We start from the raw sequence: 115083 nt of genomic DNA, 5'->3' as shown, positions 1-115083 counted from the left end.
ATCGCCAAAACCCGGAAATCAAGGCCATCAATATGATGTCGCGTCTTGAGCATGTTGAAGAAGAAAAAGTTAACTATGACTTCTTCCTCAATCTGCCGGAGATCGACCGCAGCAAGCTTGAACGCATTGATATCCGTACCTCGCAGTTAATCACTCCGCTGTTTGAATATTCCGGCGCCTGTTCTGGTTGTGGTGAAACGCCGTATATCAAACTGCTTACGCAACTGTATGGCGACCGCATGCTGATCGCTAACGCGACCGGCTGTTCATCGATTTATGGCGGTAACCTCCCTTCAACGCCATATACGACCGATGCCAATGGTCGTGGACCTGCGTGGGCAAACTCTCTGTTCGAAGATAACGCCGAGTTTGGTCTGGGCTTCCGCCTGACGGTGGATCAACACCGTGTGCGCGTCATGCGTTTGCTGGAGCAGTTTGCGGATAATATTCCGTCTGAACTGAATGACGCCCTGCATGCTGAAGCGACGCCAGAAGTACGCCGTGAGCAAGTCGCAGCGCTGCGCCAGCATCTGAAAGATGTCGAAGGTGCACAGCAACTGTTAACCGATGCCGACGCGCTGGTCGAGAAGTCCATCTGGCTGATTGGCGGCGACGGCTGGGCTTACGATATTGGTTTTGGCGGGTTGGATCACGTCCTGAGTCTCACCGAGAACGTCAATATTCTGGTACTGGATACCCAGTGTTACTCCAACACGGGTGGACAAGCGTCGAAAGCCACGCCGCTTGGGGCGGTTACCAAGTTTGGTGAGCATGGTAAGCGCAAGGCTCGCAAAGATCTTGGCGTCAGCATGATGATGTACGGGCATGTTTATGTCGCACAGATTTCTCTGGGCGCCCAGTTGAATCAGACGGTCAAAGCTATCCAGGAAGCTGAATCCTACCCCGGCCCGTCGCTGATTATCGCGTATAGCCCATGTGAGGAGCATGGCTATGACCTCGCGCTAAGCCACGATCAGATGCGTCAACTCACGGCTACCGGATTCTGGCCGCTGTACCGCTTTGACCCACGCCGAGCAGACGAAGGTAAGCTGCCGCTGGCGCTCGACTCGCGCCCACCGTCAGATGCGCTGGCCGAAACATTGCTTAACGAGCAGCGTTTCCGCCGCCTGAACGCCCAACAGCCAGAAGTTGCAGAACAGCTGTGGAAGGATGCGACGGCTGATTTGCAAAAACGCTACGACTTCCTGGCCCAACTGGCAGGCAAAGCGGAAAAGAGCGGTACCGAATAATACGTTTTTCTCAGTATTAGCCCGGAACCAAAAAAAAAAGCCCGAACAGTTGTTCGGGCTTGTCAATTTATTCGCTGGCTAATTAATAAGTGTCATCAATATACCAACGAAAAATAAAACGTGACAATAAAGGCATATAACACGCGCAGAATAGCCCAACAAAATTCAATTGTATAATTTTTATTTTATATATATTTTCATTAACTCATTCATGTAAACTATCACTATTTCCGTAGAATTATTTGTTTAAGGTTTTACTTAAGACGTAACAATTCATATTTATCTCTTTGCGGAACTTCTCCTTTAGCATGCTTTTACTCCCTACATGGGTGGTCACAGGTTAATAAAAAAACTAAAGGATTATTTCAATGAACAGAAAAGTATTGGCTCTTGTTATTCCTGCCCTGTTAGCTGCTGGTGCTGCTCACGCTGCAGAAGTTTATAATAAAGACGGTAACAAATTAGATCTCTACGGAAAAATTGATGGTCTGCGTTACTTCTCTGACGATGCCAGCAATGATGGCGATCAGACTTATTTCCGTGGCGGCTTCAAAGGTGAAACTCAGATTAACGATATGCTCACCGGCTATGGCCAGTGGGAATATCAGGTAAATGCCAACACTACTGAAAGCAACCGCAGCAACAACTTTACTCGTCTGGCCTTTGCAGGTCTGAAATTCGGCGACTACGGTTCATTCGACTACGGTCGTAACTACGGCGTTATGTACGACGTAGAAGGTTGGACCGATATGCTGCCAGAATTCGGTGGCGACTCTTACACCAAAGCCGACAACTTCATGACTGGTCGTGCGAACGGCGTGGCAACTTACCGCAACACCGACTTCTTCGGTATGGTGAACGGTCTGAACTTTGCGCTGCAGTACCAGGGTGCGAACGAGCAGAAAAGCGACGAGTACAACCAGGAAGGTACCGGTAATGGTACTGGCCGTAACGTTCAGAACTCTAACGGTGACGGCTTCGGTCTTTCCTCTACCTACGATCTGGGTATGGGCGTAAGCTTCGGTGCGGCTTACACCACGTCTGACCGTACTAACGAGCAGACCACTGCGGGTGGCGACGTTGCTGGCGGTGACAAAGCTGATTCCTGGACTGTCGGTATGAAATACGACGCGAACAACATCTACCTGGCAACCATGTATGCAGAAACTCGCAACATGACTCCATACGGTGATAGCGGCGTAGCCAACAAAACTCAGAACTTCGAAGTAACTGCACAGTACCAGTTCGACTTTGGTCTGCGTCCGTCCGTTTCCTTCCTGATGTCTAAAGGTCAGGACCTGGGCGCTAACGGATCTGACGGCGACAAAGATCTGGTTAAATACGCAGACATCGGTGCGACTTACTACTTCAACAAAAACATGTCTACCTACGTTGATTACAAAATCAACCTGCTGGATGAAGACGATAGCTTCTACACCAACAAAAACATCTCTACTGATGACGTAGTTGCTGTAGGTCTGGTTTACCAGTTCTAAGTTTGTCAGCCCGCTGGCAACGGCGGGCTATCCTTATTCTCTATGTAACTGTGTTTTATCTCATTCGAAACATTATATCTGTTGCGTTAAAACACATCTCTGATAGATGATATCTTGCATTAAGGTCTGTAGTAGAGGATACCTGCAATGAATCATCATCCTGTAAAATCATCCCGTATTGCATCCGTCGGCTATGACGAATCCTCTTGCACGCTAGAAATTCGCTTTCACCAGTTGACTACTCTGCAATATCAGCAGGTCCCTGCCCGTATTTTTCGTGATTTCCTGATCGTGGTCTCTAAAGGCCGATTTTACGATGGGGTAATAAAAGGCAAATTTCCTGAAATCAAAATAAAGTGATGCCAAAATGTGATCGTTGTCATTGTACATAAAGTGCCATTACGCGGTAAGCTTTAGGTGGATACTTAAACAGGAGGTTTTATGAACAGAACGATTCTTGTACCCATCGATATTTCAGACTCAGAATTAACTCAACGCGTTATTGCCCATGTTGAAGCAGAAGCAAAGATTGACGATGCGCAGGTTCATTTTTTGACCGTCATTCCGTCATTGCCCTATTACGCTTCCCTGGGACTGGCCTACTCGGCAGAGTTACCGGCCATGGACGATCTGAAAGCCGAAGCGAAATCTCAACTGGAAGAGATTATCAAGAAGTTCAATATCCCAACGGACAGAGTGCACGTTCATGTCGCAGAAGGTGCGCCGAAAGACAAGATTCTGGAGATCGCTAAAAAATTACCGGCTGATATGGTCATTATTGCCTCACACCGACCTGACATCACCACCTACCTGCTGGGCTCTAACGCCGCGGCTGTAGTGCGTCACGCGGAGTGTTCGGTACTGGTAGTCCGCTAAGCTGTCTGGCCCGCACATCGTTGCGGGCTTTTTGTTTCTACGCCTTATCCCCCACGATTCCTGTCCTAAATGTGCTGACATTTTTCCCGCCAGAACATTCAGCACGTTGCCGCAAAAGGCAAACTTACTTGTTCCTTTATTAAGCGCCTGTAGTTTCAGTTTTATGAAATTTGATAATGATCCACTTGTGCCAGCAACCTACGCCCCTAATGCGACAAAATCTACAGTTTATGCCGCAGGTGGAAAACCAGATAGTGAGATAAATATTCCGGAAATCAATGGGACTTGCATCAACTACACCTTAAGAAAAGATGCAGAGACAATGCCTTTTTATGTGGCATTCGATAAGAATGGGAATAAAAAACATTTTGGCTATATCTCCTGCCAACAGGCGAGAGATAGGGGAATATTTAGCCAATAAGGAAGAATCCTGGCAAGGAGCCCTTTAAACAACCCGTTAAGCAATGAGAGTATCATTACTATTTTTTAAATGAGGATATTCAAAAAGAATAAATCGGCCCGCAAAAAGATATATTACATAATGGACCCTATGTTTCTACGCATCTTTCCTACATGAGTATCCTAAATGACAGATCGATGCACAGATAATATCGATGGTAAGGTTCCCGCTTTCCTGCGTTGATGTATCGCTACATCGCGACAACATTACGTCCTCTCTTGAAACCCAGGTAAAAACAGAGTATATATACTGTATACATATACAGCAAAAGAGCGATGAGCAATGTTCGTGGAACTCGTTTATGACAAAAGGAATTTTGATGGTCTGCCCGGCGCAAAAGATATTATTCTCGGCGAATTGACCAAGAGGGTTCATCGGATCTTCCCCGATTCTGAAGTTCGGGTTAAACCGATGATGACACTTCCGGCGATCAACACTGACGCCAGCAAGCATGAAAAAGAACAGATAAGCCGAACGGTTCAAGAAATGTTTGAAGAGGCTGATATGTGGCTGGTTTCAGATTAAGCACCTTGAATCGTCATATTGCTTAAGTACCATCCGCTGTGACTGGCAATCATTCAATACTCGCACTATCGGACGTTTGCCGGTCGGCCGCAGCCATGCTCTTGCATACGGCATGGTTGCGGCAGTTTGCCACACCCTGCGTTTTTCGCTCCCTGACATTGCTCGTTGATAGTTCAGAACTGAATTATCTGTCGGTAAGTTGCTCCACAATTTTCTTCAGCGCTTCAATATCTGCTTTCAACTGATTAATTGCTTCCTGTCCGGGGCTATGTACCTTTATCCAATCATGCTGTTCGCTGTTTATTCTGGTCTGGTCACGAAGAGCAAAAATCTTACTACTCTATGAGTAGCATAGGTGCCAGATAGAACTCAGCTGTAAAACGTGCTGGTATTCGTCGCCGTAATCCGTACCATACGCGGCATACTTTTGCCTGCTGGCTGTAATCGGCTGGAGCGAACCCATCATTTATAGCTAATCAGATGGGGCATGAAAACGCGCAAATAGTGTACGACGTCTACAGTACATGGATTGAAGAAATGAATGACGATCGGGTTGCAATGTTGAATAGCCAACTAGCCCTGTGATTGAAGTTTGCCCATTATATGCCCCTTTTGGTTTTTGAGAACGGTAAGAATGCAAGATAATCAACAAGTTACAAAGAAAGAACAATACAACCTGAACAAACTGCAAAAACGTCTGCGTCGTAACGTGGGCGAAGCCATTGCCGATTTCAATATGATCGAAGACGGCGATCGCATTATGGTGTGCCTTTCCGGCGGGAAAGACAGCTATACCATGCTGGAGATCCTGCGTAATTTGCAGCAAAGCGCCCCGATCAGTTTTTCCTTAGTTGCGGTTAACCTCGATCAAAAACAACCCGGTTTCCCGGAGCACATTCTGCCAGAGTATCTGGAACAGCTGGGCGTTGAGTACAAGATTGTCGAAGAAAACACCTACGGGATCGTCAAAGACAAAATCCCAGAAGGCAAAACGACCTGCTCGCTCTGCTCTCGCCTGCGTCGCGGCATTCTGTACCGTACAGCAACCGAATTAGGAGCCACCAAGATTGCGCTCGGCCACCATCGCGACGACATCCTGCAAACGCTGTTTTTAAACATGTTCTACGGCGGGAAAATGAAAGGCATGCCGCCTAAGCTGATGAGTGATGACGGTAAGCACATCGTGATCCGCCCGCTGGCTTACTGCCGTGAGAAAGATATCGAGCGTTTCTCCGAGGCGAAAGGTTTCCCGATTATTCCGTGCAATCTGTGCGGCTCACAGCCTAACCTGCAGCGTCAGGTCATTGCCGACATGCTGCGTGACTGGGACAAACGCTATCCAGGCCGCATTGAAACCATGTTCAGTGCGATGCAAAACGTTGTACCTTCACATCTGAGCGATATCAATCTGTTCGATTTTAAAGGCATTAAGCACGGTTCAGAGGTTGTGGACGGCGGGGATTTAGCGTTCGATCGTGAAGAGATCCCGCTGCAACCTGCGGGCTGGCAGCCAGAAGAAGATGATGCTCAACTGGATGAGTTACGCCTGAACGTGGTGGAAGTGAAGTAAGCGTCTGTCAGGCCTACAACGTGCATAAGCGCCTGTAGGCCTGATAAGCGGAGCGCCATCAGGCGCCCCAACGGGTAGTTATTTCAATAACCGGACCCGGCAAGTCTTGCCTTTGATCTTACCGTTTTGCAATTGTTTCCACGCCTTGTGCGCTATGTTCTGGCGAACGGCGACATAGACGTGTGCCGGATGAACGGCAATTTTGCCGATATCAGCGCCATCCAGACCAATATCACCGGTCAGAGCCCCCAGAACATCACCAGGACGCATTTTCGCTTTTTTACCACCATCAATGCATAACGTCGCCATCTCTGCTTCCAGCGGCAGGATTGAGGCGTTAGCTGGCGCAGTTAGCCAGTTCAGCTTCAGTTGCAGCATTTCAGAAAGAATGTTGGCACGCTGCGCTTCTTCCGGCGCACAGAAGCTAATCGCCAGACCGCTGTTGCCGGCACGCGCGGTACGTCCGATACGATGGACGTGGACTTCCGGATCCCACGCCAGTTCGAAGTTAACTACCAGCTCAAGTGATTTGATATCCAGGCCACGTGCGGCCACATCGGTTGCGACCAGGACGCGCGCGCTACCGTTGGCAAAACGAACCAGCGTCTGATCGCGATCGCGCTGTTCCAGGTCGCCATGTAATGACAGTGCGCTTTGCCCTGCCGCATTCAGTGCATCGCAAACGGCCTGACAATCTTTTTTGGTGTTACAAAAAACCACGCACGATGCGGGTTGATGCTGGCTGAGTAGCTTTTGCAGCAGCGGAATTTTTCCGTGGCTGGAGGTTTCGAAAAACTGCTGTTCAATCGCCGGTAACGCATCGACCGTATCAATTTCAATCGTTAATGGATTTTGCTGTACCCGGCCACTGATAGCAGCAATGGCTTCCGGCCAGGTTGCGGAAAACAGCAAAGTCTGACGTGACGCAGGCGCAAAGCGAATGACATCATCAATCGCATCGCTAAAGCCCATATCCAGCATGCGGTCGGCTTCATCCATAACCAGCGTATTCAGGGCATCCAGAGAAACGGTGCCTTTTTGCAGGTGGTCAAGTAAACGACCCGGTGTGGCAACAATAATATGTGGTGCATGTTGCAGGGAGTCACGCTGTGCGCCAAAAGGTTGCCCACCGCACAGCGTTAAGATCTTGGTGTTTGGCAGGAAGCGCGCTAAACGACGCAGTTCACCCGCCACCTGGTCGGCAAGCTCGCGCGTTGGGCACAGTACCAGAGACTGCGTCTGAAACAGCGCGGCATCAATATGCTGTAATAGCCCAAGACCAAAAGCAGCCGTTTTGCCACTGCCGGTTTTAGCCTGCACGCGAACATCTTTACCCGCCAGGATTGCCGGTAACGCAGCAGCCTGAACAGGCGTCATTTCAAGATAGCCCAGCTCGTTAAGATTCTCGAGTTGAGCAGCAGGTAAAACATTCAGGGTTGAAAAAGCGGTCACAATTTAATCTCACGGTAAAAACTCACATTCAGCAGGCGCGTATCCTCGCAGATATGTGCCCGTGATGCGACAATTTAATCGGTTCTTCATCTGGCGGCGGATCCGGCATGGGCTGCGGACGAGGTATGGGATCGGGAATGGGAACCGGATCGGTCGGTAGCGAATCAGTGTTCGACGTTGCAATCAGACAGGTCATATACCCCTCCAGTCATTCAGGTTGACTCTTTTAGGGTAGACGCTGATTTCCTGCAGGCAAAAAAAAGCCGACTAATCTAAGTCGGCGTCGTACGAATCAATTGTGCTATGCAGTAATTCAAAAAAGGAAGTAAGACAATATGGAGCGCAACGCCCATCGCTTGACGTTGCATTCACCTGCGAGAGAGATATTGCCCCGAATAGGTAGATGGTTTATTGACTTCGCTCAAAAATCAGGACGTTTTCATGCGCAAAAGCCACTAAAAAACGTTGTTGTTACAACCATTTACTACGGTGCAACCATAAAGTAACACCACCAATCAGGACCACTAACAGAATACAAAAAAGTGAGAAACCAAACTGCCAACCACCGCCGGGGATACCGCCGAGGTTAACGCCGAAAAGCCCGGTTAAAAATGTGCTGGGAAGAAAAACCATTGCCATCAATGACATTGTATACGTTCGGCGAGCCAGAGACTCCTGCATCACCTGCGCAATTTCATCCGCCATAATACCGGTCCGGGCAATACAGGCGTCTATTTCATCCAGCCCTCTCCCCAGCCTGTCAGCGATATCCTGCATCCGTCTCCGATGGTCGTCGGTCATCCAGGGTAAACGTTCACTCGCCAGACGGGCATAGACATCACGCTGTGGAGCCATATAACGGCGCATCACAATTAGCTGCTTACGCAGTAAAGCCAAAAAACCACGCGGTGGGATCTGCTGATCGAGCAGGTTATCTTCCAGATCGATAATCTTGTCGTGCAGCTGTTCGATAAATTCGCTGGCATGGTCGGTTAGCGCATCACAAACATCCACCAGCCAACTGCCACAATCAGCCGGTCCCGTCCCTTCCTGGAGATCGCTGACCACATCATCCAGCGCCAGCACTTTGCGCTGACGGGTTGAGACAATCAGACGTTCATCCATATATAAACGCATCGCCACAAGTTGGTCAGGACGCTCGTCGGTGCTGCCGTTAATGCAGCGCAACGTGATCAAGGTACCTTCCCCAACTCTACTGACGCGTGGGCGTGTACTTTCGCCTGCCAGCGCATCACGCACATTGTTGGGAAGAAGAGGTGTTGTCGCCAACCATTGGGCACTTTCAGGATGTGTGTAATTAAGGTGTAGCCAGCAGGGATGCTGACTATCAATTACATCATTATCGCTCAGCGGTTTTACTCCACCTCGACCATCCAGCAGCCAGGCAAACACGGCATCCGGCACATTAACATCCGTTCCCTTAATGGCTTCCACAGCGCCTCCACAAACATTCAGCCTTTTTCGTTAGTCTAGCTGTCAGAATATGTTAAGCAATATCTCATTGTCCCATTGTGCTGAAATGATTCATAAAAGTCTCTGATAACAGGAAAAGCTCTGACGAATACGACGCTTGCTTCGAGATACCCGGTTAAGCCCGCTGCCATCTCGCTGACTCAAGAGTGTTACTTAAGCGAAATTTATGTGTCCGCGACTGGAGATCAATCACCTGGTTTTTCAGGATACCCGAGGAATCAGAAAGCTCATCAACCATAATGGCATTACTTTGGGTTACATTCTCCAGTTCGGCCAGTGCATGAGTAATTCTGATAATTCCTTTCTCCTGTTCCTGTGTAGTGGTTAATATCTCGCCCATCAGTTGGTTTAATTGACCGGCCCCACCGACAATATCATGCATATTTTTTTCTGCTTCACGCACAATAGCTGCACCTTGCTGAACATTTTGATGGGTTTGCGCAATCAGCTGCTTAATATTCTTAGCAGCATCCGCACTACGGTGTGCAAGCATTCTGACCTCACCGGCCACCACGGAAAAACCTTTGCCATGTTCACCGGCCCTCGCCGCTTCCACGGCAGCATTCAATGCCAGAATATTTGTCTGGAATGCGATACCATCAATTAGCGTAATAATTTCCGTCATCTGCTGTGCACATTCGGTGATTGAACGCATATTTGTCGCAACCTGCACCATTAATTCGCCACCCTGAATGGCACATTGCGTGGCAACTGTTGCCTGGACGCTGGCGATCTGCGTGTTGTCAGCATTATTTCGCGTATTAACGGCTATTTCATCCATATTAGCAGCCGTCTGCATCAATGCTCCAGATTGTTGTTCCGTTTTCACTGAAAGCTCGGCGCTGCGTTCCGCAAGCTGTTCAGAGAGCGCCATCGCCGTTTGTGAAGATGTTCTGATCTCATTAACGAGTGTTGAAATATTACTCGATAAACTATTGATGCCCGGTATTAGTCTACCCGCACAATTATTACCAAACTCAGGGGTACTGATCGCCAGATTCCCAGACGTCACTTCCTCAATGCTCCTTTTTACCGTATTGATCGGCATGACCAGGTATTTCGTCATATACCACCATAAGCATAATATAGAAATAACGCTTATCACATTCGTACCAATTATAATTTCCGACGTGGCCGAGAAAATCATCTCAACAATATTGAGAGCAACCGCCGAAATGAGCAGAAATAAAATAATAAAGGTTCTGACGCTAATATCATTTAACATTTTAGTCCTGTGCACTAAGAAATTATGTAGATATTATTTTTTATAGCACCTGCAATGCAGAATGCCATTGCTCTGCGACGAAAGCTGAACTTTCAATGAGAGCCTGCAATCCTTTTACTTAAGGCAAGAAATTACACCTTTTATTCCCGTTAGTTCAGTGTTTTATTCCATCAAATGGCTGTGATGGTGCCAGTCATCAGGTTATTGTGATGACAAGCACATGGAGAGCATAAAACACACAGAACTATAAATTTGGTGAATGTTTATATAAGTAATGGCTCGTTATTTTCACTATCTTCCTGTTTCCTCTAATACCAGTGTAAAAACATAAGAACATTCCCGGTTTTATCATGTTAACTGGACAAAACCTGCTAGATTTATTACCACGGCTTTTTTTCGATAGGTAGTATGATGTTGAACGTGTCGTGGGACCCTGTATTGATTGGGATTTCCTTTGTTGTCGCGTTTATTGCCTCTTTTATTGCTCTCGATAGTGCGGGCAAGGTGGCAATCTCCAATCGACGTGAATCAACCTTCTGGCGCCTGTCTGGCGGGGCTACGCTAGGGATGGGTATTTGGTCAATGCATTTTATCGGTATGCTGGCCATGAAAATGAGTATGCCGATCAATTACCATTTTTCGCTCACGGCATTTTCTTTCTTTATTGCGCTCATTTCTGCAACTCTCGCCATTAATATCGCCATTTCCGGTAATACGCTTTCAACAAAACGATTAGTCGTAGCCACAGGAATATTAAGCGCCGGTGTCGTCACCATGCACTACGTTGGCATGTATGCCATCATTGAGCACGTTGCCATCCTATGGAGTCATTCGCTGATACTGCTCTCAGTGATGATTGCCATCGTTGCATCTGGTGTGGGTTTGTGGTTGGCGTTTCATTTACGCCAAAATACCCGTCGAGCCCTGATCAATCGGCTTGCCGCCGCCCTTATTATGGCGCTGGCGATTGCCTCTATGCATTACACCGGGATGGGAGCGGCAACATTCACCCATTTTGGACACACGGTACACAATGGACTCAGCACACTGGAACTCTCTGTCTGGGTCTGCGCCGTCACGCTGGTTATTTTGGGTATCATGCTGGTGGTGTCGATGGTGGATTCGCAACTGCGTACCTCCCGACTGGCAGACAACTTACATCAACTTAACTGCCAGCTTGAGCATCAGGTCCACTTCGACGCACTTACTGGACTTGCCAATCGCACACAGATAGATGCCTGCTTACAGGCCTGTCTGCAGCATTCCAAACTGCATCAGCATCAATTTGCTCTGGTATTCATCGATCTCGATCGCTTCAAAGTCGTTAACGATACCTGGGGACATCACATCGGCGATCAGTTGCTGATCGCCAGTACGCAGCGAATCTACAGCTGCCTTGATGACACCATGACGCTGGCGAGGCTGGGGGGAGATGAGTTTATTCTTCTGGTTCCTGACTGTAATAAAGAGGATATCACCGCTCTGCTGACCCGGATTGCGGCTGCGATTGGCGATCCTTTCACGCTTTTTGGGTACACCATTCGGGTTTCGTTAAGTGCGGGAAGCAGTATTTATCCTGAACATGGTTCCACGTTGCATGAGTTAAAAGTAAAGGCTGATATGGCGATGTATCATGTCAAACAGGCCGGCAGAAACGGTTGGGCTATTTATAGCCCGGAAATGGAAGCTATCGCCGATACACCGCCGACATTTTTACAGGAACTGTCACAAGCACTGGAACACGATCAATTTGAGCTTTGGTACCAACCCAAATACACCGCCGGAGATCATTCCCTGACCGGTTTTGAAGCATTATTACGCTGGCATCACCCGGAACGCGGCATGCTGTTACCTGCTGAGTTTCTGCCTGCGCTGGAAGAGACAGGCCTTATCATTCCGGTCGGGAAATGGGTTATTCAGCAGGCATGCCAGCAGTTACATCAATGGAAGTTACAGGGCCATGCGGAATGGACCCTCGCCGTTAATCTTTCCCCTTCCCAGTTTGAACAACATGACATCGTTGATGTGGTTTGCAGCGCCCTTGCACAATATCAACTATCACCTGCATATCTCACGCTGGAATTGACTGAAAGTACAGCACTTAAAAATTTAAAACGTAGCGCTGAAGTCTTAAATGCATTTTCAGCTTTAGGGATCACCGCTTCTATTGATGATTTCGGTACCGGTTATTCAAATATATTGATGTTGAAGTCTCTTCCGGCACGGGAATTAAAAATTGACAGAGTATTTGTTAAAGATATCAGCGAGAACAGCAAAAATACAAAGATTGTGTCTACTATTATTGACATAGCCCACTCCATGAATATGCAAGTAGTGGCTGAAGGAATAGAGACCCAGGAGCAGGAAATACTCCTGACCCAGATGGGATGTGGCGTGCTGCAAGGTTTCTTGTTTGCAAAACCGTTGCCTGCGCATCAGATCCATGAATTGATTCCAACGGAAAGTAACATTAAGCAGCAGCGAATCGTACAGTCTTTGTCTCCTCAACAATCAATAACATTATGAGACTGTAATATAAAAAACAGATGCCATTAAACGGGCAACACAGCAGATAAAGATAACGGGATTATCGATGAGCACAACCGAGCTGCATTCACTGGATTTATTAACCCTGCCGGTGTGGATTGTTTCGCCGCATACCGAAGAACTGGTGTTCGCTAATACCGTTGCACGGGAACTGATGCAGGCCCCCTGCTTTTCTCTACTCCGCAAGGGCATATTTTCAACTCATGCCCAGAATGATTTAACCATGTATCTCAGCGATTTGAGAAATCATCACGACATTGTAGAAATCCTTACGGTTTGCCGCGAAGGTGAAGACGTCGCAATGGCCAGCCGCCTGTCCATCCGCTCTCTGCCGGAATCAGGTGACGTTATTCTTTTCGAAGGCATTGAAACACCGACTTCACAAGGTCTGAAAGCGAGCCGTTCAGCGAATTATCAGCGAAAAAAACAGGGATTTTACGCGCGTTTTTTCCAGACTAACTCGGCCCCAATGTTGCTTATCGATCCGTCCCGTGATGGGCTTATCGTTGATGCAAATCTCAGTGCGCTAAATTTTTATGGCTATAGCCATGATACGATGTGCCAGAAACATACATGGGAAATCAATACGCTGGGCCGTCATATACTCCCGGTGATGCATGAAATCGCCCATCTTCCCGGTGGCCATAAACCTTTGCATTTTGTGCATAAACTGGCAGACGGCACATCCCGTCACGTACAAACCTACGCCGGGCCAATCGAAATCTACGGTAATAAGCTCATGCTGTGCATTATTCATGATATTACCGAGCAAAAACGGCTGGAACAGGAGCTTGAGCGTGCGGCCCTGCGTGACGCCTTAACGGGATTGCTTAACCGCCGACATTTTTATCAGGTAACCGAGCCGGAACAGACCCACGCGATGTCATTGACACAGGATTACAGCCTGCTGTTGATCGACACCGATCGCTTTAAAAGCATTAACGATCTTTTTGGTCATTTAAAAGGTGATGAGGTACTTTGCGCTCTGGCACGCACACTTGAATCCTGTGCAAGAAAGGATGATCTGATTTTTCGCTGGGGAGGTGAAGAATTTGTGCTGCTGCTGCCGCGAACCTCGTTAGATATTGCCCTCAATCTCGCAGAAGTGATACGGGCGACGGTGGCCAAAGTGACTCTCCCGGGCCTTCCCCGCTTTACCGTCAGCATTGGCGTAGCTCGGCACGAAACAAATGAAAGCATCGATGAGTTATTCAAACGCGTTGACGACGCGTTGTACAAAGCCAAGAACGAAGGCAGGAACAGAGTGCTGGCCGCCTGATGTTTACGTCGTTCAGCGACTACGTTTAGCGTGACGCTCCCAGTTGTCCTGTTTTGCCTGTGCGGTTTTACGCAATGCCACATAACATGCCCCGCTGCCGCCGTGATGCGGCAGTGCGGCGCAGTATGCTTGCACGTCGTCAAATTCCGTCAACCAGCGCGCCACGTAGCTGCGAACAATATTGGCATGGGAGTTATCGTCACGTCCCTTGCCGTGTATCACCAGCACGTTACGCAACCCTTCCTGCTGCGCCTGCAGAATAAAGCTAAAGAGCATCTGGCGACATGTTTCAACAGGTTGGCGAATAAGATTAAGGCTCGCCTGCTGCGGGTATTTTCCGTTTCGCAGCTTGTCGGTCACGCCGTTCTGTAAACCTTCGCGACGAAACTCGAGCGGCACATTCAACGGGACAATATCGAGAAATCCCGTCGAGAGAAAATTATCCAGTTGTAGCGTATCGATACGCGCCGGAGTGCGAAGATTGCGCATGGGCTGCCAGTGCACATCGGCATGGTTTTTCAGCGGTTGAACATCCCCCATAGCGTCAAGAAACAGCGATGCATCATCAAGGTTCATGTTTCATCCTCCAGCGTATTGCGACGGGCATTATCATAACCGCGCACTATTATACCGACAACTATACCGGTAACGGTTTACGGTTATTTCCAATAATTAACCGGATCCTCCGCGCTGAACCGATCTACTCACGACAAGTTGATATCCGTTTTTAGGGGTATAGCTGCGACGGTCACTGGCGTGATAATGTGTAGTCTCGCTTGAATGCTGTAATGAGAGAAACGGATGCTTAACTTACTGGAAGACACCATCGACACGCCGCTGGGCCCGCTGTGGGTTATTTGTGATGAGCAATTTCGCCTGCGCGCAGTGGAATGGGATCAGCACAGCGATCGCATGGAACAATTGCTTGATATTCATTACCGTACAGAAGGTTATCAGCGCATTACCGCCAAAAATCCTGGTGGATTAAGCGATAAACTCTCTGAGTATTTTGCCGGAAACCTCAGCATAATTGACACGCTGGAAACGGCAACCGCTGGGACGCCTTTCCAGCGTGAAGTCTGGCAAGCATTACGCACTATCCCCTGCGGGCAGGTCATGCATTATGGTCAGTTGGCCGAACAGTTGGGGCGCCCCGGCGCTGCAAGAGCCGTCGGCGCTGCTAATGGCTCCAATCCAGTAAGCATTGTGGTTCCCTGTCATCGCGTCATTGGACGTAACGGCACCATGACCGGATATGCCGGCGGTGTACAACGAAAAGAGTGGTTATTGCGCCACGAAGGTTATTTGCTACTCTAGATTCCAGGCAATTAATGCCTTATTCATCACACTTCCGCATAATGCGACCCCAAATTAAGTGTGGTTAATCAAGCAGATACAAACATTCGCTCCAGTTATGCCTGAATTATTCTCTATTGGGAGTAGCTCAGGCTTACGTGCTCACCAAAAAGATGTTAAAATTGACAAATATCAATTACGGCTTGAGCAGACCTATGATCCCGGAAAAGCGAATTATACGGCGCATTCAGTCTGGCGGTTGTGCTATCCATTGCCAGGATTGCAGCATCAGCCAGCTTTGCATCCCGTTCACACTTAACGAGCATGAGCTTGACCAGCTCGATAACATCATCGAGCGCAAAAAGCCTATCCAAAAAGGGCAGACGCTCTTTAAAGCAGGTGATGAGCTTAAATCACTCTACGCTATCCGCTCCGGAACGATAAAAAGCTATACCATTACCGAACAAGGCGATGAGCAAATTACCGGTTTCCATCTGGCAGGTGACCTGGTAGGTTTTGACGCCATTGGCAGCGGCCATCACCCGAGCTTTGCTCAGGCGTTGGAAACCTCAATGGTATGCGAAATTCCTTTCGAAACCCTTGATGACCTATCCGGTAAGATGCCGAACCTGCGTCAGCAGATGATGCGTCTGATGAGTGGCGAAATCAAAGGTGATCAGGATATGATCCTGTTGCTGTCGAAGAAAAACGCTGAAGAGCGCCTAGCGGCATTTATCTACAATCTGTCTCGTCGCTTCGCCCAGCGTGGATTCTCGCCTCGTGAATTCCGCCTGACCATGACTCGTGGCGACATCGGTAACTACCTCGGTCTGACGGTTGAAACCATCAGCCGCCTGCTGGGTCGTTTCCAGAAAAGCGGCATGCTAGCGGTGAAAGGCAAATATATCACTATTGAGAACAGCGACGCGCTGGCAGTTCTTGCCGGCCACACGCGTAACGTTGCGTAATCTTTCCGCAAGCCTCTCTGTTATCCTTCTGTCAAATCGCTAAATTTTCCCGATTTATTGATCTGGCAGGAGGTTATTCCCTGTTTTAATAATCAACTTGTAATGTGTGCACCCGCCGTTTATCCATACTCAGACAAAGGAATGTTATGAATCATATTCACAGGGAAAGCACCTGCGCGCGTTTGCAATTAAACTCAAGCCTGGACCATGAGCTTGATGGCTATAAATGGGCACGCGACCATGTCGGTCAATCTGGTGCTGCCATCTACCGACTTTACGAAAAAGTGGATGCCCCTGAATTATATCTGAAGCAAGGTAACGGTAGCGTTGCCAATGATATTACGGATGAAATGGTCAGGCTCATCTGGTTGAAAGATTACATCCCGCTGCCAAACGTTAAGCATTTTTCCCGAACGCCTGACGTAGCATTGCTACTCACCACGGCAATACCAGGGAAAACTGCCTTCCAGATGTTAGAAGATCACCCTGATATGAGTGATGATATTGTTGATGCTTTGGCGACATTTTTGCGTCGGTTACATGCCATTCCAGTAAATAGCTGCCCCTTTAACAGCAATCACCAATTTCGTCTCACACTGGCACAAAACCGGATGAAAAATAATCTTGTTGATGCCGAAGATTTTGATGATGAACGCAATGGCTGGTCTATTGAACAGGTCTGGGAAAAGATGCACACCCTTTTGCCCTTCTCATCTGTTCCTGTTGTTACTCACGGTGACTTTTCACTGGATAACATTATTTTTTGTAATGATGAAATAGTGGGGTGTCTTGATGTGGGACGAGTTGGCATCGCCGATCAATACCAGGATCTCGCTATTCTCTGGAACTGCCTCGGTGAATTTTCACATTCACTGCAAAACAGGCTTTTTCAACAATATGGCATTCCTCAACCCGACGAGAAAAAATTGCAGTTTCACTTGATGCTTGATGAGTTTTTTTAAATTTACAGCGCATTACTGCCAAAGCGAGCGGAAGAGTCGGTGCACTACAGGCTGAGAAAAATTGTTTAAATTGAGCGGGATGTAGATAAAAGCTGGAGATTTCCCCAATTTATTGATCTGGCTAGAGGTTCTCCCCTGTTTCAAACCACATTATTGGGTTACTCTTTTAGTTACAAACTGCGATGACAGTTGTAAGGAGACCCTGTATGGCTATGTATAAAAATATGCTGGTCGTCATCGACCCTAACCAGGACGATCAACCAGCATTACGGCGAGCTGTTTATTTGCATCAACGGATTGGTGGCAAAATTAAAGCCTTTTTGCCGATCTATGACTTTTCCTATGAAATGACTACCCTGCTGTCGCCCGATGAGCGTACGGCAATGCGTCAGGGGGTCATCAGCCAGCGAACTGCATGGATACGTGAACAAGCGAAATACTATATCGAAGCAGGGATCCCTCTGGAGATTAAAGTGGTCTGGCATAACCGACCCTTTGAAGCCATCATCCAGGAAGTCATCAGCGCCAGGCATGACCTGGTCCTCAAGATGGCGCACCAACACGACCGCCTCGAAGCCGTAATATTTACGCCAACCGACTGGCATTTATTGCGTAAATGTCCAAGTCCGGTATGGATGGTGAAAGACCAGCCATGGCCTGAAGGGGGTAAAGCACTGGTTGCCGTAAACCTCGCCAGTGAAGAGGCTTATCACAACGCGCTCAATGAAAAACTGGTTAAAGAGACGCTACAGCTTGCAGAACAGGTTAACCATACCGAAGTGCATCTGGTTGGCGCCTACCCTGTCACACCAATCAACATCGCGATTGAACTGCCTGAATTTGATCCCAGCGTTTATAACGACGCAATCCGTGGACAGCATTTGCTGGCCATGAAGGCGCTACGCCAAAAATTCAGTATTGATGAGAAAGTGACGCACGTTGAAAAAGGCTTACCTGAAGAGGTCATTCCTGATTTAGCCGAGCACTTGCAGGCGGGTATTGTGGTATTGGGGACCGTCGGACGTACCGGTATTTCTGCTGCATTTCTTGGTAACACCGCGGAACAGGTTATCGATCATCTACGCTGTGACCTGCTGGTCATCAAGCCGGATGAATATCAGACGCCAGTTGAACTGGACGACGAAGAAGACGATTAACCACACAATGAAATGCCGGATGGCGATATCATCCGGCATTTTAAACGCCTAGTGTTGCTCCTCACCGCCGAGGAAATAGATACCAAGCGGGATAGCCAACAGAATCGTAAACACCATGCTGTAGACACAAATCATTGCAGATTGAATGGCGTACATTGAAGCGGTCCAGTCGGATAGCGGAATGTCATACTGTTCAATAACGCCACCGATCGTCGCTCGCGTCACGACCGACGCTGCGATAATAAACACTCCAAGCAGGCACAACAGAAACTTCCGTCCCTTCGCTGTTTTCAGCTTAGCCATGATCATAGTATTGTCCTTTTGCAGATGAAAACCTTGTTACTTTGCGCTAACAATACCATGACATCAACTGACTGTCTGCTACATAAACCGCATACAGGGTTGACGTCAGCGTTATTTCGCTGAAAATAGCGCTGATTGCATTATTTATCTCTCCTTTTGATTAATGATCTGACCGCCTTAACTGAGTAAAATATCTGGGGATTAGGATGTCAGATGATATTTAGCTAACACGGAGTTGCCAGGAAGAATCATGATCGCTGAACTGTTTATGAATAATGCGTTTAATTTGACGGTAATTCTTAGCTGCTGTGCCGCGCTGGTCCTGATGAGCGTCTGGTATCATCGTGGAGAGCGTCGCTGCAAAGGATTCATATTTCATGCCGCACAATTTTTTGTCTATGCCATTATCATTGGGACGTTTGGCAGCATTGCTAATAACGTTATCGAAAGTTACAGCCTGAAATTTATCTCCCCCAGCGTGGTCGACTTTATCTGCACCTCGTTGATTGCGTTGATCCTGACCATCAAACTTTTTCTGGTGATTAATCAGTTTGAAAAGGCGCAGATTAATAAAGGCAGAGATATCACCAGCGCGAGGATCCTGTCGCGTATCATCAAGATTACCATCGTGGTTGCCATCATTTTACTGTATGGCGAACACTTCGGTATGAGCTTATCCGGCCTGTTAACCTTTGGCGGTATTGGCGGTATCGCAGTGGGTATGGCGGGGAAAGATATTCTGAGCAACTTTTTCTCAGGCATTATGCTCTATTTCGACAGACCGTTTAGCATAGGCGATTGGATCCGCTCCCCGGACCGCAATATTGAAGGCACGGTAGCAGAAATTGGCTGGCGAATGACTAAAATAAACACCTTCGACCATCGTCCGTTGTATGTGCCAAACTCGATTTTCTCCTCCATCAGCGTAGAAAACCCAGGGCGCATGACCAACCGGCGAATTAAAACGGTGATCGGGTTACGATATGAGGATGCCGATAAAGTCGGTGCCGTTGTCGAGTCGGTCAGAGAAATGCTGCAAAACCATCCTGGAATAGACCAGAAACAAACTCTGTTGGTCTATTTTAATGAATTTGCCGATTCATCGTTGAATATCATGGTGTATTGCTTCACGAAAACCACCGTCTGGAAGGAATGGCTCGCGGTACAGCAAGACGTTTATTTAAAGATTATCACGATAGTCCAGGCAAACGGCGCCGACTTTGCATTCCCCAGCCAGACGCTGTATATGGATAATCCTGAAGCATCGCCATTGACACACTAACAAAAGAAAAGACGCGGAAATCCGCGTCTTTTTTGTACTTATTTCAATGAGGAAATATCAATTACAAAGCGGTATTTCACATCGCTTTTCAACATCCGCTGCCAGGCACGATTAATATCCTGAATATCGATCACTTCGACATCGGCGGTAATACCATGCTGACCGCAAAAATCCATCATCTCCTGCGTTTCCGCAATGCCGCCGATAACTGAACCCGCCACAGACCTACGCCCAAGGATCAGGGGAACCGTATTCAGAAACGGATCCAACGCACCAAGATAACCGACCAGCACCAGCGTACCGCTTAGCGCCAGGGTTGGGATATAAGGGTTCAGGTCATGAACGTAGGGCACAGTATCGATAATCAGATCAAACTGATTCGCTGTCGCTTTCATCTGTTCACTGTCAGTGGAAAGCACAACGTGACTGGCACCCAAACGTCTGGCATCAGCTTCTTTGCCCGGTGAACGCGTAAACAGCGTAACTTCCGCGCCCAGCGCATTTGCAAGTTTGATTGCCATATGCCCGAGTCCACCCAGACCGACAACCGCGACTTTACTGCCCTCGCCTACCTGCCAGTGGCGCAGAGGCGACCATGTTGTGATCCCGGCGCAAAGCAGCGGCGCCGCACCGCGTAAATCGATCCCTTCAGGGACCTTCACCACAAACTTTTCGGTAACGACAATTTTGTCAGAATAGCCGCCGAAAGTAGGCAGACCGTCATGACGGTCGATATCGTTATACGTTAGCGTGTTACCTTCTTCGCAATACTGCTCTAGCCCCTGTTCGCAGGCGCTACAGTGTTGACACGAATCAACCATGCAGCCGACCCCTGCGAGATCGCCCACTTTGAATTTTGTTACCGACTTACCAACATGCACCACGCGGCCAATGATCTCATGCCCTGGTACCATCGGATATTTAGCACCGCCCCAATCGTTGTAGGCGTTGTGAATATCCGAGTGGCATACACCGCTGTATAAAATATCGATAACCACATCATCTTCACGCGGATCGCGACGAACAAAATTATGGGGGACTAAATCTTCTTTCACCGCCAGAGCAGCATAACCCTTCACATTCATGACCATTGAGATCTCCTCAGGGATTAGGTGTTACCAGAACCAGCATAGTTCAGGGCAGCAGGTTGTACTCAGCGTCGCTAACCGGTTCCAGCCATTCGTTCGACGCGCCAGGGGCCGGGATTTCCACGGCGATATGGGCAAACCAACTATCACGCGCGGCGCCGTGCCAGTGTTTCATTCCTGCCGGAATGTGCACGACATCGCCGGTTTTCAGCTCACGTGCCGGTTTATTCCACTCCTGATACCAGCCTCTGCCACCGGTCACCAGCAATATTTGTCCACCCTCATGATGAACATGCCAGAAGTTACGACAACCCGGTTCAAATGCGACATTGCCAATTACCACGCCTTCCATGGAGAGCATGGTCAGATAGCTGTCGCCAGTGAAATACTTCGCATACGCTTCATTTTTCTCTCCACGTGGAAAGACGCTGTTACCATCAAATTGTTCGTTCATAGTGACTCCAGTATGGATAATGTCCGCGGTGTTCATACCAGACATTCATCAAGAACCGTACGGGCATTTTCCCCAATCCCGGCTCCACAGTGCTGTTCGAGTATCGTAATAAACTCACTGAGTTGCTCAGGGAGGATCCCGATGTTAAGGCATATCGCAAAATGGCTTTTCAGCTGGCTGTTAACGCCGCCCAGAACGGCCAGCGCCGAAACGGTCACCCATTCACGGTCCTGCCAGTCAAGTACATCTCGCTGAAAAATATCGCCAAACAGATGTGCTTTAAGCCAGACATCAATAGCGGGTGCAAAGTCAAACAGCGGACCGCTTACAGGCTGTCCAACCAGTTGCATCTGAGTTAGGCTCCCAGCCTGAACACTGTTCCAGTCTGCAGGTGGCGGCGTGGCCGTTCTACCTTCGTCGTCTGAAAGCCCTTTCTCGCTTCGACTTTTCACCACCGACATAAAGCAGGACAGACCGTTCAGGCTGCGAGGGAAACCGCAGTATGCGTAGAGCTGTAGCAGGATCTCTTTTACTTCATTGAGCGTGAGTCTCGCATCCAGTCCGGCGTTGAGCGCGACGTCCAGCTTTTCCATCTGTCCTGTGGCAGTGAATGCCGCAATGGGAATGATTGCCTGTTGTCTGGCATCCAGTTGGTATTGCATATTCGACTCTCCAAATGGTGGCAACATTGCACCACCGGGGGCTGAAAACAGTAAAATTATAGAGACTCGACGTGTCGGTGATTAGAGAGGAAAAGAAGGACAAACTTATGAGCTGTACTCATTAATAATCAGCAGCAGGTACTCTTTATTTGCAGGTAACTGATTGAAGACTTACGCCACAATCTCGATTAAATTGCCGTCAGGATCTTTTATCACCGCTTCGTAATAACCATCGCCAGTAGTGCGCGGACCTGAGACTAATATCCCCTGTCCCTGCGCTTGCATTGCAATGGCATCAACATTTTCATTGCCGCCAACAGAAATGGCGAGGTGTACCCATCCGCAACGATTATTGTCAGGTTGCTGCCCGATAAGACCCGGTTTGGTCATTAACTCAATCGCAATTTCCTCGCCAATTTTGACAAAATAAGATTCAAACCCAGGATTGGTTTTACTGCGGTATTTCTCGTTGATCTTGCCGTCAAAAAACGAGACCCAGAAGCGAGCTTGCTGCTCGAGATCCTGTGTCCATAACGCCATATGCGCAATCTTCATAGCGAACCTCTTCCCGTTGTATCCAGAATAGTACGGCCCCTGTAAGGGATGTTGACATCGTTAATCATAATGCACGATCATGCACTCTATTGCTCGATGTTTATTTCACCTGGAGTATCCATGCTCGATTACGCCGCATTCCCGGAACAGCGCCAGGCGCTTATCTTTCAGATCCTGCAAGAAAACGGCAGGGTCATTTGTTCTGAACTTGCTAACCGATTAGGTGTTTCTGAACACACAATTCGTCGTGATTTGCATGAATTGAGCAAAGATGGCGTGTGTAAAAAAGTCTATGGTGGCGCGGTCATTACACTCCCTGAATCCGAAGACATCGACGTACGCAAGAGTATTAATGTAGCCAAAAAGAGCAACATCGCGCAGAGATGTGCCCGACTGGTCAAATCTGGAAGCTGTATTTTTATCGACACGGGTAGCACCAATCTGGCAATGGCAGAAGCTCTGCCCGCCGAACTGGCGTTAACCGTGGTGACAAATTCACCGGAGATTGCCGCCGTTTTGCTAAAAAAACCGCTGTTTGAAGTCATTATGCTGGGTGGCGTGGTGCAGAGATCTTCAGGTGGGTGCGTGGGAGCTTCCGCCATCGCACAAGTGCAGGACATTTTATTCGATCAGGGATTTATTGGCGGCTGCGCGATGTCGCCTGAATCCGGCTTAACGGGATTTGATTATGCGGATTGTGAATTCAAAAAAGCGGTGATTAAACAATGTAATGAAACTATCGTCGCGCTAACGGCTGAAAAAATCCCAGCCGTCGCCCGATATGTCGTTACCGAAAGCAGCAATATCGATGTGATTGTTGTAGAGGACAACATCAGCAAAGAGTACGCCACAGCGTTCCAGGCGCACGACATTCGAATTTATACCGTCTAACCGCGGTAGGCCCGCTGAAAATTTACTGTGCTAAACGTCGCTCCTGGCGTCAGCGCGATGATCGCTGACAGATAATCCAGACGGATTTTTTGCTGGTTTTCAGATTGTTCCACTACCAGAAATTCTTCTTTTTCCACGGTGGTACACGTTGTCAGCGCTTTAGCATCAAAACATGTGCCATCCGTTAGTTCAATGCGCAACCAATAGTGGTACATGCAGGCGATTTCCAGATAATCATGAAGATCGCAATCTATCGGGTGATACTCTTCGGTCGTTTTCATCATGCTACCTTCCCCAACGTCTTGTATATTCGGGAAATCGCCAACGCAACTTCCCGAACTATCCAGCTATTTCAACGCTTCAATGGGAGCGCCGAAATTAATATGCAGCACATTGCCGTCAATCACCAGCGCCGGAACAGATTTCACGCCAGCCACTTCAGCCTCAGCAACCCGATCAGGTTGCTCTCCCAGATGAACCACATCGATTTCAACATCTGCAGACAAATGCTGCAGAAGTGTCTGTTCTGCGGAAACACAAACCGGGCAACCTGCATGATAGAAACGAGCTTTAGTCATGATACATCTCCTTTAAATTATAGTATCGATTCGATACTATAATTTATGCTACGCTGCTTTTATCCTTTGTCAATATAGTTTTTAATCGATACTATATGCCGAGGAGGATTTGTTATGCCCGACATGTCACTTTTCGACGTACTTGACCGGCTTTCCAGCCTGACAAGGATGTGGTTTCGCCAGCATCCTTTACTGGCGGATCTCCAGCCAGTACAACTTAGCGCGTTAATGTATCTGGCCCGTTGCAACCGTTATTCCAATACGCCGCTTGGCGTAACGGACTACCTTGGGCTCACCAAAGGTACCGTGTCACAATCGCTGAAGCTTTTGGAAAACAAAGGGTTGATTGTTCGCAAGCCGGATGACCGTGATAAACGTAGCGTCCATCTACACTTAAGTGAGTCGGCCAATACCTTACTGGACGCCCTGCTCCCGCCAACGTTTTTAGTGGAGGGTGAATCGGCAATGGGTGAACGGGCGATCGTGCTCAGAGAGCTGCTGTTAGAACTGTTACGCGGGATCCAGAGGACCAACAATGTGCCTGGCTTTGGACTTTGCCATAGCTGTCGCTTCCACCAAAAAATTGATGGTCAGGGATTTTGTAATCTGACGAAAGAGAGATTGAGTGAAGAAGATTCATTGCTGATTTGCCGGGAGCATCAGCCGCCGGAAACATAAAATGGCTGGTGCAAAATCACACCAGCCATTATCTCTGTTAGTGCTTAACGATATACATTGTGCGGCTATAGGCCACATCTTCAGGGTTAGTAATCGGATACCCTTTCAGCCACGGTTTAATTAAACGCCCGTTGGTATACTGATAAATCGGTGCAATAGGTGCCTGTTCCATCAGAATTTTCTCCGCGGCGTTATAATCGGCATTGCGCGCTTTCTCTGTATTCTCCAGAGTTGCCTGGGTCAACACTTTGTCGTACGCCGGATCATTAAAGCGGGAGATATTGCCCGTATGGGTCGATGTTAATAGCGACAAGAACGTAGAAGGCTCATTGTAGTCACCCACCCATGAGGCGCGGATCACATCAAAATTACCGGTATTACGGCTGTCGATATACGTTTTCCATTCCTGATTCTGCAGTTTTACGTCAACACCGAGGTTCTTCTTCCACATAGAAGCCACTGCGATAGCAATCTTCTGATGATTTTCTGAGGTGTTGTACAGCAGCGTCAGTTTAAGCGGTTTCTGTGGGCCATAGCCCGCCGCACGCAGCAGCGTTTTTGCCTGCGCGTTCAGTTCTTCCTGACTCATTTGCTCAAACGGTGAAGGTTCCGGCACAAATCCTGCCGTTACATCCGGCGTAAAATGCCATGCCGGCTTCTCACCTGTACCCAATACCTTCTCCGCCATCAGACGACGATCGATAGTCATGCTGAGTGCCAGCCGCACGCGTGAATCGGCGGTCGGTCCCTTCTGGGTATTGAAAGCATAATAATAAGTACCAAGCTGCGGCGGGGTGTAAACCTGACCCGGGATATCCTTCAACAGTTTCTGATACATATTTTTCGGGAAGGATTCCGTGATATCAATATCACCCGCAAGATAGCGCTTGGTCGCAGCTGACTCCTGGTTGATCGGCAGGAAGGTGACTTTTTGCAACACTGTTTTGGCGTTGTCCCAATAATGCGTGTTCGGCACCACTTCCAGTTTTTCGTTCACGACGCGATCTTTGAGCACATAGGCGCCGTTACCAATAAGATTGCCTGGTTTGGTCCACTCTTTGCCGCTCTCAACGTTAGCTTTTTGTACCGGATAGAATGCAAAACTCGCTGTCAGATTGGCAAACCAGGGCAGCGGTTTATCCAGTTGAACTTTCAATGTCCGTGCATCGACAGCACTAACGCCAAGTTTATCAGGCGTGGCTTTGCCATCGATAATAGCCTGAGCATTATTAATTCCCGCCAGCGCCGCAAACCAGGCAAACGGCGACAGCGTTTTTGGATCAACCAGACGCTGCCAGCTATAGACAAAATCCTGCGCCGTTACCGGCGTACCATCGGCCCATTGCGCATTGTCACGCAGCGTAAACGTCCAGATGCGGTTATCGTTACTCTTCCACTGGGTAGCGACGCCAGGCACGATCTCACCCTTCTCATTCTGGTTGACCAGCCCTTCAAATAGATCACGAATAACCTGTATTTCAGGCAGCCCGACGGCTTTTGCCGGATCAAGCGACGCCGGTTCGTCTTTTATATGACGCACCAGTTCTTGTTTCTCTGCCAGTACCGTTCCGCTGGGAACATCAGCAGCCCAGGATAAAGAAATGCTGCTAACCAACAACGCACAACAGGTTACTGAAACAGAATGCTGCATAAGATACCCTCAATTCCGGCTACTAAGTGAATGTGTAATTATTTGTATCGCCAGCAGGAAATGCAATTAACTTCCGACAAGAAAGTGATATTACACCTGAAAAGATAAGTGTGTGAAAACGATTTGATTATCCATACATTTTGCACAACACTGCGAGTAACAATCCAAGCATTCAGAGATGACTATGACCGTTACCCGTCCCCGTGCCGAGCGCGGCGCATTCCCACCTGGAACCGAACATTACGGACGTTCCTTGTTAGGCGCACCGCTAATCTGGTTTCCTGCACTGGCAGCCGATCGTGAAAGCGGCCTGATACTGGCGGGAACGCACGGCGACGAAAACTCCTCTATCGTTACCCTTTCCTGCGCATTGCGTACGCTTAACCCTTCCCTGCGTCGCCACCATGTGGTGCTGGCCGTAAACCCTGACGGTTGCCAGCTTGGACTGCGCGCAAATGCGAACGGCGTCGATCTGAACCGTAATTTTCCCGCCGCAAACTGGAAAGCGGGAGAAACGGTGTACCGCTGGAACAGTAGCGCAGAAGAGCGTGATGTGGTGTTGTTGACCGGCGAAAGTCCGGGTTCAGAACCAGAAACCCAGGCGTTGTGTCAGCTTATTCACCGAATTCATCCCGCCTGGGTAGTCTCTTTTCACGATCCACTGGCCTGTATTGAAGATCCCAGAAGCAGCGAGCTGGGTTCGTGGCTGGCACAGTCGTTTGAATTGCCTCTGGTCACCAGCGTAGGTTATGAAACGCCCGGCTCTTTTGGGAGCTGGTGCGCAGACCTGAATTTACACTGCATAACCGCCGAATTTCCGCCCATTTCATCGGATGAAGCGAGCGAAAAATACCTGCTGGCCATGTCCAATCTGCTGCGCTGGCACCCTAGAGATGGAGCTGCCCGGTCGTAAAATGCAGGGCTGGCTCCGCATCGCTGGCAAGCCAGGTAGGGCCATCAAGATCGGCAAAGTTAACCTGCGGCGTAAGCGGTAACGCCGCACCGATAGCCCGGGAGGTACACAGCATGCAGCCCAGCATCAGCGCAAATCCCTGCTCGCGGGCTTCCGTTGCCAGCGCCAGTGCCTCCGTCAGACCGCCTGTTTTGTCCAGTTTGATATTGACCATTTCATAGCGTCCGTGCAGCGCTTTCAGGCTACTGCGAGTGTGGCAACTTTCATCTGCGCAGATGGGCAGCGGATGCACAAAATTCTCCAGCGCGGCATCATCCTGAGCCGGCAGCGGCTGCTCCAGCATTGCCACCCCTAAATCAGCCAACAGCTGACAGCGTGCCGCAAGGCCTTCTGCCCGCCAGGATTCATTGGCGTCGACAATAATCGTAGCGTCAGGAACAGCCGCACGAATGGCAACCATCCGCTCACTAATCAAGCGAGCATCCAGTTTAACTTTCAGCAGTTTTGCGCCATTTCCCCACAGCGCAGCCGCGCTCGCAGCCATTTGTTCCGGCGAGCCAATCACCACTGTTTGCGCCGTCGTCACCACTTCCGCCAGTTCACTTCCCACCAATTCCGCCAGCGACTTCTGCTGTTGACGCGCACTCAGATCCCACAACGCGCAGTCTACGGCATTTCGCGCAGCCCCTGCTGGCAGCAGCTTTTGCAGCTCTTCACGCGTAAGTCCGTTTTCCAGCTGTGGCGCAATGCTCATAATTTGCGCCAGAACAGAGGCATCGCTTTCACCGTAGCGCGGGTACGGTGTGCACTCGCCAATACCTGTGACGCCATTTTCTGTCAATTCGACGACAACCACATGCGCTTCGGTCCTGCTCCCACGGGCGATGACAAAGGGAGTGTGCAGCGGCCAGGCTTCCTCATATACCTTAACTGTTCTCATTTGTTTTCCTTAATGCAGTCCCTGAAGCGGATATCCGCAAATAGCGTTTGCCGTGTTAACTGTTGATGGCATAAACTAGCCTCGACGTTAACTATATGTAAACAGGAAGATAACCATGTCACAAACCGTTCATTTCCAGGGCAACCCGGTTGCAGTTGCCGGCTCCATTCCTCAGGCTGGAAGCAAAGCTCAGGCTTTTACCCTTGTGGCTAAAGACCTGTCTGACGTTACGCTGGGCCAGTTTGCAGGCAAGCGCAAAGTGCTGAATATTTTCCCAAGCATCGATACTGGCGTTTGCGCGGCATCGGTACGTAAGTTTAACCAACTGGCGACAGAAATCGACAATACCGTCGTACTGTGTATTTCGGCCGACCTGCCATTCGCCCACTCTCGTTTTTGCGGCGCGGAAGGTCTGAGCAACGTTATCACGCTGTCCACCCTGCGCAACGCAGAATTCCTGAAAAACTACGGTGTTGAAATCGCTGAAGGCCCGTTGAAAGGTCTGGCCGCACGTGCCGTAGTTGTTATCGATGAAAATGACAACGTCGTCTTCAGCCAACTGGTCAATGAAATCACCAACGAACCAGACTACACAGCGGCGCTGGACGTACTGAAAGCGTAAGCTGCGTTTGCATACAAAAATGCCTCCGGATGGAGGCATTTTCATTTACGGCATTACTCTTCGCTTTTTTTCTGTTGGCTCAGGCCGTACTCGCGCAATTTATTGGCAATCGCGGTATGCGAAACGCCGAGGCGCTTGGCCAGCTTGCGCGTGCTGGGATAATTCATATACAGCTGCGTCAGCACGGAGCGTTCAAAGCGGCTGGTAATTTCATCCAGCGACCCTTCCATCACCTCTTCTCCGACCGCAACCGTTGCCGCATCATAATCCGGCAGTAAAATATCCTGCGGCCGTAGCTCATAGCCTTCAAGCTGGGTCAACGCCCGGTAGATAGCGTTTTTAAGCTGACGCACGTTGCCCGGCCAACCGTAACGGGTTAACACCGTGCTGAGATCGGCGGACAGCTTCGGACGCGGCACGCCCTGCTCATCGGCAAAACGCGCCACGAACAGTTCGGTGAGCGGCATAATATCTTGTGGGCAATCGCGCAGCGGCGGCAGGTTTAACGTCAGTACATTCAGACGATAATAGAGGTCTTCACGGAAAAGTCCTTTCTGCACCAGCTCCACAAGGTTCTTTTGCGTCGCGCAAATCACACGGACATCAACATGAACTTCGTGATCTTCTCCCACGCGACGGAACGTACCGTCATTGAGAAAACGCAGCAATTTGGTCTGCATACGCGGCGACATTTCGCCAATTTCATCTAACAGAACCGAACCGCCATTCGCCTGTTCAAAGAACCCTTTTTTACCTTCCGGCGCATGGCCAAACAGCTCGCTTTCAACCGCATCTTCAGGGATTGACGCGCAGTTCAGCGCCAGATACGGTTTCGATGCACGTGGGCTTGCCAGATGGCAGGCGTGAGCAAAGAGATCTTTGCCGGTGCCGGTATTACCAGTAATCAGCAGCGGTGCGCTCAGCGTCGCCAGCTTGCGCGCTTGTTCTACGACGTGTTTCATTTTGGCGCTGACGGCAATAATCTGGCTAAACGCGCTGAGATCCTGCGTTGTCATATTTTGCAGCTGACGTCCCATTCGGATGGTGGAGCGCAACATCACCACCGCGCCGGTCAGCATCTGCTCCTGATTTTCGCCCTGCAAATGGACAGGCGTAATTTCCATCAGGAAATTCTGCCCGTTAATCACGACATGTTCGCTATGGGAATCCTGCGGATTGCTTTCCAGCCAGCGCTGGAAGTTAAACCCATTGATTAACTGGGCTGCGGTATGGTTGCGCATCCGCTCCTGGGTGTGCGCAAAAAGTTGACAGCTCGCAGGGTTCGCCATCTCAACTTTGCTTTTCATATCAAGAGAAAGGACCGGCTCAGGCAACGCTTCAAGCAGCGCACTTAGCGCCAGATGTTCACGTTCAGAAGGCATCCAGGGCACGGTGCGCACATCCGTAACCCCTGAAATACGGCGAATTTCAGCCATCAGGCTGCTGAAGTTGGTGAACTCCAGCTCCGCAAAATTAAGGTAAATCCGTCCGATGGGGTCAATCTCGATACCGCGTAAATCAATGCTTCTCAGCACCAGTAAATCGAGCAGTTCGCGGGTCAGACCAAGACGGTCTTCACAAAAGACTTCCAAACGCATAGGAACCTTCATCAGGACAAGGGATTATGTAGTAAATGATAAGACAGTATTTGGTTCGCAGGAAGAACTCTGTCAACAAATATTGACAGCGCGCTGGAAAATTGGGCGCCGGGGCGTAAAGTTATACGATCGGCGCCTGTTTTTTAGCTAACTTTCGCGCTGAGATTTGTTCTTTTGTAAGGTCTCTTTCACCTGACCAATCAGTTGACGGCGAAAATCGCCCAGTCGTGGCTTATCATCATCGATCCACGGCAGCGGTCGGCAAAGTTCCATAGCTTTAATGCCCAGACGCGCCGTTAATAACCCCGCGCCAATGCCCTGTGCGGCACGCGTTGATAAGCGGGCGGCTAAATCCTGCGACATCCAGTCCATCCCTACTTCCCGCACCAGCTCACTGGCCCCGGCAAAAGCGATATTCAGCAGCACCAGGCGGAACAGGCGCAGACGGCTGTAATAACCAAGTTCAATGCCATACAGCGATGCAATGCGATTAATCAGCCGCAGATTTCGCCAGGCGATAAACGCCATATCCACCAGCGCCAACGGACTGACTGCAATCATCAGCGTGGACTCTGCCGCTGAACGACTGATCTCACGCCGGGCTTGCGCATCCAGTACCGGCTGCACAAGATGGGCATACAGGCTGACCACTTCGCGATCGTTCTGCGTTTCATGAATTGAGGCATACCAACGCTGTAGAGCCGGATGCGACTGATCGATACCAGCCTGCTGCGCCAGTTTTTCACAAAATGCACGACCTTTTCCGGTTCCATGGCTGTGGAGCAAGTCTCGCGCTTCATCACGTTCGTGCGCGCGCTGACGCAATCGCCACAATCTGCGCCACTCGGTCGCCACCGATCCGACACCTGCGCCGATAATCAATGCGCCTGCGGCACATCCTCCCAGCGCGACCCAGTCCTGAGTCTGCCAGGCGTTCATGGTCCACTGCACACCCTGAGCAACAACGCTTACGCCAAACAGCGCCAGCCCGCCCATCACCATCTTGCGCCACAGACTGCGTTTGGGGCGTAAGGCCGCATCAATGACGGCCTCCGCCTGACCTTCGTCTTCCAGGGGTTCATCCACTTTCGCTGGAGAAAAAGTCTGCGCCTCCGTCTCATTGAACATTTGCTGCGCTTTAAACGCCGTGTTTTGTTCCACGTCCAGCGGACCTGAGAAATCGATACGCGGTTTTAACGGCTCGCTCATCGCAATTTATCTCCTATTAAAAACTCCAGCGCGGCATCAAGGCGGATATGCGGTAAGGGTTTATCGACATCCATAACCTGCGGGCGAAACGCCTCAAACTGAAAGCCCTGGCTGTCCCAGAACGCCTGTCCTGGCAGTCGCGCGGGCACTTCCCCCGGATAAACGGTTAGCGGTTCGCCATCGCTCAGACGATTACCACGCAGCGCCGGGATCTTTTCACCTTTCACGTCGATCAAGCCGCTGGTGGTTGCCTGCACCGATGCCAGCCCCAGACAATCCATGCTGATACCTTCGAACGCCGCGTTTTGCCATGCGTCCTGGATCAGTTGCTGCAATAACGACACCATATTGGCGTGCTGATCGACCGTGACGTGGTCGGCTTTGGTGGCGGCAAACAGCAGCTTGTCGATCACTGGAGAAAATAGCCGACGAAACAGCGTACGCTGCCCGTAATGGAAGCTTTGCATCAACTGGGTAAGCGCCAGACGCATGTCGTTGAACGCCTGTGGCCCGCTGTTGAGCGGCTGCAGGCAATCGACCAGCACAATCTGGCGGTCAAAGCGCAGGAAGTGATTCTTATAAAACCCTTTGACGACCTTTTCGCAGTAATAATTGAATCTTTCGCGCAACATGCCCGCGTTGGTGTGTTTGTCAGCCTGCGCCAGCTTTGATTCCCCCCAGGCATCGACATCCGGCCACGGGAAGAATTGCAGCGCAGGCGCGCCCGCCATATCCCCGGGCAGGACAAAACGGCCCGGTTGAATAAAATGCAGGCCCTGCTGTTTACACTGATGCAGATACTCCGTCCAGGCGGCAGCAATTTCCGCCAGACGGTTTTCATCAGCAGGCGCCAACGGATCCAGCCCCTGGCATAACTGCCGCCATTTTGCCGACCATTCGCCCCGCTGCCCCTGCAATAATCCGGTCATTTGCCGCGACCAGCTCAGATAATCCTGGGCAAGCATCGGTAAATCGAGCAGCCACTCCCCCGGATAATCGACGATCTCCAGGTACAGCGTGGAGGTGTCTTTAAAGTGGCGCAGTAAAGAGTCATTGGATTTATAGCGCAGCGCCAGACGTATTTCACTCACGCCGCGCGTAGGGGTCGGCCAGGTTGGCGGAGAGCCGTACAGTTGCGCCAGTCCCTCATCATAGGTAAAGCGCGGAATGCCAAAATCGCGTTGAGGAACCCGTTTTACGCCGAGCAAACGCTCTTCGCGCACGCAGCTGAGCAACGGCAGACGCGCACCGGCATGAATATTGAGTAACTGGTTTACCATCGCAGTGATAAACGCCGTCTTACCGCTGCGGCTAAGTCCGGTGACAGCCAGGCGTAAATGCCGGTCTACGCCGCGATTAACCAGCGAATTGAGTTCATTTTTAAGTCGCTTCATCGCCATCCCGTTTTGCTGAAGGAACCGAAGAAATTATAACAAACAGGAAGTAAAGATAGGGGTCAATTCTTACTTATCAACTACCTGGGCGGTACCTGGCGGCATTATTCTTACCGCCAGGAGCAGAAGAACTGCGTACGGCTTATTTATTCTCTACTTTAGGAAGCGAGATCTGGTTGATGCCACCTTCATTCGTCACCTGCGTATAGCCCATTTCAGTCAACATATCCTTCGCTTGTCCCGATTGACGCCCGGAGTTGCAGTACAGCTTCACAGTGTCGTTCTTATCAGGAACTTCAGCTGCAATACGTGCCTTCATTTCTTTTAACGGAATATTGACGGCCCCCTGAATATGCTGCTGTTGGTACTGTTCAGGAACGCGAACATCGATCCAGTGTTCGGCTGCGTAAACCGGCATGCCGATGACCAGAGCCAACGCTAATACACCTTTTTTCAACATAATATCTTCCTGACTGATAGTTGGATTTACCTCTACACTATACGCCAGTTCTTAAGAAAATATTGCGACCGCATTATCACCGTCTGCAGGCGCGGACGATTGTTCCTCAGGTTACCCATGCTGCAGTTAGCCTGTTGATTTTTCTACCCGCATTTGATGTTCCTACCCAACAATTAGGTGAGCAAAGCTGTAATTTATTATTTAATCTGATTGCAGGTGAGAAAGGATTACAGAATATCACGATAGGAACACAAATATTGCTGACCGACTTCCTGATATAAAACCTGGGTATTAATGCCCTGCGAAATAGATTTTTTAGTTCACCCTCAATACCCGTGGTAACAACCCAAAAGAATTCTGACAGCCCCCAAATTATATTTGTGAGCTGCCGCAAATTAACTGAGGGAATGTTGATTAATTGTTGCTTGCTTTTGCTGATTCAAATATCAGGGTTGATTACCTGAATAGCGTTTCGACAATTTTGCCGCAGCCCGACTCAACACCGGTTCCAGAACCAACGCCAGCAGCATTTTTAGCGGGCGTCGGGCGACGGACTTCACCGCCCACCCTGCTACACCCGCCGGGCCGTAGCGCAGCGCGGTCAGAAGCACCAGCTTACCTGCTATTTTAAAGCCCGGCTTAACCCTTTGCCCGGCACGTTGCCAGCGATTGTTCATTTCTGTCCTCACAATTGACGGAAGCGACTACGTAAGGAAAAAGTATCGGACGTCACATAACGCTCCATTTCACGTAAACGCTTTTCACTAGCCGCCAGCTCGCGATCGACGGCATCCAACAGCTCACCGCTTGATGGCTGCTGCTCGCCGGAAACCACATTGTCCGGCATCGGATCCAACACAAAGGTCAGCACGATGTAGGCGACGAAGGTGAAAAAGGCCAGGCCAAAAAAGACTGACAACACCACCAGGATCCGTACCAGCTTCACAGGCACATCGAGATAATGCGCAATACCTGCGCAAACCCCCTTCACCATGCCCTGCTGCGGAATACGCCACAGTTTTTTGTTCAGGTTAACGCCTCCCATTAGCGGTCCCTCCAGTTTGGATGTTCAGCATCGAGGATGTCTTCCAGCGCCTGAATGCGCTCGCGCATCCGCTGTGCGTCATCGTTGAGTTCAACCAGGCGTTGCTGTTCACTTTGCGACAGTTCGCCACGACTGGAACGGTTGCTGTAGTGCAGCCAGAGCCAAATCGGTAAAACGAACAACACAAAGATGGTTAACGGGATAGCCAGAAATAGCGCGCTCATGAGTACTCCTTACAGGTGATGAGCGGCGGCGCGTTCGGGCGCCGCCAGATGTTATTATTGCTTGTCTTGCTGCATTTTGGCTTTAAGTTGCGCCAGCTGCTCGCTGATTTCATCATCTGCTTTCAGGTCAGCAAATTGCTGATCCAGAGACTTCTGTTTACCGAAGTTATGGCTTTCAGCCTCGGCTTCCATCTGATCGATACGACGCTCGAAAGATTCAAAGCGCGCCATCGCTTCATCGAGTTTACCGCTGTCCAGTTGACGACGGACATCACGCGAAGAACTCGCTGCCTGATGACGCAACATCAACGCCTGCTGACGAGCACGGGTTTCACTGAGTTTATTTTCCAGCTCACCGATCTCTTTTTTCATACGCGCCAGCGTATCGTCAACCAGCGTCACCTCATGCTCCAGAGAGGCAATTAAATCGGTCAGTTTCTGCTTTTCAATTAACGCAGAACGCGCCAGATCTTCTTTCTCTTTACGCAGCGCTAGTTCTGCTTTTTCCTGCCACTCTGCCTGTTGGGCACTGGCCTGTTCGATACGGCGAGATAATTGTTTCTTTTCTGCCAGCGCACGCGCTGAGTTAGAACGTACCTCAACCAGCGTGTCTTCCATTTCCTGGATCATCAACCGCACCAGTTTCTGCGGATCTTCAGCCTTTTCCAGCAACGCATTAATGTTGGCGTTCACGATGTCGGCAAAACGAGAAAAAATACCCATAATGTAATCCTCACTTACTGTTCTGATATCGGGCTATGCCCTGCTGTTTTCGTAATGCACTTGGCGTGCCAACTTTTTATCTAATTGATTCTAATAATTATATCTAATTTTACCTGTTGCGAAAATTAGGGTAAATTGGTGAATAACACTAACAAATGGTGAATTTCATCATGGCTGGATACAAAGATAATCTTCTGGGTGAAGCGAACAGCTTTATTGAAGTGCTGGAGCAGGTTTCTCATCTGGCACCGCTGGATAAACCTGTACTGGTTATAGGTGAGCGCGGGACCGGGAAAGAACTTATTGCCAACCGCCTGCACTACCTCTCCACCCGCTGGCAAGGCCCGTTTATTTCGCTTAACTGCGCGGCTCTAAACGAAAATTTGCTTGATTCCGAACTGTTTGGTCACGAAGCGGGTGCCTTTACCGGCGCGCAAAAACGCCATCCAGGACGTTTCGAACGCGCCGACGGCGGTACGCTGTTTCTCGATGAACTGGCAACCGCCCCGATGTTGGTACAGGAAAAATTACTGCGGGTTATTGAATATGGCGAGCTGGAGCGCGTTGGTGGCAGCCAGCCGTTGCAAGTTAACGTACGACTTGTTTGTGCGACCAATGCCGACTTACCTCGCATGGTCAGCGAAGGCACTTTCCGCGCGGACCTGCTGGATCGCCTGGCCTTTGACGTGGTGCAACTCCCACCGTTACGCGAGCGTCAAAGTGACATTATGTTAATGGCCGAGCATTTTGCCATTCAGATGTGCCGCGAGATCGGATTACCTCTGTTTCCGGGTTTTAGTGCCGAGGCCAGAGAAACTCTCCTCCACTATCGTTGGCCGGGCAATATTCGTGAACTGAAAAACGTCGTGGAGCGATCCGTTTACCGGCATGGAACCAGTGATTACCCGCTGGATGAGATAATCATTGACCCCTTCCGCCGCCACACTACTCAGCCGCAGGCGTCGGAAACTAAACCGATGTCTGTAGGTTTACCGCTGGATCTGCGTGAATTCCAGCAGCAGCAAGAGAAAGACTTTCTACAAACCAGCTTACAGCAGGCAAAATTTAACCAGAAAAAAGCCGCTGAATTACTGGGTCTGACTTACCATCAGCTTCGCGCTTTGCTGAAAAAACACCAGATTTAACGCACATTTGCAGATGTCATATTGGCGGATTTGACGCATAACCTCATCAGGGTTTACCATGACGCCATTACTGTATAAAAAAACAGGTACAAATATGGCACTGGCACTCGTTGGCGAAAAAATTGACAGAAACCGCTTCACCGGTGAGAAAATTGAAAATAGTACATTTTTTAACTGTGATTTTTCAGGTGCCGACCTGAGCGGCACTGAATTTATCGGCTGTCAGTTCTATGATCGTGAAAGCCAGAAAGGGTGCAATTTTAGTCGTGCGATGCTGAAAGATGCCATTTTTAAAAGCTGTGATTTATCCATGGCGGATTTTCGCAATGCCAGTGCGCTTGGCATTGAAATTCGCCACTGTCGTGCGCAAGGCGCAGATTTTCGCGGCGCAAGTTTTATGAATATGATCACTACTCGCACCTGGTTTTGCAGTGCATATATCACTAACACAAATCTAAGCTACGCCAATTTTTCGAAAGTCGTGTTGGAAAAGTGTGAGCTGTGGGAAAACCGTTGGATGGGGGCCCAGGTACTGGGCGCGACGTTCAGTGGTTCAGATCTCTCCGGCGGCGAGTTTTCGACTTTCGACTGGCGAGCAGCAAACTTCACACATTGCGATCTGACCAATTCGGAGTTGGGTGACTTAGATATTCGGCGCGTTGATTTACAAGGCGTTAAGTTGGACAACTACCAGGCATCGTTGCTCATGGAACGTCTTGGAATCGCGATTATTGGCTAGTCTTCAGGGAGCGGTGAATATTCCGCCCCCTGCACAGCTTTTTACCCTTCAGGCATCGCTGAAGAGTGGTGTGTGGAAATTTTCCACTCTTTACCGTCCCATGCATAAGTGAATGTGTAGCGGGCTGAAACCGTTGATTTGTCCGCGAAGGTAAATGTGTAAGTACCGGTGTCTATCGCCTTATTACACCCCAGGCGAATGGTACGCATGTCAATTTTCCCGGTCGGCTTTTTCGCAAGAAAATGCTCGAAATAATCAACACGTTCAGCGTCCGTTAAACGCGCTTTATTGGATACAGTAGGCAACAATACCGCATCGCTAAGATAATTTTCAGATACCGTCTGCGCGTTACCTGTTTTCAATGACTCGTTCCACTTATCAAATAGCGCTTCGATTTGCGCTTTATTCACCTTCACACAGTCTGGAGTCGACGCTGCAAAAACGGCTCCAGGCAATAGGGCAAGTGAAACAACAAGGCTCAGTAATTTATTCATACAATTCATTCCATTAGAAGTTAAATGGCAACAGAAAACCGTTCATAACCAGGATCAAAGCCAAAATGCATTTAATAACCAATGGAAATCATCACCATAAATGGGTGAGAAGATTAAGATGCCATGAAGAAAAAATGGAATTAACATATTGAAATAATTATAGATACTTTAGCTATTACAACTCATATAACGTGTACTGCTTCCTGAATGATTATAGTTCAGCATTGATAGTGACACTCTAAATGCTCGCTCCACACTTCGTCATCGATGCCATACTCCATCTTCCGAGCACACACTGATATCAATCAGTAAACAACGACAGGTACGCCCCCACGTTTATAGCAAGTCAGATGGGCCATGAAAATGCTAAGATAGTTAACAGAGTAGATTCAAAGTGGATAGCAGGTATGAATTTTGACCATGTCGCGGTGTTGAACTCGCGCTTATTGAGCCTGTTACTCCCAAAAACAAACGGTAATGGCAAATGTCATTAAGTATTAGTAAGATAGCCTCTTTATATAATCCATTAAAATTATGCGCCTGGTTTTATCATCTCTGATCGTGATGGCTGGATTTCTGAGTGGTCAGGCTGCTGCTGCGCCTGAGCAAGCTCCGCACGCTGATATCCGTGACAGTGGGTTTGTCTATTGCGTCAGCGGGCAAGTCAATACGTTCAACCCACAAAAAACGAGCAGCGGTCTCATCGTCGATACGTTAGCGGCCCAATTGTATGACCGACTGCTTGATGTAGATCCCTACACCTATCGGCTGGTGCCTGAGCTTGCTGAAAGCTGGGAGGTTCTGGATAACGGCGCAACCTACCGCTTCCATCTTCGTCGTGACGTACAGTTTCAGAAGACTGCCTGGTTCACCCCCACCCGCAAACTGAATGCAGACGATGTGGTGTTTACCTTCGAGCGCATCTTTGATCGCCACCATCCGTGGCACAATGTGAACGGCAGCAGTTTCCCCTACTTCGACAGCCTGCAGTTTGCCGATAACGTCCAAAGCGTGCGCAAACTGGACAACAACACCGTTGAATTCCGCTTAACGCAACCGGATGCCTCCTTTATGTGGCACCTTGCCACACACTATGCCTCCGTAATGTCGGCCGAATATGCCGCTAATCTGGCAAAACAGGATCGCCAGGAGTTGCTCGACAGACAACCCGTCGGCACAGGCCCGTACCAGCTTTCAGAGAATCGTGCTGGCCAATATATTCGGTTGCAGCGACATGAAAAATTCTGGCGTGGTACCCCCCTGATGCCGCAGGTCGTAGTGGATCTCGGCTCTGGTGGAACCGGACGCTTATCGAAATTACTCACTGGCGAATGTGACGTCCTGGCCTGGCCTGCCGCCAGCCAGCTCAGCATATTGCGTGATGACCCTCGCCTGCGTCTGACGCTGCGCCCGGGGATGAACATTGCCTATCTGGCGTTCAACACCAATAAACCGCCGTTGAATAACCCTGCCGTGCGGCATGCGCTGGCGCTAGCAATCAACAACCAGCGCTTAATGCAGTCTATCTACTACGGGACGGCAGAAACCGCGGCATCTATTTTGCCTCGCGCCTCGTGGGCTTATGATAACGAAGCTAAAATTACAGAATACAACCCGGCAAAATCGCGCGAGCAGCTAAAAGCGCTGGGGCTGGAGAATCTGACGTTACAACTTTGGGTCCCTACCAGCTCTCAGGCCTGGAACCCCAGTCCGCTGAAAACCGCCGAGCTGATTCAGGCAGATATGGCTCAGGTGGGTGTGAAAGTGAAGATCATCCCGGTAGAAGGTCGTTTTCAGGAGGCGAGATTAATGGATATGAACCATGATCTGACGTTATCCGGCTGGGCAACGGACAGTAACGATCCTGACAGTTTTTTCCGGCCGTTGCTCAGCTGTGCCGCCATCAATTCACAGACCAACTTTGCCCACTGGTGTAATCCGCAGTTTGACAGCATTCTGCGCAAGGCTCTCTCTTCGCAGCAGCTTTCATCGCGAATTGATGCCTATGACGAAGCGCAAAATATTCTTGCCCAAGAGTTACCGATCCTGCCACTGGCCTCTTCACTGCGTCTACAGGCTTACCGCTACGACATCAAAGGGTTGGTGCTCAGTCCATTCGGTAATGCCTCTTTTGCCGGCGTGTCCAGGGAAAAGAAAGATGAGGTGAAAAAACCATGATTATCTTCACCTTGCGTCGATTTTTATTGCTACTGGTAACCCTGTTCTTCCTGACCTTTATTGGCTTCAGCCTGAGCTACTTCACACCTCATGCGCCGTTACAGGGTGCATCGCTGTGGAACGCTTGGGTATTCTGGTTCAATGGTCTCATTCACTGGGATTTCGGCGTATCCAGTATCAACGGTCAGTTGATCTCAGAGCAGCTGAAAGAGGTGTTCCCGGCCACAATGGAACTGTGCATTCTTGCCTTTGGTTTTGCACTAATGGTTGGGATCCCCGTTGGTATGCTGGCCGGTATCACGCGGAACAAATGGCAGGACCGCTGCATCAGCGCATTGGCTCTGATGGGGTTTTCTATCCCCGTTTTTTGGCTGGCGCTGCTGCTGACATTGCTCTTCTCGCTGACCCTCGGCTGGTTACCCGTTTCCGGGCGTTTTGATCTTCTCTACGAGGTGAAACCCGTTACCGGTTTTGCCATTATTGATGCGTGGATCTCCGACTCGCCCTGGCGCGATGAAATGCTGGTCAGCGCTATCCGTCATATGGTGCTCCCGGTGCTGACGCTCTCCGTTGCGCCCACCACCGAAGTCATCCGCCTGATGCGTATCAGCACCATTGAGGTCTTTGACCAGAACTACGTCAAAGCGGCGGCCACGCGCGGTTTGTCACGATTAACGATTCTGCGTCGTCACGTCCTGCACAACGCCCTTCCGCCGGTGATCCCGCGTCTGGGATTACAGTTTTCCACCATGCTGACGCTGGCGATGATCACCGAGATGGTCTTTAGCTGGCCAGGTCTTGGCCGTTGGCTGATTAACGCGATTCGCCAGCAGGATTACGCGGCGATTTCAGCGGGCGTGATGGTGATTGGCTCACTGGTTATTATCGTTAACGTCATCTCTGATATTTTGGGTGCTATGGCTAACCCTCTGAAACATAAGGAATGGTATGCCTTACGATAGCGTCTACAGCGAAAAACGCCCGCCAGGTACGTTGCGCACCGCATGGCGCAATTTCTATGGCGATGCGACTGCGATGATCGGCCTGTACGGCTGTGCGGGACTGGCTATTCTGTGTATTTTTGGTGGTTGGTTTGCCCCTTACGGCATCGATCAGCAATTTCTCGGCTATCAGCTTTTACCGCCGTCATGGTCGCGCTATGGCGAAGTCTCATTCTTCCTTGGGACTGACGATCTGGGACGTGACGTTTTAAGCCGTCTGCTCAGCGGCGCGGCCCCGACCGTTGGCGGCGCGTTTGTCGTCACTCTTGCCGCCACGCTGTGTGGCCTGGTATTGGGCGTAGTTGCCGGTGCGACGCACGGCTTGCGCTCTGCGGTGCTGAACCACATTCTGGACACCCTGCTGTCGATCCCTTCTCTGCTGCTGGCGATTATTGTGGTGGCCTTTGCCGGGCCGCATCTGACACACGCCATGTTTGCCGTCTGGCTGGCGCTGCTGCCGCGCATGGTGCGCTCCGTTTACAGCATGGTGCATGACGAGCTGGAGAAAGAGTACGTCATTGCCGCTCGCCTGGACGGTGCAACCACACTGAATATTCTGTGGTTCGCCGTTCTGCCCAATATTACCGCTGGCCTTATTACTGAAATCACCCGCGCACTGTCGATGGCGATTCTGGATATCGCCGCGCTGGGTTTTCTCGACCTTGGCGCACAGCTGCCGTCCCCGGAATGGGGAGCCATGCTCGGCGACGCGCTGGAGCTGATTTATGTCGCACCGTGGACGGTGATGCTGCCAGGCGCGGCAATTATGATAAGCGTGTTGTTGGTTAACCTACTGGGTGACGGCGTGCGCCGCGCAATTATTGCGGGGGTGGAGTAATGCCATTACTGGATATCCGCAACCTGACCATTGAATTCAGAACCGGTGACGACTGGGTTAAGGCTGTTGATCGTGTCAGCATGACCTTGAATGAGGGTGAAATCCGCGGGCTGGTCGGTGAATCTGGATCAGGCAAAAGTCTGATCGCTAAGGCCATTTGCGGGGTTGCTAAAGATAACTGGCGCGTAACCGCAGACCGTATGCGTTTTGATGATATCGATCTGCTACGCCTTTCGGCGCGTGAACGACGCAAATTGGTCGGTCATAACGTCTCCATGATCTTTCAGGAGCCGCAGTCATGTCTCGATCCGTCCGAGCGTATCGGACGTCAACTGATGCAAAATATTCCGGCATGGACCTACAAAGGTCGCTGGTGGCAGCGCATCGGTTGGCGCAAACGCCGTGCGATTGAACTCTTGCACCGCGTCGGGATAAAAGACCATAAAGACGCCATGCGCAGCTTTCCATATGAGCTGACCGATGGCGAATGCCAGAAGGTCATGATCGCTATCGCATTAGCGAATCAGCCGCGTTTGCTGATTGCCGATGAACCAACGAACGCGATGGAGCCAACCACCCAGGCGCAAATTTTCCGTCTGCTAACCCGTCTGAATCAAAACAGCAATACTACCATTTTGTTGATAAGCCATGACCTGCAAATGCTCAGCCAGTGGGCTGACAAAATCAACGTGATGTACTGCGGACAAACGGTCGAAACCGCGCCAAGTAAAGATTTGGTGACCATTCCTCATCATCCTTATACTCAAGCGTTGATTCGCGCTATTCCGGATTTTGGTAGCGCAATGCCGCACAAAAGCCGCCTGAATACCATGCCAGGAGCTATTCCATTGCTGGAACAATTACCCATCGGCTGCCGTCTGGGGCCACGCTGTCCTTATGCACAACGCGAATGTATTGAAACCCCAAGACTGACCGGAGCAAAAAATCATCTCTACGCCTGTCATTTCCCGCTGAACATGGAGAGAGAGTGAGATGGTAGAAACCCTGCTCGAAGTTCGTAATCTGAGCAAAACCTTTCGCTACCGGACAGGTTTATTTCGCCGCCAGACCGTTGAGGCCGTTAAGCCCCTGAGTTTCACCCTGCGTGAACGTCAGACGCTCGCCGTCATTGGTGAAAACGGTTCGGGGAAATCTACGCTGGCTAAAATGTTGGCGGGTATGATTGAACCCACCAGCGGTGAGCTGCTGATTGACGATCATCCGTTAAAATATGGCGATTATTCATTTCGTAGTCAGCGGATCCGTATGATTTTCCAGGATCCGTCAACATCGCTTAATCCGCGGCAACGTATCTCGCAAATCCTCGATTTTCCGCTACGTCTGAATACCGACCTCGAGCCTGAGCAGCGTCGTAAACAGATCGTGGAGACCATGCGCATGGTCGGGCTGCTGCCCGATCACGTAAGCTATTACCCACATATGTTGGCCCCAGGGCAAAAACAGCGTCTGGGCCTTGCCCGTGCGCTCATTTTACGCCCCAAAGTCATTATCGCCGACGAAGCCCTGGCCTCTCTGGACATGTCGATGCGTTCGCAGCTCATCAATCTGATGCTGGAATTGCAGGAAAAACAGGGGATTTCGTATATCTATGTGACCCAACATATTGGCATGATGAAGCACATCAGCGATCAGGTATTAGTCATGCATCAGGGCGAAGTGGTAGAACGCGGCAGTACAGCGGATGTTCTGGCGTCCCCGCTTCATGAGCTTACCCGCCGCCTGATTGCAGGTCATTTCGGCGAAGCGCTTACCGCTGATGCCTGGCGAAAAGATCGTTAGCAAACGGCTGCCCTCCTCAACCGGGGGGCAATCTGCCATCAGTGACACAACGTGGGTAAGAGCAGCGTATCAACTTCGGTAAACGCGACTGACGGGTAAAGGGCACCACCTTGCATTGCCCAGACACCTGCGGTACTGGCCTCGTCGATAAGTCGTACTGTTTCTACTCCCTTCACCACAACACGGTCGCAATATTCCCTGATATTTTTGATAAGCACCGGGAACATCGGTTTTTCTACCTGTTCCAGGAAGAAACCGCGATCCAGTTTCACAACGTCAAAATGACCGCAAACCAGCGGACTGGCCCCTACGCTGCCGGAGCCAAGATCGCCCAACCACAATGCGTTTGGGCCGTCGCGAAGTGAATTAATCAGCAGATTTTTCAGGCACACGGTATTCGACAGAAAACGTTCTGAAAGTTCCAGTGCAATAAATGGTAGAGCATGTAAGGCCGACTTGATGGCTGGATCACCAATCGCCAGCAGTGCCATTTCGTCAATGAGGTTCAGGGTGCAAATAAGGCTGTTGCGCTCAAACCAGTCACGCTTTTCGGCAATTAGTCGAATTTGCTCGAGCATGAAATTACGCTTTTGTTCGCTATCCCACGCTGAAATGATGAAATCTGGATGCAACGGGTGAACCGTATCTGAAGTAAACCGGGCGTTAATCTCTACACCCAGTAATTTATCTGTTGTGTCTCTCATCGGTTCCGCGATGAAATGATAGTGCATAAGACCACTCCAATTGATCATAACATCCTGATAATGCACTTCTAATCACAATCAATCAATAATATCGATCAATGAATCGATATTGATCGATAAAAACAATATATCATAACAAGCTGAATATTGTCATATTTTTTGTTTTAAGAAAGTTCCTACCTTGCTATGTTTATTAACATCAGCTAGCAATGAAATAATACCATTTCAATGCCTTTGAAACCTCGTATTTTCTCTGATTCACCGACGTTAGATGCCTGAACGAAGCATAAGCGGAGGGGGATGATATACTCCTCACATGTAATGAAGTGACAGGTCACGTGAGGCGGATAACCATTCTCCAGGGAAAAAGCGTGGGATATAATTTCAGGCCAATTTCGAGTGCATTTAATGTGTCAATCATAACTCATTGATTGATAAAAGATAAGTGTTAACCAAAAGGATTAAAGCCATGGGTTTTTTATCAGGTAAGCGCATTCTGGTGACAGGCCTTGCCAGTAAATTGTCTATCGCATGGGGAATCGCTCAGGCGATGCATCGCGAAGGTGCCGAACTGGCGTTCACCTACCAGAACGACAAGCTGAAAGGTCGTGTGGAAGAATTTGCAGCGCAGTTAGGCTCCAACATTGTTTTGCAGTGTGATGTAGCTGAAGATGCCAGCATTGACGCCATATTTGCTGAACTGAGCAAAGCCTGGCCGAAATTCGACGGTTTCGTACACTCCATCGGCTTCGCACCTGCTGACCAACTGGATGGCGATTATGTGAACGCAGTTACCCGCGAAGGATTTAAAATTGCGCATGACATTAGCGCTTATAGCTTTGTTGCGATGGCAAAAGCATGTCGTTCCATGCTAAACCCTGGCTCTGCGCTATTGACGTTGTCCTATCTGGGCGCAGAGCGTGCAATCCCTAACTATAACGTTATGGGCCTGGCGAAAGCCTCATTGGAAGCAAACGTCCGTTATATGGCTAACGCAATGGGGCCTGAAGGCGTACGCGTAAACGCAATTTCCGCAGGTCCAATCCGCACCCTCGCCGCTTCCGGTATCAAAGATTTCCGTAAAATGCTGGCCCATTGCGAAGCTGTTACGCCGATTCGCCGCACTGTTACCATTGAAGATGTGGGCAACTCTGCGGCATTCCTGTGTTCCGATCTTTCTGCCGGTATCTCTGGTGAAGTCGTACACGTTGACGGTGGTTTCAGCATCGCTGCAATGAATGAACTAGAACTGAAATAATCTTCCAATCTTTCTGGGCGGCCCACTGTCGCCCATGATGCTCGTTTTTAATTCCCCTCTACCCTGTCCCATATATGCTTTTCTGATATTTATTATCACGTAACAATCTTTCATCCCCTCTTCTGCTTACGTCAGGATATTGCAGCGCAAACGATCCGGCGTAGTGGTATGACGACGTGTCCGGGTCGCCACTTTTTAGACCAAGGACCGCCCATGGAACAACGCCGAATTGAAGGCAAAAGCCACTGGTATCATGAGACGCAATCCAGCATGTATCCACAAGATGTTCTGCCGCTGGTGCCGGAAGCCGCTCATGTCGACGACTGCTTTTTACTGGATCTGGCGATATCTGATGACGCCCTTTTACCTTTTCAATCTTGGTTAATCCCTGCCCGTAAACTTGCACAGATCCTCTTCCCGACCCACGTAAATCTGAGTCAGATGCACACATTCAGTGCCTATGAACGGATGAGTACGGCGTTAACCGTCGCTCAGGTATATGGCGTCCAGCGATTATGTAATCACTATGCCGCGCGTCTAACACCGCTTCCTGGGCCGGACTCCTCGCGGGAAAGTAACCATCGACTGGCGCAAATCACCCAATATGCTCGTCAACTTGCCAGCTCTCCAGCCGTGATAGGCGCGCGCGATCGCCAGCATCTGGATGCAGTCGGGCTAACCACCAGCGATAGCATTCTGATGAATCAAATTATCGGATTCGTCGGTTTTCAGGCCCGTATCGTGGCCCTGTTTCAGGCCTGGTGTGGGCATCCGGTGCGCCGAATTCCGGGTCTCGATATACAACAATTCGCTCACGCTGCGCCATTTAATGCAACAAACACAACCTGGCACGCTGCGCCATTCCCGATAGAAAAACATCTTAATCATGATGAGTCGATAGACAGACGTTATCCCGAGGAACTGCAAGCGTTACTGCCATTACTGATACATTCCCCCGTCATTTTGGATTTACTCGGGTCACTCATTTCCAGCACGCAACATAGCGGAATACCAGTGCAGGCATTTTCATTGGCGACGCTGATGACTTCACGGATTAATGGCAGCGTGGCCTGTTTTAATGAACATGCGTATTCAGCTCATGAATTAACCGAGGCCATTACCTTTCTTCGTCAGGATGAACGTGAATTACAACGTTGGGAACAACGACATCCGGTTGAGCGCGTCACCCTACAGGCGGTACAATGGCTGACCCGGGCGCCCGACCGCTTTAGCACCGCACTGTTAACGCCTTTGTTCGATCAGGGAATCTCTTCAGAGCAGGCCATTAACCTGCTAGCCTGGAGTGGATTGTGCGGATGGTTGAATCGCTTGAAAATCGCGCTGGGCGACACTGATTAACCGATCCACTTACTGAAAGAGCGCTTGCTGCCACTGGCAGAATCGCGTAAAACTGTCAGCCGCTCTTTTAGCCACGAAAATAGACAATTATGCTTCAGGACAACCCGCTGCTAGCGCAGCTTAAACAGCAACTACATTCCCAGACGCCACGTGCTGAAGGGGTGGTAAAAGCCACGGAAAAAGGCTTTGGCTTCCTGGAAGTCGATGCACAAAAAAGCTATTTCATTCCACCGCCGCAGATGAAAAAAGTGATGCATGGCGACCGTATTGTTGCGGTTATCCATACAGAAAAAGATCGTGAGTCTGCTGAGCCGGAAGAACTGATCGAACCCTTCCTGACGCGCTTCGTGGGTAAAGTTCAGGGCAAAAATGACCGTCTGTCCATTGTGCCGGATCATCCGTTACTGAAAGATGCTATTCCTTGTCGTGCAGCCCGCGGCGTTGAACATGAATTTAAAGAAGGCGACTGGGCTGTTGCAGAAATGCGCCGCCATCCGCTGAAAGGCGATCGCACCTTCTACGCCGAGTTAACCCAATTTATCACTTTTGCTGATGACCACTTTGTCCCGTGGTGGGTCACACTGGCACGCCATAATCTGGAAAAAGAAGCACCAGACGGTGTAGCAACCGAAATGCTGGACGAAGGCCTGGTTCGTGAAGATTTAACCGCCCTCAATTTCGTCACCATCGACAGCGCCAGCACCGAAGATATGGACGATGCGCTGTATGCTGAAGAACAAGCTGACGGCACGCTACAATTAACCGTCGCCATTGCCGACCCAACAGCCTGGATTGCAGAAGGCAGCAAGCTGGATAAAACGGCTAAAATTCGCGCGTTCACCAATTATTTACCGGGGTTCAATATCCCGATGTTACCACGTGAATTGTCTGACGATCTCTGCTCTCTGCGCGCGAACGAAGTGCGCCCGGTTTTAGCTTGTCGTATGAGCATTACCGCCGATGGCACGATTGAAAACAACATCACCTTCTTCGCCGCAACCATCGAGTCTAAAGCGAAGCTGGCCTATGACAATGTTTCCGACTGGCTGGAAGGTACTGGCGAGTGGCAACCAGAAAACGACGCGATTGCGGAACAAATCCGTCTGCTGCATCGTATTTGCCTGAGCCGAGGAGAGTGGCGTCATAACCACGCGCTGGTCTTTAAAGATCGCCCGGATTACCGTTTCGTTCTCGGTGAAAAAGGTGAAGTACTGGACATCGTCGCTGAGCCACGCCGCATCGCAAACCGTATCGTGGAAGAATCCATGATTGCGGCAAATATTTGCGCCGCCCGTGTGCTTCGCGACAAGCTGGGCTTCGGTATTTATAACGTCCATATGGGATTCGACCCGGCCAACGCCGACGCTCTGGCCGCGCTGCTGAAAACCCACGGTATGCACGTCGATGCCGAAGAAGTACTGACACTGGAAGGTTTCTGCAAACTGCGCCGCGAACTGGATGCACAGCCATCCGGCTTCCTCGACAGCCGAATTCGCCGCTTCCAGTCTTACGCTGAAATTAGTATTGAGCCAGGTCCACACTTTGGGCTGGGTCTGGAGGCATATGCCACCTGGACTTCCCCAATCCGTAAGTACGGCGATATGATCAACCACCGTCTGCTTAAGGCTGTCATCAAAGGCGAAACCGTCGCTCGACCTCAGGATGATACCACCGCGCAGATGGCAGAACGTCGTCGCCTGAACCGGATGGCTGAGCGTGATGTGGGTGACTGGCTATACGCCCGTTTCCTGAGTGATAAAGCCGGAACTGACACCCGCTTTGCGGCCGAGATCATCGACGTCAGCCGCGGCGGCATGCGCGTACGTTTGGTTGATAATGGCGCTGTTGCCTTTATTCCTGCACCCTTCCTGCACGCCGTGCGTGATGAACTGGTCTGCAGCCAGGAAAGTGGTACCGTACAAATCAAAGGTGAAGTGGTTTACAAAGTCACTGATGTGATTGACGTAACTATCGCCGAAGTTCGCATGGAAACCCGTAGCGTTATCGCGCGTCCAGCAGCGTAAACTGACAAATCCAACGACCTTTCTCTTTTTTGAAAGGTCGTTTTCTTTTTTTAGCGGCCAAATTTCAACCACACACTACACTTCTCTTATCCAGTCAAAATTTTTTTTTACTATTTTTCAGTTCCGCTGGCTTTGCTTTTTATGGATTCTGGATTACATATAAATATATAAATAAAACAATACGTTCAGCCATAATCACCCTGAATGAATCATGGCTACCCTTACTTTTGAGGCTTTATGCGCTTTAAACGGGATAGTACACATCATGAAAGACGTCCGGGAGCTGGTTACGTTGTATAGCTATGTGGGCACTCATAACCCCTACTGGCGTTTGTCAGAGGATTGCAACATCCTGCATTTCTCTATTGACGAAACAGCAGACGCTGAGCAGACCATCGAATTATCACCCGAGCAGGCCGACCGCATTCGCGAGATGACGGTAATTACGTCAAGCCTGTTGATGACGTTACCTATTGAAGATGACGATATTCCGGTACATTTGGTCGGGCGGAAAATCAATAAGCGCGAATGGGCCGGCAGCGCATCAGCCTGGGATGACACCCCTTCCGTCGCACGCGATCTCGCTCAAGGTCTCTCTTTTGCCGAGCAGGTGGTTTCAGAAGCCAATTCCGTTATTGTCATTCTTGACCGCATGGGCAACATTCAGCGTTTTAACCGTCTGTGCGAAGAGTACACCGGACTCAGAGAACGTGAAGTCATTGGCCAAAGCGTATTCACACTGTTTATGAGTCGACGTGAAGCCGCAGCCTCCAGACGCAACATCGAGGTCTTTTTTCGCGAAGGCAACTCATATGAAGTCGAACGTTGGGTGAAGACCTGCAAAGGTCAGCGCCTGTTTCTTTTTCGCAATAAGTTTGTACATAACGGTAGCGGCAAGAACGAAATATTTCTGATCTGTTCCGGCACCGATATCACTGAAGAACGCCGCGCGCAGGAACGCCTGCGTATGTTGGCTAATACCGACTCCATCACCGGATTACCGAACCGTAACGCCATTCATGAGCTAATAAGCGACGCGATTGAGAACGCAGGTGATACTCAGGTTGGGATTGTATATCTCGATCTGGATAACTTCAAAAAGGTGAACGATGCCTACGGGCATATGTTTGGCGATCAGCTATTACAGAGTGTGTCGCTTGCAATCCTCAGTTGTCTTGACGACAACCAGCTATTGGCTCGGTTTGGCGGTGATGAATTTATCGTCCTTGCCACCGAAACGTCCCAGAGCACTCTGGAAGCTACCGCATCGCGCATTCTGACACGCCTGCGTCAGCCCTTTCGCATTGGCCTGATTGAAGTCTATACCGGCTGCTCTATTGGTATTTCCCTTGCTCCACAGCATGGTCAGGACTGCGAGAGCGTCATTCGTAACGCCGATACGGCCATGTACACCGCGAAAGAAGGCGGCCGCGGACAGTTTTGTGTTTTCTCTCCGGAAATGAATCAGCGGGTATTTGAATACCTGTGGCTGGATACTAACCTGCGCAAGGCGCTGGAAAACGATCAACTGGTTATCCATTATCAGCCAAAGATAACCTGGCGAGGCGAAGTGCGCAGCCTGGAGGCGCTGGTACGCTGGCAGTCTCCGGAACGCGGCCTCATTCCACCACTGGAATTTATCTCCTACGCCGAAGAATCAGGGCTTATCGTTCCGCTGGGTCGCTGGGTTATTCTGGACGTTGTGCGTCAGGTCGCAAAATGGCGCGCCAAGGGAATCAATCTGCGCGTGGCGGTAAACGTTTCTGCCCGCCAGCTCGCCGATCAGACGCTATTTACCGATCTCAAACAGGTGCTTCATGAACTCGACTTTGAATATTGCCCCATCGATGTCGAGTTAACGGAAAGCAGTTTGATTGAAAATGAGCAGTTGGCACTGTCCGTCATTCAGCAGTTTAGCCAGTTGGGGGCGCAAATCCATTTGGATGATTTTGGTACTGGATATTCGTCACTGTCTCAACTGGCCCGCTTCCCGCTTGATGCAATTAAACTGGATCAGACCTTTGTCAGGGATGTACACAAACAACCTATTTCGCAGTCGCTGGTACGTGCCATTGTTGCGGTCGCACAGGCACTCAATCTGCAGGTCATCGCCGAAGGTGTTGAAAGCGCGAAAGAGGATGCGTTTTTAACCAAAAATGGTGTCAACGAGCGTCAGGGTTTTTTGTTTGCCAAACCAATGCCAGCGGCTGCATTTGAACGTTGGTATCGACGACATCTGAATAAAAAAACGCGCTAATGCTGTGGGATCAAACGTCATTAATAGCCATAAATGGACATTACGTAACGATCCTATCTGCATGTAATCACAGAATATATAATATTCTTCTATCATTGATAGTTAATACTATTTTTCCCTTCTCTTTTGCCATGAAATTCTGCATCATGAAATTCAAACTCTATTGCTATTAGGATGATAACCATGTCTGATATCGACGCTCAGCGTCTGGCCGAACGCATTGATACCGTGCTGGATATCCTCGTTGCAGGTGATTACCACTCAGCCATCCACAATCTCGAAATTCTGAAGGCTGAGCTGCTAGACACGGCCAAAGAAGATGCCGAGTCTTTGCCCAAAAAGCACAAGGCTCCCTGGGAGATCTGATGACATTAACCCTTTAATGTCGCTGCTATAAGCATACTGCGTATGAAGCAGTTTCCGTTTAATTTCCGATACGATATCGCAATAAAATTAATATTATGAATTCCCGACAACAATCTATTTTGCAGATGGTGACTGATAAAGGTCAGATGAGCGTTGCCGAACTGGCAAAAATCACCGGTGTCTCAGAAGTGACGATTCGACAGGATCTGAACACACTGGAAAAACAGAGTTATTTACGCCGTGCGCACGGTTTTGCCGTTTCATTGAACAGTGATGATGTGGAAACGCGCATGATGACTAATTTTACGCTGAAGCGTGAACTGGCCAAATTTGCCGCATCTTTGGTAAGCCCTGGCGAGTCCGTATTCATTGAAAACGGCAGCAGCAATGCGCTCTTGGCCAGAACGCTGGCGGAGCAAAAAGATGTCACCATCATTACCGTCAGCAGTTATATAGCCCATCTGCTGAAAGAAACCCCCTGCGAAGTGATTCTCCTTGGCGGCATCTATCAGAAAAAAAGCGAAAGCATGGTGGGGCCCTTAACTCGCCAGTTTATCCAGCAGGTACATTTCAGCAAGGCCTTTATCGGCATTGATGGCTGGCAGGCTGACACCGGCTTCACCGGACGCGACATGATGCGTTCTGATGTGGTTAACGCGGTGCTGGAAAAAGGTGCAGAAGTTATTGTACTTACTGACAGCTCAAAATTCGAAGCCATTCACCCTTACACGCTGGGTCCATTAGAGCGATTCAGCCGCGTAGTCACGGATTCCAGACTCAGCGCCAGCGTACAAATGCAGCTCGAGCATTCAGGATTAACCGTCAATATCATTGATGCGCACGCATAAAATCTTCAGCAGATGATTTGTCAGTCGGCAAATCATCCCCTCTCTGAGAGTTATCTGACAGTCCAATTAAGACTTTTTACCTGTCGTTAACAGGATTAAGTCGTAAAATTAATGTTAGCGATATAACAGGAACGAACCTCCAATCTCAGGATAGTGTTTGTCATGCCTTCGCTAAACGGTTTCACGGAAATATCTTCGTTAGCCTAAATTTAGCGCTACTCTTAAAGAACACTGGATTCCGTGAATCAATAATTCAGGAGAAAGTATTATGTTAGTAACGAGCAAAAAAATGACCGCTGCCATTTTGGCAATTACTCTGGCAATGTCGCTGAGTGCCTGCTCTAACTGGTCCAAACGTGACCGTAACACCGCAATTGGTGCTGGTGCTGGTGCAATCGGTGGTGCAGTCCTGACTGACGGCAGCACGCTGGGCACGCTGGGTGGTGCTGCAGTAGGTGGTATTATTGGCCACCAGGTGGGTAAATAATTTACGGTTAAACGGCTCGATATAATAATACGTTTACTTTTTCAGGTCTGTATTATTAAAAAGCCACGGAAAAATTCCGTGGCTTTTTTTATTAACCGCCAGCCAATTTAACTTTCATTCCTTTGGCTTCCAGCAGCGATTTAATCAGGTCGCGTTTATCACCCTGTATCTCAATCACGCCATCCTTCACTGCCCCGCCGCAACCACATTTTTTCTTCAGTTCCGCAGCTAATTTGGTCAGTTCAGCATCGTCCTGATCTATTCCAGTAATCAGGCACACGCCCTTACCTTTGCGGCCACTGGTCTGTCGCTGGATACGGACAATGCCATCGCCTTTGGGACGCTCTGGGACGGCTTTCGGTTCATCAATACGCCCGGTGTCAGTTGAGTAGACCAGACGAGAATTTGAGTCGTTCATTTACGCACCTCGTTTCAGGGAGGCATTGATCATCTTCAGCGTCTGAGCCGGATCTGCCGACTGTGTGACCGGACGACCAATAACCATATAATCCACACCAACTGACTGTGCCTGTTCCGGCGTCATAATGCGACGCTGGTCGCCTGCCTCGCTACCTTCAGGGCGAATACCCGGCGTAACCAGTTTAAATGCCTGGCCAAACGCCTGCTTGAATCGCACTGCTTCCTGCGCTGAGCATACGACGCCATCCAAACCACAATGTTGGGTTAAACGCGCCAGCCTTTCCGCATGCTCCGCAGGTGACAACGTCACGCCAAGGTCGGCAAGATCGCTGGCTTCCATACTGGTCAGAACTGTTACTGCAATCAGCAGCGGCGCATCCTTGCCAAAAGGCACCAGGGCTTCACGTGCGGCGGTCATCATACGCGCCCCACCTGAAGCATGAACGTTAACCATCCACACGCCAAGCTCAGCCGCCGCCGCAACGGCATGCGCGGTAGTATTGGGAATATCATGAAATTTCAAATCAAGAAAAACGTCAAAGCCACGCTGTTGTAAATCGCGAACCAACTGAGGTCCAAAAAGCGTGAACATCTCTTTGCCCACTTTCAAACGGCAATCACGAGGATCAATTCTGTCGACAAAAGCTAATGCTTTATCACGATTGGAATAATCGAGAGCGACAACGACAGGAGAATCAGTAACAGCACGAGAAGAAGATGAAGCAGTAAACGTCATGACCAGACCTTCCTGAGGATGGGCGCCATCAGCGGCGCAAAATGGGTAAACGGCGTGCATTCTACCTGCGGCAATAGAAAATTAACAGGCGCGATTACATTTCTGCCAGGCGAATTTGGCAACGGAGGTTGAGGATGGATTGGTTACACATCATTAGTATGTTGTAACTAAAGTGAAGTTTTTTTAAAAATTACAGCCCATCAAGTCCGCGAATAGGCTTAATGGTTGACCATGAGCGACAGGATGGGCAGTGCCAGTACAGTGTATATGCGGTAAATCCGCACTTCTGGCAACGATAGCGCGGCTTGCTGCGCACCTGCTCCCCAACCATATCGCGCAGAACCATCAGGCTCTCTTTCGCGCGCCCTTCTTCTGCTTCGTTAAGATGGTAATCCATCAACTTGTGGAACACGCGCATCGTAGGATGGCGTTGTAGCTGGCGGGTAATATAAACCTGAGCGGTATCAGTCCCCTCACGCGCTTCAAGAATATCGGCCAGCATCAGCTCTGCGGCGGCGCCAGTATTCTCCTCAACGGCCCGACGTAAAAACTCGGCCCACTCATCGTTTTTCCCCAGATGCTGGTAGCAGCTTTGCAGCATTTCCAGCGTTTCGCTGACCAGTTCTTTATCCTGAGAAATCACGCGTTGCAGACTTTCAACGGCCTTCGCGTAATCGCCTTTCACCATGTACACACGGCCCATCATGATGGAAACACGTGCACTGTTTTTGTCTGCCGCAGCCCCTTTTTTCAACAGCGTCATGGCGCGATCCATATCGTCGCTGCCCATCTGCTGTAAGGCCAGTTCGCAGTAGAAGTGAGCTATCTCGATACGTTGTTTATCTTTACCGAGCTTCACCAGGCGTTCTGCAACATCAATCGCTTTCTGCCATTCGCTGGTTGCCTGATAAATTTGCAGCAGTTGCTGTAATGCACCGACGCGAAAATCTGTTTCATCGGTAAGCTGATTAAACATGTCTTCCGCGCGGTCGTACAGACCTGCGGCCATGTAGTCGCGCCCCAGCTGTTGTACGGCCAACAAACGCTGCTCGTAGGTTAGCGAAGCACTTTCCATTAACGTTTGATGGATGCGGATTGCACGGTCGACTTCACCGCGCGAGCGAAACAGGTTTCCGAGGGTGAGATGAGCCTCAACGGTGCCCGTATCCTCTTTTAGCATATCGAGGAACAGATCCACCGCTTTGTCTTGTTGGTTACTCAGGAGGAAGTTAACCCCGGCGACATAGTCACGGGAAAGACGGTTAGCTTCATCCTGCTTGGTTTGTTGCGCACTTCTGCGACCCATATACCACCCATAGGCAGCGGCTACAGGCAAAAGCAGAAACAACAACTCCAACATAAATAATTATTCCTTCACAACCGACGAATCGGCAGAAACCGCAACGTCGGTCGCAGGCGTAAGCTGGTTTTCCAGTCGTTTGATTTTACGTTCGGCACGCGCAAGAGACACACGAACCTTCAGCCAGAAAAGGCCGCAAATTAACCAACCAATCGCAAAACCTGCGGCAAACAATACAGCAAGCAGCGTAGAGATACGATACTCGCCCTGAGCCAGCAGGTAATTAAACGTAACCTGTTGATCGTTTTGCGCACCTAATGTCACCGAAATAACAAAAATCGCCAACACCAGTAAGAAAATGAGTAAATATTTCACATTACTTCCCGTTATGTGGTTTGAGCGAATAAATCGTGTACAACTTACCGCGTTGAGCCCTTTAAATTACCATTTTCACAACGAGTGCGAAACGGAAAAGCGCTTTCCCCTTTCTGATTTAAGGGCAAAATTCGAAAAATCAATCATGGCTAACTTTCTTGTTCACGCTGAGCGATTTCTTTTTCCTCCTGCACAGGCGGCGTTAATGGTCCGCATACCCGCTGCGCAAGCCATGTCGCCAGTGTTACCAGCAACCATGAAATCAGCGTTGCAACGACCAAATCACGGGGCCAGTGCATGCCTAATAGCAAGCGACTCCCCATAACACCCGTAGCCCAGATAAGTAAAAACACAATCGTCAGCGTACGTCGGCGTGGCCATAACAGCCCTACTGCCAGTAAAGCCCAGCTGGCGGCAAACATCGTATGCCCTGACGGAAAGGCAAAACCCGTTTCTTTTTGCCAGTGCTTACGTAGAAACGTCGGAATATCCTGTTGTTCTGCCAATTGCTCTTTAACTAAGTGACCACGATCTTTACGTTTTAAAGTGTAGAACTCATCAACCGGAATATGGTGCGTTTTTTCCAGCCACACGACAAAGGGCCGAGGTTCCTGCACCCTGTCTTTAACCCAGGACTTCACGCCCTGACCGACTAAAATTGCCGCAGCCAGGATCGCAAACAGCATTACCGCAGCTTTCAGACGAAAACGCAGACACCACAGAAACCATGCACAGAGAACAACGTGAGTGATAATGCCCCACGGCTGCGTCACCGTTTCCGTTATCCAGTACAGAGATTTTAGCCACCAAACGTTATGTCCCGGCTGCCAGCTCCAGCCCGATACCCATACGGCAACCGGCATAATAAGTAGCAGCCCGGCCCCGACCGCAGTGCGCTTTGCAATTGACAGCATTGCCTCTCCTTTCGTCGATAAGTCTCACAATCATAACTGAAAAAAGCGCATGCCGGGGAAATTGACAATTTTGTGCCATTCCAAAAGCGAATCCGTTGTCGCGATTAGGTGAACATCGTTGCCTTATGGCAAAATAGTGCAATATAGAACAGAAGCCAACAGGCGACGGCACGACAGTGCCAGCATAATCTGGAGAATTACATGCAGCTTAAACGTGTGGCAGAAGCCAAACTGCCAACCCCCTGGGGTGATTTCCTGATGGTGGGATTTGAAGAACTGGCAACCGGACACGATCACGTCGCACTGGTTTTTGGCGATATCACAGGCCAAACGCCTGTCCTGGCGCGTGTCCACTCCGAATGTCTGACTGGCGATGCATTGTTTAGCCTGCGTTGCGATTGCGGTTTCCAGCTCGAAGCGGCTCTCACCCATATTGCTGAAGAAGGGCGCGGTATCCTGCTTTATCATCGTCAGGAAGGACGCAATATCGGCCTGCTCAATAAAATCCGCGCCTACGCGTTGCAGGACCAGGGTTATGATACCGTTGAAGCTAACCATCAGTTGGGCTTTGCGGCAGATGAGCGTGATTTCACGCTGTGTGCGGATATGTTCAAGCTGCTTGGTGTGGACGAAGTTCGTTTGCTGACCAATAACCCGAAAAAAGTGGAAATTCTGACCGAAGCGGGAATCAACATTGTTGAACGCGTGCCGCTGATTGTGGGTCGTAACCCGAACAATGAACATTACCTGGACACCAAAGCCGCCAAGATGGGACATTTGCTGGGCAAGTAATAGTTGTTACCGTCGATAAAAAAGCCTGCTCTCGCAGGCTTTTTACATTCTAGCTCAACATATTACGAATCACGTAGTGCAGAATGCCATCGTTTTGGTAGTACGTTAGCTCCGTCGCGGTATCGATACGGCAGCGGCATAAAACAACTTCTTTACGTCCATCTGAGCGAACCATACTCACCGGCACTGTTGCACCCGGTTTGATGTTTTGCAGATCCGTAATATCGATCGCTTCCTCACCGGTTAGTCCCAGCGTTTTACGCGTGACGCCCTGCGGGAATTCCAGCGGCAAAATCCCCATACCAATCAGGTTAGAACGGTGAATTCGCTCAAAGGATTCAGCGATAACCACGCGAACCCCCAGCAAGCGCGGGCCTTTTGCCGCCCAGTCGCGACTGGAGCCAGAGCCATACTCTTTCCCGGCAATAACCGCCAGGGGAATATTCTCCTGTTGATATTGCATAGCCGCATCATAGATAGCCACTACCTCAGTTCCCGGCAAATGACGCGTCATCCCACCTTCCACGCCGGGCACCATCTCATTGCGAATACGAATATTGGCAAAGGTACCACGCATCATGACTTCATGATTCCCGCGTCGTGAACCGTAGGAGTTAAAATCTTTACGCTCCACGCCGTGGCTTTGCAGATAACGCCCCGCCGGGCTGTCCGGCTTAATACTACCTGCAGGAGAAATATGGTCAGTGGTGACGGAATCTCCAAGCATTGCAAGGATACGCGCACCATGAATGTCCTGGACCGGATCCGGCGTCGCCTGCATACCATCGAAGAACGGCGACAAGCGGATATAGGTTGAGTCAGACTGCCAGCCATAGGTATCAGCCCGATCAACCTGGATTGCTTTCCATTCCGGCGTGCCTTCAAACACTTCAGCATATTCTTTATGGAACATGGCGGTAGAGACCTGCTCCACGGCACGGGCAATTTCCTGAGCCGTCGGCCAGATATCTTTCAGATATACGGGATCGCCCTTTCTGTCATGCCCTAACGGATCTTTAGTCAGATTGATATTCATATTCCCCGCCAGCGCATAGGCCACCACAAGCGGCGGAGACGCCAACCAGTTGGTCTTCACGAGCGGATGGATACGCCCCTCAAAGTTTCGGTTGCCGGAAAGCACAGCACCAACGGTGAGGTCGCCTTTTTTGATAGCTGTCTCGATAGGATCGGGTAACGGACCCGAGTTACCGATACAGGTGGTACAGCCATAACCTACAAGGTTAAATCCCAGCTCATCAAGGTATGGCGTGAACCCTGCCTGCGCCAGATAATCAGACACCACCTTCGATCCTGGCGCCAGCGAGGCTTTCACCCACGGCTGACGTTTCAGACCAAGCGTCACAGCTTTTTTCGCCAGCAGCCCCGCCGCCATCAATACGCTTGGGTTAGAGGTGTTGGTACAGGAAGTGATCGCCGCAATAACCACAGCACCATCCGGCAACTGGTACTGGTGACCGTTCATTGTATAGTCCACTGGCTGGCTATCTTTCAGTGAGCTATTCACTTCGAGTTCATTACTCGCCGAAAACGCTTTCGGGACATCAGCCAGTGCCACCCGATCCTGCGGACGCTTCGGTCCGGCAAGGCTAGCTTCTACACTGCCCATATCCAGCTCCAGTGAACTGGTAAATACGGGTTCATCCCCAGGATTACGCCACATGCCCTGCGCTTTGGCATAGGCGCTGACCAGCTCAACCTGCTCCTCACTGCGCCCACTCAGACGCATATATTCAAGAGTGATGCTATCGATCGGGAAGAAACCGCAGGTTGCGCCGTATTCCGGTGACATATTCGCAATGGTTGCCCGGTCGGCCAGCGGTAAGGTGTCCAGGCCATCACCGTAGAATTCAACGAATTTACCGACCACGCCGTGCTTACGCAGCATCTGGGTGACGGTTAAAACCAGGTCAGTAGCGGTGATGCCTTCCCGCAGTTTGCCCACCAGTTTGAAGCCCACAACATCCGGGATAAGCATAGAGACGGGTTGACCCAGCATTGCTGCTTCGGCCTCAATGCCCCCAACGCCCCATCCCAGCACACCGAGACCATTAATCATTGTCGTATGGGAATCGGTTCCGACCAACGTGTCAGGATAAGCCACCCACTCACCGTCCTGTAACTCGCTCCAGACGGCTTTGCCGAGGTATTCAAGGTTAACCTGGTGGCAAATCCCCGTTCCCGGTGGCACAACGCTGAAGCGACTAAATGCCTGCTGTCCCCATTTCAGGAACACATAACGCTCATGGTTACGTTCCATTTCCAGGCGTACGTTTTCTTCGAAAGCATCATCATCACCAAAACGGTCCACCGTTACCGAGTGGTCAATGACAAGGTCCACTGGCGAAAGCGGATTCACTTTTGCTGTATCTCCGCCCAAACGTTTCACCGCTTCGCGCATGGCGGCCAGATCGACCACCGCCGGCACGCCGGTAAAATCCTGCATCAGAACACGAGCGGGTCGATAGGCAATTTCACGATCGGCATGGGCAGTCTTCAGCCAATGCGCGAGCGCATGAATATCATCTTCGGTTACGGAATTACCATCCTGCCAACGAAGCAGGTTTTCCAGTAACACTTTCAGCGATTTTGGTAGTCGGGTGATATCACCCAGTGATTTAGCGGCCAGAGGTAAACTGTAGTAGCGGTAGGTTTTATCTTTAACCTGCAATGTGTCCTTACTGGCTTCTCGTAGGGTCGACGACATAGCTCCTCCTTAAATGACAGGGTTGGATCCCCTGATTTCCTCAGGGTTAGTATTAAAGATAACACAAACAAAATGTAACGCTTTGATAACAACTCAAATTGATAAAAGTAGCGCGCGATACAAAAGCGCGAAGTGAGGTCAATGGTAGGGAAGAAGGTCTAGCCGTGTAGATTAATAGGATGAATATTCAGCAGGCAATAGCGCAATCGATAATACGTTGATTAGGTGGCTGATGGTGAATACATGGGATAAACAATTCGATATTTAAGGCCACGAGGTAATCGTTATTATTATAAAATACGTACGAATTATTGTTTCTGTTTATCATCATCGGTTAACAGGTCAATAAACGCCCGTTGTTCAGGAGAAAGATTCCAGGATTCGGGTATCTTTGGATCTTTCTCGGCTACGGTTTTGCTCTCTTGCTCATGGTCATGAGACGCTGGCGTCACGGTAGAGTGCTGCTCCGGTGCGGACATACTTACCCCCACACGTTCCAGGCCACGAGTGCGACAATAATCCAGAATATCGCAGAGCCAAGAAACACGGCGAACCAGGCTTTACGTTTCATCGCGGGATCCCGGCGTGCAGGCTGGTTTCCTGAAGGCATCGCTAACCTCATACTATCGAAATCACTTATCATTTAGGCACCAAACAATTGGTACAATTAATCATCAGATAGGAGGAATCCTAATAAAAAAGGCGAAAAAAAGCCAGTTAATTTTCGGACTCGATCTGATAAATAAATCAATTGTTTGATCAATTATGAATATTTGAGCGTGATTTTTGGCAAGCTGACTAATTTGAAACTACTTTAGAGAACTTTTTCCATAAATAATATATGGTTAATATATAGGAGGAGAAATAATGAATTCAGACTCCCCCGTCGGTATCACTTTATGCTTACAGATACCGACGAGGTAACAACCGTTATTATTTCTCAGGCAATTTAATATCTTTAAACATGGCTTCAATATCATCGTTGGAACGCAGCGCCACCGCCGTGTCCACCACATCACGCGTCAGATGCGGCGCGAAACGTTGAATGAAATCATACATGTAACTACGTAAGAAGGTGCTGCGACGAAAACCAATTTTGGTGGTGCTATGGCTGAAGATATCGTGCGCATCCACACGTACCAGGTCAGGATCGGAAACAGGATCAACCGCCATACTGGCAATTACACCCACGCCGAGACCCAGACGGACATAGGTTTTAATAACATCGGCATCGGTCGCGGTAAAAACAATACGCGGCTCCAGACCCGCACGGTTAAACGCGGTGTCCAGCTCCGAACGCCCGGTAAATCCAAAGGTGTAGGTCACCAGTGGATACTGTGCCAGTTCCTCAATAGAAACCGAGGATTTTCCCGCCAACGGATGATCCGGCGTGACGACAATCGAACGGTTCCAGTGGTAGCAAGGTAACATCACCAGATCGTCATACAGATGCAGGGCTTCCGTCGCGATGGCAAAATCCGCATTCCCTTTCGAGACGGCTTCGGCAATTTGCGTCGGCGATCCCTGATGCATATGCAATGAAACACGAGGATATCGCTCAATAAAACCCTTAATCACGTTCGGCAAAGCGTAACGTGCCTGGGTGTGCGTGGTGGCGATATATAGCGAGCCTTTATCCGGCCAGGTATGTTCGCCAGCAACGGACTTAATAGCATCTACCTTAGACAGTACTTCGCGCGCAATACGGATAACTTCCTGCCCCGCTGGCGTAACCTGGGTCAGATGCTTACCGCTACGGGCGAAAATCTGGATGCCAAGTTCATCTTCCAGCATACGAACTTGCTTACTGATACCGGGCTGAGAGGTATAAAGCCCTTCCGCCGTTGAGGAGACATTAAGGTTGTGGTTCACCACCTCAACAATGTAGCGAAGCTGCTGTAATTTCATGTTATGCCATCCCGATTCGCGCCATCAAATCATCGTTTCAGTGCAGGCTCGTGGGCGCTGCTAATACGATTTAATAATAAAAAGACTGTTAACTATAACCACTATATCATTTATATGTACGCTGTATAGGTATGACAAAAAATAATATGCCAGAAACAAAAAGGGCCGCTTACGCGACCCTTTGAGGAGAAATTCAGCCGAAACGCTGTTATTTCTTCCCTTCTACCCATTTACCGTCAACGAAGAACGCGGACCAGCCAGTCGCCTTACCGTCTTTCTCAGCGGCAACGTATTGCTGCTTGGTTTTACGGCTGAAACGAACCATAGACTTGTTACCATCCGGGTCTGTTTGCGGCGCATCTGCCAGATAACGCAGTTTTTCCGGCAGGCGATCGCGGAAGCGGTACAACTCTTCCACCAACGGCGCACGAGTCTCACGTGATTTCGGGAACGTATTGGCCGCCAGGAAGATACCTGCAGCACCATCACGTAACACGAAATACGCGTCAGATTTTTCACACGGCAGTTCCGGCAGCGGAACCGGATCTTCTTTCGGCGGAGCAACTTCACCGTTACGCAGGATCTTACGGGTGTTTTTACACTCGTCGTTAGTACACGCCATGTACTTGCCGAAACGTCCCATTTTCAGGTGCATTTCAGAACCACATTTTTCGCACTCTACGATAGGACCGTCATAACCCTTGATACGGAATTCACCCTCTTCGATCTCGTAGCCGTCGCAGGTTGGGTTATTACCACACACATGCAATTTACGCTTAGGATCGATGAGATAACTGTCCATTGCTGTACCGCACTTCTGGCAGCGGCGTTTGGCGCGCAATGCGTTCGTTTCAGCGTCATCGCCTTCCAGCACGTTCAATACTTCGTTTTCCGGCACCAGGTTAATGGTGGTTTTGCAACGCTCTTTCGGGGAAAGTGCGTAGCCGGAGCAACCAAGGAAAACGCCGGTACTGGCGGTACGAATACCCATCTTGCGTCCGCAGGTCGGGCAATCAATGCTGGTCAGCACCATCTGGTTCGGACGCATACCGCCTTCTTCAGGATCTTTCTCGGCTTTATCTAACTGCTGAGTAAAATCAGTGAAGAAGTTGTCGAGTACGCCCTTCCATTCGGCTTCGTGATTCGCCACCTGGTCGAGGCTGTCTTCCATCTGCGCGGTAAAATCGTAGTTCATCAGCTCGCGGAAGTTTTCTTCCAGACGATCGGTGACGATTTCACCCATTTTTTCAGCGTAGAAGCGACGGTTTTCAACGCGAACATAACCGCGATCCTGAATCGTAGAGATGATCGACGCATAGGTGGATGGACGACCAATGCCACGCTTTTCAAGCTCTTTAACCAGCGAAGCTTCACTGAAGCGCGCAGGCGGCTTGGTGAAATGCTGCGCAGGTGTCAGCTCGATAAGCGTCAAGGTATCGCCTTTGTCCACCGCCGGTAAGATGCGATCTTCATCGCCCTTACGCAGCGCTGGCATCACTTTGGTCCAACCATCGAAGCGCAGAATACGACCACGCGCTTTCAGACGGAAATCACCCGCACCTACGGTCAGGGTGGTAGAGTCATATTTCGCTGGCGTCATCTGACAAGCAACAAACTGGCGCCAGATCAGCTGATACAGTTTTTGCGCATCGGCTTCCATATCTTTCAGCGACTCCGCCAGTACGGCGACATCGGAAGGACGGATAGCTTCGTGTGCTTCCTGCGAGTTCTCTTTGCTGGCGTACTGGTTCGCGCTCTCCGGCAAATATTTTTTGCCAAAATTATCACTGATGTAATCGCGAACCATGGTGACAGCATCCTGGCTCAGGTTGGTTGAGTCAGTACGCATGTAAGTGATGTAACCCGCTTCATACAAGCGCTGCGCCATCATCATGGTTTTCTTCACACCAAAGCCCAGACGCGTGCTCGCAGCCTGCTGTAGCGTGGAGGTAATGAACGGTGCGCTCGGCTTGCTGCTGGTCGGTTTATCTTCACGTTCCAGGACGCTATAGCGCGCTTTTTCCAACAGGCTAACCGCGGCAAGCGTTTGTTCCCGATTTACAGGACGGAACGGTTTATCATTTTGATGCGTCACCTCAAGCGGCAACGCGTCACCGCCCGGCGTGGTCGTGTTAGCATCAATTTCCCAGAACTCTTCTGGAACAAATGCTTTGATTTCGCGTTCACGCTCAACCACCAGACGCACAGCCACAGACTGTACGCGACCGGCAGACAGACCACGCGCAATTTTTTTCCACAGCAGTGGCGACACCATATAGCCCACCACACGGTCCATAAAGCGGCGCGCCTGTTGCGCATTAACACGATCGATGTTCAACTCGCCCGGTTTTTCAAACGCCTGGCGAATAGCATTTTGGGTAATTTCGTTAAACACCACGCGGCTGTAGCGGGTGTCGTCGCCACCGATGACTTCCCGCAGGTGCCATGCAATGGCTTCCCCTTCGCGGTCAAGGTCGGTTGCGAGATAGATGTGGTCGGCTTTTTCAGCCAGTTGCTTCAGTTCAGAAACAACTTTCTCTTTACCAGGCAGCACTTCATAGCGCGCATCCCAGTTGTGCCACGGGTCAACACCCATACGGTTGACGAGAGCGCCACGTTCATCCTTTTTGGGCTTTTTAGCCGTTTTGGTGGAGGTTGAGTCGGCGCTCTTTTTAGTTGCTGAGCCACTGGTCGGCAAATCACGGATATGACCGACGCTGGATTTCACCACGTAGTCATTACCCAGATACTTGTTGATCGTTTTGGCTTTTGCCGGGGACTCAACGATGACAAGAGCTTTACCCATATTCACCTTTACCTAATTTGATTCTTCCAGAATGCGTCGCACGTTGATTCACCTTCCACTGGCGACGAGACATCGATATGGTCTCTGCGTCGGCGGATATCAACCCCTTAAACTGTTTCGCGCTTGTAATGTAACTCTCATGTAACTGAGTTAACAGGCTTTTTTTCTCACAAACGCTCTAGCACGACGAAGTATTGGTCGAATGTCAAGCAAATCTGTTGCCAGATTGACGAAAGCGTCACACTGTACCTGATAAAATGCGTTACGCAACTTTATTAGCATGCAAAAACAAATCTCGCCAGTTGTAACACTGTCGTAAAACCTTCATTTATGTCAGGGAATATTTGCCCATAAGGCGGGCTCAGCGTAGACTAATGTCCTTGTTTAAGGAGTAAATCATGCATAAAGACACTCAACCCATCGATCGCGAAACACTGCTGATTGAAGCCAACAAAATCATTCGTGAGCATGAGGACACGCTGGCGGGGATTGTCGCCACCGGCGTTACGCAGCGAAACGGCGTGCTGGTTTTCAGCGGAGATTACTTTTTAGACGAGCAAGGGCTACCAACGCCCAAAAGTACGGCTGTGTTTAATATGTTTAAACACCTGGCGCACGTACTTTCTGAAAAGTATCACTTGATCGATTAACTCGAGAAATAACTTGCCGGATGGCGGCAACACCTTATCCAGCCTACATTGATGCCTATTTGTAGGCCGGATAGGATATGTGAGCATCGCTATCCGGCAATGACAATTTTACATCAGTGGCTTCTGCCCCCGCTGCCACCAGCGCATCAGCAAACGATCGGCGCTCTCCGCCGCACTACCGGTAAAACGATCCATCAGCTTTTTACGCTGCAGATAGCGAACGTTCAACACTTCACGACCTTCCATCAGCCCGAGGATCACCTCATCGCTGGTATTGATCTCATCCACCAGCCCATTTGCCAGCGCCTGTTGACCAAACCAGTGTTCACCCGTGGCAACCTGCTCAATGTCCAGAGTCGGGCGCATACGATGGACAAAATCTTTAAACAAATGATGTGTTTCGTTCAGATCTTCACGGAATTTCTGCCGCCCTTCTTCCGTGTTCTCGCCAAGCAGCGTCAACGTACGCTTGTACTGTCCGGCGGTGTGCAGTTCGATATCAATATCTTTCCCTTTCAGGAAGCGGTTAAAGTTCGGGATCTGCGCCACCACGCCAATTGAGCCGACGATAGCAAACGGCGCCGAAACAATTTTATCTGCCACGCAGGCCATCATATATCCGCCGCTCGCAGCGACTTTATCTACCGTGACGGTCAGTGGGATCTGCTTATCGCGCAGGCGTTGTAACTGGGACGCAGCCAGGCCATAACCATGTACCACACCGCCCGGGCTTTCCAGACGAACCACCACCTGATCCTGAGGTTTAACAACCGCCAGCACCGCCGTCACCTCTTCGCGTAATGCGCTGACCTCATGGGCATCCATACTGCCTTTAAAATCAAGCACCCATACACGAGGTTTATCTGATGACGTACTGTCACCCAGTTTCGCCTTTGCCTTGGCGGCCTTCGCCTCCAGCTTCTGTTTCTTTTTCTGCGCCTTATGCCAGAATTTTTGCTGATGCCCATCCAATAAGGCCAGCGACAGATCTTCCTTCATCTCTTTATATTGATCGCTGAGGTTAATAACCCGCAATTCCCCACGCTGACGTTTGCGTTGTGTCGCGTTTACGATCAGCATCACCACCACTGCAATAGCCACCACGACAGTGACAATTTTTGCCAAAAACAGCCCATATTCAGACAACAATTCCACGAGACCCACCTTGGTTAAACAACGCGACTTCCGCTCAGTGTACAACAGGCGTGTCACCTCGTCTTGCTTCATACATCCAGTGCTTAATCAGTAAAAAGCATGACAAAGCGTTCATTTTGCGGTGTTATTGCCTTTGGCTGATTGAAAAAGAACAGGGTTTAAGGCATAAAGCCCAAAAGTTATTGCGAACGAGATGGCCAGGGCATCGCCGAGGAGTAGCCGTGCATTACCAACCTAAACAAGACCTTTTACAGGGCCGCATTATTCTTGTCACCGGTGCCAGCGATGGTATCGGACGCGAAGCCGCGCAGACCTATGCACGCTATGGCGCGACCGTTATCCTGCTTGGGCGTAACGAAGAAAAACTGCGTCAGGTTGCCCGCACTATCGCCGATGAAAACGGGACACAACCACAGTGGTTTACACTGGATTTACTGACCTGTACCTCTGAAGAATGTCACCAGCTTGCACAGCGCATTGCCGCACATTTCCCACGTCTGGATGGCGTACTGCATAACGCCGGATTACTCGGCGATATTTGCCCAATGAGTGAACAAAACCCACAGGTCTGGCAGGATGTGATGCAGGTAAATGTGAATGCCACTTTTATGCTGACTCAGGCATTGCTGCCGTTGTTACTCAAATCCGATGCCGGATCGCTGGTCTTTACCTCTTCCAGCGTCGGCCGCCAGGGACGCGCCAATTGGGGGGCGTATGCCACCTCAAAATTTGCTACCGAAGGGATGATGCAGGTTCTGGCTGATGAGTATCAAAACCGTCATCTGCGCGTAAACTGTATCAATCCTGGTGGAACACGAACTGGCATGCGAGCCAGCGCATTCCCCACGGAAGATCCACAAAAATTGAAAACTCCCGCCGATATTATGCCGCTCTACCTGTGGCTGATGGGCGATGACAGCCGCCGTAAAACCGGTATGACTTTTGACGCCCAGCCGGGCCGTAAACCAGGAATTGCCCAATGAGTGAAGAACGCTATCAGCAACGTCAACAGCGCGTAAAAGATCGGGTTGACGCACGCGTTGCCGCCGCTACGGACGAGCGCGGGATCATCATCGTATTCACCGGAAATGGTAAGGGTAAAACCACCGCCGCATTCGGTACCGCCACGCGCGCGGTGGGCCACGGTAAAAAAGTCGGCGTCGTACAATTTATTAAAGGTACGTGGCCAAACGGAGAACGTAACTTACTTGAACCCCACGGCGTAGAGTTTCAGGTTATGGCGACAGGATTTACCTGGGAAACGCAAAACCGTGAGTCCGACACCGCGGCCTGTATGGTCGTGTGGGAACACGGTAAGCGGATGCTGGCCGACGATAAACTGGATATGGTGGTGCTGGACGAGCTGACCTATATGGTGGCATACGACTATCTGCCGCTTGAAGAGGTCATCACTGCCCTAAACGCGCGCCCTGCCCATCAAACGGTGATTATCACCGGCCGTGGATGTCATCGCGATATTCTGGAGTTAGCGGATACGGTCAGCGAGTTGCGCCCGGTCAAGCATGCGTTTGAAGCGGGCGTGAAGGCCCAGATAGGGATTGATTACTGACAGTAGGCCGGATAAGGCGCTTGCGCCGCATCCGGCTCCACGCTAAGGCCTGATGGCGCTTTGCTTATCAGGCCTGGTCATGATTAACCGTTGTTGCTACGACCACCCGGACGACGGCTGCTAGCGACCTGTGAGTGGCGCTTCACCGCACGACGGATCTGATTTGCCTTCATGCGACGACGATCTTTCTCGACGGCAACTTTAGATGTCGTTTCCGGCTTCAGTTCCACCAGTTCACGCAGATAGTTGGTCTGCGCGAGGTCAAGCTCGGTCCAGCCACCACGCGGCAGGCCTTTCGGCAGCGGGATATCACCGTAACGAACACGAATAAGACGGCTTACCTGTACACCTACAGCTTCCCACAGGCGACGGACTTCACGGTTACGCCCTTCGGTCAGCGTGACGTTATACCACTGGTTGATCCCTTCACCACCGCTGAACTTGATCGTTTTAAATGCCGCCGGACCATCTTCCAGCTGTACGCCACGACTCAGATCGCGCAGTTTGGCATCATCAACCTGACCAAACACACGTACCGCATATTCACGTTCAACTTCACGGCTTGGGTGCATCAGACGGTTAGCCAGTTCACCATCGGTGGTAAACAGCAGTAAACCGCAGGTATTCACGTCCAGACGCCCTACGGCAATCCAGCGCGCATCACGCAGTTTTGGCAAACGATCGAACACGGTCGGACGACCTTCCGGGTCGTTACGGGTACACAGTTCACCTTCTGGCTTGTAATAGGCCAGAACGCGGCAGATTTGCTCCGCAGACTCTTTAACCGAAATCAGATGACCGTCGATACGGATTTTCAGACCCGGAGTGACTTCAACGCGATCGCCGAGCGTGGCAATTTTGCCATCAACGCTCACGCGACCCGCGGCAATAATAGATTCGATTTCACGGCGAGAACCGTGGCCAGCGCGCGCCAGCACTTTTTGTAACTTTTCGCTCATAGAGCTTCCTTTAGATGTCGCCTTCACAGGCGTCGAACAGGAGAATCAACGGCGCCAGTCAGCGCCATTTTAAGGCCGCGTAGTATAGCGGTTCGCGCCCTTATAAGAAAGGTTTAACGTCGCCGACGCCTTCACGTAACACTACCGGGGAATCGTCGGTTAAATCGATGACCGTGGTCGGCTGCTGACCGAGATAGCCACCGTGGATAATCAAATCCACCAGTTTTTCCAGACGGTCTTTAATCTCTTCCGGGTCTGACTCAGTAAATTCACTGCCCGGCAGCATCAGCGATGTAGATAGCATCGGCTCGCCCAGTGCTTCCAGCAGCGCCAGCGCAATCGGATTCGATGGCACACGCAGGCCGATGGTCTTACGTTTTTCCTGCAACAAACGGCGCGGAACTTCTTTCGTCCCTTTCAGGATGAAGGTGTAGTTGCCCGGCGTGTTGTTTTTAATTAAACGGAATGCCACGTTGTCGACAAACGAATAGGTCGACAGTTCGGACAGGTCACGACACATCAGCGTAAAGTTGTGTCCGTCCGGCAGGTGACGGATGCGGCAAATGCGCTCCATGGCGCCTTTATCTTCAATTTTGCAGCCCAACGCATAGCCGGAATCGGTTGGATACACGATCACCCCACCTTTACGCACGATTTCAACGGCCTGATTGATCAGTCGCTGCTGCGGGTTTTCGGGATGAATATAAAAAAACTGACTCATACTTTCCTCTCTGTGATCGCGGGCTGCTCCCAAAGTTGCCAGACGCCTTCTACGCCTGCGGGCAACCAAAGTTTACGGCCCAACTCAATCCATGGGCAGGGTAGATGAAAATCAGACCCTTGCGATGCCCACAGTTGATGCGAACGCGCAAGCGTCGCCAGATGGGTGCGTTCATTGGGAGACTGCTGGCACTGTGCTACTTCCATCGCGTCGCCGCGATGTTCAGCAAAATGTGCAACCAGTCTTTTCAGCCACTTAGCGCTAAGATCGTACCGCCCAGGATGAGCCAGAACAGCCTTACCGCCAGAATGATGAATGACATCAATAGCTTGTTCTATTGTACACCACTGTGGCGGAACGTAACCGGTTTTCCCACGGGCAAGATATTTTTTAAAGACATCCGCCATGGTTGTGGCTTTTCCACATTCCATCAGGAAACGCGCAAAATGGCCCCGCGTAACCGCCCCGCCATCAGCCAGGCGTAACGCCCCTTCCCACGCGCCGGGGATATGCGCTTTGTCGAGTCGTTCAGCAATCAGGCGTGCACGCTGCTGACGACGTTCCGTTTGTTGCGCCAGAAACTCACACATCATGGGATGGGCGATATCAATGTTCAGACCCACTATATGGATCTCATGGTTTTCCCAGACCGTTGATATCTCGACGCCAGGGATCAAATTTAAGGCTAAACCTGAACGTGAAATTTCTTCTCTTGCCGCCGCAATGCCGGCCGTGGTGTCATGATCGGTGATCGCCAGTGTACCGACTCGCATCTCTACCGCACGGTGTACTAAGGCTTCTGGCGTTAATCGCCCATCGGAGGCTGTAGTATGACTGTGCAGGTCATAAATCACTGCGTAATTCGTGTCGCTCAAGGCGGCTCCCGTTTCAATAAATGTCGTATCACGCCCATCATAGCGGTTTCGACAAATATACTGAAATCAGGTGTTGACTTTATTCCATCGAACTAGTTAACTAGTACGCAAGTTCACATGAAGAAGGTATCTGAGATGAAAGCAACATTTGTTCTGCACGGTTGGTGGCGCACTTCCTGATTTCGGGCAGTGTCTTACGTCTGCAATATGCAACCAGATACCCGGCCCGCCAAATGAGCGGGCTTTTTTTTGAACAAAATTAATGAGAATAACGATGCAAACTCAAAAACCGACACTCGAACTGCTTGCCTGCGATGCCGCCTACCGTGAGAATCCGACGGCGCTGTTTCATCAAGTGTGTGGCGCACGTCCAGCAACACTGCTGCTGGAGTCTGCAGATATCGACAGCAAAGACGATCTGAAGAGCCTGCTGCTGGTCGACAGCGCATTACGCATTACCGCTTTCGGTGACACTGTCACTATTCAGGCATTGTCCGCAAACGGCGCATCGCTGCTGTCGCTGCTGGATGTTGCCCTGCCCGCTGGCGTTGAGAACGAACAACAGCCGAATGGTCGTCATCTGCGATTCCCTGCCGTCAGCCCACTGCTCGATGAAGACGCCCGCTTATGCTCCCTGTCCGTATTTGATGCATTCCGTTTATTGCAGGAGCTGGTTAATGTTCCAGCGCAAGAACGTGAAGCAATGTTCTTCGGCGGTCTGTTTTCTTACGATCTGGTTGCGGGTTTTGAAGAGTTGCCACAGCTTGAAGCGGGCAACCGTTGCCCTGACTACTGCTTCTATCTGGCAGAAACGCTGATGGTTATCGACCACCAGAAAAAAAGCACCCGTATTCAGGCCAGTATTTTTACCCCCAATGATGCGGAAAAACAGCGTCTTAATGCTCGTCTGGCGCAATTGAGCCAGCAGCTTACCGAGCCTGCGCCGCCGTTGCCGGTCACTGAAGTCCCGCAGATGCGCTGCGAGTGCAATCAGAGCGATGAAGAGTTTGGCGCCGTAGTTCGTGGCATGCAAAAAGCGATTCGCGCGGGCGAAATTTTCCAGGTGGTGCCATCCCGCCGTTTCTCGCTGCCCTGCCCATCTCCGCTGGCGGCCTACTATGTGCTGAAGAAAAGTAACCCCAGCCCATACATGTTTTTCATGCAAGACAACGAGTTCACGCTGTTTGGCGCCTCCCCGGAAAGCTCGCTGAAATACGATGCCACCAGCCGCCAGATTGAGATCTACCCGATTGCTGGTACTCGCCCGCGCGGTCGTCGTGCGGACGGTTCGCTTGATCGCGATCTCGACAGCCGTATCGAGCTGGAGATGCGTACCGATCATAAAGAGCTTTCTGAGCACCTGATGCTGGTTGACCTTGCGCGTAACGACCTGGCGCGCATCTGTACGCCTGGCAGCCGCTATGTTGCTGACCTCACCAAAGTCGATCGTTACTCCTTCGTTATGCACCTGGTTTCGCGCGTGGTCGGCGAGCTGCGTAGCGATCTGGATGTGCTGCACGCTTACCGCGCCTGTATGAATATGGGCACGTTAAGCGGAGCGCCAAAAGTTCGCGCCATGCAGCTTATCGCCGAGGCCGAGGGTCGTCGCCGTGGCAGCTACGGCGGTGCGGTAGGTTACTTCACGGCGCATGGCGATCTGGATACCTGTATTGTCATTCGCTCCGCCCTCGTGGAAGACGGTATTGCCACCGTACAAGCCGGTGCCGGGATTGTTCTGGATTCTGTACCGCAGTCTGAAGCCGATGAAACCCGTAATAAAGCGCGCGCGGTTCTGCGTGCTATCGCTACCGCGCACCACGCACAGGAGACCTTCTAATGGCTGACATTCTGCTGCTTGATAACATCGATTCTTTTACCTATAACCTGGCGGATCAACTGCGTACTAATGGTCACAATGTGGTGATTTACCGCAACCATATTCCGGCCCAGACGTTGATTGACCGCTTAGCAACCATGAAAAATCCGGTGCTGATGCTTTCTCCAGGACCAGGCGCGCCAAGCGAGGCAGGTTGCATGCCGGAGCTGTTAACCCGTTTGCGCGGCAAGCTGCCAATCATCGGTATTTGTCTGGGACACCAGGCCATTGTTGAAGCCTATGGTGGATATGTGGGCCAGGCCGGAGAGATCCTTCACGGCAAAGCGTCCAGCATTGAACACGACGGTCAGGCGATGTTTTCTGGTCTGGCGAATCCGCTGCCGGTGGCACGCTATCATTCGCTGGTTGGCAGCAACGTACCTGCTGGATTGACCATTAACGCCCACTTTAACGGCATGGTGATGGCGGTACGTCACGATACCGATCGCGTCTGCGGCTTCCAGTTCCATCCGGAATCAATTCTGACCACCCAGGGCGCGCGTTTGCTGGAACAAACGCTGGCCTGGGCGCAACAGAAGCTTGAACAAACCAATACGCTGCAACCCATTCTGGAGAAACTGTATCAGGCCCAGACGCTGTCCCAGCAGGAAAGCCACCAGCTGTTTTCCGCAGTCGTTCGCGGTGAACTGAAGCCGGAACAACTGGCTGCGGCGCTGGTGAGCATGAAAATTCGTGGCGAACACCCGAATGAAATTGCCGGTGCGGCAACCGCGCTGCTGGAAAACGCCGCCCCGTTCCCGCGCCCTGATTATCTGTTCGCCGATATTGTCGGTACCGGCGGCGACGGCAGCAATAGCATCAATATTTCTACCGCCAGCGCCTTTGTTGCGGCGGCTTGCGGACTGAAAGTTGCCAAACACGGCAACCGCAGTGTCTCCAGCAAGTCTGGCTCTTCGGATCTGTTAGCGGCATTTGGCATCAATCTGGATATGAACGCTGATAAATCCCGTCAGGCTCTAGACGACCTCGGGGTGTGCTTCCTGTTTGCGCCGAAATATCACACCGGTTTTCGCCATGCCATGCCGGTACGCCAGCAGCTGAAAACCCGCACGCTGTTTAACGTGCTCGGCCCGTTGATTAACCCGGCGCATCCGCCGCTGGCGCTGATCGGCGTTTACAGCCCGGAACTGGTGCTACCGATTGCTGAAACGCTGCGCGTGCTGGGATATCAACGAGCAGCCGTGGTGCACAGTGGTGGCATGGACGAAGTTTCGCTGCATGCGCCGACCATTGTGGCAGAGCTGCACGATGGGGAAATCAAGAGTTATCAACTGACGGCAGAAGACTTTGGTCTGACGCCTTATCACCAGGAACAGCTGGCTGGCGGCACGCCGGAAGAAAACCGTGACATTCTTAGTCGCTTGTTACAAGGTAAAGGTGAAGCCGCTCATGAAGCTGCTGTTGCCGCGAATGTCGCCATGTTAATGCGCCTGCACGGTGAAGAAGATTTAAAAGCTAATGCGCAAACCGTGATTAATGTACTGCGTAGCGGTGCGGCCTATGACCGCGTCACTGCACTGGCAGCAAGAGGGTAAATGATGCAAACCGTTTTAGCGAAAATTGTCGCAGACAAGGCGATTTGGGTAGAAGCCCGCAAACAGCAACAACCGTTGGCCAGCTTTCAAAATGATGTTCAGCCTGGCTCACGTGATTTCTACGATGCGCTGCAAGGTGCACGCACCGCCTTTATTCTGGAATGCAAAAAAGCATCTCCATCAAAAGGTGTGATCCGTGATGACTTCGATCCGGCACAGATTGCGAGCATCTATAAACATTATGCTTCCGCGATCTCCGTACTGACCGATGAGAAGTATTTCCAGGGGAGCTTTGATTTCCTGCCTATCGTCAGCCGCATCGCACCGCAGCCGATTCTGTGCAAGGACTTTATTATCGATCCTTACCAGATTTACCTGGCGCGTTTCTACCAGGCGGACGCCTGTTTGCTGATGCTGTCGGTGCTCGATGATGAGCAATATCGTCAACTCGCCGCCGTCGCCCACAGCCTGAAAATGGGCGTACTGACCGAAGTCAGTAACGAAGAAGAGCTGGAGCGTGCTATCGCACTGGGCGCCAAAGTCGTTGGTATCAACAACCGTGATTTACGCGACCTGTCGATTGATCTGAATCGCACTCGTCAACTGGCACCGCGACTGGGTCACGGTGTGACCGTCATCAGCGAGTCCGGCATCAATACTTACGGTCAGGTGCGCGAGCTCAGCCACTTCGCCAACGGTTTTCTGATTGGCTCTGCGCTGATGTCGCATGATGATCTGCACACCGCCGTGCGTCGCGTACTGCTCGGTGAGAATAAAGTTTGCGGTTTAACCCGGGCTCAGGATGCAAATGCGGCATACGAAGCGGGCGCCATTTACGGCGGCTTGATTTTTGTCCCCACATCACCGCGCGCGGTCAACGTAGCACAGGCGCGAGAGGTCATGACCGGCGCGCCGCTGCAATACGTCGGGGTGTTTCGCAACTCAGATATTACCGACGTGAGCGCAACAGCGGCGGAGCTGGGACTAACTGCCGTGCAACTGCACGGTAACGAAGACCAGTCCTATGTTGACGCCCTGCGCGACTTACTGCCCGCACAGGTGCAAATCTGGAAGGCACTCAGCGTCAGCGAGACGTTGCCAGCCCGTGATTATCAGCATGTCGATAAATACGTCTTCGACAACGGCCAGGGCGGCAGCGGTCAACGCTTCGACTGGTCACTTTTAGGCGGACAATCGCTGGATAACGTTTTACTGGCTGGCGGACTCGGCGCAGATAACTGCGTTGACGCGGCAAAAACCGGCTGTGCCGGTCTCGATTTCAATTCTGGCGTAGAGTCACAGCCGGGCATCAAAGATGCACGTCTTCTGGCTTCGGTCTTTCAGACGCTGCGCGCATATTAAGGAAAAGGACATGACAACATTACTCAATCCGTACTTTGGTGAATTTGGCGGTATGTATGTGCCACAGATTCTGATGCCTGCCCTGCGCCAGCTGGAAGAAGCTTTTGTCAGCGCGCAAAAGGATCCTGAATTTCAGGCGCAGTTTACAGATCTGCTGAAAAACTATGCGGGTCGCCCAACCGCACTGACCAAGTGCCAGAACATTACTCAAGGCACCAATACGACGCTGTATCTCAAGCGTGAAGATTTACTGCACGGCGGCGCGCACAAAACCAACCAGGTGCTGGGTCAGGCGTTGCTGGCGAAGCGCATGGGTAAAACGGAAATCATCGCCGAAACAGGTGCGGGTCAGCACGGTGTTGCATCTGCTCTCGCCAGCGCACTGCTGGGGTTGAAATGCCGTATTTATATGGGCGCGAAAGATGTTGAACGTCAGTCGCCTAACGTTTTCCGTATGCGTTTGATGGGCGCTGAAGTTATCCCCGTTCACAGCGGTTCCGCGACGCTGAAAGATGCCTGTAACGAAGCGCTTCGCGACTGGTCTGGCAGCTACGATACCGCGCACTACATGCTCGGTACGGCGGCTGGTCCTCACCCCTTCCCGACCATTGTGCGTGAGTTCCAGCGCATGATCGGTGAAGAAACCAAGGCGCAGATTCTGGAAAAAGAAGGCCGTCTGCCGGACGCCGTTATCGCCTGCGTGGGCGGCGGTTCTAACGCCATCGGGATGTTCGCCGATTTTATTAATGAAACCAGCGTCGGTCTGATTGGCGTAGAGCCAGGCGGTCACGGGATTGAGTCTGGAGAACACGGCGCGCCGTTGAAGCATGGTCGTGTCGGGATATACTTCGGCATGAAGTCCCCAATGATGCAGACTGAAGAAGGACAGATTGAAGAGTCTTACTCTATTTCTGCAGGGCTGGACTTCCCGTCAGTTGGGCCACAGCATGCGTACCTGAACAGCATTGGTCGCGCCGATTATGTTTCAATCACCGATGATGAAGCACTGGAAGCCTTCAAAACGCTGTGTCTGCACGAGGGAATTATTCCGGCACTGGAGTCCTCCCATGCCCTGGCACACGCGTTGAAAATGATGCGTGAAAATCCGGAAAAAGAGCAGTTACTGGTGGTTAATCTCTCCGGTCGCGGCGACAAAGATATTTTCACCGTACACGATATTCTGAAAGCGCGAGGGGAAATCTGATGGAACGTTACAAAAACCTGTTTGCACAGCTGAAGGACCGCAAAGAAGGCGCTTTTGTCCCCTTCGTAACCCTGGGCGATCCGTCTGTTGAGCAGTCACTGAAAATCATTGATACGCTGATTGAAGCCGGTGCCGACGCGCTTGAGCTCGGCATTCCGTTCTCCGATCCGCTGGCAGATGGCCCAACTATTCAGGAAGCCACCCTGCGTGCGTTTGCCGCCGGCGTTACACCGTCGCAATGCTTTGAAATGCTGGCGCTGATTCGCCAGAAGCATCCGACGATTCCCATTGGGTTGCTGATGTATGCCAACCTGGTCTTCAGCAAGGGCATTGACGAGTTTTACGCCCAGTGCGAAAAAGTGGGTGTGGATTCTGTATTAGTGGCCGATGTTCCCGTTGAAGAGTCTGCACCATTCAGAACTGCAGCGCTGCGCCACAACATCGCGCCGATTTTCATCTGCCCGCCGAACGCTGATGAAGAACTGCTACGCCAGATTGCCTCTTATGGTCGTGGCTACACTTATCTGCTTTCACGTGCAGGTGTAACCGGTGCCGAAAATCGTGCAGCATTACCGCTGCATCATCTGGTTGAAAAGCTGAAAGAATATGGTGCGCCACCTTCTTTACAGGGCTTTGGTATTTCTGCGCCTGAACAGGTCGCTGGTGCTATTGAAGCCGGTGCTGCCGGTGCAATTTCCGGCTCGGCAATTGTGAAAATCATTGAGAAAAATGTTGCGGCACCGGAACAGATGCTGGCTGAGCTGAAAGCGTTTGTCAGCACGATGAAAGCCGCCACCCACCAATAAGCTAAATCAACCGCCAGAAATTTCTGGCGGTTTTATCCTTCTTTCGTGTGCTTCATTCTATACATAGCGCTATCCGCATTCTGAATGGCCACATCAAGTTCACCATTCACCTCTGCAATCCCCCACGATACTGACAATGGCACGGTATGGCCATCCACCACAAACACATGGCTGGTCACCTGCCCACTAATACGTTGCGCGATTGCTATAGCGTCAGTTGCCTGCGATCGAAACAGCAGGATCATAAATTCATCCCCGCCGGTACGAATCACAATATCGTGACTGGTGCGGGTGTTTGACAGCATCCTGTTGGCGATAATTTGCAGCGCACGATCGCCTGCCGCGTGGCCCCAGGTGTCATTGACGGCCTTGAACTTATTACAGTCAAGTAGCACCACCGAGCAGTGTGATAAATCCCGACGCTTGATGATGTCGAGAATTCGGCGGTTAAAACAGCCGGTCAGAGTATCGATATAAACTTTTAGGTCGCTTTCGTTTAGCCATGACTTTAACGAGAAGCTAATGATGATGAAAAAGAACGGCGCCAGCAGGATAACAATCCCGGCATGTGCGTCGCGCGCCATAAAACGGCCTAATGAAAGCGAATAGTGCAGCGCATATTTCTCTGAAAAATTGCGCACCATAAAGCGGGATTGACCGGTACATTTACCGGATAAACAGAGACTCTCATTGTTGGTCAAATTCACCAATTCTACGTTCAATTCTGGTGGAATTTGGTAGTCAAATGCCTGGGCTAACGCTTCCTGCAATTCGGACTTTGAATGGTCATAGACCAGATAAGCCACGATTTGGTCTGATATCTCTTTGCCAGACAGATCGTAGATATAACTCACCACGCTGTAAGCTTTTTCACCGGTAATTTTATCGGTATAGAAATTCGTTGAGCTGAGGGCTTTATTTTTGACGTTTTTCTGCAGCAGTCGGGTATAGAAATCGACGGGGGGATAGAAAAATTGCGTGATATCCCGCGCCATTTCAGAATTAGAGAAACTGAAATTGCGCGAATCGGAAGCCATAAACCAGTAAAAATAATCTGAGTTTTTGGCGATAATATAACGATGTGCATCAAAACTGCCCGGGTTTAGCTCATTGACCATACCGCGAATAAACTCCGCCGCCGTATACATACACAGCGCGTTGTGGCTGGTTTGCTGAGCAACCATTGTCCCCGTTGCCGAATGCAGCCGCTTTGGGTCGGCGTTAATTCCCCATTCATTCTCATCCCGGGGGGCGAATTGTGAAATATCACCGCATTGATCACCCGTTTTGATATGGTGGTAGCGCTCGCCAATCGCATCGGCGATCAGCTCGTTGTCGTTAAAAATGTCCATCATGCGCGCTTGCAGGCGGTTAACACCTTCGCTGGCAGCGGCCATTCGCTGTTCATAAATAATAAACAGAAACAACGACGTAAATATCAACGTAATGAGCCCTGATACCAGCAGTGCCTGCCTGTTTCTGAGCTTATCCTGCACAATCTTCACGAGTCCACCCTGATAGTTAACAGTATTGCCAAATCGGTTACCCGTTTATGTTGTTGCATAACAGCGTTGTACGTTGATAGAGAATGTTCGCCACCCCGATGCAGGTAAGTTGATGTAACCCGCAGCCGCGCGCTTAGGTTACAGTTTTATACAATAAAAGCACATAATTGTTAACATAAACGCAAACTAATCATCACCTTCAATAGGATACCCTGCCCGTCGAATGGCCTCGCGGCAGTCGTTTACGCCTGCGGCATAGCCCGCCTCAATCTCACAAACCGGACTGGCGCTGCAATAAGGTAGTGTAACTGGAGTCGCAATAAGTTTCTCCAGCGCCTCAATTTTATCCATGTAAAGCAATAACTCACGTGCAGCACTTACGGCAAACGCTGCCGTTTGATCTTCGGAGAACGGTTCCAGAAGTGCGATTTTTTGCTGTAGCAGATGGCGGGTCAACATCATCAGCAATATCCTCAAAATTGTTTTGCTTAAAGAGTAGCACTACATCAAAGGGGAGAAAGGTAGGATGGGATTGTTTAAACGATGGGTCTAAGTAAGGATATTGTCTGAAAACGGTAACAGACAGCTCCGTGCGAATCTCTGGCGAAGATCAGATATTTTTAGTTGATGACGATGGAGAATATCCGAGTTTGTAATAATAGTGCACTCATTGTTTCCATACTGTCTGAGACTGTCAATCGTTAGACTACTCTGAGCGTGAAGCGGACCATAATTTCTGATGTAAAGCTTCACTGATAATGTCGGGACAGTGATGAGTGAGAAACTCACGTTGTGCTTACACCAGGATTATCTGGAATGATGGAGTTAACATCTCAATTGTTCATAGCGGCGCTGAGTGGATGCAGGATATCGCGGGGCATATTGGACGTATAACGTTTATCGCGTACCTAAGAAGTTAAGACCAGAGGTTTTAATTATTACATTTTTAAGATAGTGGTTTTTATCTGTTTTTTAGAATTGCCATACCTGGCCAGACATTCTTATCCATAACAACTTTATGAGTTAAAAAAATCTGCCATATTGACAGATTCTTTTAATCTATCATTAGAGATTTGCAACGTTATGATATACTTTTTGAACATCATCGTCATCTTCAAGGGCATCAACAAGCCCTGCGAAGACTTCTAAATCTTCTGGTGAAAGTTCAATTTCTGATTGAGCAATCATCTCTAATTCTGTGGTAGAGAATTCAGTAATCCCTGCGGCTTTTAAAGCTGCAATGCCTTTGTGAAGATCTGTAGATTCTGTATAAATAACGATGTTTCCTTCTTCTTCGGTTACATCACGAACATCTACTTCAGCATTAAGCAAAATTTCAAAAATGTGGTCAGGGTCTGTCCCTTCAAATACAATCACTCCGGTATTATCAAACATATAGCTGACAGAACCAGCCGCTCCGATATTCCCGCCTTTTTTATTAAAAATTGAGCGGACATTAGCAATCGTACGGTTAACATTTGAAGTCAATGTTTCAGCGATAATCAGTGAGCCACTGGGACCAAAGCCTTCATAACGCCCTTGCACGAACGTTTCATCACTGCCGCCTTTGGCTTTATCAATGGCTTTATCAATAACGTGTTTTGGAACCTGCGCTTGTTTAGCACGTTCAATAACGAATTTTAAAGATGTATTTAATTCTGGGTCTGGTTCGCCTTGTTTAGCAGCAGCATAAATTTCGACACCGAATTTTGCATATACATTAGACGTTGCACCGTCTTTAGCTGTTTTTTTAGCAACAATATTTGCCCACTTACGTCCCACTGGAATGATCTCCTCAAAAATTCATTTACATAGCCGACAGGTAAATAACCTAGCATTACATTATATCATGACGTATAAATCCTCGTCTATTAAAAATAAAAATATTCGAATTTTACGATATGTTACTTTAAATTTATCAATAGTTAACATTATTGATAAATTATCCTCTGGTTCTTTTTTGTTCTTAATAAATGGTCCGCAGCAATAATGCATAAGAAAAGAGAAACAAAAGTAATATTCCAGACAAACACTTCTACTATTAAAGTTGCTGCTGCACTGCTTATAGCGAGGTATCGACACACAAATTTTGTCAGGCCAGATGAGCAAAATAATGGCCGATCAAGACAACGATACGCGAGGAAAAGAATGGAAAAAAACTGGCCATTTGACGACCAGTTTTGCAGAAGTGTTTTACAGTAAATATCAGAAACGATAACCCGCAGAGAACATAAACACCCACGGATCGAGGCGTACACTGTCTCGCTGCTGGACGCCACCCATTTTATAGCTTGCGGTGGTATCGATATCCATGTACCAGACCGACATGTTAATCAGCCAGTCGCGGTTAATCAGATAGTCCATACCGACTTGCCCTGCTGCACCCCAGGAATCTTTCAGGCTCAGGTCCGATAACCCCGTTTTTTTACCGTTATCGTTAAAGCCTTCATCGAAGAAGGTCGTGTAGTTCACCCCAACACCTACGTACGGACGCAGTTTACTGCTGGAGTCACCGAAGTACCACTGCGCCATTAACGTCGGCGGTAAATGATGTACGGTGGCAATATCACCCGTTGCAGCAGTGCCGATTTTATGGCGAAACGGCGTAGCTGCCAGTAATTCAACACCGATATTGTCGGTTGCCATGTAGGTAAATGTCAGACCCAACTGCGTGTTATTGCTGACATCAAAGCCACCTAAGCTGCCCAGCGTACCACCTGCACCTTCCGTCGGCCTGACGGTGGCAGAACCCGCACGAATAAAGAATTCTCCAGCTTCATGCGCAAATGCGTTACCAGAGAGAAGAGTTGTTAAAGCCAATGCTGCAACTGTTAATTTTTTCATGTCCGCTCCATCGTTATGGTTATAAAAGCGGAACGAATATACCCACATTGGAGTAATAAGTGATCTAACATGGATCACATTGACTTTGATAATTTAACATTTATTGATCCAGATTAAGTTAGAACTTGCATTCAAAATCCTGGTTAAATTAATTCAGATCAATTTTGATATATTTTCAATGTGCAAGTACCTCCAGATCATTGCTGATGGTTGATGGATATCTGCGCGTGATGCGCAGATAACAAACAGCGTTCATGCACGACGCTGAAGTCATAGCCAAAAATTACTGCAGCTTTACAAAGATATGCTTTTCCATACATCGCGCGATGCTGCCACTGTAGAGTTATCCAGGGTACAATTGCCCGCAAATGAACACCTGCAAAACTCAAGGAGAGTGCATGTCTATCACGGCGAAATCCGTTTACCGTGACACGGGAAACTTTTTCCGTAATCAATTCATTACCATCTTGCTGGTATCGTTGTTGTGCGCGTTTATCACAGTGGTGTTAGGGCATGCCTTTTCCCCCACTGACGCACAAATTGCGCAACTCAGTGAAGGCGATCAGTTAACCAGCAGCGTGGGGCTGTTCGATCTGGTGCAAAACATGACCCCGGAGCAACAGCAAATTTTGCTACGCGCATCCGCAGCGTCGACGTTTTCCGGTCTGATTGGTAATGCCATCCTCGCCGGGGGGGTCATCCTGATGATTCAGCTGATTTCAGCAGGTCATCGCGTCAGTGCGTTACGTGCCATCGGCGCCAGTGCGCCAGTGTTACCGAAGCTGTTTATTCTGATTTTTCTGACTACTCTGCTGGTGCAAATCGGTATTATGCTGGTTGTTGTACCCGGTATTCTGCTGGCGATCCTGCTGGCACTCGCACCGGTGATGTTGGTACAGGACAAAATGGGTGTCTTTGCCGCGATGCGCAACAGTATGCGTCTGGCGTGGTCCAATATGCGACTGGTTGCGCCGGCAGTGATCGGTTGGTTGCTGGCAAAAACGCTGCTGTTGCTTTTTGCGCCAAGTTTTGCAGTACTTACGCCGAATGTAGGCGCGGTATTGGCGAATACGCTGAGCAATATGATCTCCGCCGTGTTGCTGATCTATTTGTTCCGCCTGTACATGCTGATTCGCCAATAAACCCTGAACGCATTCCGGGCTTGTTCCCGGTGCTTTTGATGACGGAATCGAAGAATGAAGCAGTTTCTTGATTTTTTACCGCTGGTTGTCTTTTTTGCTTTTTATAAGCTTTACGACATCTATGCGGCAACCTCGGCGCTGATTGTCGCGACGGCTGTAGTGTTGATTTACAGCTGGGTTCGCTATCGCAAGGTCGAGAAGATGGCGTTAATCACCTTTGTCCTGGTGGCCGTATTTGGTGGCCTGACTATTTTTTTCCACAACGATGAATTCATTAAGTGGAAAGTAACGGTGATTTACGGGCTGTTTGCTGGTGCTCTGCTGGTTAGCCAGTGGGTGATGAAAAAGCCGCTGATTCAACGCATGTTAGGTAAAGAGCTGACCCTACCGCAGTCAGTGTGGTCGAAACTTAATTTAGCCTGGGCCGTCTTTTTCATCCTGTGTGGCCTGGCGAATATCTATATTGCATTTTGGCTACCGCAGAACATTTGGGTCAACTTCAAGGTGTTCGGCCTGACCGCCCTGACTTTATTCTTTACGCTGCTGAGTGGGGTCTATATTTACCGTCATCTGCCGCAAGAAGATAAATCATAATTCATGCTCGCCAGATCTGCGGATCTGGCGAATTTTTATCCCCTCGCGTTCCATTGTGCTGACAACCTGACTTACATCTGCCCTGCACGCCGCATCCCCTCTGTTCTCAACGCACAAATTCTAGTAGCATCGCGCCTGTAATCTTTCTCTATAGTCGGTTCTACAATGACAACAACGAATAACACTCCCCAGGGTGAACTGGTTTTACGTACTCTGGCCATGCCTGCCGATACCAACGCGAACGGTGATATTTTTGGCGGCTGGCTGATGTCACAAATGGATATAGGTGGCGCGATTCAGGCCAAAGAGATCGCACATGGTCGTGTGGTAACGGTGCGAGTGGAAGGGATGAGCTTTTTGCGCCCAGTCGCCGTAGGTGATGTGGTGTGTTGCTATGCGCGCTGTGTGAAACGCGGGACAACCTCGATCAGCATCAATATTGAAGTTTGGGTGAAGAAGGTCGCTTCTGAACCTATTGGGCAGCGCTATAAGGCCACCGAAGCTCTGTTTATCTACGTTGCCGTTGATAAAGACGGGAAACCGCGTCCAATTCCCACGTTGGTCTGATAGCACACGTCAGTACTGCTATCCGGCAATCATCACTCTTGATCATTGCCGGACGGCCTGATGCTTACTCGATCTGCGTTGTGCCGTTTAATTTGAAAACAATATTCACCACAAGCCCGGAACCGGGTTTGCCTGCTTCATAACGCCATCTACGCATCGCATTTTTCACTTCACGCTCAAACATATTGGCAGGCTGTGCAGACAGGATCTCCACATTTTCAACCCGGCCATCCGGCGTTACGTTAAATTTGACCTTTACCCGGCCTTCAATGCGCAGCGCCTGAGCTCGCGCCGGATACTGAGGCTGATTACGGCTTAAAGCGCGTGGACCCGATGGCGCACTAACCACCGGTTTGCTGCTAGTTGCCGGCGCGGTATTGGTCATTGTGCGCGTAGGTGCCGTATTTTCCAGTGGGGAGGCCGGGCGCGGTTCTGCTGGTTTAACATCGCGTTTCGGTTGCTCTTCCACCTTTTTCACCGGTTTTGGCTTCGGTTTAGGCTTGGGCTTCGGTTTTTCAATCACCACCGGCGCCTCTTTTGGTGGCTCTGGAATCGGTTCAGGTTCCGGTTCAGGCTCGACAACGGGTTCCGGCGGCGGCTGAACGGCCTGAGGCGGTTCGAGATCGGCAGGCGCGACCATCGTGACAGAGATCGGCTGCGCTGGCGCAGGTAGTTCAATAACCTGATGTACCGAGGTATACAGCAAACCAGCCACTACGGCACCATGAATGCCGACAGACAGTAACGTTGGCCAGGGAAAGCGACGAGGTAAATCAAGGGTCATTGAAGTCATAATCGTTTCAGTAAAAAAACCAGACCCTGATTTTAAATGCAAATAGCAATCATATTCAATAAGCCCGTGGGGCTAACTGACATTTAAAACGCGATTTTATGATAAAAACCACTTTCAGAGTATGGCCTTAACATATCAGTTATCTTTCCGTTGCAGTTGTTAGGCCTTTCCAATAACGTTATTAACGACTTTTACCGTTCAAGGAGCTCTACCCGTGCTGTATGTTATTTACGCTCAAGATATCGCAGACTCTCTCGAAAAACGTCTTTCCGTGCGCCCTGCTCATCTGGCTCGCCTGCAACTCCTTCATGACGAAGGTCGTTTGCTCACGGCGGGCCCCATGCCAGCAGTCGACAGTAACGATCCCGGTGCGGCGGGTTTTACCGGCTCGACGGTGATTGCCGAATTTGAATCTTTGGAGGCGGCACAGGCGTGGGCAGAAGCCGATCCGTATGTTGCGGCGGGCGTTTATGCGCAGGTTTCCGTAAAACCTTACAAGAAAGTATTTTAAAAAACAAAACAAACGCAGACATTGGGCACCGCCAGCGGTGCCCTTTTGGGATCAGATGCTGTGGATCGCAAACAACAACGAGTTACGCTGGTGGTTGAGAACGCACTTCCTGATGGTATGGATACGCATATTACGACGCGATTGTCCTTCAAGCCAACGTGCTTTACGGCGGCTAGCCTGACGCAGCATCCGCCAGCGTCCCACTTCCGTTCTACTACGCTTCATGTTAACTACTCTTCCAGTCACTGAGCGGCCATTATAACGCCAGACCGAATGCAGACCAGTGGTTTTCCCGTGTTTTTATTTGCCAGATTAATCCTGATGCGTAAACTCTTAACAATACGCTTTCAAAAGGATTTTTAAATTTATGACAACCTTCTACACCGTGGTGAGTTGGCTGGTCATTCTGGGTTACTGGGTACTCATTGCTGGCGTAACGTTACGCATTCTGATGAAGCGACGCGCAGTGCCCTCCGCAATGGCCTGGCTGTTGATCATCTACATTCTGCCATTGGTAGGAATTATTGCTTATCTGTCCTTTGGTGAACTTCACCTGGGTAAGCGACGTGCCGAACGCGCCCGGGCGATGTGGCCTTCAACCGCCAAATGGCTGAACGACCTCAAGGCCTGCAAGCATATTTTTGCCCAGGAAAACAGCAGCGTCGCCTCTTCGTTATTTAAACTGTGCGAGCGTCGTCAGGGTATAGCTGGCGTAAAGGGAAACCAGCTGCAGTTGCTCACCAGTTCAGATGACGTGATGCAGGCGCTGATCCGTGATATTCAGTTGGCGCGCCACAACATCGAAATGGTGTTCTACATATGGCAGCCAGGCGGTATGGCCGATCAGGTAGCCGAGTCGTTAATGGCTGCCGCGAGGCGTGGCATTCACTGTCGCCTGATGTTGGACTCCGCCGGCAGCGTGGCGTTTTTCCGCAGCCCTTGGGCCGCGATGATGCGTAACGCAGGTATCGAGGTTGTAGAAGCGCTGAAGGTGAACCTGATGCGTGTATTTTTACGCCGTATGGACCTGCGTCAGCACCGCAAAATGATCATGATCGATAACTACATTGCTTATACCGGCAGCATGAACATGGTCGACCCGCGTTTCTTCAAACAAGATGCGGGCGTCGGGCAATGGGTTGATTTAATGGCGAGAATGGAAGGTCCTGTCGCCACTGCTATGGGCATTGTCTATTCCTGCGACTGGGAAATTGAGACCGGAAAGCGCATTTTGCCTCCGCCACCGGACGTCAATATCATGCCGTTTGAGCAGGCCAGCGGCCACACCATTCACACTATCGCCTCGGGTCCTGGTTTCCCTGAAGATTTGATTCATCAGGCGCTGCTAACCGCTGCTTATTCAGCGCGTGAATATTTAATTATGACCACCCCCTACTTCGTCCCCAGCGACGATCTGTTGCACGCGATCTGCACGGCAGCGCAGCGTGGGGTTGACGTCAGTATCATTCTTCCACGTAAAAATGACTCCCTGCTGGTTGGCTGGGCAAGTCGGGCCTTTTTCACCGAGCTGCTGGCGGCTGGCGTTAAAATTTATCAGTTCGAAGGTGGCTTGCTGCACACCAAGAGCGTACTGGTCGATGGCGAGCTGAGCCTGGTCGGTACGGTTAACCTGGATATGCGCAGTCTGTGGCTCAATTTTGAAATCACGCTGGTCATTGATGATGCCGGATTCGGTGGCGATCTCGCGGCAGTGCAGGATGATTATATTTCGCGTTCCCGCCTGCTTGATGCCCGTTTGTGGGTAAAACGACCACTCTGGCAGCGGATAGCAGAGCGACTGTTTTACTTCTTTAGTCCGTTGCTGTAAAACGTGCCCATCAGACAGTAAACAGGTAGTCATTATGGATATGGATTTGAACAATCGCCTGACCGAAGACGAAACGCTTGAACAGGCTTATGACATTTTTCTCGAACTGGCTGCGGACAATCTGGATCCAGCCGACATCATTCTGTTCAATTTGCAGTTTGAAGAGCGTGGCGGTGCCGAGTTGTTCGATCCGGCAGAAGACTGGCAGGAGCATGTTGATTTTGACCTGAACCCTGACTTCTTTGCCGAGGTGGTGATTGGTCTGGCAGATACAGAAGACGGCGAGATTAACGATATTTTCGCGCGCGTTTTATTATGTCGCGAAAAAGATCATAAGCTCTGCCATATTCTCTGGCGCGAATAATCAAACAAAAAAGCTGCTCTCGCAGCTTTTTTCATTTTTAACCCGGCAGTTTACTTCCACAGCGGTTACAAAATTGCGCACTATGTTCGTGCTGCGCCTGCTGGCACTGCGGACATTTTCGTTGGTGCCCGCGCTGCTGGAACGCACTGCTCATGTGCGTGGTAATCAATCCCGTCGGTATTGCAATCACCGAGTAACCAATCAGGATAAGCACAGACGCCACCATGCGCCCCAACGGTGTGTGCGGCGTGATATCACCATAGCCGACGGTGGTTACAGTAACAATCGCCCAATACACCGACGCATTCAGCGTAGTAAACCCATATTTTGGCCCTTCAATCAGATACATCATCGCGCCAAAAACCACCATCAGGATGGCAATAAAGGAATAGAACAGCATCAGCTGATGTCGGGCGCTTTTTAACGCATTCCAGAACACCCGCAGAGAAGGCATAAAGCGCAGCAGCTTGAGAATACGCAGGACGCGCAGGACACGCATCGCTCGCCAGGCGAAAACATAGCTCAGACTGATTTCCGGCCATAGCCACATCACATACAGCGGCAGAATGGTGGCAAGGTCAATTATCCCCCAGAAGCTGAACACATATTTAGCGGGGTTGGCCCAGCAACATAAGCGCAGAAGATATTCGAGGGTGAAGACCAGAGTAATAAAGATCTCCAGCCAGACAAAAACGCGCCATTCCTCAAAGGTTAAATGGTATTGCGTCCCTACTCCGGACTCAATGAAGATAACGATAACGCTGAGCAAGGCAAATAGCGCACACATACCTTCAAAGCGACGCCCTGAACGGGTGTTTAAATCAAATAATTTGCGATAGAGCGCACGGCGGACAGAAGAGACTAAACCTGGCACAGATACCTCACCAAAAAAAGGGCTGACCTTTGTCAGCCCTCAGGATTATAGCGGGTCTACTTTCAGGCAGGAAACTGCATGTCGGAAACTTCCTTCCAGAACCGGGCGCGTTTTTGCGCATTCCGGTCCAGCAATCGGACAGCGCGTACGGAACACGCAGCCGGAAGGAGGATTAATCGGGGACGGTAATTCGCCTTCCAACAACTGGATAACCTTGTTCCTTTCCTGATCCGGATCGGGGATCGGCACCGCAGACATCAGCGCTTTGGTATAAGGATGCAGCGGGTTATGGTACACCTCGTCATAAGTCCCTAATTCCACCGCATGTCCGAGATACATAACCAGCACACGGTCGGAGATGTGTTTAACCACCGCGAGGTCGTGAGCAATGAAGATTAACGATAATCCCATTTCGCGCTGAAGCTGTTGCAGCAGATTAACCACCTGGGCCTGGATTGATACATCCAGCGCCGAAACTGGTTCATCGCAGATAATTAACTTTGGTTCAAGGATCAGCGCGCGGGCAATACCGATACGCTGACACTGGCCACCGGAAAACTCATGTGGGTAGCGGTTAATCAGGTTGGGCAGTAATCCAACCTTCATCATCATCGCCTTCACACGGTCGCGGACTTCCTGACCAGGAAGATTCGGATGATAAGTTCGCAGCGGTTCGGCAATGATTTCACCAATGGTCATGCGCGGGTTTAACGATGCCAGCGGATCCTGGAAAATCATCTGGATATCGCTGCGCACTTCCCGCCACTCATCGGGTTTCATGCCCAGTAAATCTTTACCCAGCCAGGCAACCTTTCCATCGGTGGCCTTCACCAGGCCGATAATCGCACGGGCAAAGGTCGATTTCCCGCAGCCTGATTCACCGACCACGCCCAGGGTTTCGCCCTCATACAGTCGCAGGGTTACGCCATCAACCGCCTTCAGGGTTTTAGACGGTTGCCAGAACCACTGTTTGCCATCTTTAATATCGAAATGGACTTTAAGGTCGGCAATCTCAAGGAGCACTTTACGTTGTTCGGTCGCCGTATTCATACCAGTTCCTCCACCGGCTTAAAGCAGGCACGCAGACGGCCTGGGCTAAATTCCTCCAGTGGCGGAGCACTGCTACAGATTTCCATCGCATGCGGGCAACGCGGCTGGAATGGACAACCTTTTGGTAGACGCAGTAAGTTCGGTGGGTTGCCAGGGATAGTGAGCATCTCTTCCCCTTCGGCATCCAGACGAGGTACGGCATTTAGCAAACCAATCGAATACGGATGAACGGGTTTATAAAAGACATCCCGCGCACTGCCGTATTCCATAGTACGTCCGGCATACATCACCAGGACTTTATCGCAAATACCGGCAACAACCCCCAGATCGTGGGTGATCATGATAATCGCGGTGTTGAATTCACTTTTCAGTTCATTCAGCAGCGTCATAATTTGCGCCTGTACCGTCACATCGAGCGCAGTGGTTGGTTCATCGGCAATCAGTAATTTGGGCCTGCACAGCAGCGCCATGGCGATCATTACGCGCTGACGCATACCACCGGAGAATTCATGAGGATACATTTTCATACGCTTACGCGCTTCCGGCATTTTCACCGCATCCAGCATTCTGACCGACTCTTCAAAAGCTTCCGCTTTGCTCATGCCTTTATGCAGCATCAGAACTTCCATCAACTGCTCCCCGACCCGCATGTACGGGTTGAGAGACGTCATCGGGTCCTGGAAAATCATCGAGATTTGCTCGGCGCGCAGTTTGTTCAGCTCACGTTCCGGTAAATTCAGAATTTCACGCCCGTTGAACGTTGCGGAGCCCCCGATACGACCATTCGCCGCCAGCAGCCCCATCAGGGCAAAGGCCGTCTGCGATTTACCCGAACCGGATTCACCGACAATACCCAACGTTTCTCCGGCTCGCAGAGAAAAGTTTAAATCGTTGACCGCAGTTACATCGCCGTCGGGGGTCGCAAACGTCACACGCAAATCTTTTACGTTTAGCAGTGCGTTAGCCTGTTGTTGCGCGAGCGGCGCGGTTGAGGTTTCAATTACGCTCATGGCTGCACTCCTTAACGGTCTTTCGGGTCGAGGGCATCACGCAGGCCATCGCCAATAAAGTTAAAACAGAACAAAGTGACCACCAGGAAACCAGCCGGGAACAGCAGCAGCCATGGTGAGACTTCCATAGAGTTGGCACCATCACTGAGCAGCGCGCCCCAGCTACTTAACGGCTCCTGCGTACCTAGTCCCAAAAAGCTCAGGAAGGATTCAAACAGGATCATGCTCGGCACCAGCAATGAAGCGTAAACCACCACCACACCCAGCACGTTCGGCACAATATGGCGGATAACGATACGCACGGTAGACACCCCACCCACTTGCGCCGCTTCAATAAACTCTTTGCGCTTGAGACTCAGCGTTTGTCCACGCACGATACGCGCCATATCCAGCCAGGAGACCATCCCGATAGCGACAAAAATCAGCAGGATATTTTGCCCAAAGAAGGTGACCAGCAGGATCACGAAGAACATGAACGGGAAGGAGTTGAGGATTTCCAGCAGACGCATCATCACCGAGTCAATTTTTCCGCCGAGGTAGCCCGACAGAGAACCGTACAGCGTACCAACAACCACCGCGACTAACGCCGCCGCAATGCCGACCATCAGCGAAATGCGCCCGCCAATTGCCACGCGCACCAACAGGTCTCGTCCCGAAGAGTCTGTACCGAAATAGTGGCCTGATTCCGTATCCGGCGCGCTGGACATCATGCCCCAGTCGGTATCGAAGTAGGTAAACTGCGACAGCATCGGTGCCAGCGTCACGAACAGCGCAATAATTACCAGCACCACCAGGCTTGCTACCGCCGCGCGGTTATGCATAAAGCGTCGACGCGCGTCCTGCCACAGGCTGCGGCCTTCGACCTCCAGCTTTTCACTGAAATTCTCCAGCGCCTCGCTGTTTTTCTTACTTAACATCATAGCGAGCTCCAGTATCAGTAACGAATTTTCGGGTCGATAACGGCATACAGCACATCGACAATCGCGTTAAACACGATGGTCAGCGTACCCACCAGTATGGTCAAACTAAGAACCAGCGAATAGTCGCGGTTTAACGCCCCATTGACGAACAACTGGCCAATACCCGGCAAACCATAAATGGTTTCAATAACCATCGAACCGGTGATAATGCCGACAAATGCCGGTCCCATATAGGACAACACTGGCAACAGCGCAGGTTTCAACGCATGGCGGAAAATAATCCGCCGCATCGGCAGCCCTTTAGCGCGCGCGGTACGAATAAAGTTAGAGTGCAGTACTTCAATCATCGAACCACGAGTAATACGGGCAATACTGGCGATGTAGGCCAGTGACAAGGCCACCATCGGCAGGATCATAAATTTCAGCGCCCCGCCGTTCCAGCCCCCGCCGGGTAGCCATTTCAAGGTTATGGCAAATATCATGACCAATAAGGGAGCGACCACGAAACTGGGGATAACCACCCCGGTCATTGCCACCCCCATCACCGTATAGTCCCAACGTGTATTTTGCTTCAGCGCGGCTATCACTCCGGCGCTAACACCGACGAGTACCGCCAGAATAAAGGCTGCCGCACCCAGCTTCGCAGAAACCGGGAAGCTCGAGGCAACGAGGTCGTTAACCGTGTAGTCTTTATATTTAAAGGATGGTCCAAAATCGCCGTGCGCCAGCTGTTTCAGATAGCTGAAGTACTGTGTCGAGATGGGATCGTTAAGATGATATTTCGCTTCAATATTCGCCAGCACCTCTGGCGGTAACGCGCGTTCCCCGGTGAATGGGCTTCCGGGCGCAAGGCGCATCATAAAGAATGAAATCGTAATAAGAATAAACAGCGTTGGAATCGCTTCCAGACAGCGACGTAATATAAATTTTAACATTGCCCGTACCTTCTGGCGTGTGCCTTTATACCCGTCATACTTCAAGCTGCAAGTGCGTTAGCTTTACTCGCTCACGCCAGTCACTTACTTAAGTAAGCTCCTGGTGATTCGCTGCGTTGCCGCCTTCCTGCAACGTGAATTATTTAGGGTATACCTCTCTTTGTCTAAAGAGGTATTTTTAGTTCGAAGAAAAAGACACTGTGGGGCAACATGATTGCCCCACGTCTTGCCATTAATGCTTGATAATATACAAGTCTTTAACGTGGATATTATCCATCGGGTCTTTACCGGAGTATCCGCCAACCCATGGTTTCACCAGGCGGGCGTTAACATAGTAATAAACCGGTACAATCGCAGAATCTTTATCCAGCTGCTGTTCCGCTTTCGAATACAGTTCGCTGCGTTGCGCTTCATCCGTCACTTTCAGCGTATCCGCAATCAGCTTATCAAATGCCGGGCTCTTATAGTGGACGGTATTATTGGAGCTGTCGGACAGCACCATATTCAGGAAGGACGTCGGTTCGTTATAGTCCGCACACCAGCCCGCACGTGAAACATCATAGTTGCCCTGATGGCGCGTATCGAGGAACGTTTTCCATTCCTGGTTTTCCAGCTTCACATTAGCACCCAGATTTTTCTTCCAGATAGATGCCGCGGCAATAGCCAGCTTCTTATGCAGGTCTGAGGTGTTATACAGCAGATCAAAGGTCAGCGGTTTCTCAGCGGTATATCCGGCCTCAGCCAGCAGTTTCTTCGCTTCTTCATTACGTTTTTCCTGAGACCACTTGAACCACTCTGGCTCAACCAGTTTCGCACCATCGGTGTATGGAGGAGTAAAGCTATATGCTGGCAGGTCACCCTGGTTTTTCACTTTATTGACGATAATGTCACGATCCAACGCCAGCTTCAGGGCGGTACGAACACGAACATCGTTGAACGGTGCTTTCTGGTTGTTGATTTCGTAATAATAGGTGCACAGATACGGGTCAACGTGGACTTCGTTCGGGATCTCTTTTTTCAGTTTCTGGAATAACTCAATCGGCATGTTGTTATAGGTCATGTCGATTTCACCGCTGCGATAGCGGTTTACGTCAGTCACTTCAGAAGAAATAGGCAGGTAGGTTACCTGGTTAATAACCGTTTTGGCGTTGTCCCAATAGTTGGTATTACGCTCAAGCACAATGCGCTCGTTCACAACCCAGTCTTTCAGTTTATACGCACCGTTAGTAACGATGTTAGCGGGCTGGGTCCACTTCTCGCCAAATTTTTCAACAGCCGCTCTGGGAACCGGTGAAACGGAAGAGTGCACAAGCAGTTTGTAGAAATAAGGAACTGGTTCGCTGAGGGTAACTTCAAAAGTATGATCGTCGAGAGCTTTTACGCCCAGATCGGTGACCGGTTTTTTACCGGCGATAATATCATCAATGTTGACAATATGACCGTACTGCAAATAACTGGCATACGGTGATGCAGTATTTGGATTAGCCAAACGTTGCCAGCTATACACGAAATCTTGCGCAGTAACAGGCGTGCCGTCAGACCACTTAGCATCTTTACGCAGATGGAATGTCCAGACTTTAAAATCTTTATTTTCCCATTTTTCAGCCACGCCAGGCGATGGTTTGCCATCGACATCACTGATTAATAAACCTTCAAACAGGTCACGGTTAATGTTGGATTCAGGTACACCTTCGATTTTATGGGGATCGAGTGATTGCACTTCCGAACCGTTATTACGCACCAGAGTCTGCTTTTCAGCAAGCTGCACACCCGCTGGCACTACTGCCGCCGTGGCAACATTTCCTGCGACTAGCGCAGTTAAGATCCCCGCAGCTACTAAACTTTTTTTAGTGATGTTAGTCATTGTGTTGTACTCCCTCATTATTATGGCTGGTTTTTTAACCAGACTGTTAATCCTGTTAGGATCCCTGTACGGCACCGGAGATTTTCTGCCGTCAGGTGGTTTATTGTTTTACTGCTTGCTATCACCGACTTTATTTATTCTGGCGATTCGTATGATCGCCTTGCGTCGATTCTCTACGTGCCTCCCCTGCCGGAAACACGCTATTACCCTGTTGAGAGAAACTAACTGCAAATGATTCTCATCAACGTGAATTCTTCTGCATAATACTTGGCCGGAAAGTATCAAATGCGTTTCTTAACCGCCAATACATTTTACAAATTTGTTAACCAATTCTCTTTTATTGGAAATAAATCTCACTTAAAAAGTCTTACGAATGAAGATTTATTATGGGAAGTTCACAAAAATCAATGCATTATGTCGACCATGGTGTTAACCATCCTTTCCTAAGTCAACGCTATGTCAAAATGCACATAAATTTAACAATTGGTTATTAATTAGCACATTCATCTGAAATAAAGGCTGAAATAACTAATAACATTTCGATAATCCTTCAGCAAGCCCCAGAGTATGATGTTAATAAAATAACAGCAGTATCGGTCTTCGCCGGGCGTACTGGGACGTGTTATATCTTTAGAATCAATGGCTAACAGGAGAGTTAATCATCAGCATTTTTTATTATTGCTCTGCTGATTTTCAACTTTAGTGAGAAGTTTTACTGATAATGAAAGGAAACGGAGCCGGACACGACTCCGTTTGCACAGAAGAGAGGTTTCAGGCCAGCAAACCAGGGAAAATGGATTTGATGCCTGTAACGATAAATTCGATACCCAAAGCCATTAACAGCAGCCCCATAATACGCGTAATGACGTTGATACCGGTTTGGCCCAACAGGCGCACTAACCATGGTGCCATGCGGAACAGCCCCCAGCAGCACAGGGCAAACAACGCAATCGCTACAAAAAAGCCAAACAGGTTAATCGCACTATGATATCGCGTCCCCCAAACAATAGTTGAGCTTATCGCCCCCGGCCCCGCCATCAACGGCAATGCCAACGGCACAACGCCGATACTTTCACGGATTGCGGTTTCTGATTTTTCCTGTTTGTTTTGTTTATCTTCCCCTAGTTTTCCGCTAATCATTGACATCGCGATAGTCACAACCAGAATGCCGCCAGCGATCCTGAACGAGTCAATTGAGATGCCGAAGAGTTGCAGAATACCATCACCAAGAAACAGCGAAGTCCACAGGATGATTGCGACCGAAAGGTTTGCCGTGAGGTTGGTTTTGTTTCGTGCTGCGGCAGTTTGATAGCTGGTCATACTGATAAAGACGGGGATGATCCCTACCGGGTTGACCAACGCAAATAACCCAATGAAAAATTTAAAATAGACAGGAAAATCAAATAGCGTTTGGATCACGGTTAGCTCCGAAGCGTTAGCCGGATAAAATGAGTCATAAAATTGATAAAATCCGCGCTGAAGATACGCCTTTTGTCAGCATACTTCACCTTCTATCTTCGTATATCAATGTAAATACGCTACCAATACTCAGTGTTATTAATATGTATTAAATATGCTAATGTTATTAGCATTCATTACGCCAATTTATTAACACTTAACGAGAAACGCTAAAAGGGCCTGCTGAAAGGTGTCAGCTTTGCGAATTTTTGATCCAGATCACGCAATTACTACTCAGAAGTGAGTAATCTTGCTTACGCCACCTGGAGGTAACGCGTTAGAGTTAACAGGCGCTAGCGTATAAGCTCTTTTAGTAAATCAAAGTAAAGTGGACGTTAATTAACCGTTTGATTTTCAAACCATTACACAAATTTTCGTCGGTCTGTCTATACTCTCGTATCGAGCAGATGATTTACTAAAAAAGTTTAACATTATCAGGAGAGCATCATGGCTGTTACTAATGTCGCTGAACTTAACGCACTTGTAGAGCGCGTAAAAAAAGCCCAGCGTGAATATGCCAGTTTCACTCAAGAACAGGTTGACAAAATCTTCCGTGCCGCCGCTCTGGCTGCCGCAGACGCTCGAATTCCTCTCGCGAAAATGGCCGTTGCCGAATCCGGCATGGGTATTGTCGAAGATAAAGTGATTAAAAACCACTTCGCTTCTGAATACATTTACAACGCTTACAAAGATGAAAAAACCTGTGGTGTGCTGTCTGAAGACGACACTTTTGGTACCATTACCATTGCTGAACCGATTGGTATCATCTGCGGTATCGTTCCAACCACTAACCCTACCTCTACTGCGATCTTCAAATCACTGATCAGCCTGAAGACCCGTAACGCCATCATCTTCTCTCCGCATCCGCGCGCAAAAGATGCAACTAACAAAGCAGCTGACATCGTTCTGCAAGCAGCAATCGCTGCTGGCGCACCGAAAGATCTGATCGGCTGGATCGATCAACCTTCCGTTGAACTGTCTAACGCGTTGATGCACCACCCGGACATCAACCTGATCCTTGCGACCGGTGGTCCAGGCATGGTTAAAGCGGCATACAGCTCCGGTAAACCGGCTATCGGCGTAGGCGCAGGTAACACCCCTGTTGTTATCGACGAAACCGCTGATATCAAACGTGCTGTTGCATCTGTTTTGATGTCTAAAACATTCGATAACGGCGTAATCTGTGCTTCTGAGCAGTCTGTCGTCGTGGTTGACTCTGTATATGATGCTGTACGTGAGCGTTTTGCAACTCACGGCGGTTACATGCTGCAGGGTAAAGAGTTGAAAGCTGTTCAGGACGTTATCCTGAAAAATGGCGCGCTGAACGCAGCTATCGTTGGTCAGCCGGCATACAAGATTGCTGAACTGGCAGGCTTCTCCGTACCAGAAACCACTAAGATTCTGATCGGTGAAGTGAAGGTTGTCGACGAAAGCGAACCGTTTGCTCACGAGAAACTGTCTCCGACGCTGGCAATGTACCGTGCGAAGGACTTCGAAGACGCAGTCATCAAAGCTGAAAAACTGGTTGCGATGGGCGGTATCGGTCATACCTCTTGCCTGTACACTGACCAGGACAACCAGCCAGAGCGTGTTGCTTACTTCGGTCAGATGATGAAAACCGCACGTATCCTGATCAACACCCCTGCTTCTCAGGGTGGTATCGGTGACCTGTACAACTTCAAACTCGCACCTTCCCTGACACTGGGTTGTGGTTCCTGGGGTGGTAACTCCATCTCTGAAAACGTTGGTCCTAAGCACCTGATCAACAAGAAAACCGTTGCTAAGCGAGCTGAAAACATGTTGTGGCACAAACTTCCGAAATCTATCTACTTCCGTCGTGGCTCTCTGCCAATCGCACTGGATGAAGTGATTACCGATGGTCACAAACGTGCGCTGATCGTGACCGACCGCTTCCTGTTCAACAACGGTTATGCAGACCAGATCACCTCCGTTCTGAAAGCTGCTGGCGTTGAAACCGAAGTGTTCTTTGAAGTTGAAGCTGACCCGACTCTGACCGTTGTTCGCAAAGGTGCTGAGCTGGCTAACTCCTTCAAACCAGACGTAATCATCGCACTGGGTGGTGGTTCCCCGATGGACGCCGCGAAAATCATGTGGGTTATGTACGAGCACCCGGAAACTCACTTCGAAGAACTGGCACTGCGCTTTATGGACATCCGTAAACGTATCTACAAGTTCCCGAAAATGGGCGTAAAAGCGAAGATGGTTGCAGTTACCACCACTTCCGGTACCGGTTCTGAAGTGACTCCGTTTGCGGTCGTTACCGACGATGCAACTGGCCAGAAATACCCGCTGGCAGACTACGCGCTGACTCCGGATATGGCGATTGTTGACGCCAACCTGGTTATGGATATGCCGAAGTCACTGTGTGCGTTCGGTGGTCTGGATGCCGTCACTCACGCTCTGGAAGCTTACGTTTCAGTACTGGCTTCTGAGTTCTCTGACGGTCAGGCTCTGCAAGCGCTGAAATTGCTGAAAGAAAACCTGCCAGCGTCTTACCATGAAGGTTCTAAGAACCCGGTAGCGCGTGAGCGTGTACACAGTGCAGCAACTATCGCTGGTATCGCGTTTGCTAACGCCTTCCTGGGTGTATGTCACTCAATGGCGCACAAACTGGGTTCTCAGTTCCACATTCCTCACGGTCTGGCGAACGCCCTGCTGATCAGCAACGTTATTCGTTATAACGCGAACGACAACCCGACTAAACAGACTGCATTCAGCCAGTACGACCGTCCGCAGGCACGCCGTCGCTACGCTGAAATCGCAGACCATCTGGGTCTGAGCGCACCGGGTGACCGTACTGCCGCGAAAATCCAGAAACTGCTGGGCTGGTTGGAAGAAATCAAAGCTGAACTGGGTATTCCTAAGTCTATCCGTGAAGCTGGCGTTCAGGAAGCTGACTTCCTGGCACACGTGGACAAACTGTCTGAAGATGCGTTTGACGACCAGTGTACTGGTGCTAACCCACGTTACCCGCTGATTTCTGAACTGAAACAGATCCTGCTGGATACCTACTACGGTCGTGAGTATAGCGAAGGTCAGACCGCCGCTAAGACTGAAGCAGTAGCTGCACCGAAAGCAGAAAAGAAAGCGAAGAAATCCGCTTAATTTGCTCAGATAAGTTTTAGCTTCATCATAAACGGTCCCAATTGGGGCCGTTTTTTTCGTCTTGTGTTATGAAAATCGGGGAATACACAATTTAACCATGTGAATAGAATGGCAGTGTAAGAGATGTATTCAGGAAGATGTGAGACCAGCCGTCAGAAAAGAGTCTGACAGGGTAGAGAACATTGACGAAGGTTCCGGCCTACCCTGTGTTTATAAGCGCTCAGAAGCGTACAGGGTTAATCGTGGCTGTGTCGTTCTTGTATCGCCGTCAGAGAGCCCTCAGACTGCGCTTGTTTGTAGTGTTTACGACATACCGACACATAGCGTTCATTCCCGCCGATAACCACCTGCTCGCCCTCGTTATAAGGTCTTCCAGCCTGATCAAGGCGTAATACCATGCTGGCCTTACGGCCACAAAAACAAATGGTCTTTAATTCAACCAGTTTATCTGACCACGCAAGCAGGTATTCGCTGCCACCAAATAACTCACCACGAAAATCAGTGCGTAAGCCGTAACACAAAACAGGAATATCCAGTTGATCGACAACTTCAGATAATTCATAAACCTGTTGTCGGGTCAGAAACTGAGACTCATCGACCAGTACACAGTGAATTCTTTGCTGCGCATTCTCAGCGCGAATCTCTTCGAACAATGATGAATTTTGGTTAAACAATTTTGCAGGTGACGACAGACCTATACGTGAACTTACTTTTCCAGCACCAAAACGGTCATCAATTTCCGCTGTATATACAACGGCACGCATCCCACGTTCCTGATAATTGTACGAAGATTGCAACAATGCAGTCGACTTACCTGCGTTCATTGCAGAATAGTAAAAATATAGTTGTGCCATTGACCGAAGGCCCTCACCCGGGGAAATAAATATGGGCTGGATTGTATCATATTTCACGAACATGTCGGTGTAGCGTTGGTCGCAAAGGCGTATAAATGAGCGGGCAAGCTCGCACAGTGCCGCCTGAATTTAAGTAACGGATAGTGAGAGAGCATACAACCATCGACCAAACAGCCTGAGCTCGGACGCGTATATACACACTCTTTCACAAATAGTGCTCATGAAATTTATCAATGTCACTTATCATCATACGGCAATAAAGAAACCCTTCCCATATTGTTATTGAATCTACCCACTGTCGCCATGTATTAGCGAATTCACGTAAGCAAAACTAATACAAAAGGTTGAAATCACTGCAAAGAGATACTATTTGTACACCATAAAATGTGACCTGAATCTTGAATTTTTACTCTCAGCCGCTGAGAATCCCCCTCGCCAATAAGCCTTTTTTATGCCCAACATCATGGGGAATTTAAGACAGGAGAATTAATTCTGATACTAAATAAAGCGCAATTTTGAATTCCTTACATTCCTGGCTATTGCACAACTGAATTTATCGCTCTATTATTAGCTCAACAAACCACCCCAATATAAGTTTGAGATTACTACAATGAGCGAAGCACTTAAAATTCTGAACAACATCCGTACTCTTCGTGCGCAGGCAAGAGAATGCACTCTGGAAACGCTTGAAGAAATGCTGGAAAAATTAGAAGTTGTAGTTAGCGAGCGTCGCGAAGAAGAAAGCGCTGCTGCTGCTGAAGTTGAAGAACGTACTCGTAAACTGCAACAATATCGTGAAATGCTGATCGCTGACGGCATTGATCCGAACGAATTGTTGAATAGCATGGCTGCTGTTAAATCTGGCACCAAAGCTAAACGCGCTGCACGTCCGGCTAAATATAGCTATGTTGACGAAAACGGTGAAACTAAAACCTGGACTGGCCAGGGTCGTACACCGGCAGTGATCAAAAAAGCGATGGAAGAACAAGGTAAACAACTGGACGATTTCCTGATCAAGGAATAATTCAGAAATAGTTTGCTTAAAATCCCGCCACTGGCGGGATTTTTTTTACCGGTACTTCGTTCAACCCTACCCGGATTAGGTATAAAAAAACGGCGCTGTTAATACAGCGCCGTTCTGACCAGATAATACCAGAAGGTTACTTCTTAATACCCATCTCGTCTTCCAGCCAGGCTTTAAATTCGGCGCCGAGAGTATTATGGCGAATACCATATTCAACGAACGCCTGCATATAGCCCAGTTTATTACCACAGTCATGGCTTTTGCCCTTCATGTGATAAGCTTCAACCGTCTCTTTTTCAATCAGCATATCGATAGCATCTGTCAGCTGAATTTCATCACCCGCTCCCGGAGGGGTTTTAGCCAGCAGAGGCCAGATATCGGCACTAAGAACGTAACGACCCACAACGGCCAGATTAGAAGGCGCAACATCAGCTTTTGGTTTTTCAACCACGCCAACCATCGGAACGCTTTCGCCCGGGGATAATTCAACGCCTTTACAATCAACAACGCCATAAGCCGTAACATCTTCTACCGGTTCAACCATAATCTGGCTGCTACCTGTTTCATCAAAACGATGAATCATTTCGGCAAGGTTATCGCGGGATAAATCAGATTCGTATTCGTCAAGAATTACGTCCGGCAGGATTACAGCTACCGGTTCATCGCCAACTACAGGGTGCGCGCACAATACCGCGTGGCCCAGACCTTTAGCCAGCCCCTGACGCACCTGCATAATAGTCACATGTGGCGGGCAAATAGATTGCACTTCTTCCAGAAGCTGGCGTTTTACACGTTTTTCCAGCATCGCTTCAAGTTCAAAGCTGGTATCAAAGTGGTTTTCAATGGAATTTTTAGACGAGTGAGTTACTAGTACAATTTCAGTGATGCCCGCAGCAATACATTCGTTTACGACGTACTGAATTAATGGCTTATCAACCAACGGTAGCATCTCTTTCGGGATTGCTTTCGTAGCCGGTAACATCCTGGTTCCTAATCCCGCAACCGGGATAACGGCTTTTTTGACTTTTGAATTAAGGGCAGCCATTTAAAACTCTCCTGGACTGTTCATGTATTGAACGTGTTCATCATTCTGTATCGCATCCGAGTATATCAGTACAGCGACAAGCTTCTGGTCTGAAAAGGACGCGCGTCGGTATAATTAAGATAAATACGAATAAAACTGGCGCTGATAGTAGCACTCACAGCATGGGGAGGGTGAACCAATTTCATTTACACGCCTCTCAATTGTTCATTCTGCAGACAACATCAAGCGCAGGCGACCTCCCGCCCCCCAAATTTGGCATTGCCATGACTCACAATGTTGGCTCAGCTGATTAAGATACGTATTACCTAAGGTACCCAGCGGAACGCCATTGCTGATTTGCACTTGGTGGGAACCTGTATTTAATGTCGCATTCAGCCCTGCCGATACCAGAATCAGATTTTTTAATCCGCTGTGGTAATACCCCACCAGCAAGGGAAACTGCCCTGGTAAATTGGCTTGTCGCAACAGATGATTTACCTGTTTCAATAACGTACCTAGCTCTGGCAGTCGCTGATTTTGTTGTGTCAGTTGCTCCTGCAGTAAACCATTAAATAGCGCCCTCAGTAATAATGCAGCCAGGACGCCATTATCCCCTGCCCGCGTCACATCAAGGCAATAGAATGCAAGGTCATGATCAGACAGCGGAGCAATATCCAACACCAGCCCCGGTTGGTCGGCTGCCACCAATTGTCGATAGTTAATGCGACAATGCGAGATCACTTGCGACACTGGAGGCTGTAATTCTTTTAGCAGCTTCGCAGCTGCAGCAGGATCGTCCACCATCGCATCCCAGTCGCGAAATAGCCGCTCTTCTTCTTCCACGCGTGAATTAAACATGTTGGGATAAAGACATGCAAAGACGGTTTCTCGCAAGCGATTAAGATCTTTCACCGGCTTCAACAGGACGTCATCCACACCGAGTCGTAGCGCTTTGGCTATGTCGGACATGTTTTCCGTCGCAGAAATCACCAGTATTGGGGTCTGATCGCCACGATTGCGTAAATACTCAACCAGTTTGAGACCGTTCATTCTTGGCATAGCCAGGTCGCAGATCATCAGGTCGGGTTTAAAATGCCCAAGCAAGTCCAGTGCTTCAAGTCCGTCACCAGCTACCGCCGTTGTCGCTCCCAAAGAGGAAAACCATGAGTCCATGAGTGAGCGAAATACCGGCTCATCCTCAACGATAAGAATCTGTTTTCCGACCAATGGCTGCGTCATATTCTCCCCCCTGACTGGCTTTAATAAATAGTGGCATGCTATTGCCACTCACGCCTGTCAGAATTAGCTTAAGTGTTGATAAAAAATGCGTTAGACGTTGGTTTTCACCAGGGGTAGAAGCTCATCCATTTTCTTCTCGACCGCTAACTGCCCGGCAGCAATTGCCGCACTGGCGCGGTGAAAATCCAGAGTGGATATTTGTGGACAAAACGGCTGAATCAGAATGTCTGGAGGGTCACCGGCCATGCGGTTACGTTTCAGTCGGTTTTCCAGAACCTGAATAGACGTCGTCATAATCTCCATCGCCGTGGGCGCAGTTACTGCACGCCTGGCAGTAATGTTGCTCAAGCGTTCTTTCAGACGGGCATGCCATGAGAGTTCGTCAGCATCATCACCCGATTCGGCATCGCTATTGACGTTGAAGGAGAGTAAATCTTGTTGCATGAGATGCGCATCGTGTTGCAGGTCGACCGCAATAACAATATCGGCCCCCAACGCGCGAGTCAGGGAGACAGGGACAGGATTCACCACCGCACCATCGACCAGCCAGTAACCATTGTGCGCCACAGGTGACATCAGACCAGGAATACTGCAGGAGGCCCGGACAGCCAGATGTAAATCACCTTCGGTGAACCAAAGTTCCCGACCCGTACTCAGATTGGTGGCCACTGTTGCGAAACGGCGAGTACATTGCTCAATTGCTTCTACCGGCATCACATTACGGTACTGATTGAATACCCGTTCACCGCGCAGTAAACCTCCCCTGCGCCACGAGAGATCCATCAGCCGTAAAACATCCCAATAGCTGAAAGAACAGACCCACTTTTCGAGAGCAGGCAGCTTATTGCAGGCGTAGGCAGCGCCAACCAACGAACCGATGGAGCACCCTGCCACGATATCAACATCAATACCCATATGCTTAAGGGCTTTAATAACGCCAATATGCGACCAACCTCGCGCTGCGCCGGAACCTAGCGCCAGCCCAATTTTTATTTTTCTCATTATACGTACAAACTTCCCCTGGCTTGCAGACGTAGCAACATCGCTACCGCTCAGTTAACATAGTGCCACTCTGGCGTTTTTACGCCGTTTTTATATTCCAGGGAGTACTTTGTGTCTCAGCTTTGTCCCTGTGGTAGCGCTGTCGAGTATAGCCTATGTTGCTACCGTTATGTGTCCGGCGCGCAAGTAGCACCTACGCCGTCACACCTCATGCGTTCTCGTTACTGTGCTTTTGTGATGAAAGACGCAGATTACCTTATCAGGACCTGGCATCCGGATTGTCATGCGGCCGAGTTTCGCGACGACATTATCGCAGGATTTACTCATACCGAATGGCTTGGACTCACCGTTTTTGAACAAGAAACGGCAGACACAGAAAATATCGGCTACGTCAGTTTTGTCGCACGGTTTTCTGAACAAGGTAAAACAGGTGCAATTATCGAGCGCTCTCGTTTTTTAAAAGAAAACGGTCAGTGGTACTATATAGACGGTACACGCCCTCAAATTGGACGAAACGATACCTGCCCTTGTGGCTCAGGTAAAAAATTTAAAAAGTGCTGCGGCTAATCAACGCCCGACAGTATCAATTTTGCAAACATTCTCAACAGGATCACCGCTGCAAATGCATTCATTACAACGAAAAGTGCTGCGTACTATTTGCCCGGACCAAAAAGGTCTGATCGCGCGCATTACGAATATCTGTTACAAGCATGAACTGAACATCGTGCAGAACAATGAGTTTGTGGACCACCGTACCGGACGCTTTTTTATGCGCACCGAACTGGAGGGCATTTTTAACGACGTCACGCTGCTTGCCGATCTGGACAGCGCCTTATCTGAAGGCTCGATTCGTGAATTAACCCCAGCAGGCCGCCGCCGCATCGTCATTTTGGTCACCAAGGAAGCGCATTGCCTGGGCGATTTATTAATGAAGGCCAATTACGGCGGGCTGGATGTTGAAATCGCCGCGGTGATCGGCAATCACGAGACCTTGCGTCCTCTGGTTGAACGGTTTGATATTCCGTTTGAGCTGGTGAGCCATGAAGGTTTAACACGTGAAGAACATGATCAGAAAATGGCTGATGCTATCGACGCCCACCAGCCGGATTATGTCGTGCTGGCTAAATACATGCGCGTTCTGACCCCGACATTTGTTTCACGCTTCCCGAATAAGATTATCAATATTCACCATTCATTCCTGCCAGCATTCATTGGTGCTCGTCCGTACCATCAAGCTTATGAGCGCGGCGTGAAGATCATCGGCGCGACGGCCCACTACGTGAATGATAACCTCGATGAAGGCCCAATCATTATGCAGGACGTGATCCATGTTGATCACACCTACACTGCCGAAGATATGATGCGCGCGGGTCGCGACGTTGAAAAAAATGTATTAAGCCGTGCGCTGTATCAGGTTCTGGCTCAACGCGTCTTTGTTTACGGTAACCGAACGATTATTCTGTAATCGATTGATAAGTTAATTGGTTACCTTTACATCTTTACGTGTAAAAATCAGGCAACCAGTTCTTTTTTATCAACGGAATGCTTTACAGGGGCGCATCATTTGATATGATGCGCCCCGCTTCCAACGGAAGCAGGCCAGTAATTAGCATTACCCCGTGGTGGGGTTCCCGAGCGATCATAAGGGAGCTGACTGCAAATCTGCCGTCATCGACTTCAAGGTTCGACTCGAGCGATAGTGAGAGAACGTTGCCGCAGGCAACGACCCGAAGGGTGAGGAGCTTTAGCTCCGAATAATCCTTCCCGCTATAGAATGCAAGCAGCATAATGAATTTACCCTGTGGTGGGGTTCCCGAGCGGCCAAAGGGAGCAGACTGTAAATCTGCCGTCATCGACTTCGAAGGTTCGAATCCTTCCCCCACCACCATCTTCTAGCACTGCCTACAATTTGAATTACCCCTGGTGGGGTTCCCGAGCGGCCAAAGGGAGCAGACTGTAAATCTGCCGTCATCGACTTCGAAGGTTCGAATCCTTCCCCCACCACCATCACTTCATAAAGCACCAACAGCAAATCAATCTCTAATGCCCCATATTCTGCCCATGTGGGAAGGATGAGAAGCTTCGACTAAGGTTCGATTCGAGCGTAGCGAGAAAGCGTTGCCGCAGGCAACGACCCGAAGGGCGAAGCGCGTAGCGCTGAGTAATCCTTCCCCCACCACCATCACTTCATAAAGCAACACACTCAATACCTCAGCAATGCCTTTTATTTGCCTGATGCGCTATGCTGATCAGGCCTACTAACTCGACATGTGCCCGTAATTTGTCTGCTGCGCTGCACTGCACTTATCAGGCCTACAGCGCTCGCTTATACCTTCGTAGGCCGGATAAGGCGCTTGCGCCGCCATCCGGCAAACAGGCATAAAAAAACCCCGCCGAAGCAGGGTTTTGTCATTCTCAAATATACGATTAGTGACGCGCGCGAACAATCTGGTATTTGCGTGTCAGATATTCGACCGGGACGCTCCAGATGTGTACCAGACGAGAGAATGGGAACAACAGGAATAGCGTCATACCCAGCACCAGGTGCATACGGAAAATGAACGCAACACCATCGAGATATTGAGACGCTCCGCCCTGGAAGGTCACCACTGTCTGCGCCCAGTTCACCAGCTTCATCATCTCGCTACCGTCCATATGCTGGGCGGAAAACGGAATGGTCAGCAGGCCCAGCGCACACTGGATCACCAGCAGTGAGAGGATCAGAATATCCGCCCCGGTGGTGGTGGCCCGCACGCGCGGGCTGAACAGACGACGTTTCAGCAGCAGTACACTACCAATCAGACACATCAGGCCACTGGCACCGCCCGCAAACATTGCCATCTTTTGTTTCACTTCAAGCGGTAGCCAGGCTTCATACATCCAGTGCGGCGTCAACATGCCAAGGAAGTGCCCAGCAAAGATACCTAGGATCCCGATGTGAAACAGGTTTGACGCCAGGTTCATCCCTTTGCGATCCAGCATCTGACTGGAAGCTGCACGCCATGTATATTGCCCATAGTCATAACGCAGCCAGCTGCCGATCAGAAAGACAGAACCCGCGATGTACGGATAGATGTCAAAGAAGAACGTATTCAGGAAGTGCATTATTGCTGTCCTCCGGTGGTGATATTCAGATACTGCGGCGCAACGGCCCCGGCAAAACGACGCTGGTGAGCGGAGATTTCCGACTCGCCACACCCCTGATCGGCGAAGAATTTCACCTGCTCTTCTTCCCAGACCGCATCCAGCGCTTGTGGAGTATCGTCACGGGCTTCATCCGCAATTTTTTCAGCCACTTTATCGCTGTCGATAACGGTATTCGCCAGTTTTAACAGCAGATCGAACAGCACTGCATAACGGCTTTCACGCTGTTGCAAACGAGCGCTGAGCAGTGCCAGAATCGGCGCAATATCCTGTAAGCCACCTAGCGCTTCGCTTTTCGGCAGTTGCGCAAGGTATTCCAGATACAGCGGCAGATGATCGGGAAGTTCGCGGCTGTCGAGCTGTAAACCGTGCTGCTCATACTGTGCCATCAGGTCAACCATAGCCTGACCGCGATCGCGGGATTCACCATGAACATGTTCAAACAGCAGCAGCGATGTCGCACGGCCACGGTCAAACAGTTCGCTGTAGGCGGCCTGCACATCCAGCATGTCCTGCGCGGTTAGATCGCGCAGGAAAACGCCCAGAGTCTGGGCATCCTCTTTATCCAGGTTCTCAGATGACGCGAGTGCATCGAAAAGTTCCTGCTGATGCTGCCACAAGGCAGCATCCGGGTACTCGAGCAGACGCGAAACAATGACGAGTTCAATCATTGGTGCGGCTCCGTTTTGCTGGTCACATCGACAGCGTCGATGCGGCGGCTGTTGAACAGATTGAATTTAGTATCAGAACCGTGGCAACCGTCGCCGAAGGTAAAGCCACAACCGCTTTTCTCCGGGAACGCGTCACGTGCCAGTTCACGATGGCTGCTCGGTACCACGAAACGATCTTCGTAGTTTGCGATCGCCAGGTAACGATACATTTCCTGTGCCTGCGCTTCGCTTAAGCCCACCTCTTCCAGCGCACGGGTATCAACTTTGCCGTCAACAGTTTCCGCACGTTTGTAGTGACGCATCGCCAGCATACGTTTCAGCGCCAACAGTACCGGCTGGGTGTCACCTGCAGTCAGCAGGTTCGCCAGGTACTGAACCGGAATACGCAGGCTGTCAACATCCGGCAGAATACCGTTGCTGCCCAGCTCGCCCGCATCAGCAACTGACTGAATCGGTGACAATGGCGGCACGTACCAGACCATCGGCAGTGTGCGGTATTCCGGATGCAGCGGCAGCGCCAGCTTCCAGTCCATCGCCATTTTGTAAACCGGAGACTGCTGTGCGGCATCAATGACGCTCAGCGGAATACCATCTTTCAGCGCCTGTTCAATAACAGCAGGATCGTTCGGATCGAGGAACACGTCCAGCTGACGCTGGTACAGATCTTTCTCGTGCTCGGTGCTTGCTGCACTTTCGATCGCATCTGCGTCATACAGCAGTACGCCGAGGTAACGGATACGACCTACACAGGTTTCGGAGCAAACGGTCGGCTGACCAGCTTCGATACGCGGGTAGCAGAAAATGCACTTCTCCGATTTCCCGCTCTTCCAGTTGAAGTAGATCTTCTTGTACGGGCAGCCGGTGATACACATACGCCAGCCGCGGCACTTGTCCTGGTCGATCAGCACGATGCCATCTTCTTCACGCTTGTAGATAGCGCCGCTCGGACAGGTCGCCACACACGCCGGATTAAGGCAGTGCTCACACAGACGCGGCAGGTACATCATGAAGGTGTTTTCGAACTGACCGTACATCGCCTTCTGCATGTTTTCGAAGTTCTGGTCTTTGGCGCGTTTTTCAAACTCGCCGCCCAGAATTTCTTCCCAGTTCGGACCGCTGGTAATTTTATCCATTCGCTGACCGGTGATCAGCGAGCGTGGACGAGCAATCGGCTGCGCTTTGCTGTCTGCCGGGGCGTTATGCAACGTCTGGTAGTCAAAATCAAACGGCTCGTAGTAATCATCCATGCCCGGCAGATGCGGGTTAGCAAATATTTTACCCAACAGCAGCGCTTTGTTACCCATGCGCGGCTGCAGTTTGCCGTTGATTTTACGGATCCAACCGCCCTTCCATTTTTCCTGGTTTTCCCAGTCGTTCGGGAAGCCAACGCCAGGCTTACTTTCGACGTTGTTGAACCAGGCGTACTCCATACCTTCACGGCTGGTCCAGACGTTTTTACAGGTCACTGAACAGGTGTGGCAGCCGATGCACTTATCGAGATTCAGCACCATGCCGACTTGTGAACGAATTTTCATTTTACGCTCTCCTGTACCTGGTCATTGCCTTCGCCATCCAACCAGTTAATGTTCTTCATCTTACGTACAACTACGAACTCATCACGGTTTGAACCGACGGTGCCGTAGTAGTTAAAGCCGTAGGCCAGCTGCGCATAGCCGCCGATCATATGGGTCGGTTTCGGTGTAATACGGGTCACCGAGTTGTGGATCCCACCGCGCTGCTGGGTGATTTCTGAACCCGGCAGGTTAACGATACGTTCCTGCGCGTGGTACATCATGGTCATCCCGGCCGGTACACGCTGGCTGACAACTGCACGTGCCGTCAGCGCACCGTTGCTGTTGAAGACTTCGATCCAGTCGTTATCTTCGATTCCCAGATCCTTCGCATCGACTTCGCTCATCCACACAATCGGGCCACCGCGTGACAGCGTCAGCATCAGCAAGTTGTCGCTGTAAGTGGAGTGGATACCCCATTTCTGGTGCGGCGTCAGGAAGTTGAGCGCTTTTTCCGGGTTACCATTAGATTTCTCGCCGATCACCGCTTTCACCGAACGGGTGTCGATTGGCGGACGGTAAACCAGCAGGCTTTCACCAAAGTCACGCATCCACTGATGATCCTGATACAACTGCTGGCGACCAGACAGCGTACGCCATGGGATCAGCTCGTGAACGTTGGTATAGCCGGCGTTATAAGACACGTGTTCATCTTCCAGTCCTGACCAGGTCGGGCTGGAGATAATTTTGCGCGGCTGCGCCTGAATATCGCGGAAGCGAATTTTTTCGTCTTCTTTATTCAGCGCCAGATGCGTATGGTCACGACCGGTAAATTCACTCAGCGCAGCCCAGGCTTTAACGGCTACCTGACCGTTGGTTTCCGGCGCCAGCGTCAGGATCATCTCGGCTGCATCAATTGCGGTATCCAGCATCGGCTGGCCTTTTGCCGGACCTTCAGCCTTGGTGTAATTGAGCTTACGCAGCAGATCCATTTCGCTCTGGGTATTCCAGGCAATCCCTTTACCGCCGTTACCGATTTTTTCCATCAGCGGGCCGATGGAGGTGAAACGCTCGTAGGTTGCCGGATAATCACGCTCAACGGTCATGATGTGCGGTGCGGTAACACCAGGAATCAGGTCACATTCACCTTTTTTCCAGTCCTTCACGTCCAGCGGTTGTGCCAGTTCTGCGGCAGAGTCGTGCTGAATAGGCAGCGTAACGACGTCAGTTTCTTTACCGAGATGGCCCACGCAAACTTCAGAGAATTTCTTGGCGATGGCTTTGTAGATTTCCCAGTCGCTCTTCGATTCCCAGGCCGGGTCAACTGCCGCAGACAGAGGATGAATAAACGGATGCATGTCCGAGGTATTCATATCGTCTTTTTCATACCAGGTTGCGGTCGGCAACACGATGTCGGAATACAGACAGGTGCTCGACAGACGGAAGTCCAGCGTGACAACCAGATCCAGTTTGCCATCCAGGCCGTTATCCTGCCATTCCACTTCTTCAGGCTTCACGCCGCTCTGCTGGCCGAGATCTTTGCCCTGAATACCATGTTCAGTACCCAGCAGATACTTGAGCATGTACTCGTGGCCTTTACCGGAAGAACCGAGCAGGTTAGAACGCCAGATAAACAGGTTGCGCGGATGGTTTTTACCGTTTTCCGGCTGCTCTGCCGCAAAGCGAATAGAACCATCTTTCAGGGATTTAACGGTGTAGTCCACCGGCGTCATGCCTGCTTTCTGCGCTTCTTCGGCGATACGCAGCGGGTTAGTCCCTAACTGCGGCGCAGATGGCAACCAGCCCATACGTTCAGCGCGAACGTTAAAGTCAATCAAATGACCGCTGTAGCGGGATTTGTCTGCCATCGGGGACAGCAGTTCCTGCGCAGTAACCGTCTCATAGCGCCATTGGCTGGAGTGGTTATAGAAGTAGGAGGTGCTGTTCATATGACGAGGCGGACGCTGCCAGTCAAGCGCAAACGCCAGCGGCTGCCAGCCGGTTTGCGGGCGCAGTTTTTCCTGGCCGACATAGTGGGCCCAACCGCCGCCGCTCTGGCCGATACAGCCGCAGAACACCAGCATATTGATCAGGCCACGATAGTTCATATCGAGGTGATACCAGTGGTTCAGACCCGCACCGACGATAATCATCGAACGACCGTGCGTTTTATCGGCGTTATCCGCAAATTCGCGAGCGATGCGTACGATCTGAGAGCGTGATACGCCAGTGATTTTTTCTGCCCATGCCGGCGTGTACGCTTTCACGTCATCGTAGCTGGTCGCGCAGTTTTCGTCGTTCAGACCACGTTCCAGGCCATAGTTAGCCATGGTCAGGTCGTAAACGGTGGTCACCAGCGCGGTAGAGCCATCGGCCAACTGCAGGCGTTTAACCGGCAGTTTGTGCAGCAGAATATTTTCCAGCTCTACTTTACTGAAGTGCTCGGTACCTTCGCCGCCAAAGTACGGGAAGCCCACTTCAGCGATATCGTCCTGGCTACCCAGCAGGCTGAGCTGCAGTTCGGTTTCATCACCTGACGTACCGTCGCGTTGCTCAAGGTTCCATTTGCCCTTTTCGCCCCAACGGAAACCTATTGAACCGTTTGGCGCAACCATTTCGCCGTTGCTGTTGATAGCGACGGTTTTCCATTCTGGGTTATTTTCCTGGCCCAGAGAGTCGACCAGATCCGCCGCACGCAGCATACGACCAGCAGCATAGTAACCGTCACGCTCTTCGAGCATCACCAGCATTGGCATGTCAGTATAACGACGAACGTAGTCGGTGAAGTACTGGCTCGGGTTATCGAGGTGGAACTCGCGCAGCATGACATGGCCCATCGCCATTGCCATCGCAGCATCGGTTCCCTGCTTCGGTGCCAGCCACAGGTCGCAAAGTTTGGCGATTTCTGCGTAGTCCGGAGTAATCGCTACCGTTTTGGTGCCTTTATAGCGAACTTCAGTAAAGAAGTGCGCATCCGGAGTACGGGTCTGCGGTACGTTAGAGCCCCATGCAAGAATGTAGCTGGAGTTATACCAGTCGGCAGATTCCGGTACGTCGGTTTGCTCGCCCCAGGTTTGCGGGGAAGCCGGCGGCAGGTCACAGTACCAGTCGTAGAAGCTCAGGCAGGTACCGCCAATCAGCGACATATAGCGTGCGCCGGAAGCATAAGAAACCATCGACATCGCCGGGATCGGAGAGAAGCCTGCAACGCGGTCAGGGCCATAGGTTTTGATGGTGTAAACGTTAGATGCAGCAATCAGTTCATTCACTTCCTGCCAGGAAGAACGAACAAATCCACCACGACCACGCGCTTGTTTGAAGCTTTTTGCTTTGTCGGCGTCTTCGATGATGGATGCCCATGCGTCTACCGGATCGCTGTGCAGTCTTTTTGCTTCACGCCACATCTTCATCAGACGTTTGCGCATCAGCGGGTATTTCAGACGGTTAGCGCTGTAGAGATACCAGGAATAGCTTGCACCACGTGGGCAGCCGCGAGGCTCGTGGTTAGGCATATCTGGACGCGTGCGTGGGTAGTCAGTTTGCTGGGTCTCCCAGGTCACCAGACCATTTTTCACATAGATTTTCCAGCTGCATGAGCCCGTGCAGTTTACCCCGTGGGTTGAACGCACGATTTTGTCATGCTGCCAACGCTGGCGGTATCCGTCCTCCCAGTCCCTGTTGGTATTGAGAAGCTGGCCATGCCCATCGGCAAAGGTTTCGCCCTTCTGCTTGAAGTAGCGAAACCGGTCCAGGAATTTACTCATCGGTTTTCTCCTGTAGGAGCCTGACGGCTCTCTGATAAATCGACATTGCTTGATTGAGAGCGAAGGTAACGCTCTGAAAGGGCGTGAGAATTGATAACGATCAAGGCATGCAGGGATGAAAAATGGAGGTTGGTTTTTACATACCCCCTTAGTAGGATATTAATAAAACAGTCAACATATTGAATTTAAATGATTTTATTAAAATCACTTATCATACAAATGTTAAATTCCTTATAAGTGGGTATTAAGGGGTATCCCCCCTGACAGGCATATTACCAGCACCGTTTTCGCAGACTTTCGTCATGAGCTCACATATAAGTATGTTGTAACTAATTTAGAACAAAAAAAAGCGCGGTCTAACACCGCGCAATGGATAATCAACTGCTACTACTTTTTTTACTTTTTAGAATGACGTCCGTATACCGCCCAGGTGATGACCACACAAGCGACATAGAAGATCAGAAAGACTTTCATCGCATCGACCGGCGAACCAGTTAACGCCAGAGACGTACCAAATGCTTTCGGGATAAAGAAGCCGCCAATCGCACCAATGGCTGAGATAAAGCCCAACGCTGCCGCGGTGTCGGTTGCTGCTTCGCGCATTGCTTTCTCTTCTGAACCGCCTTCAGCTTTCACTCTGTCCATCGTCAGCTTGCGGAAGATAACGGAGATCATCTGGAAGGTTGAACCACTCCCCAGACCAGCCGTCAGGAACAATGCCAGGAACACCGCGAAGAAGGCGATAAAGTTGCCACCGACACCGTTTGATGGCAGCGTCAGGAACAGTAAGGCACTGAAAATAGCCATCAGCACGAAGTTCACCAGCGTTACACGGGTTCCGCCCAGACGGTCAGAGATTGCGCCACCCGCTGAACGAGCCAGCGCGCCAATCAACGGTCCAAAGAAGGCGTAATGCAGGATCTGTACCTCAGGAAACTGCGTTTTTGACAACATGGCAAAACCGGCAGAGAAACCGATGAATGAACCGAAGGTTGCCAGATACAGCAGACTCATAATCCACAGATGCCCACGTTTCAGCACCGGCAATTGCTCTTTCAGCGACGCTTTTGAGGTTGCCAGTTCATTCATACCAAACCATGCAGCCAGCGTTAACACCGCAAGGAACGGTACCCAAATCCATGCGGCGTTTGCCAGATACAGCTGCGTACCATCCGGTTGTTCAACCCCGTGGCTACCAAATGCGGCAAAGATTGACAGTGAAACCACCAGCGGCGCAACCAACTGCATCACGCTGACGCCCATGTTGCCCAGGCCACCGTTCAGACCCAGCGCACCACCCTGTTTCTGTTTTGGAAAGAAGAAACTGATGTTTGCCATGCTGGACGCAAAGTTCGCACCGGCGAAACCGCACAACAGAGAGATAATAATAAAGGTACTAAACGGCGTGGAGGTATCCTGCACCGCAAAAC

General features: G+C 50.1%; 112 protein-coding genes, 2 tRNA genes, 2 other RNA genes, 3 pseudogenes and 1 other annotated feature (2 of these 120 only partly in view). Of the genes and pseudogenes, 59 read left to right on the top strand and 60 right to left on the bottom strand.

The window, feature by feature from the left end; genetic code table 11:
- From nifJ to ttcA, 8 genes and pseudogenes are all read left to right on the top strand, one after another.
- On the top strand, nucleotides 1-1250 hold the 3' end of the coding sequence (gene nifJ / locus OGX96_RS17235) for a pyruvate:ferredoxin (flavodoxin) oxidoreductase (protein ID WP_198802302.1). 2275 nt of this gene lie to the left of the window's left edge; the window shows 1250 of its 3525 coding nt (coding positions 2276-3525); the start codon falls outside the window, past its left edge; it ends in the stop codon at nucleotides 1248-1250.
- Nucleotides 1251-1618: 368 nt separating this feature from the next.
- Nucleotides 1619-2746, top strand: coding sequence for a porin OmpC (gene ompC, locus OGX96_RS17230; protein ID WP_167819979.1), 1128 nt, complete (start codon nucleotides 1619-1621; stop codon nucleotides 2744-2746).
- Between the two features lie 147 nt (nucleotides 2747-2893).
- Nucleotides 2894-3106, top strand: coding sequence for a KTSC domain-containing protein (locus OGX96_RS17225; protein WP_048216297.1), 213 nt, complete (start codon nucleotides 2894-2896; stop codon nucleotides 3104-3106).
- Nucleotides 3107-3187: 81 nt separating this feature from the next.
- Complete coding sequence (gene uspF, locus OGX96_RS17220) at nucleotides 3188-3622, top strand: universal stress protein UspF (RefSeq protein ID WP_003833207.1); 435 nt, start codon at nucleotides 3188-3190, stop codon at nucleotides 3620-3622.
- 163 nt (nucleotides 3623-3785) lie between these two features.
- Nucleotides 3786-4043 carry a hypothetical protein gene (locus tag OGX96_RS17215; RefSeq protein ID WP_128853130.1) on the top strand — a complete coding sequence of 86 codons (258 nt, stop codon included), beginning with the start codon at nucleotides 3786-3788 and terminating at the stop codon, nucleotides 4041-4043.
- A gap of 321 nt (nucleotides 4044-4364) precedes the next feature.
- Nucleotides 4365-4607, top strand: coding sequence for a DinI family protein (locus tag OGX96_RS17210; protein WP_167819980.1), 243 nt, complete (start codon nucleotides 4365-4367; stop codon nucleotides 4605-4607).
- Between the two features lie 321 nt (nucleotides 4608-4928).
- A pseudogene (locus tag OGX96_RS17205) lies at nucleotides 4929-5192 on the top strand (tyrosine-type recombinase/integrase); the annotation flags it as partial.
- 49 nt (nucleotides 5193-5241) lie between these two features.
- Nucleotides 5242-6177: a tRNA 2-thiocytidine(32) synthetase TtcA gene (ttcA, locus tag OGX96_RS17200; protein ID WP_032943567.1), complete on the top strand. Its 936-nt coding sequence runs from the start codon at nucleotides 5242-5244 to the stop codon at nucleotides 6175-6177.
- Between the two features lie 78 nt (nucleotides 6178-6255).
- Here ttcA and dbpA read toward each other — a convergent pair whose 3' ends face one another.
- The 4 genes from dbpA to OGX96_RS17180 form a co-directional block, all read right to left on the bottom strand.
- The gene (dbpA, locus tag OGX96_RS17195; RefSeq protein ID WP_198802304.1) at nucleotides 6256-7629 is read right to left on the bottom strand and encodes an ATP-dependent RNA helicase DbpA; all 1374 of its coding nucleotides are present in this window, start codon (nucleotides 7627-7629) and stop codon (nucleotides 6256-6258) included.
- A gap of 28 nt (nucleotides 7630-7657) precedes the next feature.
- Nucleotides 7658-7825 carry a proline-rich small protein YnaL gene (ynaL, locus tag OGX96_RS17190; protein ID WP_108912468.1) on the bottom strand — a complete coding sequence of 56 codons (168 nt, stop codon included), beginning with the start codon at nucleotides 7823-7825 and terminating at the stop codon, nucleotides 7658-7660.
- A 275-nt stretch (nucleotides 7826-8100) separates the two neighbouring features.
- Entirely contained in the window at nucleotides 8101-9084 is a 984-nt protein-coding gene (gene zntB, locus OGX96_RS17185) for a zinc transporter ZntB (protein ID WP_003833215.1), read from the bottom strand.
- A 154-nt stretch (nucleotides 9085-9238) separates the two neighbouring features.
- Nucleotides 9239-10348 (bottom strand): methyl-accepting chemotaxis protein, encoded by a 1110-nt coding sequence (locus OGX96_RS17180; protein WP_286583694.1) that lies wholly within the window; start codon nucleotides 10346-10348, stop codon nucleotides 9239-9241.
- A 411-nt stretch (nucleotides 10349-10759) separates the two neighbouring features.
- Between OGX96_RS17180 and OGX96_RS17175 the strand changes: the two genes are divergently transcribed.
- Both OGX96_RS17175 and OGX96_RS17170 read left to right on the top strand, forming a co-directional pair.
- Nucleotides 10760-12874, top strand: coding sequence for a putative bifunctional diguanylate cyclase/phosphodiesterase (locus OGX96_RS17175; protein WP_198802467.1), 2115 nt, complete (start codon nucleotides 10760-10762; stop codon nucleotides 12872-12874).
- 67 nt (nucleotides 12875-12941) lie between these two features.
- On the top strand, nucleotides 12942-14174 hold the full coding sequence (locus tag OGX96_RS17170) for a GGDEF domain-containing protein (protein ID WP_008784893.1): 1233 nt from the start codon (nucleotides 12942-12944) through the stop codon (nucleotides 14172-14174).
- A gap of 12 nt (nucleotides 14175-14186) precedes the next feature.
- Here OGX96_RS17170 and smrA read toward each other — a convergent pair whose 3' ends face one another.
- On the bottom strand, nucleotides 14187-14750 hold the full coding sequence (gene smrA / locus OGX96_RS17165; RefSeq protein WP_032943576.1) for a DNA endonuclease SmrA: 564 nt from the start codon (nucleotides 14748-14750) through the stop codon (nucleotides 14187-14189).
- Between the two features lie 225 nt (nucleotides 14751-14975).
- Between smrA and ogt the strand changes: the two genes are divergently transcribed.
- The 4 genes from ogt (at nucleotide 14976) to uspE (ending at nucleotide 18557) form a co-directional block, all read left to right on the top strand.
- On the top strand, nucleotides 14976-15491 hold the full coding sequence (gene ogt / locus OGX96_RS17160) for a methylated-DNA--[protein]-cysteine S-methyltransferase (protein ID WP_008784895.1): 516 nt from the start codon (nucleotides 14976-14978) through the stop codon (nucleotides 15489-15491).
- A gap of 194 nt (nucleotides 15492-15685) precedes the next feature.
- On the top strand, nucleotides 15686-16438 hold the full coding sequence (gene fnr, locus OGX96_RS17155) for a fumarate/nitrate reduction transcriptional regulator Fnr (protein ID WP_003020397.1): 753 nt from the start codon (nucleotides 15686-15688) through the stop codon (nucleotides 16436-16438).
- Nucleotides 16439-16584: 146 nt separating this feature from the next.
- Entirely contained in the window at nucleotides 16585-17400 is an 816-nt protein-coding gene (locus tag OGX96_RS17150) for an APH(3')-I family aminoglycoside O-phosphotransferase (RefSeq protein WP_198802308.1), read from the top strand.
- Nucleotides 17401-17606: 206 nt separating this feature from the next.
- On the top strand, nucleotides 17607-18557 hold the full coding sequence (uspE, locus tag OGX96_RS17145; protein WP_003833229.1) for a universal stress protein UspE: 951 nt from the start codon (nucleotides 17607-17609) through the stop codon (nucleotides 18555-18557).
- A 48-nt stretch (nucleotides 18558-18605) separates the two neighbouring features.
- Here the strand turns inward: uspE and OGX96_RS17140 are convergent, their stop codons facing one another.
- Nucleotides 18606-18866, bottom strand: a complete 261-nt coding sequence (locus OGX96_RS17140; RefSeq protein ID WP_003020403.1) for a DUF2534 family protein — start codon at nucleotides 18864-18866, stop codon at nucleotides 18606-18608.
- A gap of 244 nt (nucleotides 18867-19110) precedes the next feature.
- Between OGX96_RS17140 and OGX96_RS17135 the strand changes: the two genes are divergently transcribed.
- Nucleotides 19111-20142 (top strand): mechanosensitive ion channel family protein, encoded by a 1032-nt coding sequence (locus OGX96_RS17135; RefSeq protein WP_286583691.1) that lies wholly within the window; start codon nucleotides 19111-19113, stop codon nucleotides 20140-20142.
- 38 nt (nucleotides 20143-20180) lie between these two features.
- Here OGX96_RS17135 and OGX96_RS17130 read toward each other — a convergent pair whose 3' ends face one another.
- From OGX96_RS17130 to OGX96_RS17115, 4 genes are all read right to left on the bottom strand, one after another.
- Nucleotides 20181-21233: an NAD(P)-dependent alcohol dehydrogenase gene (locus tag OGX96_RS17130; protein WP_032943579.1), complete on the bottom strand. Its 1053-nt coding sequence runs from the start codon at nucleotides 21231-21233 to the stop codon at nucleotides 20181-20183.
- 43 nt (nucleotides 21234-21276) lie between these two features.
- Nucleotides 21277-21684, bottom strand: coding sequence for a cupin domain-containing protein (locus tag OGX96_RS17125; protein WP_020996378.1), 408 nt, complete (start codon nucleotides 21682-21684; stop codon nucleotides 21277-21279).
- Between the two features lie 32 nt (nucleotides 21685-21716).
- Entirely contained in the window at nucleotides 21717-22346 is a 630-nt protein-coding gene (locus OGX96_RS17120; RefSeq protein WP_502872656.1) for a carboxymuconolactone decarboxylase family protein, read from the bottom strand.
- 171 nt (nucleotides 22347-22517) lie between these two features.
- On the bottom strand, nucleotides 22518-22901 hold the full coding sequence (locus OGX96_RS17115; RefSeq protein ID WP_048235289.1) for a VOC family protein: 384 nt from the start codon (nucleotides 22899-22901) through the stop codon (nucleotides 22518-22520).
- 120 nt (nucleotides 22902-23021) lie between these two features.
- Between OGX96_RS17115 and OGX96_RS17110 the strand changes: the two genes are divergently transcribed.
- The gene (locus tag OGX96_RS17110) at nucleotides 23022-23792 is read left to right on the top strand and encodes a DeoR/GlpR family DNA-binding transcription regulator (protein ID WP_008784903.1); all 771 of its coding nucleotides are present in this window, start codon (nucleotides 23022-23024) and stop codon (nucleotides 23790-23792) included.
- Here the strand turns inward: OGX96_RS17110 and OGX96_RS17105 are convergent.
- Both OGX96_RS17105 and OGX96_RS17100 read right to left on the bottom strand, forming a co-directional pair.
- Nucleotides 23789-24073, bottom strand: a complete 285-nt coding sequence (locus OGX96_RS17105) for a Rho-binding antiterminator (protein ID WP_100272389.1) — start codon at nucleotides 24071-24073, stop codon at nucleotides 23789-23791. The two genes, OGX96_RS17110 and OGX96_RS17105, sit on opposite strands and share 4 nt — an antisense overlap.
- Nucleotides 24074-24139: 66 nt before the next feature.
- Nucleotides 24140-24370, bottom strand: a complete 231-nt coding sequence (locus OGX96_RS17100) for a glutaredoxin family protein (RefSeq protein WP_008784905.1) — start codon at nucleotides 24368-24370, stop codon at nucleotides 24140-24142.
- A gap of 114 nt (nucleotides 24371-24484) precedes the next feature.
- On the opposite strand from OGX96_RS17100, the gene OGX96_RS17095 reads away from it, so the two are divergent.
- A complete protein-coding gene (locus OGX96_RS17095; RefSeq protein ID WP_008784906.1) occupies nucleotides 24485-25048 on the top strand; it encodes a MarR family winged helix-turn-helix transcriptional regulator in 564 nt (187 codons plus the stop codon).
- A 37-nt stretch (nucleotides 25049-25085) separates the two neighbouring features.
- Here OGX96_RS17095 and mppA read toward each other — a convergent pair whose 3' ends face one another.
- Nucleotides 25086-26699, bottom strand: a complete 1614-nt coding sequence (gene mppA / locus OGX96_RS17090; protein WP_008784907.1) for a murein tripeptide ABC transporter substrate-binding protein MppA — start codon at nucleotides 26697-26699, stop codon at nucleotides 25086-25088.
- A gap of 184 nt (nucleotides 26700-26883) precedes the next feature.
- Between mppA and mpaA the strand changes: the two genes are divergently transcribed.
- The gene (gene mpaA, locus OGX96_RS17085) at nucleotides 26884-27612 is read left to right on the top strand and encodes a murein tripeptide amidase MpaA (RefSeq protein ID WP_048216283.1); all 729 of its coding nucleotides are present in this window, start codon (nucleotides 26884-26886) and stop codon (nucleotides 27610-27612) included.
- On the opposite strand, the gene ycjG is transcribed toward mpaA, so the two are convergent.
- A complete protein-coding gene (gene ycjG, locus OGX96_RS17080) occupies nucleotides 27587-28552 on the bottom strand; it encodes an L-Ala-D/L-Glu epimerase (protein WP_008784909.1) in 966 nt (321 codons plus the stop codon). The two genes, mpaA and ycjG, sit on opposite strands and share 26 nt — an antisense overlap.
- A gap of 115 nt (nucleotides 28553-28667) precedes the next feature.
- Between ycjG and tpx the strand changes: the two genes are divergently transcribed.
- On the top strand, nucleotides 28668-29174 hold the full coding sequence (gene tpx, locus OGX96_RS17075; RefSeq protein WP_003020437.1) for a thiol peroxidase: 507 nt from the start codon (nucleotides 28668-28670) through the stop codon (nucleotides 29172-29174).
- Nucleotides 29175-29227: 53 nt separating this feature from the next.
- On the opposite strand, the gene tyrR is transcribed toward tpx, so the two are convergent.
- The 4 genes from tyrR to pspE all read right to left on the bottom strand — a co-directional run bounded on the left by tyrR (nucleotide 29228) and on the right by pspE (nucleotide 33835).
- Nucleotides 29228-30772, bottom strand: coding sequence for a transcriptional regulator TyrR (gene tyrR, locus OGX96_RS17070; protein ID WP_008784910.1), 1545 nt, complete (start codon nucleotides 30770-30772; stop codon nucleotides 29228-29230).
- Nucleotides 30773-30919: 147 nt separating this feature from the next.
- A complete protein-coding gene (locus OGX96_RS17065; protein WP_286583683.1) occupies nucleotides 30920-31981 on the bottom strand; it encodes a YcjF family protein in 1062 nt (353 codons plus the stop codon).
- A complete protein-coding gene (locus tag OGX96_RS17060) occupies nucleotides 31978-33375 on the bottom strand; it encodes a YcjX family GTP-binding protein (RefSeq protein WP_003833262.1) in 1398 nt (465 codons plus the stop codon). Before OGX96_RS17060 ends, OGX96_RS17065 begins: the two co-directional genes overlap by 4 nt.
- A 142-nt stretch (nucleotides 33376-33517) precedes the next feature.
- Complete coding sequence (gene pspE, locus OGX96_RS17055; protein WP_008784913.1) at nucleotides 33518-33835, bottom strand: thiosulfate sulfurtransferase PspE; 318 nt, start codon at nucleotides 33833-33835, stop codon at nucleotides 33518-33520.
- Nucleotides 33836-33990: 155 nt separating this feature from the next.
- Between pspE and OGX96_RS17050 the strand changes: the two are divergent.
- A pseudogene (locus tag OGX96_RS17050) lies at nucleotides 33991-34116 on the top strand (LacI family DNA-binding transcriptional regulator); the annotation flags it as partial.
- Between the two features lie 165 nt (nucleotides 34117-34281).
- On the opposite strand, the gene pspD reads toward OGX96_RS17050, so the two are convergent.
- From pspD to pspA, 4 genes are read right to left on the bottom strand one after another with little or no spacing between them, the layout of a single operon-like run.
- Nucleotides 34282-34512 (bottom strand): phage shock protein PspD, encoded by a 231-nt coding sequence (gene pspD / locus OGX96_RS17045; RefSeq protein ID WP_003833267.1) that lies wholly within the window; start codon nucleotides 34510-34512, stop codon nucleotides 34282-34284.
- Nucleotides 34513-34520: 8 nt separating this feature from the next.
- On the bottom strand, nucleotides 34521-34880 hold the full coding sequence (pspC, locus tag OGX96_RS17040; RefSeq protein ID WP_003020497.1) for an envelope stress response membrane protein PspC: 360 nt from the start codon (nucleotides 34878-34880) through the stop codon (nucleotides 34521-34523).
- The gene (gene pspB, locus OGX96_RS17035; RefSeq protein ID WP_003020509.1) at nucleotides 34880-35104 is read right to left on the bottom strand and encodes an envelope stress response membrane protein PspB; all 225 of its coding nucleotides are present in this window, start codon (nucleotides 35102-35104) and stop codon (nucleotides 34880-34882) included. Before pspB ends, pspC begins: the two co-directional genes overlap by 1 nt.
- A gap of 54 nt (nucleotides 35105-35158) precedes the next feature.
- Nucleotides 35159-35827, bottom strand: a complete 669-nt coding sequence (gene pspA, locus OGX96_RS17030; protein ID WP_003020532.1) for a phage shock protein PspA — start codon at nucleotides 35825-35827, stop codon at nucleotides 35159-35161.
- 155 nt (nucleotides 35828-35982) lie between these two features.
- On the opposite strand from pspA, the gene pspF reads away from it, so the two are divergent.
- Both pspF and OGX96_RS17020 read left to right on the top strand, forming a co-directional pair.
- Entirely contained in the window at nucleotides 35983-36972 is a 990-nt protein-coding gene (gene pspF / locus OGX96_RS17025) for a phage shock protein operon transcriptional activator (protein ID WP_167819984.1), read from the top strand.
- A 94-nt stretch (nucleotides 36973-37066) separates the two neighbouring features.
- The gene (locus OGX96_RS17020; RefSeq protein WP_063865782.1) at nucleotides 37067-37711 is read left to right on the top strand and encodes a quinolone resistance pentapeptide repeat protein QnrB13; all 645 of its coding nucleotides are present in this window, start codon (nucleotides 37067-37069) and stop codon (nucleotides 37709-37711) included.
- A gap of 41 nt (nucleotides 37712-37752) precedes the next feature.
- On the opposite strand, the gene OGX96_RS17015 is transcribed toward OGX96_RS17020, so the two are convergent.
- Nucleotides 37753-38205 (bottom strand): SgcJ/EcaC family oxidoreductase, encoded by a 453-nt coding sequence (locus OGX96_RS17015; protein WP_003833285.1) that lies wholly within the window; start codon nucleotides 38203-38205, stop codon nucleotides 37753-37755.
- Nucleotides 38206-38739: 534 nt separating this feature from the next.
- Here OGX96_RS17015 and sapA point away from each other — a divergent pair.
- From sapA to sapF, 5 genes are read left to right on the top strand one after another with little or no spacing between them, the layout of a single operon-like run.
- Complete coding sequence (sapA, locus tag OGX96_RS17010) at nucleotides 38740-40383, top strand: ABC transporter substrate-binding protein SapA (RefSeq protein ID WP_003833288.1); 1644 nt, start codon at nucleotides 38740-38742, stop codon at nucleotides 40381-40383.
- Nucleotides 40380-41345: a peptide ABC transporter permease SapB gene (sapB, locus tag OGX96_RS17005; protein ID WP_003020545.1), complete on the top strand. Its 966-nt coding sequence runs from the start codon at nucleotides 40380-40382 to the stop codon at nucleotides 41343-41345. Before sapA ends, sapB begins: the two co-directional genes overlap by 4 nt.
- The gene (gene sapC, locus OGX96_RS17000; protein WP_003833291.1) at nucleotides 41332-42222 is read left to right on the top strand and encodes a peptide ABC transporter permease SapC; all 891 of its coding nucleotides are present in this window, start codon (nucleotides 41332-41334) and stop codon (nucleotides 42220-42222) included. The genes sapB and sapC overlap by 14 nt, the downstream gene beginning before the upstream one ends.
- On the top strand, nucleotides 42222-43214 hold the full coding sequence (gene sapD / locus OGX96_RS16995) for a peptide ABC transporter ATP-binding protein SapD (RefSeq protein ID WP_003020556.1): 993 nt from the start codon (nucleotides 42222-42224) through the stop codon (nucleotides 43212-43214). Before sapC ends, sapD begins: the two co-directional genes overlap by 1 nt.
- Before the next feature lies 1 nt (nucleotide 43215).
- Complete coding sequence (gene sapF / locus OGX96_RS16990; RefSeq protein ID WP_003020558.1) at nucleotides 43216-44022, top strand: peptide ABC transporter ATP-binding protein SapF; 807 nt, start codon at nucleotides 43216-43218, stop codon at nucleotides 44020-44022.
- 38 nt (nucleotides 44023-44060) lie between these two features.
- Here sapF and OGX96_RS16985 read toward each other — a convergent pair whose 3' ends face one another.
- Complete coding sequence (locus tag OGX96_RS16985; RefSeq protein WP_198802319.1) at nucleotides 44061-44753, bottom strand: EAL domain-containing protein; 693 nt, start codon at nucleotides 44751-44753, stop codon at nucleotides 44061-44063.
- 442 nt (nucleotides 44754-45195) lie between these two features.
- On the opposite strand from OGX96_RS16985, the gene fabI reads away from it, so the two are divergent.
- From fabI to osmB, 7 genes are all read left to right on the top strand, one after another.
- On the top strand, nucleotides 45196-45984 hold the full coding sequence (fabI, locus tag OGX96_RS16980) for an enoyl-ACP reductase FabI (RefSeq protein WP_198802321.1): 789 nt from the start codon (nucleotides 45196-45198) through the stop codon (nucleotides 45982-45984).
- 213 nt (nucleotides 45985-46197) lie between these two features.
- Complete coding sequence (locus OGX96_RS16975) at nucleotides 46198-47343, top strand: carboxymuconolactone decarboxylase family protein (protein ID WP_198802323.1); 1146 nt, start codon at nucleotides 46198-46200, stop codon at nucleotides 47341-47343.
- An 89-nt stretch (nucleotides 47344-47432) separates the two neighbouring features.
- Nucleotides 47433-49367 carry an exoribonuclease II gene (locus tag OGX96_RS16970; protein ID WP_198802325.1) on the top strand — a complete coding sequence of 645 codons (1935 nt, stop codon included), beginning with the start codon at nucleotides 47433-47435 and terminating at the stop codon, nucleotides 49365-49367.
- 265 nt (nucleotides 49368-49632) lie between these two features.
- The gene (pdeR, locus tag OGX96_RS16965; RefSeq protein WP_008784927.1) at nucleotides 49633-51624 is read left to right on the top strand and encodes a cyclic di-GMP phosphodiesterase; all 1992 of its coding nucleotides are present in this window, start codon (nucleotides 49633-49635) and stop codon (nucleotides 51622-51624) included.
- 183 nt (nucleotides 51625-51807) lie between these two features.
- The gene (locus OGX96_RS16960; protein WP_003833313.1) at nucleotides 51808-51990 is read left to right on the top strand and encodes a YciZ family protein; all 183 of its coding nucleotides are present in this window, start codon (nucleotides 51808-51810) and stop codon (nucleotides 51988-51990) included.
- A 95-nt stretch (nucleotides 51991-52085) separates the two neighbouring features.
- On the top strand, nucleotides 52086-52838 hold the full coding sequence (gene yciT / locus OGX96_RS16955; RefSeq protein ID WP_286583677.1) for a DNA-binding transcriptional regulator YciT: 753 nt from the start codon (nucleotides 52086-52088) through the stop codon (nucleotides 52836-52838).
- Between the two features lie 268 nt (nucleotides 52839-53106).
- Complete coding sequence (osmB, locus tag OGX96_RS16950) at nucleotides 53107-53325, top strand: osmotically-inducible lipoprotein OsmB (RefSeq protein WP_003020583.1); 219 nt, start codon at nucleotides 53107-53109, stop codon at nucleotides 53323-53325.
- Between the two features lie 91 nt (nucleotides 53326-53416).
- Here the strand turns inward: osmB and yciH are convergent, their stop codons facing one another.
- From yciH to pgpB, 5 genes are all read right to left on the bottom strand, one after another.
- A complete protein-coding gene (gene yciH / locus OGX96_RS16945; protein ID WP_003833315.1) occupies nucleotides 53417-53743 on the bottom strand; it encodes a stress response translation initiation inhibitor YciH in 327 nt (108 codons plus the stop codon).
- A complete protein-coding gene (pyrF, locus tag OGX96_RS16940) occupies nucleotides 53744-54481 on the bottom strand; it encodes an orotidine-5'-phosphate decarboxylase (protein WP_156174809.1) in 738 nt (245 codons plus the stop codon).
- 190 nt (nucleotides 54482-54671) lie between these two features.
- The gene (lapB, locus tag OGX96_RS16935; protein WP_008784929.1) at nucleotides 54672-55841 is read right to left on the bottom strand and encodes a lipopolysaccharide assembly protein LapB; all 1170 of its coding nucleotides are present in this window, start codon (nucleotides 55839-55841) and stop codon (nucleotides 54672-54674) included.
- Between the two features lie 6 nt (nucleotides 55842-55847).
- A complete protein-coding gene (locus OGX96_RS16930; RefSeq protein WP_003020595.1) occupies nucleotides 55848-56156 on the bottom strand; it encodes a LapA family protein in 309 nt (102 codons plus the stop codon).
- A gap of 149 nt (nucleotides 56157-56305) precedes the next feature.
- The gene (gene pgpB / locus OGX96_RS16925) at nucleotides 56306-57070 is read right to left on the bottom strand and encodes a phosphatidylglycerophosphatase B (protein ID WP_003833318.1); all 765 of its coding nucleotides are present in this window, start codon (nucleotides 57068-57070) and stop codon (nucleotides 56306-56308) included.
- A gap of 201 nt (nucleotides 57071-57271) precedes the next feature.
- Between pgpB and ribA the strand changes: the two genes are divergently transcribed.
- Entirely contained in the window at nucleotides 57272-57862 is a 591-nt protein-coding gene (gene ribA, locus OGX96_RS16920) for a GTP cyclohydrolase II (protein ID WP_003020601.1), read from the top strand.
- A gap of 49 nt (nucleotides 57863-57911) precedes the next feature.
- Here the strand turns inward: ribA and acnA are convergent, their stop codons facing one another.
- The 5 genes from acnA to topA form a co-directional block, all read right to left on the bottom strand.
- Nucleotides 57912-60587 carry an aconitate hydratase AcnA gene (gene acnA, locus OGX96_RS16915; protein WP_198802327.1) on the bottom strand — a complete coding sequence of 892 codons (2676 nt, stop codon included), beginning with the start codon at nucleotides 60585-60587 and terminating at the stop codon, nucleotides 57912-57914.
- Nucleotides 60588-60895: 308 nt separating this feature from the next.
- Nucleotides 60896-61066 (bottom strand): YciX family protein, encoded by a 171-nt coding sequence (locus OGX96_RS16910; protein ID WP_165612489.1) that lies wholly within the window; start codon nucleotides 61064-61066, stop codon nucleotides 60896-60898.
- Nucleotides 61067-61068: 2 nt separating this feature from the next.
- The gene (locus OGX96_RS16905) at nucleotides 61069-61209 is read right to left on the bottom strand and encodes a YmiA family putative membrane protein (RefSeq protein WP_213732144.1); all 141 of its coding nucleotides are present in this window, start codon (nucleotides 61207-61209) and stop codon (nucleotides 61069-61071) included.
- Nucleotides 61210-61520: 311 nt separating this feature from the next.
- Nucleotides 61521-62495 carry an HTH-type transcriptional regulator CysB gene (gene cysB, locus OGX96_RS16900; RefSeq protein ID WP_003020610.1) on the bottom strand — a complete coding sequence of 325 codons (975 nt, stop codon included), beginning with the start codon at nucleotides 62493-62495 and terminating at the stop codon, nucleotides 61521-61523.
- A 208-nt stretch (nucleotides 62496-62703) separates the two neighbouring features.
- Nucleotides 62704-65301: a type I DNA topoisomerase gene (gene topA / locus OGX96_RS16895; protein ID WP_198802329.1), complete on the bottom strand. Its 2598-nt coding sequence runs from the start codon at nucleotides 65299-65301 to the stop codon at nucleotides 62704-62706.
- Nucleotides 65302-65699: 398 nt separating this feature from the next.
- Here topA and OGX96_RS16890 point away from each other — a divergent pair, with 398 nt between their 5' ends.
- Nucleotides 65700-65951: a YciN family protein gene (locus tag OGX96_RS16890; protein WP_003020616.1), complete on the top strand. Its 252-nt coding sequence runs from the start codon at nucleotides 65700-65702 to the stop codon at nucleotides 65949-65951.
- 108 nt (nucleotides 65952-66059) lie between these two features.
- Here OGX96_RS16890 and sohB read toward each other — a convergent pair whose 3' ends face one another.
- Nucleotides 66060-67106: a protease SohB gene (sohB, locus tag OGX96_RS16885; protein WP_032934465.1), complete on the bottom strand. Its 1047-nt coding sequence runs from the start codon at nucleotides 67104-67106 to the stop codon at nucleotides 66060-66062.
- A 221-nt stretch (nucleotides 67107-67327) separates the two neighbouring features.
- Here sohB and OGX96_RS16880 point away from each other — a divergent pair, with 221 nt between their 5' ends.
- Complete coding sequence (locus OGX96_RS16880; protein WP_008784935.1) at nucleotides 67328-68089, top strand: YciK family oxidoreductase; 762 nt, start codon at nucleotides 67328-67330, stop codon at nucleotides 68087-68089.
- On the top strand, nucleotides 68086-68676 hold the full coding sequence (cobO, locus tag OGX96_RS16875) for a cob(I)yrinic acid a,c-diamide adenosyltransferase (RefSeq protein ID WP_198802331.1): 591 nt from the start codon (nucleotides 68086-68088) through the stop codon (nucleotides 68674-68676). The genes OGX96_RS16880 and cobO overlap by 4 nt, the downstream gene beginning before the upstream one ends.
- An 83-nt stretch (nucleotides 68677-68759) precedes the next feature.
- Here cobO and rluB read toward each other — a convergent pair whose 3' ends face one another.
- The 3 genes from rluB to rnm all read right to left on the bottom strand — a co-directional run bounded on the left by rluB (nucleotide 68760) and on the right by rnm (nucleotide 71231).
- A complete protein-coding gene (gene rluB, locus OGX96_RS16870; RefSeq protein ID WP_198802333.1) occupies nucleotides 68760-69635 on the bottom strand; it encodes a 23S rRNA pseudouridine(2605) synthase RluB in 876 nt (291 codons plus the stop codon).
- Nucleotides 69636-69735: 100 nt separating this feature from the next.
- Nucleotides 69736-70356 carry an L-threonylcarbamoyladenylate synthase gene (locus OGX96_RS16865; protein ID WP_003833336.1) on the bottom strand — a complete coding sequence of 207 codons (621 nt, stop codon included), beginning with the start codon at nucleotides 70354-70356 and terminating at the stop codon, nucleotides 69736-69738.
- On the bottom strand, nucleotides 70353-71231 hold the full coding sequence (rnm, locus tag OGX96_RS16860; protein ID WP_060682125.1) for an RNase RNM: 879 nt from the start codon (nucleotides 71229-71231) through the stop codon (nucleotides 70353-70355). The genes OGX96_RS16865 and rnm overlap by 4 nt, the downstream gene beginning before the upstream one ends.
- A gap of 135 nt (nucleotides 71232-71366) precedes the next feature.
- Between rnm and trpL the strand changes: the two genes are divergently transcribed.
- From trpL to trpA, 6 genes are all read left to right on the top strand, one after another.
- Nucleotides 71367-71411 (top strand): trp operon leader peptide, encoded by a 45-nt coding sequence (gene trpL / locus OGX96_RS16855; protein ID WP_012905981.1) that lies wholly within the window; start codon nucleotides 71367-71369, stop codon nucleotides 71409-71411.
- Nucleotides 71388-71482: a sequence feature (Trp leader region), on the top strand. Its footprint overlaps the gene before it by 24 nt.
- Nucleotides 71483-71505: 23 nt before the next feature.
- Entirely contained in the window at nucleotides 71506-73068 is a 1563-nt protein-coding gene (locus tag OGX96_RS16850) for an anthranilate synthase component 1 (RefSeq protein ID WP_198802335.1), read from the top strand.
- A complete protein-coding gene (gene trpD, locus OGX96_RS16845) occupies nucleotides 73068-74663 on the top strand; it encodes a bifunctional anthranilate synthase glutamate amidotransferase component TrpG/anthranilate phosphoribosyltransferase TrpD (protein ID WP_057067328.1) in 1596 nt (531 codons plus the stop codon). Before OGX96_RS16850 ends, trpD begins: the two co-directional genes overlap by 1 nt.
- Before the next feature lie 3 nt (nucleotides 74664-74666).
- Nucleotides 74667-76025 (top strand): bifunctional indole-3-glycerol-phosphate synthase TrpC/phosphoribosylanthranilate isomerase TrpF, encoded by a 1359-nt coding sequence (gene trpCF, locus OGX96_RS16840; protein WP_198802471.1) that lies wholly within the window; start codon nucleotides 74667-74669, stop codon nucleotides 76023-76025.
- A gap of 10 nt (nucleotides 76026-76035) precedes the next feature.
- Nucleotides 76036-77229, top strand: coding sequence for a tryptophan synthase subunit beta (trpB, locus tag OGX96_RS16835; RefSeq protein WP_003020645.1), 1194 nt, complete (start codon nucleotides 76036-76038; stop codon nucleotides 77227-77229).
- The gene (gene trpA, locus OGX96_RS16830; RefSeq protein WP_198802338.1) at nucleotides 77229-78035 is read left to right on the top strand and encodes a tryptophan synthase subunit alpha; all 807 of its coding nucleotides are present in this window, start codon (nucleotides 77229-77231) and stop codon (nucleotides 78033-78035) included. Before trpB ends, trpA begins: the two co-directional genes overlap by 1 nt.
- 32 nt (nucleotides 78036-78067) lie before the next feature.
- Here the strand turns inward: trpA and OGX96_RS16825 are convergent, their stop codons facing one another.
- From OGX96_RS16825 to ompW, 4 genes are all read right to left on the bottom strand, one after another.
- Entirely contained in the window at nucleotides 78068-79540 is a 1473-nt protein-coding gene (locus OGX96_RS16825; protein WP_111465493.1) for a GGDEF domain-containing protein, read from the bottom strand.
- Between the two features lie 186 nt (nucleotides 79541-79726).
- Complete coding sequence (locus OGX96_RS16820; protein ID WP_103285304.1) at nucleotides 79727-80002, bottom strand: hypothetical protein; 276 nt, start codon at nucleotides 80000-80002, stop codon at nucleotides 79727-79729.
- A 603-nt stretch (nucleotides 80003-80605) separates the two neighbouring features.
- Nucleotides 80606-81322: a YebC/PmpR family DNA-binding transcriptional regulator gene (locus OGX96_RS16815; RefSeq protein ID WP_003020658.1), complete on the bottom strand. Its 717-nt coding sequence runs from the start codon at nucleotides 81320-81322 to the stop codon at nucleotides 80606-80608.
- Nucleotides 81323-81745: 423 nt separating this feature from the next.
- Nucleotides 81746-82384 carry an outer membrane protein OmpW gene (ompW, locus tag OGX96_RS16810; RefSeq protein WP_071446265.1) on the bottom strand — a complete coding sequence of 213 codons (639 nt, stop codon included), beginning with the start codon at nucleotides 82382-82384 and terminating at the stop codon, nucleotides 81746-81748.
- Nucleotides 82385-82676: 292 nt separating this feature from the next.
- Here ompW and OGX96_RS16805 point away from each other — a divergent pair.
- The 4 genes and pseudogenes from OGX96_RS16805 to yciA form a co-directional block, all read left to right on the top strand.
- Nucleotides 82677-82754 (top strand): annotated as a pseudogene (locus tag OGX96_RS16805) (YkgJ family cysteine cluster protein); the annotation flags it as partial.
- Between the two features lie 28 nt (nucleotides 82755-82782).
- Nucleotides 82783-83526, top strand: coding sequence for a YciC family protein (locus OGX96_RS16800; protein ID WP_003020663.1), 744 nt, complete (start codon nucleotides 82783-82785; stop codon nucleotides 83524-83526).
- Nucleotides 83527-83580: 54 nt separating this feature from the next.
- Nucleotides 83581-84120, top strand: coding sequence for a septation protein A (locus tag OGX96_RS16795; protein WP_048235264.1), 540 nt, complete (start codon nucleotides 83581-83583; stop codon nucleotides 84118-84120).
- 165 nt (nucleotides 84121-84285) lie between these two features.
- Nucleotides 84286-84687 carry an acyl-CoA thioester hydrolase YciA gene (yciA, locus tag OGX96_RS16790; RefSeq protein ID WP_008784945.1) on the top strand — a complete coding sequence of 134 codons (402 nt, stop codon included), beginning with the start codon at nucleotides 84286-84288 and terminating at the stop codon, nucleotides 84685-84687.
- Between the two features lie 64 nt (nucleotides 84688-84751).
- Here the strand turns inward: yciA and tonB are convergent, their stop codons facing one another.
- Nucleotides 84752-85480 carry a TonB system transport protein TonB gene (gene tonB, locus OGX96_RS16785; RefSeq protein ID WP_172616055.1) on the bottom strand — a complete coding sequence of 243 codons (729 nt, stop codon included), beginning with the start codon at nucleotides 85478-85480 and terminating at the stop codon, nucleotides 84752-84754.
- Between the two features lie 214 nt (nucleotides 85481-85694).
- Between tonB and OGX96_RS16780 the strand changes: the two genes are divergently transcribed.
- On the top strand, nucleotides 85695-85991 hold the full coding sequence (locus OGX96_RS16780; protein WP_003020675.1) for a YciI family protein: 297 nt from the start codon (nucleotides 85695-85697) through the stop codon (nucleotides 85989-85991).
- A gap of 51 nt (nucleotides 85992-86042) precedes the next feature.
- Here the strand turns inward: OGX96_RS16780 and OGX96_RS16775 are convergent, their stop codons facing one another.
- Nucleotides 86043-86216, bottom strand: a complete 174-nt coding sequence (locus OGX96_RS16775; protein ID WP_122984013.1) for a YciY family protein — start codon at nucleotides 86214-86216, stop codon at nucleotides 86043-86045.
- Between the two features lie 142 nt (nucleotides 86217-86358).
- Between OGX96_RS16775 and cls the strand changes: the two genes are divergently transcribed.
- Both cls and OGX96_RS16765 read left to right on the top strand, forming a co-directional pair.
- Nucleotides 86359-87819, top strand: coding sequence for a cardiolipin synthase (gene cls, locus OGX96_RS16770; RefSeq protein WP_003020687.1), 1461 nt, complete (start codon nucleotides 86359-86361; stop codon nucleotides 87817-87819).
- A 34-nt stretch (nucleotides 87820-87853) separates the two neighbouring features.
- Nucleotides 87854-88183, top strand: coding sequence for an HI1450 family dsDNA-mimic protein (locus tag OGX96_RS16765; protein ID WP_003020691.1), 330 nt, complete (start codon nucleotides 87854-87856; stop codon nucleotides 88181-88183).
- 37 nt (nucleotides 88184-88220) lie between these two features.
- On the opposite strand, the gene OGX96_RS16760 is transcribed toward OGX96_RS16765, so the two are convergent.
- From OGX96_RS16760 to ychE, 7 genes are all read right to left on the bottom strand, one after another.
- A complete protein-coding gene (locus OGX96_RS16760) occupies nucleotides 88221-89057 on the bottom strand; it encodes an ion transporter (RefSeq protein WP_003833361.1) in 837 nt (278 codons plus the stop codon).
- A 45-nt stretch (nucleotides 89058-89102) separates the two neighbouring features.
- The gene (oppF, locus tag OGX96_RS16755; protein ID WP_153752900.1) at nucleotides 89103-90107 is read right to left on the bottom strand and encodes a murein tripeptide/oligopeptide ABC transporter ATP-binding protein OppF; all 1005 of its coding nucleotides are present in this window, start codon (nucleotides 90105-90107) and stop codon (nucleotides 89103-89105) included.
- Complete coding sequence (gene oppD / locus OGX96_RS16750; RefSeq protein ID WP_003833364.1) at nucleotides 90104-91117, bottom strand: murein tripeptide/oligopeptide ABC transporter ATP-binding protein OppD; 1014 nt, start codon at nucleotides 91115-91117, stop codon at nucleotides 90104-90106. The genes oppF and oppD overlap by 4 nt, the downstream gene beginning before the upstream one ends.
- Before the next feature lie 11 nt (nucleotides 91118-91128).
- A complete protein-coding gene (oppC, locus tag OGX96_RS16745) occupies nucleotides 91129-92037 on the bottom strand; it encodes an oligopeptide ABC transporter permease OppC (protein ID WP_003020701.1) in 909 nt (302 codons plus the stop codon).
- A gap of 14 nt (nucleotides 92038-92051) precedes the next feature.
- Complete coding sequence (gene oppB, locus OGX96_RS16740; RefSeq protein WP_003020708.1) at nucleotides 92052-92972, bottom strand: oligopeptide ABC transporter permease OppB; 921 nt, start codon at nucleotides 92970-92972, stop codon at nucleotides 92052-92054.
- A 232-nt stretch (nucleotides 92973-93204) separates the two neighbouring features.
- Nucleotides 93205-94836: an oligopeptide ABC transporter substrate-binding protein OppA gene (gene oppA, locus OGX96_RS16735; RefSeq protein WP_048216252.1), complete on the bottom strand. Its 1632-nt coding sequence runs from the start codon at nucleotides 94834-94836 to the stop codon at nucleotides 93205-93207.
- 771 nt (nucleotides 94837-95607) lie between these two features.
- On the bottom strand, nucleotides 95608-96255 hold the full coding sequence (gene ychE / locus OGX96_RS16730) for an NAAT family transporter YchE (RefSeq protein ID WP_003020714.1): 648 nt from the start codon (nucleotides 96253-96255) through the stop codon (nucleotides 95608-95610).
- 486 nt (nucleotides 96256-96741) lie between these two features.
- On the opposite strand from ychE, the gene adhE reads away from it, so the two are divergent.
- Entirely contained in the window at nucleotides 96742-99420 is a 2679-nt protein-coding gene (adhE, locus tag OGX96_RS16725; protein ID WP_008784953.1) for a bifunctional acetaldehyde-CoA/alcohol dehydrogenase, read from the top strand.
- Nucleotides 99421-99656: 236 nt separating this feature from the next.
- Here adhE and tdk read toward each other — a convergent pair whose 3' ends face one another.
- Nucleotides 99657-100274, bottom strand: coding sequence for a thymidine kinase (gene tdk / locus OGX96_RS16720; protein ID WP_008784954.1), 618 nt, complete (start codon nucleotides 100272-100274; stop codon nucleotides 99657-99659).
- A gap of 610 nt (nucleotides 100275-100884) precedes the next feature.
- Between tdk and hns the strand changes: the two genes are divergently transcribed.
- Nucleotides 100885-101298 (top strand): histone-like nucleoid-structuring protein H-NS, encoded by a 414-nt coding sequence (gene hns, locus OGX96_RS16715; RefSeq protein ID WP_003020723.1) that lies wholly within the window; start codon nucleotides 100885-100887, stop codon nucleotides 101296-101298.
- A gap of 136 nt (nucleotides 101299-101434) precedes the next feature.
- Here the strand turns inward: hns and galU are convergent, their stop codons facing one another.
- The 3 genes from galU to rssA form a co-directional block, all read right to left on the bottom strand.
- Nucleotides 101435-102343 carry a UTP--glucose-1-phosphate uridylyltransferase GalU gene (gene galU / locus OGX96_RS16710; RefSeq protein WP_003020727.1) on the bottom strand — a complete coding sequence of 303 codons (909 nt, stop codon included), beginning with the start codon at nucleotides 102341-102343 and terminating at the stop codon, nucleotides 101435-101437.
- A 204-nt stretch (nucleotides 102344-102547) separates the two neighbouring features.
- Nucleotides 102548-103561, bottom strand: a complete 1014-nt coding sequence (gene rssB, locus OGX96_RS16705) for a two-component system response regulator RssB (RefSeq protein ID WP_032943688.1) — start codon at nucleotides 103559-103561, stop codon at nucleotides 102548-102550.
- A gap of 90 nt (nucleotides 103562-103651) precedes the next feature.
- A complete protein-coding gene (gene rssA / locus OGX96_RS16700) occupies nucleotides 103652-104563 on the bottom strand; it encodes a patatin-like phospholipase RssA (RefSeq protein ID WP_008784956.1) in 912 nt (303 codons plus the stop codon).
- Between the two features lie 111 nt (nucleotides 104564-104674).
- On the opposite strand from rssA, the gene OGX96_RS16695 reads away from it, so the two are divergent.
- From OGX96_RS16695 to OGX96_RS16670, 6 genes are all read left to right on the top strand, one after another.
- Nucleotides 104675-105130, top strand: a complete 456-nt coding sequence (locus tag OGX96_RS16695; RefSeq protein ID WP_008784957.1) for a YchJ family protein — start codon at nucleotides 104675-104677, stop codon at nucleotides 105128-105130.
- A 55-nt stretch (nucleotides 105131-105185) separates the two neighbouring features.
- On the top strand, nucleotides 105186-106028 hold the full coding sequence (gene purU / locus OGX96_RS16690) for a formyltetrahydrofolate deformylase (protein WP_198802344.1): 843 nt from the start codon (nucleotides 105186-105188) through the stop codon (nucleotides 106026-106028).
- A 168-nt stretch (nucleotides 106029-106196) separates the two neighbouring features.
- A non-coding RNA gene (locus OGX96_RS16685) (RtT sRNA) lies at nucleotides 106197-106338 on the top strand.
- Nucleotides 106339-106366: 28 nt separating this feature from the next.
- A tRNA-Tyr gene (locus OGX96_RS16680) sits at nucleotides 106367-106451 on the top strand.
- A 34-nt stretch (nucleotides 106452-106485) separates the two neighbouring features.
- Nucleotides 106486-106570: transfer RNA gene (locus tag OGX96_RS16675), tRNA-Tyr, on the top strand.
- Nucleotides 106571-106614: 44 nt separating this feature from the next.
- Nucleotides 106615-106745, top strand: a non-coding RNA gene (locus tag OGX96_RS16670) — RtT sRNA.
- A 245-nt stretch (nucleotides 106746-106990) separates the two neighbouring features.
- Here OGX96_RS16670 and narI read toward each other — a convergent pair.
- The 5 genes from narI to OGX96_RS16645 all read right to left on the bottom strand — a co-directional run.
- Complete coding sequence (gene narI / locus OGX96_RS16665) at nucleotides 106991-107668, bottom strand: respiratory nitrate reductase subunit gamma (RefSeq protein WP_286583667.1); 678 nt, start codon at nucleotides 107666-107668, stop codon at nucleotides 106991-106993.
- On the bottom strand, nucleotides 107668-108378 hold the full coding sequence (gene narJ, locus OGX96_RS16660; protein ID WP_008784959.1) for a nitrate reductase molybdenum cofactor assembly chaperone: 711 nt from the start codon (nucleotides 108376-108378) through the stop codon (nucleotides 107668-107670). Before narJ ends, narI begins: the two co-directional genes overlap by 1 nt.
- The gene (gene narH / locus OGX96_RS16655) at nucleotides 108375-109913 is read right to left on the bottom strand and encodes a nitrate reductase subunit beta (RefSeq protein ID WP_198802346.1); all 1539 of its coding nucleotides are present in this window, start codon (nucleotides 109911-109913) and stop codon (nucleotides 108375-108377) included. Before narH ends, narJ begins: the two co-directional genes overlap by 4 nt.
- Complete coding sequence (locus OGX96_RS16650; RefSeq protein ID WP_198802348.1) at nucleotides 109910-113653, bottom strand: nitrate reductase subunit alpha; 3744 nt, start codon at nucleotides 113651-113653, stop codon at nucleotides 109910-109912. Before OGX96_RS16650 ends, narH begins: the two co-directional genes overlap by 4 nt.
- A 396-nt stretch (nucleotides 113654-114049) precedes the next feature.
- Nucleotides 114050-115083 carry the 3' portion of a NarK family nitrate/nitrite MFS transporter gene (locus OGX96_RS16645; RefSeq protein ID WP_003833390.1) on the bottom strand. 358 nt of this gene lie beyond the right edge of the window, so only the last 1034 of its 1392 coding nucleotides appear in the window; its start codon lies off the right edge, out of view; its stop codon occupies nucleotides 114050-114052.

Origin of the sequence: Citrobacter sp. Cpo100, from assembly GCF_030332595.1 — a bacterium.
Lineage (GTDB): Bacteria > Pseudomonadota > Gammaproteobacteria > Enterobacterales > Enterobacteriaceae > Citrobacter > Citrobacter portucalensis.
Note: the sequence above shows the minus strand (reverse complement) of the source record. Positions and strands in the feature narration are given on the sequence as shown.

What these genes read in the sequence shown, in the direction of transcription:
- ompC (WP_167819979.1), top strand. Translation starts at nt 1,619, where the DNA reads ATGAACAGAAAAGTATTGGCTCTTGTTATTCCTGCCCTGTTAGCTGCT.
- OGX96_RS17225 (WP_048216297.1), top strand. Translation starts at nt 2,894, where the DNA reads ATGAATCATCATCCTGTAAAATCATCCCGTATTGCATCCGTCGGCTAT.
- uspF (WP_003833207.1), top strand. Translation starts at nt 3,188, where the DNA reads ATGAACAGAACGATTCTTGTACCCATCGATATTTCAGACTCAGAATTA.
- OGX96_RS17215 (WP_128853130.1), top strand. Translation starts at nt 3,786, where the DNA reads ATGAAATTTGATAATGATCCACTTGTGCCAGCAACCTACGCCCCTAAT.
- OGX96_RS17210 (WP_167819980.1), top strand. Translation starts at nt 4,365, where the DNA reads ATGTTCGTGGAACTCGTTTATGACAAAAGGAATTTTGATGGTCTGCCC.
- ttcA (WP_032943567.1), top strand. Translation starts at nt 5,242, where the DNA reads ATGCAAGATAATCAACAAGTTACAAAGAAAGAACAATACAACCTGAAC.
- ynaL (WP_108912468.1), bottom strand. Translation starts at nt 7,825, where the DNA reads ATGACCTGTCTGATTGCAACGTCGAACACTGATTCGCTACCGACCGAT.
- OGX96_RS17180 (WP_286583694.1), bottom strand. Translation starts at nt 10,348, where the DNA reads ATGTTAAATGATATTAGCGTCAGAACCTTTATTATTTTATTTCTGCTC.
- OGX96_RS17175 (WP_198802467.1), top strand. Translation starts at nt 10,760, where the DNA reads ATGTTGAACGTGTCGTGGGACCCTGTATTGATTGGGATTTCCTTTGTT.
- OGX96_RS17170 (WP_008784893.1), top strand. Translation starts at nt 12,942, where the DNA reads ATGAGCACAACCGAGCTGCATTCACTGGATTTATTAACCCTGCCGGTG.
- smrA (WP_032943576.1), bottom strand. Translation starts at nt 14,750, where the DNA reads ATGAACCTTGATGATGCATCGCTGTTTCTTGACGCTATGGGGGATGTT.
- ogt (WP_008784895.1), top strand. Translation starts at nt 14,976, where the DNA reads ATGCTTAACTTACTGGAAGACACCATCGACACGCCGCTGGGCCCGCTG.
- fnr (WP_003020397.1), top strand. Translation starts at nt 15,686, where the DNA reads ATGATCCCGGAAAAGCGAATTATACGGCGCATTCAGTCTGGCGGTTGT.
- OGX96_RS17150 (WP_198802308.1), top strand. Translation starts at nt 16,585, where the DNA reads ATGAATCATATTCACAGGGAAAGCACCTGCGCGCGTTTGCAATTAAAC.
- uspE (WP_003833229.1), top strand. Translation starts at nt 17,607, where the DNA reads ATGGCTATGTATAAAAATATGCTGGTCGTCATCGACCCTAACCAGGAC.
- OGX96_RS17140 (WP_003020403.1), bottom strand. Translation starts at nt 18,866, where the DNA reads ATGATCATGGCTAAGCTGAAAACAGCGAAGGGACGGAAGTTTCTGTTG.
- OGX96_RS17135 (WP_286583691.1), top strand. Translation starts at nt 19,111, where the DNA reads ATGATCGCTGAACTGTTTATGAATAATGCGTTTAATTTGACGGTAATT.
- OGX96_RS17130 (WP_032943579.1), bottom strand. Translation starts at nt 21,233, where the DNA reads ATGGTCATGAATGTGAAGGGTTATGCTGCTCTGGCGGTGAAAGAAGAT.
- OGX96_RS17125 (WP_020996378.1), bottom strand. Translation starts at nt 21,684, where the DNA reads ATGAACGAACAATTTGATGGTAACAGCGTCTTTCCACGTGGAGAGAAA.
- OGX96_RS17120 (WP_502872656.1), bottom strand. Translation starts at nt 22,346, where the DNA reads ATGCAATACCAACTGGATGCCAGACAACAGGCAATCATTCCCATTGCG.
- OGX96_RS17115 (WP_048235289.1), bottom strand. Translation starts at nt 22,901, where the DNA reads ATGAAGATTGCGCATATGGCGTTATGGACACAGGATCTCGAGCAGCAA.
- OGX96_RS17110 (WP_008784903.1), top strand. Translation starts at nt 23,022, where the DNA reads ATGCTCGATTACGCCGCATTCCCGGAACAGCGCCAGGCGCTTATCTTT.
- OGX96_RS17105 (WP_100272389.1), bottom strand. Translation starts at nt 24,073, where the DNA reads ATGAAAACGACCGAAGAGTATCACCCGATAGATTGCGATCTTCATGAT.
- OGX96_RS17100 (WP_008784905.1), bottom strand. Translation starts at nt 24,370, where the DNA reads ATGACTAAAGCTCGTTTCTATCATGCAGGTTGCCCGGTTTGTGTTTCC.
- OGX96_RS17095 (WP_008784906.1), top strand. Translation starts at nt 24,485, where the DNA reads ATGCCCGACATGTCACTTTTCGACGTACTTGACCGGCTTTCCAGCCTG.
- mppA (WP_008784907.1), bottom strand. Translation starts at nt 26,699, where the DNA reads ATGCAGCATTCTGTTTCAGTAACCTGTTGTGCGTTGTTGGTTAGCAGC.
- mpaA (WP_048216283.1), top strand. Translation starts at nt 26,884, where the DNA reads ATGACCGTTACCCGTCCCCGTGCCGAGCGCGGCGCATTCCCACCTGGA.
- ycjG (WP_008784909.1), bottom strand. Translation starts at nt 28,552, where the DNA reads ATGAGAACAGTTAAGGTATATGAGGAAGCCTGGCCGCTGCACACTCCC.
- tpx (WP_003020437.1), top strand. Translation starts at nt 28,668, where the DNA reads ATGTCACAAACCGTTCATTTCCAGGGCAACCCGGTTGCAGTTGCCGGC.
- tyrR (WP_008784910.1), bottom strand. Translation starts at nt 30,772, where the DNA reads ATGCGTTTGGAAGTCTTTTGTGAAGACCGTCTTGGTCTGACCCGCGAA.
- OGX96_RS17065 (WP_286583683.1), bottom strand. Translation starts at nt 31,981, where the DNA reads ATGAGCGAGCCGTTAAAACCGCGTATCGATTTCTCAGGTCCGCTGGAC.
- OGX96_RS17060 (WP_003833262.1), bottom strand. Translation starts at nt 33,375, where the DNA reads ATGAAGCGACTTAAAAATGAACTCAATTCGCTGGTTAATCGCGGCGTA.
- pspE (WP_008784913.1), bottom strand. Translation starts at nt 33,835, where the DNA reads ATGTTGAAAAAAGGTGTATTAGCGTTGGCTCTGGTCATCGGCATGCCG.
- pspD (WP_003833267.1), bottom strand. Translation starts at nt 34,512, where the DNA reads ATGAACAATCGCTGGCAACGTGCCGGGCAAAGGGTTAAGCCGGGCTTT.
- pspC (WP_003020497.1), bottom strand. Translation starts at nt 34,880, where the DNA reads ATGGGAGGCGTTAACCTGAACAAAAAACTGTGGCGTATTCCGCAGCAG.
- pspB (WP_003020509.1), bottom strand. Translation starts at nt 35,104, where the DNA reads ATGAGCGCGCTATTTCTGGCTATCCCGTTAACCATCTTTGTGTTGTTC.
- pspA (WP_003020532.1), bottom strand. Translation starts at nt 35,827, where the DNA reads ATGGGTATTTTTTCTCGTTTTGCCGACATCGTGAACGCCAACATTAAT.
- pspF (WP_167819984.1), top strand. Translation starts at nt 35,983, where the DNA reads ATGGTGAATTTCATCATGGCTGGATACAAAGATAATCTTCTGGGTGAA.
- OGX96_RS17020 (WP_063865782.1), top strand. Translation starts at nt 37,067, where the DNA reads ATGGCACTGGCACTCGTTGGCGAAAAAATTGACAGAAACCGCTTCACC.
- OGX96_RS17015 (WP_003833285.1), bottom strand. Translation starts at nt 38,205, where the DNA reads ATGAATAAATTACTGAGCCTTGTTGTTTCACTTGCCCTATTGCCTGGA.
- sapA (WP_003833288.1), top strand. Translation starts at nt 38,740, where the DNA reads ATGCGCCTGGTTTTATCATCTCTGATCGTGATGGCTGGATTTCTGAGT.
- sapB (WP_003020545.1), top strand. Translation starts at nt 40,380, where the DNA reads ATGATTATCTTCACCTTGCGTCGATTTTTATTGCTACTGGTAACCCTG.
- sapC (WP_003833291.1), top strand. Translation starts at nt 41,332, where the DNA reads ATGCCTTACGATAGCGTCTACAGCGAAAAACGCCCGCCAGGTACGTTG.
- sapD (WP_003020556.1), top strand. Translation starts at nt 42,222, where the DNA reads ATGCCATTACTGGATATCCGCAACCTGACCATTGAATTCAGAACCGGT.
- sapF (WP_003020558.1), top strand. Translation starts at nt 43,216, where the DNA reads ATGGTAGAAACCCTGCTCGAAGTTCGTAATCTGAGCAAAACCTTTCGC.
- OGX96_RS16985 (WP_198802319.1), bottom strand. Translation starts at nt 44,753, where the DNA reads ATGCACTATCATTTCATCGCGGAACCGATGAGAGACACAACAGATAAA.
- fabI (WP_198802321.1), top strand. Translation starts at nt 45,196, where the DNA reads ATGGGTTTTTTATCAGGTAAGCGCATTCTGGTGACAGGCCTTGCCAGT.
- OGX96_RS16975 (WP_198802323.1), top strand. Translation starts at nt 46,198, where the DNA reads ATGGAACAACGCCGAATTGAAGGCAAAAGCCACTGGTATCATGAGACG.
- OGX96_RS16970 (WP_198802325.1), top strand. Translation starts at nt 47,433, where the DNA reads ATGCTTCAGGACAACCCGCTGCTAGCGCAGCTTAAACAGCAACTACAT.
- pdeR (WP_008784927.1), top strand. Translation starts at nt 49,633, where the DNA reads ATGAAAGACGTCCGGGAGCTGGTTACGTTGTATAGCTATGTGGGCACT.
- OGX96_RS16960 (WP_003833313.1), top strand. Translation starts at nt 51,808, where the DNA reads ATGTCTGATATCGACGCTCAGCGTCTGGCCGAACGCATTGATACCGTG.
- yciT (WP_286583677.1), top strand. Translation starts at nt 52,086, where the DNA reads ATGAATTCCCGACAACAATCTATTTTGCAGATGGTGACTGATAAAGGT.
- osmB (WP_003020583.1), top strand. Translation starts at nt 53,107, where the DNA reads ATGTTAGTAACGAGCAAAAAAATGACCGCTGCCATTTTGGCAATTACT.
- yciH (WP_003833315.1), bottom strand. Translation starts at nt 53,743, where the DNA reads ATGAACGACTCAAATTCTCGTCTGGTCTACTCAACTGACACCGGGCGT.
- pyrF (WP_156174809.1), bottom strand. Translation starts at nt 54,481, where the DNA reads ATGACGTTTACTGCTTCATCTTCTTCTCGTGCTGTTACTGATTCTCCT.
- lapB (WP_008784929.1), bottom strand. Translation starts at nt 55,841, where the DNA reads ATGTTGGAGTTGTTGTTTCTGCTTTTGCCTGTAGCCGCTGCCTATGGG.
- pgpB (WP_003833318.1), bottom strand. Translation starts at nt 57,070, where the DNA reads ATGCTGTCAATTGCAAAGCGCACTGCGGTCGGGGCCGGGCTGCTACTT.
- ribA (WP_003020601.1), top strand. Translation starts at nt 57,272, where the DNA reads ATGCAGCTTAAACGTGTGGCAGAAGCCAAACTGCCAACCCCCTGGGGT.
- acnA (WP_198802327.1), bottom strand. Translation starts at nt 60,587, where the DNA reads ATGTCGTCGACCCTACGAGAAGCCAGTAAGGACACATTGCAGGTTAAA.
- OGX96_RS16910 (WP_165612489.1), bottom strand. Translation starts at nt 61,066, where the DNA reads ATGTCCGCACCGGAGCAGCACTCTACCGTGACGCCAGCGTCTCATGAC.
- OGX96_RS16905 (WP_213732144.1), bottom strand. Translation starts at nt 61,209, where the DNA reads ATGAGGTTAGCGATGCCTTCAGGAAACCAGCCTGCACGCCGGGATCCC.
- cysB (WP_003020610.1), bottom strand. Translation starts at nt 62,495, where the DNA reads ATGAAATTACAGCAGCTTCGCTACATTGTTGAGGTGGTGAACCACAAC.
- topA (WP_198802329.1), bottom strand. Translation starts at nt 65,301, where the DNA reads ATGGGTAAAGCTCTTGTCATCGTTGAGTCCCCGGCAAAAGCCAAAACG.
- OGX96_RS16890 (WP_003020616.1), top strand. Translation starts at nt 65,700, where the DNA reads ATGCATAAAGACACTCAACCCATCGATCGCGAAACACTGCTGATTGAA.
- cobO (WP_198802331.1), top strand. Translation starts at nt 68,086, where the DNA reads ATGAGTGAAGAACGCTATCAGCAACGTCAACAGCGCGTAAAAGATCGG.
- rluB (WP_198802333.1), bottom strand. Translation starts at nt 69,635, where the DNA reads ATGAGCGAAAAGTTACAAAAAGTGCTGGCGCGCGCTGGCCACGGTTCT.
- OGX96_RS16865 (WP_003833336.1), bottom strand. Translation starts at nt 70,356, where the DNA reads ATGAGTCAGTTTTTTTATATTCATCCCGAAAACCCGCAGCAGCGACTG.
- OGX96_RS16850 (WP_198802335.1), top strand. Translation starts at nt 71,506, where the DNA reads ATGCAAACTCAAAAACCGACACTCGAACTGCTTGCCTGCGATGCCGCC.
- trpD (WP_057067328.1), top strand. Translation starts at nt 73,068, where the DNA reads ATGGCTGACATTCTGCTGCTTGATAACATCGATTCTTTTACCTATAAC.
- trpCF (WP_198802471.1), top strand. Translation starts at nt 74,667, where the DNA reads ATGCAAACCGTTTTAGCGAAAATTGTCGCAGACAAGGCGATTTGGGTA.
- trpB (WP_003020645.1), top strand. Translation starts at nt 76,036, where the DNA reads ATGACAACATTACTCAATCCGTACTTTGGTGAATTTGGCGGTATGTAT.
- trpA (WP_198802338.1), top strand. Translation starts at nt 77,229, where the DNA reads ATGGAACGTTACAAAAACCTGTTTGCACAGCTGAAGGACCGCAAAGAA.
- OGX96_RS16820 (WP_103285304.1), bottom strand. Translation starts at nt 80,002, where the DNA reads ATGATGTTGACCCGCCATCTGCTACAGCAAAAAATCGCACTTCTGGAA.
- ompW (WP_071446265.1), bottom strand. Translation starts at nt 82,384, where the DNA reads ATGAAAAAATTAACAGTTGCAGCATTGGCTTTAACAACTCTTCTCTCT.
- OGX96_RS16800 (WP_003020663.1), top strand. Translation starts at nt 82,783, where the DNA reads ATGTCTATCACGGCGAAATCCGTTTACCGTGACACGGGAAACTTTTTC.
- OGX96_RS16795 (WP_048235264.1), top strand. Translation starts at nt 83,581, where the DNA reads ATGAAGCAGTTTCTTGATTTTTTACCGCTGGTTGTCTTTTTTGCTTTT.
- yciA (WP_008784945.1), top strand. Translation starts at nt 84,286, where the DNA reads ATGACAACAACGAATAACACTCCCCAGGGTGAACTGGTTTTACGTACT.
- tonB (WP_172616055.1), bottom strand. Translation starts at nt 85,480, where the DNA reads ATGACTTCAATGACCCTTGATTTACCTCGTCGCTTTCCCTGGCCAACG.
- OGX96_RS16775 (WP_122984013.1), bottom strand. Translation starts at nt 86,216, where the DNA reads ATGAAGCGTAGTAGAACGGAAGTGGGACGCTGGCGGATGCTGCGTCAG.
- cls (WP_003020687.1), top strand. Translation starts at nt 86,359, where the DNA reads ATGACAACCTTCTACACCGTGGTGAGTTGGCTGGTCATTCTGGGTTAC.
- OGX96_RS16765 (WP_003020691.1), top strand. Translation starts at nt 87,854, where the DNA reads ATGGATATGGATTTGAACAATCGCCTGACCGAAGACGAAACGCTTGAA.
- oppF (WP_153752900.1), bottom strand. Translation starts at nt 90,107, where the DNA reads ATGAATACGGCGACCGAACAACGTAAAGTGCTCCTTGAGATTGCCGAC.
- oppD (WP_003833364.1), bottom strand. Translation starts at nt 91,117, where the DNA reads ATGAGCGTAATTGAAACCTCAACCGCGCCGCTCGCGCAACAACAGGCT.
- oppC (WP_003020701.1), bottom strand. Translation starts at nt 92,037, where the DNA reads ATGATGTTAAGTAAGAAAAACAGCGAGGCGCTGGAGAATTTCAGTGAA.
- oppB (WP_003020708.1), bottom strand. Translation starts at nt 92,972, where the DNA reads ATGTTAAAATTTATATTACGTCGCTGTCTGGAAGCGATTCCAACGCTG.
- oppA (WP_048216252.1), bottom strand. Translation starts at nt 94,836, where the DNA reads ATGACTAACATCACTAAAAAAAGTTTAGTAGCTGCGGGGATCTTAACT.
- adhE (WP_008784953.1), top strand. Translation starts at nt 96,742, where the DNA reads ATGGCTGTTACTAATGTCGCTGAACTTAACGCACTTGTAGAGCGCGTA.
- tdk (WP_008784954.1), bottom strand. Translation starts at nt 100,274, where the DNA reads ATGGCACAACTATATTTTTACTATTCTGCAATGAACGCAGGTAAGTCG.
- hns (WP_003020723.1), top strand. Translation starts at nt 100,885, where the DNA reads ATGAGCGAAGCACTTAAAATTCTGAACAACATCCGTACTCTTCGTGCG.
- galU (WP_003020727.1), bottom strand. Translation starts at nt 102,343, where the DNA reads ATGGCTGCCCTTAATTCAAAAGTCAAAAAAGCCGTTATCCCGGTTGCG.
- rssB (WP_032943688.1), bottom strand. Translation starts at nt 103,561, where the DNA reads ATGACGCAGCCATTGGTCGGAAAACAGATTCTTATCGTTGAGGATGAG.
- rssA (WP_008784956.1), bottom strand. Translation starts at nt 104,563, where the DNA reads ATGAGAAAAATAAAAATTGGGCTGGCGCTAGGTTCCGGCGCAGCGCGA.
- purU (WP_198802344.1), top strand. Translation starts at nt 105,186, where the DNA reads ATGCATTCATTACAACGAAAAGTGCTGCGTACTATTTGCCCGGACCAA.
- narI (WP_286583667.1), bottom strand. Translation starts at nt 107,668, where the DNA reads ATGCACTTCCTGAATACGTTCTTCTTTGACATCTATCCGTACATCGCG.
- narJ (WP_008784959.1), bottom strand. Translation starts at nt 108,378, where the DNA reads ATGATTGAACTCGTCATTGTTTCGCGTCTGCTCGAGTACCCGGATGCT.
- narH (WP_198802346.1), bottom strand. Translation starts at nt 109,913, where the DNA reads ATGAAAATTCGTTCACAAGTCGGCATGGTGCTGAATCTCGATAAGTGC.
- OGX96_RS16650 (WP_198802348.1), bottom strand. Translation starts at nt 113,653, where the DNA reads ATGAGTAAATTCCTGGACCGGTTTCGCTACTTCAAGCAGAAGGGCGAA.